Annotated in this window: 68 protein-coding genes and 1 pseudogene; 38 read left to right on the top strand and 31 right to left on the bottom strand. The window is 67.8% G+C overall.

Annotated elements, in window-relative coordinates; translation table 11 throughout:
* Together AB4089_RS14055 and lipB are read right to left on the bottom strand one after the other, a co-directional pair.
* Positions 1-150 (bottom strand): annotated as a pseudogene (locus AB4089_RS14055) (lipoyl synthase); the annotation flags it as partial.
* Positions 147-815 carry a lipoyl(octanoyl) transferase LipB gene (gene lipB / locus AB4089_RS14050; protein WP_441409892.1) on the bottom strand — a complete coding sequence of 223 codons (669 nt, stop codon included), beginning with the start codon at positions 813-815 and terminating at the stop codon, positions 147-149. The gene lipB and the pseudogene AB4089_RS14055, both read right to left, overlap by 4 nt.
* Before the next feature lie 107 nt (positions 816-922).
* Between lipB and AB4089_RS14045 the strand changes: the two genes are divergently transcribed.
* Positions 923-2875: a serine/threonine-protein kinase gene (locus AB4089_RS14045; protein ID WP_441409891.1), complete on the top strand. Its 1953-nt coding sequence runs from the start codon at positions 923-925 to the stop codon at positions 2873-2875.
* On the opposite strand, the gene AB4089_RS14040 is transcribed toward AB4089_RS14045, so the two are convergent.
* Positions 2872-3765 carry a TIGR01777 family oxidoreductase gene (locus tag AB4089_RS14040; protein WP_441409890.1) on the bottom strand — a complete coding sequence of 298 codons (894 nt, stop codon included), beginning with the start codon at positions 3763-3765 and terminating at the stop codon, positions 2872-2874. The genes AB4089_RS14045 and AB4089_RS14040 overlap by 4 nt on opposite strands.
* Positions 3766-3839: 74 nt before the next feature.
* On the opposite strand from AB4089_RS14040, the gene AB4089_RS14035 reads away from it, so the two are divergent.
* The gene (locus AB4089_RS14035) at positions 3840-7430 is read left to right on the top strand and encodes a S41 family peptidase (protein WP_441409889.1); all 3591 of its coding nucleotides are present in this window, start codon (positions 3840-3842) and stop codon (positions 7428-7430) included.
* A 130-nt stretch (positions 7431-7560) separates the two neighbouring features.
* Here the strand turns inward: AB4089_RS14035 and AB4089_RS14030 are convergent, their stop codons facing one another.
* Positions 7561-7989 (bottom strand): OsmC family protein, encoded by a 429-nt coding sequence (locus AB4089_RS14030; protein ID WP_090581955.1) that lies wholly within the window; start codon positions 7987-7989, stop codon positions 7561-7563.
* A 150-nt stretch (positions 7990-8139) separates the two neighbouring features.
* Here AB4089_RS14030 and AB4089_RS14025 point away from each other — a divergent pair, with 150 nt between their 5' ends.
* The gene (locus AB4089_RS14025; protein ID WP_441409888.1) at positions 8140-8523 is read left to right on the top strand and encodes a VOC family protein; all 384 of its coding nucleotides are present in this window, start codon (positions 8140-8142) and stop codon (positions 8521-8523) included.
* 110 nt (positions 8524-8633) lie between these two features.
* Here AB4089_RS14025 and AB4089_RS14020 read toward each other — a convergent pair whose 3' ends face one another.
* The 4 genes from AB4089_RS14020 to AB4089_RS14005 all read right to left on the bottom strand — a co-directional run bounded on the left by AB4089_RS14020 (position 8634) and on the right by AB4089_RS14005 (position 14212).
* Positions 8634-8984 (bottom strand): hypothetical protein, encoded by a 351-nt coding sequence (locus AB4089_RS14020; protein ID WP_441409887.1) that lies wholly within the window; start codon positions 8982-8984, stop codon positions 8634-8636.
* A gap of 160 nt (positions 8985-9144) precedes the next feature.
* On the bottom strand, positions 9145-10887 hold the full coding sequence (gene sucB / locus AB4089_RS14015) for a 2-oxoglutarate dehydrogenase, E2 component, dihydrolipoamide succinyltransferase (RefSeq protein WP_441409886.1): 1743 nt from the start codon (positions 10885-10887) through the stop codon (positions 9145-9147).
* Positions 10888-11014: 127 nt separating this feature from the next.
* On the bottom strand, positions 11015-12400 hold the full coding sequence (lpdA, locus tag AB4089_RS14010; protein ID WP_441409885.1) for a dihydrolipoyl dehydrogenase: 1386 nt from the start codon (positions 12398-12400) through the stop codon (positions 11015-11017).
* Positions 12401-12670: 270 nt separating this feature from the next.
* Positions 12671-14212, bottom strand: a complete 1542-nt coding sequence (locus AB4089_RS14005) for a leucyl aminopeptidase (RefSeq protein ID WP_441409897.1) — start codon at positions 14210-14212, stop codon at positions 12671-12673.
* Between the two features lie 399 nt (positions 14213-14611).
* Between AB4089_RS14005 and AB4089_RS14000 the strand changes: the two genes are divergently transcribed.
* The 7 genes from AB4089_RS14000 (at position 14612) to AB4089_RS13970 (ending at position 23380) form a co-directional block, all read left to right on the top strand.
* Positions 14612-15550, top strand: a complete 939-nt coding sequence (locus AB4089_RS14000) for a proteasome assembly chaperone family protein (protein WP_441409884.1) — start codon at positions 14612-14614, stop codon at positions 15548-15550.
* Between the two features lie 34 nt (positions 15551-15584).
* On the top strand, positions 15585-16916 hold the full coding sequence (locus AB4089_RS13995) for an MFS transporter (protein WP_441409883.1): 1332 nt from the start codon (positions 15585-15587) through the stop codon (positions 16914-16916).
* Between the two features lie 181 nt (positions 16917-17097).
* Complete coding sequence (locus AB4089_RS13990) at positions 17098-18357, top strand: sensor histidine kinase (protein ID WP_441409882.1); 1260 nt, start codon at positions 17098-17100, stop codon at positions 18355-18357.
* A complete protein-coding gene (locus AB4089_RS13985) occupies positions 18354-19010 on the top strand; it encodes a response regulator (protein WP_441409881.1) in 657 nt (218 codons plus the stop codon). Before AB4089_RS13990 ends, AB4089_RS13985 begins: the two co-directional genes overlap by 4 nt.
* Before the next feature lie 91 nt (positions 19011-19101).
* Positions 19102-19977 carry a hypothetical protein gene (locus AB4089_RS13980; protein ID WP_441409880.1) on the top strand — a complete coding sequence of 292 codons (876 nt, stop codon included), beginning with the start codon at positions 19102-19104 and terminating at the stop codon, positions 19975-19977.
* Between the two features lie 215 nt (positions 19978-20192).
* Positions 20193-21761 carry a DUF4192 family protein gene (locus AB4089_RS13975; RefSeq protein WP_441409879.1) on the top strand — a complete coding sequence of 523 codons (1569 nt, stop codon included), beginning with the start codon at positions 20193-20195 and terminating at the stop codon, positions 21759-21761.
* A 284-nt stretch (positions 21762-22045) separates the two neighbouring features.
* The gene (locus tag AB4089_RS13970) at positions 22046-23380 is read left to right on the top strand and encodes an RNA polymerase sigma factor (RefSeq protein ID WP_441409878.1); all 1335 of its coding nucleotides are present in this window, start codon (positions 22046-22048) and stop codon (positions 23378-23380) included.
* Between the two features lie 285 nt (positions 23381-23665).
* Here AB4089_RS13970 and AB4089_RS13965 read toward each other — a convergent pair whose 3' ends face one another.
* Complete coding sequence (locus tag AB4089_RS13965) at positions 23666-23887, bottom strand: DUF7455 domain-containing protein (RefSeq protein WP_208748566.1); 222 nt, start codon at positions 23885-23887, stop codon at positions 23666-23668.
* Positions 23888-24138: 251 nt separating this feature from the next.
* On the opposite strand from AB4089_RS13965, the gene AB4089_RS13960 reads away from it, so the two are divergent.
* Positions 24139-26247: a DNA gyrase/topoisomerase IV subunit B gene (locus AB4089_RS13960; RefSeq protein ID WP_441409877.1), complete on the top strand. Its 2109-nt coding sequence runs from the start codon at positions 24139-24141 to the stop codon at positions 26245-26247.
* 45 nt (positions 26248-26292) lie between these two features.
* On the opposite strand, the gene AB4089_RS13955 is transcribed toward AB4089_RS13960, so the two are convergent.
* Both AB4089_RS13955 and AB4089_RS13950 read right to left on the bottom strand, forming a co-directional pair.
* Positions 26293-27282, bottom strand: coding sequence for a M56 family metallopeptidase (locus AB4089_RS13955; RefSeq protein ID WP_441409876.1), 990 nt, complete (start codon positions 27280-27282; stop codon positions 26293-26295).
* Between the two features lie 6 nt (positions 27283-27288).
* On the bottom strand, positions 27289-27675 hold the full coding sequence (locus AB4089_RS13950) for a BlaI/MecI/CopY family transcriptional regulator (protein ID WP_441409875.1): 387 nt from the start codon (positions 27673-27675) through the stop codon (positions 27289-27291).
* 356 nt (positions 27676-28031) lie between these two features.
* Between AB4089_RS13950 and AB4089_RS13945 the strand changes: the two genes are divergently transcribed.
* From AB4089_RS13945 to AB4089_RS13930, 4 genes are read left to right on the top strand one after another with little or no spacing between them, the layout of a single operon-like run.
* Positions 28032-29633 (top strand): cytochrome ubiquinol oxidase subunit I, encoded by a 1602-nt coding sequence (locus AB4089_RS13945; protein ID WP_441409874.1) that lies wholly within the window; start codon positions 28032-28034, stop codon positions 29631-29633.
* Between the two features lie 54 nt (positions 29634-29687).
* Entirely contained in the window at positions 29688-30737 is a 1050-nt protein-coding gene (gene cydB, locus AB4089_RS13940) for a cytochrome d ubiquinol oxidase subunit II (RefSeq protein WP_441409873.1), read from the top strand.
* Positions 30738-30744: 7 nt separating this feature from the next.
* Complete coding sequence (gene cydD / locus AB4089_RS13935) at positions 30745-34449, top strand: thiol reductant ABC exporter subunit CydD (protein WP_441409872.1); 3705 nt, start codon at positions 30745-30747, stop codon at positions 34447-34449.
* Between the two features lie 21 nt (positions 34450-34470).
* Positions 34471-35565: a GNAT family N-acetyltransferase gene (locus tag AB4089_RS13930; RefSeq protein WP_441409871.1), complete on the top strand. Its 1095-nt coding sequence runs from the start codon at positions 34471-34473 to the stop codon at positions 35563-35565.
* Positions 35566-35660: 95 nt separating this feature from the next.
* Here AB4089_RS13930 and AB4089_RS13925 read toward each other — a convergent pair whose 3' ends face one another.
* Together AB4089_RS13925 and AB4089_RS13920 are read right to left on the bottom strand one after the other, a co-directional pair.
* The gene (locus AB4089_RS13925; protein ID WP_441409870.1) at positions 35661-36179 is read right to left on the bottom strand and encodes a DinB family protein; all 519 of its coding nucleotides are present in this window, start codon (positions 36177-36179) and stop codon (positions 35661-35663) included.
* Between the two features lie 102 nt (positions 36180-36281).
* Entirely contained in the window at positions 36282-37085 is an 804-nt protein-coding gene (locus AB4089_RS13920) for a hypothetical protein (protein ID WP_441409869.1), read from the bottom strand.
* Between AB4089_RS13920 and AB4089_RS13915 the strand changes: the two genes are divergently transcribed.
* Together AB4089_RS13915 and AB4089_RS13910 are read left to right on the top strand one after the other, a co-directional pair.
* On the top strand, positions 37020-38276 hold the full coding sequence (locus AB4089_RS13915; RefSeq protein ID WP_441409896.1) for a DUF222 domain-containing protein: 1257 nt from the start codon (positions 37020-37022) through the stop codon (positions 38274-38276). The two genes, AB4089_RS13920 and AB4089_RS13915, sit on opposite strands and share 66 nt — an antisense overlap.
* A 399-nt stretch (positions 38277-38675) precedes the next feature.
* Entirely contained in the window at positions 38676-39059 is a 384-nt protein-coding gene (locus tag AB4089_RS13910) for a VOC family protein (protein WP_441409868.1), read from the top strand.
* Between the two features lie 163 nt (positions 39060-39222).
* On the opposite strand, the gene AB4089_RS13905 is transcribed toward AB4089_RS13910, so the two are convergent.
* Entirely contained in the window at positions 39223-41751 is a 2529-nt protein-coding gene (locus AB4089_RS13905) for a DNA gyrase/topoisomerase IV subunit A (RefSeq protein ID WP_441409867.1), read from the bottom strand.
* Positions 41752-41819: 68 nt separating this feature from the next.
* On the opposite strand from AB4089_RS13905, the gene AB4089_RS13900 reads away from it, so the two are divergent.
* The 3 genes from AB4089_RS13900 (at position 41820) to AB4089_RS13890 (ending at position 46646) form a co-directional block, all read left to right on the top strand.
* The gene (locus AB4089_RS13900; protein ID WP_441409866.1) at positions 41820-44531 is read left to right on the top strand and encodes a bifunctional acetate--CoA ligase family protein/GNAT family N-acetyltransferase; all 2712 of its coding nucleotides are present in this window, start codon (positions 41820-41822) and stop codon (positions 44529-44531) included.
* Between the two features lie 80 nt (positions 44532-44611).
* Positions 44612-45355 carry a DUF5998 family protein gene (locus tag AB4089_RS13895; protein WP_441409865.1) on the top strand — a complete coding sequence of 248 codons (744 nt, stop codon included), beginning with the start codon at positions 44612-44614 and terminating at the stop codon, positions 45353-45355.
* 52 nt (positions 45356-45407) lie between these two features.
* On the top strand, positions 45408-46646 hold the full coding sequence (locus tag AB4089_RS13890) for an alkaline phosphatase family protein (RefSeq protein ID WP_441409864.1): 1239 nt from the start codon (positions 45408-45410) through the stop codon (positions 46644-46646).
* A 261-nt stretch (positions 46647-46907) separates the two neighbouring features.
* On the opposite strand, the gene sepH is transcribed toward AB4089_RS13890, so the two are convergent.
* On the bottom strand, positions 46908-48323 hold the full coding sequence (gene sepH / locus AB4089_RS13885; RefSeq protein WP_441409863.1) for a septation protein SepH: 1416 nt from the start codon (positions 48321-48323) through the stop codon (positions 46908-46910).
* A 333-nt stretch (positions 48324-48656) separates the two neighbouring features.
* On the opposite strand from sepH, the gene AB4089_RS13880 reads away from it, so the two are divergent.
* Entirely contained in the window at positions 48657-48956 is a 300-nt protein-coding gene (locus AB4089_RS13880) for a DUF4193 domain-containing protein (protein WP_091255680.1), read from the top strand.
* A 28-nt stretch (positions 48957-48984) separates the two neighbouring features.
* Here AB4089_RS13880 and AB4089_RS13875 read toward each other — a convergent pair whose 3' ends face one another.
* Positions 48985-49470: a DUF3093 domain-containing protein gene (locus AB4089_RS13875; protein ID WP_441409862.1), complete on the bottom strand. Its 486-nt coding sequence runs from the start codon at positions 49468-49470 to the stop codon at positions 48985-48987.
* 210 nt (positions 49471-49680) lie between these two features.
* On the opposite strand from AB4089_RS13875, the gene dut reads away from it, so the two are divergent.
* The 4 genes from dut to AB4089_RS13855 all read left to right on the top strand — a co-directional run bounded on the left by dut (position 49681) and on the right by AB4089_RS13855 (position 52571).
* Entirely contained in the window at positions 49681-50199 is a 519-nt protein-coding gene (gene dut, locus AB4089_RS13870) for a dUTP diphosphatase (protein WP_441409861.1), read from the top strand.
* Positions 50200-50504: 305 nt separating this feature from the next.
* The gene (locus AB4089_RS13865) at positions 50505-51251 is read left to right on the top strand and encodes a DUF3710 domain-containing protein (protein ID WP_441409860.1); all 747 of its coding nucleotides are present in this window, start codon (positions 50505-50507) and stop codon (positions 51249-51251) included.
* Positions 51244-51702 (top strand): hypothetical protein, encoded by a 459-nt coding sequence (locus tag AB4089_RS13860; protein ID WP_441409859.1) that lies wholly within the window; start codon positions 51244-51246, stop codon positions 51700-51702. The genes AB4089_RS13865 and AB4089_RS13860 overlap by 8 nt, the downstream gene beginning before the upstream one ends.
* Positions 51699-52571 (top strand): DUF3159 domain-containing protein, encoded by an 873-nt coding sequence (locus AB4089_RS13855; protein WP_441409858.1) that lies wholly within the window; start codon positions 51699-51701, stop codon positions 52569-52571. Before AB4089_RS13860 ends, AB4089_RS13855 begins: the two co-directional genes overlap by 4 nt.
* A 79-nt stretch (positions 52572-52650) precedes the next feature.
* On the opposite strand, the gene AB4089_RS13850 is transcribed toward AB4089_RS13855, so the two are convergent.
* A complete protein-coding gene (locus AB4089_RS13850) occupies positions 52651-53394 on the bottom strand; it encodes a potassium channel family protein (protein ID WP_441409857.1) in 744 nt (247 codons plus the stop codon).
* Positions 53395-54066 (bottom strand): potassium channel family protein, encoded by a 672-nt coding sequence (locus AB4089_RS13845; RefSeq protein ID WP_441409856.1) that lies wholly within the window; start codon positions 54064-54066, stop codon positions 53395-53397.
* Between the two features lie 155 nt (positions 54067-54221).
* Between AB4089_RS13845 and AB4089_RS13840 the strand changes: the two genes are divergently transcribed.
* The 11 genes from AB4089_RS13840 (at position 54222) to AB4089_RS13790 (ending at position 69282) form a co-directional block, all read left to right on the top strand.
* The gene (locus tag AB4089_RS13840) at positions 54222-56198 is read left to right on the top strand and encodes an APC family permease (RefSeq protein ID WP_441409855.1); all 1977 of its coding nucleotides are present in this window, start codon (positions 54222-54224) and stop codon (positions 56196-56198) included.
* Positions 56195-57586, top strand: coding sequence for a class I SAM-dependent RNA methyltransferase (locus AB4089_RS13835; RefSeq protein WP_441409854.1), 1392 nt, complete (start codon positions 56195-56197; stop codon positions 57584-57586). Before AB4089_RS13840 ends, AB4089_RS13835 begins: the two co-directional genes overlap by 4 nt.
* Positions 57587-57810: 224 nt before the next feature.
* On the top strand, positions 57811-60624 hold the full coding sequence (locus AB4089_RS13830) for an aconitate hydratase (RefSeq protein ID WP_441409853.1): 2814 nt from the start codon (positions 57811-57813) through the stop codon (positions 60622-60624).
* Between the two features lie 155 nt (positions 60625-60779).
* Entirely contained in the window at positions 60780-62753 is a 1974-nt protein-coding gene (gene dxs / locus AB4089_RS13825) for a 1-deoxy-D-xylulose-5-phosphate synthase (protein WP_441409852.1), read from the top strand.
* Positions 62754-62828: 75 nt separating this feature from the next.
* Positions 62829-63386 (top strand): hypothetical protein, encoded by a 558-nt coding sequence (locus AB4089_RS13820; RefSeq protein WP_441409851.1) that lies wholly within the window; start codon positions 62829-62831, stop codon positions 63384-63386.
* A gap of 96 nt (positions 63387-63482) precedes the next feature.
* A complete protein-coding gene (locus AB4089_RS13815) occupies positions 63483-63701 on the top strand; it encodes a hypothetical protein (RefSeq protein WP_441409850.1) in 219 nt (72 codons plus the stop codon).
* A gap of 62 nt (positions 63702-63763) precedes the next feature.
* The gene (locus AB4089_RS13810; RefSeq protein WP_441409849.1) at positions 63764-64741 is read left to right on the top strand and encodes an aldo/keto reductase; all 978 of its coding nucleotides are present in this window, start codon (positions 63764-63766) and stop codon (positions 64739-64741) included.
* An 86-nt stretch (positions 64742-64827) separates the two neighbouring features.
* Positions 64828-65871, top strand: coding sequence for a nucleoside hydrolase (locus AB4089_RS13805; RefSeq protein ID WP_441409848.1), 1044 nt, complete (start codon positions 64828-64830; stop codon positions 65869-65871).
* Positions 65872-65983: 112 nt separating this feature from the next.
* Positions 65984-66886, top strand: coding sequence for an ECF transporter S component (locus tag AB4089_RS13800; protein WP_441409847.1), 903 nt, complete (start codon positions 65984-65986; stop codon positions 66884-66886).
* 57 nt (positions 66887-66943) lie between these two features.
* Positions 66944-67702, top strand: coding sequence for an energy-coupling factor transporter transmembrane component T (locus tag AB4089_RS13795; RefSeq protein ID WP_441409846.1), 759 nt, complete (start codon positions 66944-66946; stop codon positions 67700-67702).
* Positions 67699-69282: an ABC transporter ATP-binding protein gene (locus tag AB4089_RS13790; RefSeq protein ID WP_441409845.1), complete on the top strand. Its 1584-nt coding sequence runs from the start codon at positions 67699-67701 to the stop codon at positions 69280-69282. Before AB4089_RS13795 ends, AB4089_RS13790 begins: the two co-directional genes overlap by 4 nt.
* Before the next feature lie 131 nt (positions 69283-69413).
* On the opposite strand, the gene AB4089_RS13785 is transcribed toward AB4089_RS13790, so the two are convergent.
* From AB4089_RS13785 to AB4089_RS13745, 9 genes are all read right to left on the bottom strand, one after another.
* Positions 69414-71591, bottom strand: coding sequence for a 3-hydroxyacyl-CoA dehydrogenase NAD-binding domain-containing protein (locus AB4089_RS13785; RefSeq protein WP_441409844.1), 2178 nt, complete (start codon positions 71589-71591; stop codon positions 69414-69416).
* A complete protein-coding gene (locus AB4089_RS13780) occupies positions 71588-72910 on the bottom strand; it encodes a thiolase family protein (RefSeq protein ID WP_441409843.1) in 1323 nt (440 codons plus the stop codon). Before AB4089_RS13780 ends, AB4089_RS13785 begins: the two co-directional genes overlap by 4 nt.
* Positions 72911-73059: 149 nt before the next feature.
* Positions 73060-74418 (bottom strand): HRDC domain-containing protein, encoded by a 1359-nt coding sequence (locus tag AB4089_RS13775; RefSeq protein ID WP_441409842.1) that lies wholly within the window; start codon positions 74416-74418, stop codon positions 73060-73062.
* Between the two features lie 61 nt (positions 74419-74479).
* Positions 74480-75127: a DUF3000 domain-containing protein gene (locus tag AB4089_RS13770; RefSeq protein ID WP_441409841.1), complete on the bottom strand. Its 648-nt coding sequence runs from the start codon at positions 75125-75127 to the stop codon at positions 74480-74482.
* A 72-nt stretch (positions 75128-75199) separates the two neighbouring features.
* A complete protein-coding gene (locus tag AB4089_RS13765; RefSeq protein WP_441409895.1) occupies positions 75200-76288 on the bottom strand; it encodes a threonine aldolase family protein in 1089 nt (362 codons plus the stop codon).
* 73 nt (positions 76289-76361) lie between these two features.
* Positions 76362-77144 carry an SDR family NAD(P)-dependent oxidoreductase gene (locus AB4089_RS13760; RefSeq protein ID WP_441409840.1) on the bottom strand — a complete coding sequence of 261 codons (783 nt, stop codon included), beginning with the start codon at positions 77142-77144 and terminating at the stop codon, positions 76362-76364.
* Complete coding sequence (locus AB4089_RS13755; protein WP_441409839.1) at positions 77141-78538, bottom strand: DUF6421 family protein; 1398 nt, start codon at positions 78536-78538, stop codon at positions 77141-77143. Before AB4089_RS13755 ends, AB4089_RS13760 begins: the two co-directional genes overlap by 4 nt.
* Before the next feature lie 241 nt (positions 78539-78779).
* Positions 78780-79304, bottom strand: a complete 525-nt coding sequence (gene msrB / locus AB4089_RS13750) for a peptide-methionine (R)-S-oxide reductase MsrB (RefSeq protein ID WP_441409838.1) — start codon at positions 79302-79304, stop codon at positions 78780-78782.
* Between the two features lie 14 nt (positions 79305-79318).
* Positions 79319-79807: a hypothetical protein gene (locus AB4089_RS13745; protein WP_390202991.1), complete on the bottom strand. Its 489-nt coding sequence runs from the start codon at positions 79805-79807 to the stop codon at positions 79319-79321.
* A 179-nt stretch (positions 79808-79986) separates the two neighbouring features.
* On the opposite strand from AB4089_RS13745, the gene AB4089_RS13740 reads away from it, so the two are divergent.
* Complete coding sequence (locus tag AB4089_RS13740) at positions 79987-81390, top strand: alpha/beta hydrolase family protein (protein WP_441409837.1); 1404 nt, start codon at positions 79987-79989, stop codon at positions 81388-81390.
* 150 nt (positions 81391-81540) lie between these two features.
* Here AB4089_RS13740 and ybaK read toward each other — a convergent pair whose 3' ends face one another.
* The 3 genes from ybaK to AB4089_RS13725 form a co-directional block, all read right to left on the bottom strand.
* The gene (gene ybaK, locus AB4089_RS13735; RefSeq protein ID WP_441409836.1) at positions 81541-82038 is read right to left on the bottom strand and encodes a Cys-tRNA(Pro) deacylase; all 498 of its coding nucleotides are present in this window, start codon (positions 82036-82038) and stop codon (positions 81541-81543) included.
* A gap of 28 nt (positions 82039-82066) precedes the next feature.
* Entirely contained in the window at positions 82067-82540 is a 474-nt protein-coding gene (locus AB4089_RS13730; RefSeq protein ID WP_441409835.1) for a SufE family protein, read from the bottom strand.
* A gap of 89 nt (positions 82541-82629) precedes the next feature.
* Positions 82630-83550, bottom strand: a complete 921-nt coding sequence (locus AB4089_RS13725) for a sulfurtransferase (RefSeq protein WP_441409834.1) — start codon at positions 83548-83550, stop codon at positions 82630-82632.
* Between the two features lie 227 nt (positions 83551-83777).
* Between AB4089_RS13725 and zapE the strand changes: the two genes are divergently transcribed.
* Entirely contained in the window at positions 83778-84815 is a 1038-nt protein-coding gene (gene zapE, locus AB4089_RS13720; protein WP_441409833.1) for a cell division protein ZapE, read from the top strand.
* A 210-nt stretch (positions 84816-85025) separates the two neighbouring features.
* Here the strand turns inward: zapE and AB4089_RS13715 are convergent, their stop codons facing one another.
* Positions 85026-85295, bottom strand: coding sequence for an antitoxin (locus AB4089_RS13715; protein WP_441409832.1), 270 nt, complete (start codon positions 85293-85295; stop codon positions 85026-85028).
* Positions 85296-85332: the final 37 nt, after the last annotated feature.

Here is an 85332-nt window from a genome sequence, read left to right as displayed (position 1 = left end):
GCCTTCCTTTTTGACGAGGTTCTTGAGCTGGACGAACTCGGGGCCCATCTGGACCTTGGCCTTGATCCATTCCGGCTTGCGTTCCACCGGTGTGGCCGCGTTTCGCTGCTCAATGCGCAGCATCTTCCGGCCTTCTGGTGCCAGTGTCACAGTAGAGCTCCTTCTGGGGTTGCAACTAGGGCTTGTTCATTGTTGCGCAGTTCTTCGGTGATCCGCGAAACGAGGTCCGCCGGCGTGACGTCCCTGCCAAGTTCCTGGGCGATGGTGGTGACTCCGGCGTCGCTGATGCCGCAGGCAATGATCTGGCCGTAGGGGGCCAGATCATTGTTGCAGTTGATCGCGAAGCCGTGCATGGTGACGCCCTCGTGGACGCGGATGCCGATGGCCGCGATCTTGCGGTCCGGGCCCTTCGCGTCCTGCTCGATCCAGACGCCTGCGCGGCCCTTGATCCGTACGGCGTCGATGCCGTAGTCCGCCAGGACAGCAATGATCACGGCTTCCAGGCGCTCCACGTAGTCGCGGATGCCGGCCTTGTTCTTCAGCTTGATGATCGGGTAGCCGATGAGCTGGCCCGGGCCGTGCCACGTGAGCTTGCCGCCACGGTCCACCGCAACAACGGGAGTTCCGTCGAAGGGCCGTTCGTGGTCTTCGGTGCGCTTGCCGGCGGTATAGACCGCGGCGTGTTCGAGCAGCAGTACGGTGCTGGGCGCGGTGCCCGCGAGGACTTTCTCATGCAATTCGCGCTGGATGTCCCATCCGCGCGTGTAATCAATGAAGTCCGGGGCGAGACCCAGCTGTTTGAACTCAAGAGTCATGGCATCAAGCTTAGACCCAGCCGCATCCTCAGCCCGTTTGTGTGCTTAAGCTCTCATGCCTGTGGATAACTTCTGCGCGATTCCGCTGGATCGGCTATTCCTTGGGTATGGAAGAGATCCCCGACCCTGGCGGCGCCGCCCCTGAGGTTCCCGGTTACGACGTCGGGCGCCTGCTGGGGCGCGGGGGCACAGCCGCCGTGTGGCTGGTAACTGAACGGTCGACAGGGCGCGATTACGCCCTCAAGTGCTTCGGCGCCGGGATCAAGGCCGGCGGAACGGCAGGCCGCGGGACTGGCGAAGTGGACGGTGGAAGCGCGTACCAGGAAGCCGAGGAAGGCATGCGACGGGAGGTCCGGATCCTCTCGGCCCTGGATCACGACCACCTGCTCCGTGCCCACGCGGTGCTGCGGCTCCACGATGCGCGGTCCGGGCCGGAGGGAAGGGAAGCCCTGGGTCTGGTGCTGGACTACGCGCCCGGAGGATCCGTCGCGGACCTGGTCGCGGGACGCGGTCGGCTCGGTGCCGGCGAGACGGTGACGGTCCTGACGCCCATGGCCCAGGCCTTGGAGTACCTGCATTCGCATGGCTTCACGCACGGGGACCTCTCGCCGGGCAACGTGTTGTTCACGGCGCATGGGAAACCGCTGCTGGCGGACCTGGGTGTCGCGCGCATGGTGGTGGATACAGGATCAGGCCGGATCGCCGGGACTGAGGGATTTTCCGATCCGGCGCCCGTGGACGCCGTCAGGGCGGGCCTCCAGCCGGAGCGTGACATCTATTCACTGGCGGCGCTTGGCTGGTATTGCCTGACCGGCCGGCCACCGGACGCGGGCGCAGGACGTCCTCCACTGCCGTTCCTGGTGCCCGATGTGCCCCCGGCGCTGGCTGCCGCACTGGAAGCCGGACTCGACGAGGACCGGCGCAGAAGGCCCTCGGCGGCCGAATTCGCCGCGGCGGTCTATCGCAGCACTGCGGCGGAGCCGGTGGACCTTTCCGTCACTGCCCACGCGAGCGTGGCACCGCAATTGCTGACCCGCCGCGTCTTGGCCCGCAGCGCCCGGGAACGGCGTGCCCAGTGGCTCCTCGGGTGGCTGCGCAAGACCCCGGTGAGCCGCGCGCCCCTGCCGGAACGTGCAGCCACGCCGGTACCCGTCGCTGCACCCCAGGTACCCCTCGCGGCGCCGCCGGGGGCACATGCCAGGACATCCACTGTCGCGACTGCGAGGCACGCGGCAGCCGGGGGCGCCGCACGCCACGCCGCCGCCGGTTCCGGCCCGGGCTCCCACCGGGTGCGAGACACCGGGAACGGAGGCGTCACCGGGTCCAACGCCGGGTCTATAGCCGAGCCCAGCGATTGGTCCGACGTCCGGGACGGTACAGCGCAGCGCGCCGGGAAGGGCTTCCGGCAATCGACCCGGAGCGGGACCCAACCCGTCATTCGTCCCGGCACTTTCGAGGCAGGGCGCCGTCGGCGTCGGCGGAATCGGTGGGCCGGCGTCGCATTGGCGGTGGCATTGCTGGCCGGGCTTGGCGCGGCATCGTGGCGTCCGGGGATCGCGGAACTGTTCGCCGCACCGCCTCCCGCGGCGGCAACAGAGACGTCGCCGGCGTCAGTGCCGGGCGTGGCGGGCATCCCGCGGGAACTTCGGGACAGGCTGGAGTCCGCGGACCCCGGTGAAGCGGTCAGGGGACTCGCCGCACTGCGCGCACTGGCCTTCAGCACCGGAAATGTGCGCCTGCTGGAGCAGGTGAACGTCCCGGCGTCGGCGGCGGCGGACGCAGACGCCAGGATCGGGGCCCGGCTGACGGCGGCCGGACACGTCCTGGCCGGCTTCGAGACCACGCTGGCACGCGTGCAGACTCTTGCCGACGGCGGGCCGGACCGCACCGTGGTGGAGATCAGCGTCGTCTCCTCGCCGTACCAGGAACGCGATGCCGCCGGTCAGGTCGTGGCTGAAGCCCCTGCCGGGGAGGAAATCAGGCTGCGGCTTGTCCTGGCGAGCATTGACGGACGGTGGCGGATCGCGCAGGTCCTCGCCGCGGAGCCGGACTTGGGTTAATCGCGTCCGGCCACCCACGCCGCGGCCTCGCCGAGCGACGGGTGCTGCCAGGCGAAGCCGTTGTCGGCCAGGGCTGCCGGCTCCACCCGCTGGCTGGCGAGCAACAATTCCTCGGCGAGCTGTCCCATCACCAGCCGCAGCACCGGTGCCGGCACCCGCAGCACTGCCGGACGGTGGAGCGCACCGGCCAGTTGCGCGATCAGTGAGTTCACGTCCGCGGTTTCGGGGGCACAGACGTTGACCGGCCCGGACAGGGGCGCGGCAAGAAGGAAAGAAAAGGCGTGGACCACATCCGGCAAGGTGATCCACGGCCAGTACTGCCGGCCGTTGCCCAGCGGGCCGCCAACGCCCAGGCGCAGCAGCGGCAGCAACCGGCCCAGCGCCCCGCCGGACCGGCTCAGCACCACACCGGTGCGGGGGGTAACTACGCGGACCCCGGCCGGCGCCCGGTGCGCCGCGGCCTCCCAGTCGACGCAGATCCCGGCCAGGGTGCCGCTGCCGGCCGGCGCGTTTTCACGAAGTACGGCGGCGCCGGCGTTGCCGTAATAGCCGGAGGCGGACTGGCTCAGGAACACCGCAGGCGGCGTGTCCTGCCGGGCCATCGCCGCCGTCAGGGTCCCCGTCGCCCCGAGCCGGGAGCTGCGGAGTTCGTTGACACGGGCCCGGGTCCAGGGCCGGTCGCCAATTCCGGCGCCAGAGAGGTTGACCACGGCGTCCGCGCCCTTCAGCGCTGTCTCGTCGATCCGGCCGGCGGCCGGGTCCCACTGGAACTCGGCCGGCGATGCCGGGGCGCGCCGGACCAGGGCAACGACGTCATGCCCTTCGCTGCGCAGTGCTCTGGAAAGGGCAGTTCCGATCAGCCCGGAGGCCCCGGCAATGAGGATTCGCATGATCCATCTCACCATGCCCGGCACGGCCGCGAAACCTCCCGGGCCGTGCGGGCCGTTGTCGCTATGATCGAACGATGACCCCCTCGAGCTACTTCCGTTTCCCGCATGTCCACGGCGATTTGGTCACCTTCGTGGCCGAGGACGACGTCTGGATTGCACCCGTGGGCGGGGGCCGTGCCTGGCGCGTGTCCTCCCTGCAGCTGCCGGCCCGCAACCCCCGTTTCACCCCAGACGGAAAGCGCCTGGTCTGGACTGTCGTCCAGGGAACGGCCCCGGAGGTCGTCACGGCCGACGTCGATGGCGGCGGCTACCGCCAGCTGAGCTACTTCGGCCACAGCTCCACCCGGGTCAAGGGCTTCACGCCCGACGGCGACGTCCTGGTCACGAGCGCGTTCCGCCAGTCAGACAGCCGTCACACCTACGCCTACAGCCTCCCCGTGACCGGCGGCTGGGCGCAGGAGCTGCCCTTCGGCCCGGTCGAATCGGTTGCCTTCGGTCCCGTCGTCGGCGACGAACGCCCCGTGGTGCTCGCGAGCGTCCTGTCCCGCGAGCCGGCCTGGTGGAAGCGCTACCGGGGCGGCGCCGCCGGCAAGCTGTGGATCGACGCCGACGGAAACGGCGAATTCGAGAGGCTCGCCGCCGGGCTGGGCGGAAACCTGACGGACCCACTGTGGGTCAAGGGACGCATCGCGTTCCTGTCCGATCACGAGGGCTACGGAAACCTCTACTCCGTCCTGCCCAACGGCAGCGACCTGCGGCGCCACACGGACCACGAAGACTTCTACGTCCGTCACGCCGCAACCGACGGGGAACGCATCGTCTTCGAATCGGCCGGCGAGCTCTGGCTGCTGGCCAGCCTTGACGCCGAGGCCGTCAAACTCGACATCGCGCTGGGGTCCGCCTCGCAAGCACGGCGCTCCGCCCCGCTGAAGCCCTCACGGCACCTCGGCGACGTCGTTCCGGACCACAGGGGCACCTCCAGCGCCGTCGAATCGCACGGAACCGTCCACTGGCTGCGGCACAAGGACGGCCCGTCCCGCGTCCTTGAAGCCACACCGGGCGTCCGGGCACGTCTGCCCCGCCCGTTCGGCGAGGGCCGGATCGCCTATGTGGCCGACCACGACGGCGTCGAGGCCCTCTACCTGAAGGCCATTGCGGCGCCGCTGGCCGGCGCTCCTGTGGCAGCCTCGAAGGCGCCACAGCCCGCAGCGCCGTCGAGCCCGCAGTCCACACGGCAGTCCGAAGACGCCGGAGTGGCCTTGCCGAGGCCGGTGTCCGCAGCCGCGTTGACCGGTTCAGGGTCGACGGGGTCAGGATCAACCGCCGCCGCGGCAACCAGACCCGTGTCCAGCCCCGTCACGGCCGCAGTGCCGGCCGGTGGTGGAAGTGACGCGCCCGGCGCCGGCCACCAGGCCCTTGCCGGTGCGGGCACCGCCGTGCAGGCGCCTGCAGCCGGTGAGCTGACGCGGATCGATTTCCCCAAGCCCAGCCGGGCCAGCGCCATCGAAGCCAGCCCCGACGGGCGCTGGCTCGCCGTCGGGACGTCCTTCGGTGACATTTACCTTGCCGACACAAGCACGGGCACGATGTCCCTGCTGAGCAGCATCGGCGAAGGCAGCATCGAAGGATTCAGCTGGTCCCCGGACTCCGCCTGGCTCGGCTGGTCCGAGCCGGTCACGTCCTTCGGCTCCCGCAGCCGTCTGCGGATCACCAGGATCGACGGCGGAACGGGGGCGGCGATCATTGATGTCACCGACGGCCGGTTCCGCGACGAATCACCCTCTTTCACCCCGGACGGCAAATACCTCGCCTTCCTCTCCAACCGCAGTTTCGACCCGGTCTACGACGGCCACTCCTTCGACCTGTCCTTCCCGAGCCCGATCAAGCCCTACCTGGTCGCCCTTGCCGCGGACACGCCGTCACCCTTCGGCCCGAGCGTCGCCCTTGAGGATGGCGAACGGGACGCCGCGGTAACCCCCGCCGCGGGGGAAGGATCCGCATCCGGGGTGCCGTCCGACGCCAAGCCCGTGCCTTCCGTACGGGTCGACGCCGACGGCCTGGCGCACCGCGTCATCGGGGTCCCGGTGCCGCAGGGCAACTACTCGTCCCTTACCGCCGCCGCCGGGGCCCTGCTGTGGCTCGACAGCGAACTCTCCGGCACCACCGGAGAAGGCCGGGCCAGCCTCGAGGACAAGGGCGCCGCGCCGAGCCTGGTCCGGTACGACATGGCCAAGCGCCGCACATCCACGATCGTGGAGGCCCTGGACAGCTACCGGATCTCCGGCGACGGAGAGAAAATCGTGTTCATCCAGGACAAGCAGATCCGGGTCGCGCCCGCCGGCGCCAAGGCCGACGAGGACTCCGGCCAGCTCGTCAAGGTGGACCTTGGCCGCATCCGGGTGCAACTGGACCCGCTGAGTGTGTGGGGCCAGGCCTTCGACGAGGCATGGCGGCTGCAGCGTGACTTCTTCTGGACCGAGGACATGGCCGGCCAGGACTGGGAGTCCGTCCACGCACGCTACCGTCCGGTGGTGGAACGCCTCGGCTCCCACGATGACCTGGTGGACCTGCTGTGGGAGCTGCACGGCGAGCTGGGCACCTCCCACGCCTACGTCCGCCCGATGGCCGTAGCCGAGAACGGCAGCAGCCCCCAGGGGCGCCTTGGCGCCGATCTGGAGTTCACCGGCGAAGGCTGGGAAATCACCCGCATCCTCGCCGGAGAGTCCTCAGACCCGCTGGCCACCTCGCCGCTGACCCGGCCCGGCGCCGACGCCAAGCCCGGCGACGTCCTTCTGGCGATCGACGGCGTCGAACTCACCGAATCCCGGACCCCGGCAGTTGAACTCGTCGGGGCGGCCGGCCGGGCAGTGGAACTGACCCTGCGCAACGGCGCCGGGCACGGCGCTGCCGCCGGAGCCCAGCGCCGGGTGGCGGTGGTCCCGGTCAAGGACGAGGAGCGCCTGCGCTACCAGGAATGGGTCACCGGCAACCGCCGGACCGTCCGGGAAGCCTCCAACGGGACGTTCGGCTACCTGCACATCCCGGACATGATGGCCAACGGCTGGGCCCAGCTGCACCGCGACCTCGATACCGAGACGGCGCTGGACGGACTGATCGTCGACGTCCGGCGCAACCGCGGCGGCCACACCTCCCAGCTCGTGGCCGAGCTCATCGGACGCAAGGTCACTGGCTGGAGCATGCCGCGCGGGGAGAAGCCGCGGACGTACCCGCACCACGCTCCCCGTGGACCGGTCATCATCCTCACCGATGAGTTCGCCGGTTCCGATGGCGACATCATCACGCAGGTCTCCAAGCTGCGGGGGATTGGGCCCGTCATCGGCACGCGTACCTGGGGCGGCGTCGTGGGAATCGACAACCGCTTCGCCCTGGCCGACGGCACCGGCGTCACCCAGCCGCGCTACGCCACCTGGTTCGCCGGCGGCGTTGGCTGGGGCGTGGAGAACTTCGGCGTCACCCCGGACATCGAGGTGACCTTCCCGCCACACGCGTACGCCGCCGGCACCGACCCGCAACTGGAGTACGGAATCGGGGCGTTGAAGGAAATGATCCAGGAACTGCCCACGGACCGTCCGCCGCTGCGCGAGGGTTACCGCAGGGTCCGGCCCGCGCCGCTGCCCAAGCGCCAGCAGGCCCGCCAGGCGTAGGCGGTCCCGCGCGACGGCGCGGGATCCACGGCCCATGACGAAGGCCCCCGTCTTCCTGGATATTCCAGGGAGACGGGGGCCTTTGCCGTACCGCGGACGCTGTCCTGCGGCTCTTGGCCTGCGGTGGGACTTAGGAGGCCAGCGTGGCGTCCAGGGTGATCTCGATGCCGGTCAGGGCGGCGGACACGGGACAGCCGACCTTGGCTTCACCGGCCAGCCGCTGGAAGTCATCCGCGGAGATGCCGGGGACCCGCGCGGCAACGGTGAGGTGGCTGCCGGTGATCCCGGTGCCGGGCTGGAACGTCACGTCGGCCTTGGTGTTAATCTCCTCGGCCGTGAAGCCGGCCTGGGCCAGGCCGTTGCTGAATGCCATGGAGAAGCAGGCCGAGTGCGCTGCCGCGATGAGCTCCTCGGGGCTGGTCTTGCCCTCGGCGGCCTCGGCGCGTGCCTTCCAGGTGACGTCGAAGTTGCCCAGCCCGGAGCTGTCCAGGGTGGTGTTGCCGGCGCCTGTCATCAGGTCGCCATTCCATACAGTGTGTGCGGTGCGTGTTGTTGCCATGTCCACTCCTCGACGTCGATGTGAATCAGCGATCCGGCCAGGTGCCGGATCCTGCCGTGATCAATCCTAGGGATTCTGTGCGGCCCCCGCACGGGGGTTCCGCTGTCAGAGGATTGTGACCCAGTAGTGTGCCGTCCGTACAGTGTCGTCATGGAAACCACTCAAGATGCGCAGGTGCCTGCGTCGCCGTCAGTGCGCATCGCCACGATCATGGTCAACGCCGTCGACGCCGAACGCCTGGCCCGGTTCTGGGCCGCGCTGCTGGGCACAGCGGTGTCCTCCCGTTTCGAACAGTTCCTCTGGCTCCACCCGGCCGGCCCCGGAGCCCCTCAGCTGGCCTTCCAGCAGGTTCAGCAGCCTTCGGAGGGCAGGCGCCGCCTGCACCTGGACATCCACGGGTCCGACCCCTCGGCGTTGCGTGCCCACGCCGAGGCCCTGGGTGCCCGATTCGTGGAGGGAAACGACATTGGCGATTTCCATTGGGACGTCATGCAGGATCCCGAAGGCAATGAGTTCTGCATCGCCGGCGACTGACAGGCCGGCCTAACCACAGTTGCGCTTAAATGACAGTGCCGCTTTAAAGACAGCGGCGCCGCACCCCCGGGTGAGGGGTGCGGCGCCACGATCGGAAGTGTCGTCCGGAATCAGTTCCAGAGCGTGGCGACTGCGATGTTGATCAGTGCCATCCCACCCACCGCGTGTGCCAAACCCTTGGAGACGGCAGCGCCGGAAGCGGCCTTCCGGTACCCGATCACAGCGGCAACGAGAACAACGACGGCGATCAGCAATTTGACGGCGATCTTGACGTAGTTGACCGGTTCGTGGGTGGCACCCAAGATCCCTACTAGCGCCAGGCCGGTGACCAGCTGGGCAATGGCACCATAGAGCTGCACCGGCAGGACAGTGGGCTTCTTGAAGGTGGCGAACCAGCCGCCGACGATTGCGGCAGCGCCCAGGATGTGCAGGAAGACCAGGATGTCGATGGCGATTTTCATGTGCACAGTCTAGCCAGAGAATTCTACACAGCGTAGTAAGACCCGCCGGGTGGGGAGTGCAGGACCGGTAAAACAGCGACGGCGGTGCGGAGACTGGTGGTTGTCCACCGGTCCCGCACCGCCGTCGCCGTCGGTGTGGGTCTAACGTTTTGCCTGGGGCCTAGAGGCCCAGGTCTGCTTCGAACGCGCCCGCTTCGAGGCGTGCCTTCAGCGTCTGCAGGAAGCGTCCCGCGTCGGCGCCGTCCACCAGGCGGTGGTCGTACGTCAGGGAGAGATACATCATGGAGCGGATCGCCAGTGAGTCATCGCCGTTCTCATCGGAGACCACCACGGCGCGCTTGACGATCGCGCCGGTGCCGAGGATGGCGACCTGCGGCTGGTTGATGATCGGGGTGTCGAAGAGCGCGCCCACGGAACCGATGTTGGTGATGCTGAAGGTTCCGCCGGAGAGCTCGTCCGGGCCGATCTTGCCGTTGCGGGTGCGGTCCGCGACGTCGGCGATCTTACCGGCCAGGCCGGCGAGGTTCAGGTTGCCGGCGTCGGCGATGACCGGGACCAGCAGGCCCTTGTCGGTGTCCACGGCGATCGCCAGGTGTTCGGCGTTGTGGTACGTGATCTCCTGCTTGTCCTCGTCGTAGGAGGCGTTGATCTTCGGGTGCTGCTTCAGCGCTTCGGCAACAGCCTTGGCGATGAAGGGCAGGAAGGTCAGCTTGGAGCCGTTCTGGGCCTGGAAGGAGTTCTTGGCCTTGGCGCGCAGCTTGGCCACCTTGGTCATGTCGACCTCATGGACCTGGGTCAGCTGGGTGGAGATGTCCAGGGACTCGCGCATGCGGCGGGCGATGACCTGGCGGATGCGCGGGGCCTTCTGGACGGTGCCGCGCAGTGCCGACGCGGCAGCAGAGACCGGGGCGGCGGCGGGAGCCGAGGCGGTTGCCGGTGCGGCTGCGGCCGGTGCGGCCTGTGCCTCGGCAGCGTCCAGGACATCCTGCTTGCGGATGCGGCCGCCGACGCCGGTGCCGGTCACTGCGGCGATGTCGACGCCCTGCTGGTTGGCCAGCTTGCGGACCAGGGGAGTGACGTAGCCGGATTCTGCCGGTGCGGCTGCTGCCGCCGGAGCGGGGGCGGCCGGGGCGGCCGGGGCTGCTGCCGGTGCGGGGGCCGCGGGAGCCGGGGCGGCGGGAGCTGCTGCCGGTGCGGGTGCAGCCGGAGCTTCCTGCTTCGGGGCTTCCTGAGCCGGTGCGGGTGCTGCTGCCGGTGCCGGGGCAGCCGGGGCCGCGGCGCCGGAACCGATGACGGCCAGGACGGAACCGACCTCGGCGGTCTCGTCCTCGTTCACGCGGATTTCCAGCAGGGTGCCGGCAACCGGGGACGGGATTTCGGTGTCGACCTTGTCGGTGGAGACCTCGAGCAGCGGCTCGTCGACCTCGACGGTGTCGCCGACGCTCTTCAGCCAGCGGGTAACGGTGCCTTCGGTGACGCTCTCACCGAGGGCCGGCAGCGTGACGTCGTGTCCTTCGCCGGCCGGAGCCGCGGCAGGTGCCTCGGCGGCCGGTGCGGCGGGGGCTTCGGCGGCGGGGGGCGGTGCCTCTTCAGCGGCCGGGGCTGCAGCAGGTGCCTCTTCGGCGGGTGCGGCGGCCGGAGCCTCTGCGGCAGCCGACGCGGTGTCGCCTGAGCCGATGCGCACCAGCGGGGCGCCAACTTCAGCGGTCTCATCTTCGGCGACGAGGATTTCCTCAATCACGCCGGCGATCGGAGAGGGGATCTCGGTGTCTACTTTGTCGGTGGAGACTTCGAGCAGCGGCTCGTCCACCTCTACCCGGTCACCGACCTGCTTGAGCCAGCGGGTGACGGTTCCTTCGGTGACGCTCTCACCGAGGGCGGGCAAGTTAACGGATTCAGACATATCGTCCCCGTTCTCCTTATTGATCTTTAGTGCGGATGATTGCTGCCTTGGTCGAGCTTAGTGCACCCGGCATTTCGGGCCGGGTGCACCAAACTCTGAGTTCTTGCGGTGGTGCGGGCGCAGTTGCTTAGCCGTGKAGCGGCTTGCCAGCCAGCGCCAGGTGCGCCTCGCCCAGGGATTCGTTCTGGGTGGGGTGGGCGTGGACCAGCTGGGCCACGTCCTCCGGGTAGGCTTCCCAGTTCACGATCAGCTGGGCTTCACCGATCTGCTCGCCCATGCGGGCGCCGATCATGTGGACGCCGACCACGGGGCCGTCCTTCTGGCGGACCAGCTTGACCAGGCCGCTCGTGCCCAGGATGGAGCTCTTGCCGTTGCCGGCCAGGTTGTATTCCTGGGTCTGGATCTGGTCCTCGCCGAACTTCTCCTTGGCGGCCTTCTCGCTGTATCCGACGGTGGCGATTTCGGGTTCGGAGTAGGTGACCTTGGGGATGTTGACATCTTCGACGATCACGGGCTTCAGGCCGGCGATCTCTTCGGCGACGAAAATGCCCTGCTGGTAGCCGCGGTGCGCCAGCTGGACGCCGGGAACGATGTCGCCGACGGCGAAGATGTTGCCGACGCCGGTGTGAAGGCGCTCGTTGGTGATGACGAAGCCGCGGTCGATCGTGATCCCGGCCTCTTCGTAACCGAGGTTGGCCGTGACGGGGCCGCGGCCGACGGCGACGAGCAGGAGGTCGGCYTCGAACGTCTTGCCGTCGACCAGGGTGACCTTGACGCCGTCGTCGTTCTGCTCGACACCCTGGAAGAAGACACCGGTGGAGAACTTGATGCCGCGCTTCTTGAAGGCGCGCTCGAAGGCCTTGACGATCGTGGCGTCCTCATTCGGAACCAGCGACGGGAGGCCTTCGACGATGGTGACGTCGACGCCGAAAGACTTCCAGACCGAGGCGAACTCGACGCCGATCACGCCGCCGCCCAGGATGATCGCGCTCTTGGGAATGTAATCCATGGTGAGTGCTTCGTCGGAGGTGATGACCTTGCCGCCGATTTCCAGGCCCGGGAGGGTGCGGGAGTAAGAGCCGGTCGCGAGGACAATGTTCTTGCCCTTGTATGCGGTGCCGTTCACGACGACGGTGTCGGTGCCCTGAAGCTTGCCCTCACCCTCAATGACGGTGATGCCCTTCTTGCCCTTGATCAGGCCCTGCAGGCCCTTGAACTTGCCGGCAATGATGCCGTCCTTGTACGCATTGACAGCGTTGATGTCGATGCTGTCGAGGGTCACGTTGACGCCGTACTTGGACGCGTCACGGGCGTGGTCCGCCAGCTCTGCGGAGTGCAGCAGCGCCTTGGTGGGGATACAGCCGTTGTGGAGGCACGTGCCGCCGAGCTTGCCCTTTTCGATGAGGCCGACGGTGAGGCCGAGCTGGACAGCACGCAGCGCGGTGGCGTAGCCGCCGCTGCCGCCGCCGAGTACCAGGATGTCGAATTCTTGCGCAGTTGCCTGATCGGCCACTAAAACGCTCCCTCGCGTGAACGATGACACGAGAGTACGCATCATCTGGTCTTGGAACTTGCCTGCCGTGATTATGCCAGCGGGCCGGTTCCCTTTCATTTGTGACTACTTCATTTGGGTCTACCGCAGTTCACCTTAGCGAACCACTAATACATGCTCCACCTTGCCAAGGCGTTTGTGGAGCGCTTTGTGTCCAGTGTCACGCGGCTTTGTGGCCGGGGCATCACAGCCCCGGTCACAAAGCGCGCGGAAGCCTGGACGGCAGTGCGGCTAGGCGGTCTTGGCGAGGATGTCCTCGACGTAGGCCACCAGGGTGCGGACGGTGCAGCCCGTGCCCTGTTTGTGGTTGTAGCCGTAGGGACTGCCGTTGTTGAACGACGGGCCGGCGATGTCGATGTGGGCCCACGGGATCTGTTCGCCGTCCTTGCCCTTGCCCACGAATTCGCGCAGGAACACAGCAGCGGTCATCATGCCGCCATGGCGTTCGCCGATGTTGGCGATGTCCGCGACCTGGGAGTCCAGGCTTGCGCGCAGTTCTTCCGGCAGCGGCATCGGCCAGACGAGCTCGCCCGCCCGGTCCGCGGCGGCCTTGATGGCACCGGTAAGGGACTCGGAGCCCATGACGCCGGCGGTGCGGTCGCCGAGGGCGATCAACTGGGCGCCGGTGAGCGTCGCGACGTCGATGATGGCGTCGGGGAACTCCTGGCTGGCGGCGACAATGCCGTCAGCCATGACCAGGCGGCCCTCGGCGTCGGTGTTGAGGACCTCGACGGTCTTGCCGCCGAATATCGTCAGGACGTCGGCGGGACGCTGGGCGGCGCCGGAGGGCATGTTTTCGGCGATGCAGAGCCACGCCGTCGCCTTGACGGGCAGGCCGAGGCCCGCCAGGGCCAGGACGGTGTTAAGGACGACGGCGGCGCCCGCCATGTCGCTCTTCATCTCACCCATGCCCAAGGCCGGCTTGATGGAGATGCCGCCGGTGTCGAAGGTAATGCCCTTACCCACGAGGGCGATCTTGGCGGTGGCCTTCGCAGGGGTGTACTCGACCTTTACGAGGCGCGGCTGCCGGGTGGAGCCCTTGCCGACGCCGAGGATGCCGCCGAAGCCTTCCTTCTCGAGGCGCTTCTCGTCCCAGACCGTCACCTTGACGGGCAGGCCCTTTGACAGCTCCTTGGCGGCGTCGGCGAAGGTCTCGGGGTAGAGGTGGCTCGGCGGCTGGTTCACCAGGGTGCGCGTCGCGTTCACGGCCGTGCCGATCAGGGACGCCCGGTTCAGGACCGGCTGCAGCGCCTTGTCCGCGGCGAAGTCGGTGCGGATGACGACATTCTTCACCGGATCCTTGAGCCCGTCCCGGGAGGAACGGAACTCGGTGTAGGAGTAGGCGCCCATCGCGGCGCCCTCGGCGACCGCCGCGACCTCGGCGAGGGTCGTCGTCGGAAATGCCAGGGTCACGGTGCTGACGCCGGCCAGCTGGCGGACAGCCGAGCCGGCGGCGCGGCGCAGGGCTTCCTCGGACAGCGGCTGCGTCGCTGAGACCTTAGCCGCCGGCAGCTTGCCGACGCCGGCGAGGAGCAGGATGGTGGCGCCAACCTCGGGCAGGCCCGGCAGGCGGTGGGCCTGGTCGGCCGCGCCGGTGATGCCAAGAACGCTCAGTGATTCCGCCAGGGCCTCCGCGGCCTTGGCCGTCAGCGGATTGTCGAGCAGGACGGGCCCGTCGGGACCCTGTCCGACGCCGATGACGAGGGCGTCGCTGGGGGACTTCTTCAAATCCCCTGCGACTGCACTAAGTTTGACTTCACTATTCTTGACCACGAGGACAGTCCTCAATTCTCTGTGATGGTTCTCGGTGATATTCGGCAGGAGCTGCATGTTTGGCGCCCTGCCACGGATCCCGGGGGCGCCGTCGGTCTGGGACACAACCCGGTGTCTGTACTACAGGCCCTGGGGCCATGTCCGATCGTAGTCTCTTGGCAGTCCGGAATTTCAATCGAATGAGAGCTGGAGCACACCCCGGGCAGGAATTAGCCCGGGCGCCGAGGCGTTGTTAGAGATAGCGGCGCTGCCATGCGGTGATCCTCCCTGGGACTGGCCGTGCGGCAGGACCTGCCTGACTGTGCGGAATTTGCCCGGTTGTCCAGAACTTGCCTGGCCGTCCGGACAAGGGACCGCACCCCGCTTCTCCCATCGCCGCCATCGTGAAAGGAACACGCCGTGATTGAACGGATTTCCGGCTCTTTGCTGGATCCCCAGTCGCTCTACATCCGTGATGACGCGCTGTTCTCCAGCACCGGACTGCGCGGACTCAACCTCGTCATGGGGTTCACCGGCTTCGCCGACGCCGGCCACGTGGTCCGGCAGATCACCGCCGAACTGCTGGACACGCTCGATGCCGAGATGATTGCCGAGTTCGACGCCGACCAGCTGATCGATTACCGGTCCCGGCGCCCGCAGATCAGCTTTGTCGAAGACCACCTGCAGGATTACCAGGCACCTACCCTGGCCCTCTACCGGCTCGTCGACGGGCTGGGCAGCCCGTTCCTGCTCCTTGCCGGGTTCGAGCCGGACCTGCAATGGGAGCGCTTCGCGCGCGCCGTCGTCGGGATCGTCGAGGAGCTGGAGGTCAACCTCGTCACCTGGATCCATTCGATCCCGATGCCCGTGCCCCACACCCGGCCGGTCGGGGTAACCGTGCACGGCAACCGGCCCGAGCTGATCGAGGGCATCTCCGTCTGGAAACCGACCGTGGAGGTTCCGGCTGCGGTGGGCCACATCCTGGAGCTGCGGCTGACGGAAGCGGGCCGGAACGTCGCAGGCTATGTGATCCACGTGCCGCACTACCTGGCCGAAGCCGAGTACCCCACGGCCGCCGTGGCCGGACTCGAGTACCTGGGCGCGGCGACGTCCCTGATGCTGCCGACGGACCGCCTGCGCGAGGCAGGCCGTGAAGTGGGCCGGCAGATCGCCGAGCAGATCGAGGCGTCCGAGGAAGTCCAGCAGGTGGTCTCACGGCTGGAGACCCGGTACGACGAAAAGGCCGAGGGGACGGTCCGGCGGTCGCTGCTGGCGGACGAGAACGACCAGATTCCCAACGCCGATGCCCTGGGTGCCGCCGTGGAAGCGTACCTGGCCCGTAAAGAACCCGGCGAATAAATACTATTTATGAAGGACCGGGCATAATGGGGGAGTGACCTCTCCCCGCGCCTGGCTGATCTGGATCGTTGGGATCTTTGCCTATCTCGTGGCGGTCAGCCAGCGCACCTCGTTCGGGGTTGTGGGCCTGGAGGCAACGGAACGCTTCCACGCCACAGCGGCCGAGATCTCCTTCTTCACCGTGCTGCAGCTGCTGGTCTATGCCGCGCTGCAGATTCCCGTGGGCATCCTCGTGGACCGGTTCGGCTCCCGCGCCATGCTGGCCGGCGGAGGTGTCCTGATGGGCCTCGGTCAGCTGCAACTGGCTTTTGCCGACAACATCCCCGGCGGAGTCCTGGGAAGGGTCCTGGTGGGCGCCGGCGACGCCATGACGTTCATTTCCGTGATCCGGCTCATCCCGCTCTGGTTCGCCCCTGCCCGGGTGCCGCTGCTGACGCAGCTGACCGGCATGTCCGGACAGCTGGGCCAGCTTTTCAGCGTGGTGCCTTTCGCCATGATCCTGCACGCCGCAGGGTGGACCCCTGCTTTCCTGACGCTTGCGGCGATGTCGGGCCTCGCTGTGGTGCTGGTGCTGCTCCTGCTCCAGGACCTTCCGCCCGGGCACCCCGCTCCGGAAAAGTCCCAGGGACTGCGGGCCACAGGCATTTCCCTAGGGCACGCCTGGCGGCAACCCGGGACCCGGCTCGGGCTGTGGAGCCACTTCACCGTCCAGTTCAGCGGCACGGTCTTTGCCATGACGTGGGGCTACCCGTTCCTGATCTCCGCCCAGGGCCTGGACCGGGGAACAGTCTCGGCACTCATGTCGCTGTACGTCGCCGCCGCCATTGCCGCCGGACCCCTGATGGGCAGATTCGTTGCCCGGCACCCGCTGCGTCGCTCCACCATGGTGCTCCTGATTTCCGGCTGCACCGCTGCGGCCTGGGCAGCCGTTCTGCTGCTGCCCGGACGGGCACCCCTGTGGCTTCTGGCCGTTCTGGTGGTGACCTTGGCCGTCGGCGGTCCCGGGTCCATGATTGGCTTCGACTTCGCCCGGACCTTCAACCCGGCGCACCGGCTCGGCACCGCCACCGGAATCGTCAACGTCGGTGGCTTCATCGCCGCGCTCGTGTCCATCTACCTCATTGGGCTGATGCTCGACCTCCTGCATGCCAGCGGGTTCTCCCAGGGGGAGCTCTACGGCCTGGATTCGTTCCGCGTCGCCCTCAGCGTGCAGTTCCTGCTGTTGGCCGGGGGAGCCATTGGCATCATCACAACCAGGCGGAAAGTCCGGCGCCAGATGGCTGCCCAGGGCGTCATGGTTCCGCCGCTGCTCAAGACTCTCGCCGCGCAGCGCAGGCTGGTCGCGGAGCGTCGCCGCACGCCCTGAACCGTTGCTAGGCGGGGGCGGTTTGGGGCAGACGCTCATGGCACCTGCGCCGAAGTGAACGTGCCTCCGCAACGCCAGGCCCGGCTGATGGATCATCCGTGAGAGTGAAGTTGTTCATCATCCGGGTGGAACTCACTCAGAATCAGCGTCCCTGGTGTGGAAGCCCGCTTAGGGTGAAGGCATGTTCAAAACGATCCAGTCGCTGAGACCCTTCGCGGCACCGGCCTCGGCTGTGCTGCTCATGGGGACCCTCCTTATCCTGGAGGAGCGCCATTTCGACCAGAACAGTGCCCTGCTGCTGGCGCTCTTGACGGGTGTCGCGGTGGCCGAGATCCTGCCGGCGGCCGCCCTTGGGCTTGTCTTCRCCGCCCTGGTAATGCAGAGCCTCGCGGTCCTCCCGCCGGTCTTCCTGTCCGGCGTCCTGAGCTACGTTGCGGTTCCCGTGGTCATCTTCTTCGCCGTCATCGGTTGGCGAACCCGTAGCCGCTGGGTGGCACCCGTGTCTGCCGTCATATTCGCCGGCATCACAACCGTGAACTGGTTCGCCGACCAGACCTGGATCAACGTCATCTTCGCCAGCCCGATCTACGGCACGGGTCTATTGCGAACCTTCACATACGCTTTTCTGATTTTCGGAGCGTTCGCCGCCCTCAACCTCGCCGCCTGGGCCGTAGGCATGACAGTACGTAGCGCATCCCGGAGCCGGAGAGCGCAGCTCGCAGCCGAAAGCCGGCTCCGGGAAACAACGACCGAACTCGCTCTCGAACAGGAGCGCAACAGAATCGCCAGGGAGCTGCACGATGTCCTGGCGCATTCGTTGACAGTGATCGTGGCCCAAGCCGACGGGATTCGCTTCATCCACCGCGCAGAACCGGAATCCGTCGAAGGGGCCTCCAAGATCATCGCCGAATCGGCGAGGACTGCGCTGGTCGAAACCCGCCGGCTGATCGAAGGCTTCTCCGCGGCGATCAGCGACCACCCGACTCACGGGGTTGAAGATCTGGGGGTTCTAGCCGAACGGCTGAGCGCCAGCGGCATGCCTGTCACGATCGAAACTACGGGCGAACCGTGGGACTTGACCGCCGCCCAGGAGCTGACCGTTTATCGCCTGGCACAGGAAAGCCTGACCAACGCCTTCAAGCACGGGGACCGGAGTCAGGGCACGCACCTGTACCTGGTCTGGACCGCGGACTCCCTCGAACTGCGTAGCAGATCGTCCCTGATCACCGGCCCAGGCGTGACACCGGAGACCACCACACCTGGTCGCGGGATAGTGGGCATGAAGGCCCGAGCCTCAGCCGCCGGCGGATGGGTGGAAACAGTCCGGGGAGAAGAGGTCTTCGAAGTGCTGGCCTTCCTCCCTGCGACCGGACCTGACCGGTACCCGGATTCAGTTCCCGCGACAGCTGAAGTTCCGGTCCTGAACGGAGCGCTGCTGTGACAGTCACCCCGATTCGGATTGCCCTGGCCGATGACCAGCCGCTGTTCAGCGCCGGACTCAAGATGATCCTGCGCAGCCAGGAGGACATGGATCTTGTAGGCGAAGCCGTCAACGGGCAGGCCGCCGTCGACCTCGTGCAGGAGAAATGCCCCGACGTGCTCCTGATGGACATTCGGATGCCTGTCATGGACGGCATTACGGCCACACGGACAATCCTGGCAAAGTCCAGTGGAACTGCCACCAAGATCATCGTTCTGACCACGATCCAGCATGACGAAGCCGTCGTCCGGGCCATCCAGGCCGGCGCTGCCGGCTTCCTGACCAAAGACACCACCCCCGATTTCCTCCTGGCCGCCATCCGAACGGTCCACTCCGGGCACTCGGTCATCGCACCGGCCATCACCAACGAACTGCTGCGCGACTACACCACGCCCTCTGCCGGGAACGACGCTGCTCTGGCAGAGTTGTCCGGCAGGGAACGCGACGTGTTCCTGCTAACCGCAAAAGGGCTAGGCAACGCCGAGATCGCTGCCTCACTGGTGCTGAGCGAGGCGACCGTGAAGTCCCACGTGGGCAGCATCCTGGCGAAACTGAAGCTGAAGAATCGCATCCAGCTAGTCGCCTTTGCCTACGAAAACAACGTCCTCAACTAGCCGCCACCGCTGCACCGTCCCAGCCGCCGAGGCCTTCCCACAGGGGCAAGGCCGGCCACAGCATTGCCCAAATCAATCGAAGGAGTCCACCATGAAGAAAATCTTCGGCGCAGCAGTGCTGATCCTCGGCACCGGCGCCGCGCTTGCTGCTGCCGCCATCCCGGCCGCGTCGGTCACCGCGTCCCCGGAGCCCGCCCCCGGCGTCATCCGCCAAGCAGAGGCCTACGCCTCAACAGATCCGATCGCCGAAAAGGGCATGCGGGAGGCTGTCCGGCGCTGCATGGCCCAGGCCGGCTTTGACTACACGCCGCCAAGCTCCGAGATGACCATGGACCTCAACGGGGCCATCGGATTCAAACGGCTCACGGTCGAGGTCGCCAAGGCCAGCGGCTACGCCAGCACCGGGCCGCAAGGACCCCATGAGCCGGCTCCCGAGTCCGCGGACGGCAAACTCTTCGCCAATCCGGCCTTCACCAAGGCACTCACCGGCCCCGAGGACACCGCGTCAATGTCCACGGTGGGCGGTATGGGAACGTCCTCGGCTGGATGCCGCGGCGAAGCCATGGCACAGATTTACGGCAGCGCGGAAAACTACATGCTTGCCACCGGCATCGCCTACAACTCAGTCCTCCCGGCCAGTCTGTCCGCCTCCGGAGACTCAGGAATTACCAAAGCCGTCACCGGCTGGGCGGACTGCATGAAGGAGAGCCCCTACCCCTCCTTTGCGGACCCGCGCCAGGCAGCCGAGGCGGGTACGGCTGCAGGTGGCCAGGAAGAGTTCAGAATCGCCGTCACCGACGCCGTCTGCCGGGACAAGACCGGGTTCCACTCCGCGCTGGACAAAGTCCTGGACAAGTACCTGACAACCCGCATGCAGGAGCTTGCTCCGCAGATCGAGAAAGTCAAGGAGATTCGCCGAATCGCCGCGGCGAACGCGGCAGCCTTGGGCGGATCCGCCGCGAAATAATCGACGGCGGCACGACAATCCGCCAGCGTCCTGTCAGCATTCGGGGGTGACAGGACCCTGGCGGGTCGGAGTGCCGGTGCCGTCGTATTGGTTGCGTTCTGGGCGGTATCGTCGACTCCTTGGCAGAAGTGGATGACACCTTTGGCGGCACCCGGTTATCCACATAGCGCAATCCGCGGATGCCGCGGGGTCGCGCCAACCGCGAAGCTGGGCTCATGACAGCTCCCGATCACCTGAGAATTACCGGCCCCGGGGACATCCTCGGCTTCATCCCGCATTCCCTTGGCTACTGGCCGGAAAACAGCCTTGTGGCCATGACCTTGCAAGGCAAACGGCTCGGAGCCACATTGCGCGTAGACCTCCCCGCATCCGGCGGTGGCGGCAGCGGCGGTGACCCTTTGGATCAGCCCATTGCAGGCGGCCGCGGCAGCACCACCCGCAAACGCCGCTCCGGATCCGGCCGCACGGCCATGTTGGCCGCCTTCGCTCGGAATGTTGTGAGCTACCTGCAGGCGGACGAGGCAGCCGACGGATCGTTGCTGGCCTTCTTCACTGACGCCCACACAGACAACGGCACTGACACGAACAGCGACGGCACGGAGTGGGCTGCCCTGCTCAACGAACTCGAACTTGCCCTTGAAGCAGCCGGAATGCCGTTGAGGGACGCGTGGATTATCGGTACCGAATTCTGGCGCAGCGCGCACTGCAGTGATCCGGGATGCTGTGGCCCAACCGGCCGCCCGGTTGAGGAGATCAAAAACAGCAGGCTCAACGCCGAGATGGTCTACCGCGGCAGCAGCGTAGGCGCCGCCCCCGGCACACACGTGACGCAGACGCCGCCACTGCCGGTGGACCCGGCAATGCGTGCCGCCGAGTCCGGCTGGGCGGAGCAATTCTCCCCGCGCCGGCGCGACCGGGCACAGTTCGACCAGGTGCTCGACGTCTGGACGATGGCCATGCAGGCTGCCACCGTCCAGCAGGGTCCCTTCGGCGCCACCTCGGACTCCCCGGCACCAGGGGTCTCCGTCCCCAATACCGCGACGCCCACCACCAAGAGCCTCGATCCCAGCAGCCCCGAATCCGGCAGCCCCGATCCCTGGACGACCGCGGGCGGGCCGCTCGAGCTGCCGCCGGAGCTGGCCAGCTACTTGCGGGCCAGCCTGTGCGTACCCTCGTGGCGGGACGCAGTGCTCGTCATGGCGGCCGCCGGGCGGTCAGCGGCCGAACGCGGGGCAGAGGACTTCGGCATGTTCGACACGGAGGCGTGGTCCGCCTTCCCCTCCGGAACCAGGCCCGCTTCACGGCTCCGACCGACGCCCAGTCCTCTTGCAGGGCCGCGGTTCGGTTCGAAGCGCAGTACCGTCTCCGATCCCACCTCCGGTTCCACCGCTGGTTCCCCGTCCAAGCCGCAGCCGGCCCGGCCGGAGGCGCCCGGCGTCGTTCCGGGGACCGACGCGGTGCCCGGCTACGGTGAGGTGCTGCTCGGGCTGGCGCCATCGGTTCCGGATTGGACTTTGATGGTTGGACTCGAACGGGTCTTGGAGCAGCTCGGCCGTCTTGGTGACGGGGAGTCCGCTGCCGCCGCCCTGACGGCACGTGGCTGGATCGAATGGTGCCGCGGCCGCGGCTCGTACGCTGATGCCCTGTACTGCCAGGCCCTGCAGGAACACCCGGGGTACAGGCTGGCGGAACTGCTGGCAGAGCTGGGCCGGCGCGGCACGCTATGCGGCTGGGCGGCCAGGCGGGAGGCGGCCTGGCAGAAGTTTGCGCCTGACGCGGCATGAGTGCCTGACGGAGCCTGAGAACCCGCCGCAATATTCTGGACCCGGCGTCCCGAAAGGCACTCACGGGGAAAACCGTGAGACAATGGTTGCCGCGACCCGGTTGGGTCCGTGTATCAAGTGCCCTCAATGAACCTTGGAAACAGGGAACATTAAGGCCGCCCCAGCAGTTCTACTAAGTGGCTCTGCTGGCCGTGGTCGCACCTGATGTTGAACACGGACTTGACAGGGTCATAGTGGTGTTGCCCGTATGGTGATTCCGCAGACCGCAGCTAGAAAGGTTTTCAGTGACCCCGTCTTCCGCGAAGAAGGAACCCGCCGACCAGGCCGAAATGTCCCCTGATGAGAAGAAGGCGGCGACCAACGCCAAGCGCGCCGCTACGCGCGCAGCCAACAAGGCAGTCAAGGACGCCGCTTCCGCAGAGGGTGGCGACACCGTAACCGGAGTCGCCAAGCCTGAGCCCAAGAAGCGCGGGCCCAAGCCCGGCGCCAAAGCCGCGGCAGAAGCCGCCGGCAAATCATCCGGCGATGACGATGAAGTCGAAGCCGATGAGGATCTCGACGACATCACGCCCGACCCCGCCGAACTCGGTGACGAAGTAGAAGGCGAAGAGGTAGCCGGCAAGGCCGCAGCCACCACCGGCTCCGGCTTCGTGTACTCCGATGCCGACGACGACGACGCCCCGGTGCAGCAGGTCATGTCCGCCGGCGCCACCGCCGACCCCGTCAAGGACTACCTGAAGCAGATCGGCAAGGTCGCCCTGCTGAACGCAGAGCAGGAAGTGGACCTGGCCCTGCGGATCGAGGCCGGCCTCTTCGCCGAGGAGAAGATCGCGGCCGACGACGGCACCATGGATCCGAAGCTCAAGCGCGAGCTCGAATTCGTCATCCACGACGGCAAGCGCGCCAAGAACCACCTGCTGGAGGCAAACCTCCGCCTCGTCGTCTCGCTGGCCAAGCGCTACACCGGCCGCGGCATGCTGTTCCTGGACCTGATCCAGGAAGGCAACCTGGGCCTGATCCGCGCGGTCGAGAAGTTCGACTACACCAAGGGCTTCAAGTTCTCCACCTACGCCACCTGGTGGATCCGTCAGGCGATCACCCGCGCCATGGCCGACCAGGCCCGCACCATCCGCATCCCGGTGCACATGGTGGAAGTCATCAACAAGCTGGCCCGCGTCCAGCGCCAGATGCTGCAGGACCTCGGGCGCGAACCCACCCCCGAGGAGCTGGCGCTCGAACTCGACATGACGCCGGAAAAGGTCGTCGAGGTCCAGAAGTACGGCCGCGAGCCCATCTCGCTGCACACCCCGCTTGGCGAGGACGGCGACTCCGAGTTCGGCGACCTCATCGAGGACTCCGAAGCCGTGGTTCCAGCGGACGCGGTGAGCTTCACCCTGTTGCAGGAACAGCTGCACTCGGTGCTCGACACACTGTCCGAGCGCGAAGCCGGCGTGGTCGCCATGCGGTTCGGCCTCACCGACGGACAGCCGAAGACTTTAGACGAAATCGGCAAGGTCTACGGTGTGACGCGTGAGCGCATCCGCCAGATCGAATCCAAGACCATGTCCAAGCTGCGGCACCCGTCGCGCTCACAGGTCCTGCGCGACTACCTGGACTAAGTCCCACGGCCCACAGGTCCAAGGCGGTCCACAAGCAACGCGGAGTCACTTCCGCCCATCCTCCTCGGAGGAATGGGCCGGAAGTGACTCCGCGTTGCTGTTCCCGGGCGGCCCTGGTTCCACACGGCGCGGCCCACAGAGGACACGTCAGTTGACGCATCAGGTTAACGAATCAGGGCCCCTCCGGTGTGGAGGGGCCCTGATTCATAGGTCTGATGGCTTTGGTCTGAGCTTTTGGGCTCGCCCTGGGACCTTGTTGGGGCACCGGGCAGGGACCGGTGTGGTCTAGTCGACCGGGACCGGTGCCTTCTCGTGAAGGCGGTCGGTCTCATCGTGCCAGTCGGAGCTGAGCGGCTTCAGCGTCGGTTCTACGGCGCGTGCGTGGTGGCCGCAGAAGAGAAGCTCACCGCCGGAGGCACCGAGAACAACCCGGACATATGCCTGTGCTCCGCAACGATCGCACCGGTCTGCGGCGGTCAGTGTGCGGTCCGCAACTGCTGTTGTCATGTTCGGCCTCCTTAGTAGATCGGTATACCTATATAACCAGCATTCGGGGCCAATCCATGGCACGGATGGCCCACTTTCGCTGTCCGCGTATCACGTCTGCGTAACGGAGCGCCCCCGGAGAACGCGTGCGGGGAGTGGCAAACCGGGGAGGACCCGGAGTCCGACTAACCTAGGAAGAGCGTTAAATACTGTGACTGCACCCCTGCGCACACCGCGGGGGCAGTCCCGAACCTGTAAGGAGTTCACGACCCGTGGCACCCAGTTCTGATTACACCGCCCGGCACCTCTCAGTGCTGGAGGGCCTCGAGGCCGTCCGTAAGCGCCCGGGCATGTACATCGGCTCCACGGATTCCCGCGGACTCATGCACTGCCTCTGGGAAATCATCGACAACTCCGTCGACGAGGCCCTCGCCGGCTTCGGCCACGACATCAAGATCATCCTCCACGCGGACAACTCGGTGGAGATCCACGATGACGGCCGTGGCATCCCCGTGGACGTCGAGCCGAAGACCGGGCTGACCGGTGTTGAGGTGGTCTTTACCAAGCTGCACGCCGGTGGAAAGTTTGGCGGCGGCTCCTACACGGCTTCCGGCGGCCTGCACGGCGTGGGTGCCTCCGTGGTCAACGCGCTCTCGGCCCGCCTCGACGTCGAGGTGGACCGCGGCGGCAAGACGTACAAGATGTCGTTCCGCCGGGGCGAGCCCGGCCGGTTCAAGGATCCGGGCACGAAGCCGGACCCCGCGACCCTCTTCGAACCCTTCATCGACGGTTCCGTGCTCGACGTCGTCGGCAAGGCAAAGCGCGGCGTCACCGGCACCCGGATCCGCTACTGGGCGGACCGGCAGATCTTCACGCCCGACGCCAAGTTCTCCTACGAGGACCTCGCCTCACGCGCCCGCCAGACCTCGTTCCTGGTCCCGGGGCTCAAGCTCACCGTCCGGGACGAACGCAAGCTTCCCGGCACACCCGGCGAATCCGGCCCGCATGAGGAGATCTTCCACCACGACGGCGGCATCTCCGAGTTCGTCGACTACCTCGCCGCCGACCCGGCCATCACGGACATCTGGCGCCTCCACGGCGCCGGGAAATTCAAGGAAACCGTTCCCGTCCTCGACGAGAAAGGCCACAGCCAGCTCGCGGAGGTCGAACGCGACTGCGAGGTCGACGTCGCACTGCGCTGGGGGATCGGCTACGACAGCTCGGTCCGCACCTTCGTCAACATCATTTCCACGCCCAAGGGCGGCACGCACCAGTCCGGCTTCGAACAGGCCCTGCTCAAGACCTTCCGCAAGGCCGTCGAGACCAATGCCCGCAAACTCAAGGCCGGCAATGACAAGATCGAAAAAGACGACATCTTCGCGGGCCTGACCGCCGTCCTGACCGTCCGGCTGGCCGAACCGCAGTTCGAGGGCCAGACCAAGGAGATCCTGGGCACCTCGGCAGTGCGGGCCATCGTGGCCAAAGTGGTGGAGCAGGAGATCAACGCCAAGCTGACCTCTGCCAACCGCAACGACAAGGCCCAGTCTGCGCTGCTGCTGGAAAAGATCGTCAGCGAGATGAAGTCGCGCATCTCGGCCCGCGTCCACAAGGAAACCCAGCGCCGGAAGAACGCGCTGGAAACCTCCTCCATGCCCACCAAGCTCGCCGACTGCCGCACGGACGACGTCGAACGCTCCGAACTGTTCATCGTCGAAGGTGACTCCGCGCTCGGTACTGCCAAACTGGCCCGGTCCTCGGACTTCCAGGCGCTCCTGCCGATCCGCGGCAAGATCCTGAACGTCCAGAAGGCCTCGGTGGGGGACATGCTGTCGAACGCCGAGTGCGCGGCCCTGATCCAGGTGGTGGGGGCCGGCTCCGGCCGGACCTTCGACATCAGCGCCGCCCGCTATGGCAAGGTGATCCTGATGACCGACGCCGACGTTGACGGCGCCCACATCCGGACGCTGCTGCTCACGCTCTTCTTCCGCTACATGCGTCCGATGATCGACGAGGGCCGGGTCTTCGCAGCCGTGCCGCCGCTGCACCGTGTGGAGGTTGTCAATGCCGGCCAGAAGGCCAACGAGATGATCTACACCTACTCCGAGGCTGAGCTCCACGTCCTGCTGGCGCGGCTCGCCAAGGAAGGCAAGCGCTACAAGGAGCCGATCCAGCGGTACAAGGGCCTCGGCGAGATGGATGCCGAGCAGCTGGCCGAAACCACCATGGACCCGCGCCACCGGACCCTCCGCAAGGTCGGGATTGAGAACGCCAAGCAGGCCGAGGATACTTTCGACCTGCTCATGGGATCCGACGTGGCGCCGCGCAAGGACTTCATCATTGCCGGAGCCGCAAACCTGGACCGGGAGCGCATCGACGCCTGACGACGGCGGGACCGGCGGGGCTTCCCGCCGGTCGGGTTGAACTGCCTAGYCGAGCAGGCCCGGGACCAGCAGCAGGGCCGTCGGCACGGCGAGCAGCAGCACGCAGCATGCGAGCACGGCGACCCGCAGCGGTTCCGACAGCGGCGGCCGGGGCGAGAGAAGGCGGCTGACGCGGGACGCCGTTGTACCGGCCGAGCCACTGCCGCCGGTGGCGCCGGGCTGGCTGGGGTCGGCGTCGGGCAGGCCTGTCTCGCCGAACGCCAGGCGTGCCCCCGGAGTGGCCGGGGAACCGCTGGCCACAATGGCAATCGCCCTGATGAGCGTGGCCTTGCTCTCTGTCTTGAGTGCGACGTCGTCGGCGAGCATTTCGATGAGGGAGTTCACCGACTCCTGCGCCAGCCGGGTGGTGGGGAGCCACGGCAGGGCCTGGCGCCACGCGGCGAAGGCCCACAGCAGGAGGTGGTGGCGCTGGCTCAGGTGGGCGTTCTCGTGAATCAACACGGCGCGGAGCTCATCGGGTTCCAGTGCGGCCATGAGGCCGTCGGAGAGAACCGTCACGGAGCGTGCGCCGCCCGGAAGGCAGTACGCGACGGGCGAGTCGACGTTCAGGACCACGGTTCCCGGGCCGTCGGAGGATGGCGAGGCCAGCAGGTCCAGGAGCTCCCGGTGGCGCCGGCGCTGGCGCTGGATCTTGTAGTAGGTCAGCAGCAGGGTGAAAACCAGGTGGGCCGTCAGCAGGGCTGCGGCCGAGAGCGCAAAGATGTGCCAGAAGCCCAGATCCGTGGTGGGGGCATTGTTGAAGACCATCCCCGCCAGCGCGCGGAGGCCGGAAAGCAGGTTGTCGCCAATGGGCTCGAGCCCGTAGACCAGCATGGCCCCGATCATGGACAGCCCGCCGGCCAGGGCGATCGCCTGCCACAGCAGCATCGCCATGAAGGGTGAGCGCGCCGGCCAATGGGCGCGCGAGAGGAGGACAGGCACCGGCCACGCCAGCACTATCGCCAGGACCGCCAGGAAATATGAGGTCCAGAACATCGGGCGCTAGCTGCGGCCCAACAGCTTGCGCAGGGTCTCTGCCTCGTTGTCCGTGACCGAACCGATGAACCGGGCCAGCACGGCCTCGCGGTCCGGTGCCGAGCCAAGGACCTCGTGCATGAGTTCCGCGGTGTGGTCCGCGCGGCTCGAGACGGCCTGGTAGCGGTGCGGGCGGGTGCCGCGTTCACGTTCCACGAGCCCCTTCCGCTCGAGGCGCGAGAGCACGGTCAGTACGGTGGTGACCGCGAGGTCCTTGCCCTCGTGTCCGGCGGTGCCGTCCTGGGACCGGGTGCTCTGTGCGAGGAGGTCCCGCAGCGTGTTGGCGGTCGCAGCTTCTTGGCCTGCCCAGAGCAGATCCATCACTGCCCGTTCCAGTTCACCGAGACTTGCCATGGCGTACATCCTTCTATGACTGCCGCGCCGGCGTGATGCTGGGGAAATGCTGGTGCCTGCCGGTGCGGTGTATGTGAATACTTTGATACCAAATTTACCGTGTTTTGCGCGTTCTTTCTACATGAAGTAGAACACGGCCTCCCGGCGTGTCGCGCAGCCGGGCTGAGGGGGCCGGTCGGGGGCTGTGCGGGGGCCGAAAAGGGAGGCTGGGGGCGGGGCGATTCGGCCATTGCAGGCCGTGACGCGCCGTGGGAGTCTGAGTTACGGGGAAGTGCCATTGTGTTCTACACTCTGTAGAAGACGCACTTCTACGCCACGTAGAAGTTGCTCGGACCTAGCCAAAAGTAGGGACTGCCTTGGACGCCTTGGAAATCGCACGCTGGCAATTCGGAATCACCACCGTCTACCACTTCATGATGGTGCCGCTCACGATCGGCCTCGGGCTGCTGGTAGCTGTGATCCAGACGCTCTGGTACCGCACCGGCAAGCCGGAATATCTGCGCATGACCAAGTTCTGGGGCAAGCTTTTCCTGATCAACTTCATCATGGGCGTCGCCACCGGAATCGTGCAGGAATTCCAGTTCGGCATGGCCTGGAGCGAGTACAGCCGCTTTGTCGGTGACGTGTTCGGCGCCCCGCTGGCCATGGAGGCGCTCCTGGCCTTCTTCGTCGAGTCAACGTTCCTTGGCCTGTGGATCTTTGGCTGGAAGCAGCTCAAGCCCGGCGTCCACCTGGCCTGCCTCTGGGTCGCCGTGATTGGTTCAGTTTTCTCGGCCTACTTCATCATCGTGGCCAACAGTTGGATGCAGCACCCCGTCGGCGTCGAAATGGTCAACGGCCGGCCCGTCATGACCGACGCGTGGGCCGTCTTCACCAACAACACCGCCCTCGTCGCCGTGCCGCACACCCTCTTCGGTGCCCTCGCCGTCGCCGGGGCCTTCCTCCTCGGCATCGCCTGGTACCATCTGTGGCGGCGGCGCCACGACGGTATCGACACGGTCGGGGCCGACGGCAAGGTCATTCCCGGCGAAGCCGCCGGCATCCTCGGCCGTGACCGCAACGACCACACCGTCTGGATCCGATCCCTGCGGATCGGCGCCGTTGTCGCCATGATTTCCTTCGCTGGCACAGCCGTCACCGGGGACCTGCAGGGCAAGCTCATGTTCGAGCAGCAGCCCATGAAGATGGCCGCTGCCGAGGCAGCCTGCCACGACGGCACCGGCTTCTCAGTCCTCAGCGTGGGTAACGTCGGCTCCAAGAACTGCGACGACATCGTGGCCGTGATCGAGGTACCCGGCATCCTGTCCTTCCTGGCCAAGGGAGACTTCACCACCGAGGTCAAGGGCGTGAACAGCCTGCTGGGCGAGTACGAGGCCAAGTACGGCACCACTTTGCCGGACAACCCCATCTACGGGGACCGTGCCGGCCACCAAATCCAATACGTGCCCGTCATGGAAGTCACCTACTGGGGTTTCCGGATGATGATCGGCTTCGGCGGCGTGGCCGCACTGGCCGCCCTCCTGGCGTTGTGGGCCACCCGCAAGGGAACGGTACCGGCCTCCCGCGGGCTCATGCGCCTTGCGGTCTTCGGCATCCTTGCACCCTTCGGCGCCAACGCCGCGGGCTGGATCTTCACCGAGATGGGCCGCCAGCCATTCGTCGTCGCCCCCAACCCGGACGCCAGCGGCGTCGACCAGGTGTTCATGTTCACCGCCGCGGCCGTCTCCCCGGGAGTCTCGGCCGGTGAGATCCTGACCTCCCTCGTGGTCCTGACGTCCATCTATGCTGTGCTGCTGGTGGTGGAGGTCAAGCTCCTGGTCAAGTACATCCGCGGCGGCGTGGCCTCGGCCATGCCGGAACTCGCTCACGCACCAAAAGACACGCCGAAGGACGGCACGCCTCCGGACGGGACTCCGGGCAAACCCGACGGCGACGACGTCCTGGCGTTTGCCTACTAGCCGCCCGTCCACCTAACCCAGCCACCCCCAAGAAAAGCGCAGAGGATTCTCAGCATGGAACTGCTACCCACCATCTGGTTCATTGCCATCGCGGTGCTGTGGACCGGCTATCTCTTTCTCGAGGGCTTCGACCTTGGCGTCGGCATGCTGATGAAAGTATTCGCCCGGAACAACACGGAGCGCCGCGTCCTGATCAACACGATCGGCCCGGTCTGGGACGGCAACGAGGTCTGGCTCCTCACCGCCGGGGGTGCCACCTTCGCGGCCTTCCCGCTGTGGTACGCCTCCCTGTTCTCCGCGCTGTACCTTCCGCTGCTGTTGGTCCTCGTGGCGCTCATCTTCCGTGCGGTTGCCTTCGAGTACCGCGGCAAAGTGGACAACCCGCGCTGGCGGGCCCGTTGGGACTGGGCCATCGCGGCAGGCTCGTTCGTCGCTGCCTTCGGCGTCGGTGCCGCGCTGGCCTTGACCACCACAGGACTGCCGATTGATGCCAACGGTGACCGCGAGGGCGGACCGTTCGCCTGGTTCAGCGGATACGCCGTGCTTGGCGGCCTCGCCGTCGTGGGGTTCTCCCTCCTGCACGGGCTGGGGTTCCTGGCGCTGAAGACCGACGGCGAAGTCCGACACCGGGCGCGGGCCTGGTTTGTCCGGTTGCTGCCCGTGCTGTTGCTGCCGATTGCCGGCTGGGCCGTGAGCCTGCAGCTTCTCAGCGGCGAAGCCTGGACCATCGCCGCCGTCGTCGCCGCCGTCGTCGCGGCAGTGCTGGCGTGGAACTTCGCCCGCAAGGGTGCAGAAGGCCGTGCGTTCCTGTCGCTGGGGGCGTTCCTCCTGCTCGGCAGCGCATCAATCTTCGGCGCCGCATTCCCCGTGGTGCTGCCATCCACGCTGAATCCGGCGTTCAACCTGACAGTCTCCAACGCCTCGTCCTCGGACTACACCCTGGGACTGATGAGCATCGTGGCCTGCATCGGTCTGCCACTGGTCCTGGCATACCAGGCCTGGACATACTGGGTGTTCCGGCGCCGGGTGAGCGCGGCGCACATTCCCGAGGCCCACAGTTTCCTTCCCGCGATCGCCGCCAAAGCACTGGCACCTAAGGACTAACTCCCTGATGCGACCCTTCCCCGCCGGCCCGGCGACCCGTTCCGCGCTCTACCTGCTGGGCCTGCTGGCTGCCCTGAAGGCGCTGTCCCTTGTACTGATGGCTCATGCAGTGGCATCCATGCTCGCCGGGCTCGTGGCGCATGACCCCGGCTGGGCGGACCAGCTGGTTCTCGGGGTTGCCGGGGCCGTGTTGCGCTCAATTACCGTGTGGGGGCAGTCGGTGGCCTCGCGAAGGGCGGCGCTCGGGGTCAAGGAAGAACTCCGCAACCAGCTGCTGGAGCAGGCGCTCAGGAACGGAACGCGGCGGGCCGGGCCCACCGACGGCGGGCTCGCCATCCTGGCAACGCGGGGGCTGGATGCCCTGGACAACTACTACACCCAGTTCCTGCCCGCTCTGGTGAACTGCGCGGCCATCCCGCTGCTGCTGGGCGCCCGCATCCTGTTCGCCGACTGGATCAGCGCTGTGGTGATCGTGCTGACCGTGCCGTTGGTGCCGCTGTTCATGATCCTAATCGGCCGGTACACAGAGGAACGGGTCAGGGAAGCCCAGTCCGCACTGGCCCGGCTCTCGGGCCACATGCTCGAACTCGCCAAGGGCCTGCCCGTCCTGGTGGGCCTGGGAAGGGCCACCGCCCAGCGCAAGGCACTGGAGGACATGTCCGAGGAATACCGCACCCGGACCATGGGGACATTGCGCACGGCCTTCCTCTCCGCCCTGGCCTTGGAGCTCATCGCCACGATTTCCGTTGCCGTGGTGGCCGTGTTCATCGGCGTCCGCCTGGTTCATGGGGACATGGCGCTGGAGGCCGGCCTGCTGGCCCTCATCCTGGCCCCCGACTGCTACCTGCCGCTCCGTGAGCTTGGCACCGCACACCACGCAAGCGACGAAGGCCGGGCCGCGCTCGCCGAAACCACTGCCGTCCTGGCGGACCCGGGAGCCGCTCCACTGGTCCCGGCGCCGGCCGCCGCCATTGCCCGAGGTGCCGCCGGGCCGCCGGCCGTCACCGTGGACGGGCTGAGCGTTCGATTCGGCGGACGCACGGACGCCGCCGTCGGCCCCTTGAGCTTCACCGCCGCTGCCGGCCGGATCACAGCCCTTGATGGCCCCAGCGGCGCCGGCAAGAGCACAGTGCTCGGAGTCCTCGCGGGGACCATCGGGACGGGCACTGGAACCGACGTATCCGGATGCATTGGAGGACTCACGACGGCGGACGTCGCCTGGGTGCCGCAGCACCCCGTCATGGTGGCGTCCACGGTGCTGGATGAGATCCGCCTGTATCTCGGCGTTCCCGTCTACGGACGCGACGCCGGCGCAGGTACTTTGGCTGGCGCAGGCACTTTGGCCGACGCCGGTACTTTGGCGGGCTCAGAAAGCGATGCAGCCGCTCGGCGGTGCCTGGCGGCGGTGGCCGCGGAGCATCTGGCCGCCAAGCACCCGGCCGAGCTGAGCCCGGGGGAGCTGCGGCGCGTGGCGCTGGCCCGCGGACTGGCGCGGATCGAGGCGGGCGCCAGCGTGCTGCTCCTGGATGAACCCACCGCCCATCTTGACCGGGGATCCGCCACAACGGTCAATCGCGCCCTAGCCGGACTCCGGGGACGCGTCACCGTACTCCTCGTCGCGCACGACCGGCACACCCGGGACCTTGCCGACGCGCTTGTGTCTGTGGCGCCGCGCAGTGGGGGGCAGCACGGGGTCGGGCAGCTTAGCGTCGTCGGGCATCCGGACTCCGCGACCTTGCTGCCGGCAACTTCCGGGGGAGACCTGGGCGTGCAGGGTGCGGCCGTCCGAGCGCGTTCCGCCGTGAGCGTCGCGTCGACGAGCTCGACTTCGGCCCTGAACGCAGCCCCACGCCCTGATACAGGCCCTGACGCAGCTCCTGGCGGGACGCCGTCGCCGTATGCGAGCGGAGTCCCGACGTCGAACGGCCCGGCGCGTGCCGCCGCCCCTGTGGCCTCCGCTGATCCGGACGGGTCAGCAAGCCCGGTCGGAACAGTCGCCGCCCAGTTGCGCCGCCTGCTGGCCCCGGTGGCGGGCAGGTTTGCCGCCGCGGGCGTCGTAGGCACGCTGGCGGCCTTGTTCGCCGTCGCCCTCGCAGGGCTGTCCGGCTGGCTGATCATCCGTGCCAGCGAACAGCCGCCCATCCTCTACCTGCTCACCGCGATTGTCGGCGTCCGGTTCTTCGGCATCGGCCGGGCGTGCCTGCGGTACGCCGAGCGTTTGCTGCTGCATGACGCCGTGTTCGCCGCCCTGACCAGGCTCCGGGGCCGGCTGTGGGAGTCGCTGAGCCGCCGGGCACTGTCTTTGCGCCAGCTCCTGCAGGGCGGCAACGTCTTGGGCACAGTGGTGGATGACGTCGACACTGTGCGGGAGCTGCTGCCCCGCGTCGTGCTCCCGCCCGTGACTGCCGTTGCTGTCGCCGCGTCCGCTGTGGTCGGGATCGGGCTGCTACTTCCCGCGGCGCTGCCCGCCGTGGGGGCGGCAGCGGTGCTGAGTCTCCTCGTTGCCCCTGCGCTCGCGTTGGCCGCCGACCGGATGTCCGCCGGCACCGAGCAGAGACTCCGTTCCGGCGTGCTCCGGGACGTCGCCGCCGCCTTGGACGCCCGTGCAGAACTCCAGTCGAACGGCGTGAGCGCCCCTGTGCTTGATGCGATCAGCCGGGCCGATCGGTCCGCGACGGCCGCTTCCCAGCGGTCGGCGTGGGCCGAAGGGCTCGGCCAGGCACTGACTGTCCTGGCGTGCACCGGGGCCGCGCTTGCCGCCGCCRTGCTGGCTGCCCCGCTCGCCCTTAGCGGCGCCGTCGAACCGGCAACGGTCGCCGTCGTCGTCCTCGTGCAACTTGCCCTGGTGGACCCCTACGCGGCCATCACCACGGCCGTCCGGCAGTACCCGGCGCTGCGTGCCGTGCTGCGGCGGATCGGCGAGGCAGGGGTCCTGGACTCGCGGGCGAATGATGAACCGGAGGGCGACGGCGCCGCTGCCGGCGGGCTGGTGCCCGTGGCTTCGCGGCCCGGAGGGGCGCCGGGAATCGAACTCGTGGACCTGGCCGTGGCGTGGCCTGGCGGCCGCAACGTCTTTGTCGGACTCACCGCCGAGGCTGGGCCGGGGCGTTGGCTGGCCGTCACCGGGGCCTCCGGTTCCGGCAAATCGACCCTGCTGGCCGCGACCCTGGGCTTCCTTCCCGCGGCCGGCGGCCACCTGTACTTGAGCGGCCGCGCCGCGTGGTGCCCGCAGGAGGCGCACCTGTTCGACTCGACCATCCGCGGCAACCTGTTGCTGGCCCGCCCGGAGCCTGCTCCGGCGGCCTCCGGGAAGGCCTTGTCGGCCGGAGGCGAAGAGCAGATGCGTGCGGCCCTGGACGCCGTCGGACTCGGTCCGTTGCTGGCCCGGCTCGAGGACGGACTGGACACCCGGTTCGGCCCGGGCGGGGCGTTCCTCAGCGGCGGCGAGCGTACGCGCCTGGCCGTTGCGCGCACGCTCATGACCGGAGCCGACGTCATTCTGCTCGATGAACCGACGGCGCACCTCGACGCGGAGTCAGGCAGGCTCATGCTCGCCGAACTGCGGGAAGGGCTGCGCGACCGGACCGTCGTCCTTGTCACCCACAACCCGAACGATATTGACGCCGCGGACGCCAGGCTCGACCTCGATGCCGCGGCTGCCGCTGACGCGGGGGAAGGTCCGGCGCCGGCCGCGATGCTGGCGCGGGGTTAGGCCGCCCGTTAGCCTGTTGGCATGACCCGAAACGACGAGCTCCAGCCCCGGCCGCCGCTCGATCCCCGGCTTCTCTGGCGTGCAGCAGAGCACCGCGACCTCGATGCGTGGGCCGGGCTGATCGCCCGGACCGCCGCCGTCGAACAACCCGTCTGGTTTGAACGCCGGGCGGATCTGGAACAGATCCTGGAGTCGAAGAACAACCCGGTTATGGCGAACACCATCCTCGGCTTTGAGCCGGACGGCGTTGCCCGCGCCTACGCCCGGATTACCAAGAACCGCGACGGTGACAAGGCGAATGGCTCGGGCTGCGTCGATCCCGAGTGGCAGGGGAGCGGGATCGGCACCGGGCTGTTGGGCTGGATGGAAGAACGGACCCGGGCCCGCTTCGCCGAGGACGCACGGGCGGCGGGAGGAACCGACGAGGCCGGCGGCGCGCGCACGGCGGCCGCCGGGGACGGCGATGTGCCGGCAGTCCCGGGAGTGGCGGCGGTGCTGCGCCCGAGGCTGCGGCTCTACATGGAGCAGCAGCACGACCACCAGGCGGCCTTGTTCGCCGGTTCGGGCTACGAAATTATCCGCTACTACAACGAGATGCACCGGCCGCTGAACCAGGTGGTACCCGAAGTCGTTCTCGATCCCGGACTGGAGCTCGTAACGTTTGGGCCGGCGCTGCATGAGCCCGTGCGGCTGGCGCACAACTCGGCGTTCCGGGATCACTGGGGCAGCGAACCCCGGGACGAGGAATCCTGGGGATTTGTGGTGAACGATCCCCAAGCCCGGCCGGATCTGAGCGGCGTCGTACTGGACCGTTCCACCGGGACGGTGGCCGGCTACCAGCTGGCCACCCACGACGCCGAAGGAGCCCAGACCCGGGGTTTCCGTGAGGGCTACACAGAGCTCCTGGGCGTCCGGCGGGAGTTCCGAGGCCGCGGCATCGCTCAGGTGTTGCTGGCCGACGCCATGCGCCGCTTCGCCGCCGCGGGAATGGATGTGGCCTCGTTGGACGTCGATTCGGAAAACCCTACGGGTGCCCTCGCGCTTTACATCAAGATGGGCTACGCGGCCGTCAACCGCAGCATGGCGTGGGACAAAGTTCTCCAGCCGGCGGGGTAGGGGACCACGCTAGGGACAGTCCTCAGGTGCGCAGACCCCACCGTCCGTCTGGTTACTCGCCGTCTGCAGCCGCCTGGGTGCCGGCCAACCGCGTACTAGCCGTCCACGTCGTGGAGGTGATGGACGACGTCGTGCAGGAAGTACTGCGCGAAGGTCAGGACAGTGAACACCGAGCCGTTGCTCCGAGTCCCCTTACGGCCCCAATCTTCCTCCGGGACCCGTGCGAAGGACGCGGCAATCTGCTCGCCCTCGGCAGTCAGCTCGACGGAGACCACGGCTGGGTCGGCGTTGGTGTAGTCCTGCTCGATTGCCGTTTTGTCCTGGTCCCAGTCATCGAACCGGGCGTCGTCCTCGGTCAGCATGAGGTTCAGACGGTGATCGAAGAGCGTGAAGACATCCCGGACGTGGCAGCCGTACTCGAGGACAGACCACGTGGCCTCATTGGGGCGTTCCGCAGCGTCCGGCCGACGGAGGGCGGCCCGCCATCGCGGGAGCATGCTGGTGACCATCCCGGGAGTGGTGGCGGGAGTTGCGGCGGAGGCATCGAAACCGCACTCGGGGCAAGGCCGTGACAGGAACCAGGTCCAGTCCTTGGCATCCGGAATGATAGGCATTCCAGCAGTGTAGGTGCATTTGTTCCTGCGGACATCCCGACCCGATGCGGCAGCCGGTGTTTTGCGCAGTGCTGTCTAAATTGTCAGACCCCTCTGCGATGGTTAGGTTATGGAAGCCACCAGGGATTTCATTGCATGCGGGGACGCTCCTTGCGGGGACGCGGGGCTGGGTTTGGACCCGGCCCGGCCCTCCGGCGCGGACGGCGCGTGCAGCGTTGAATGCTTGGGCGGTGTTGAGGGTATGGACGGCGCCCTGGCCGTGCTGCGGGCGGTGAGTGCGACGGCGGGGGAGGACGCGGCGTCGTGGGGTTTCCGGGCCGCGTCGGATTTCGCCGGGCGGGTGGAGGAGATTTCCCGCACGGCGGAGTATCTGCAGCTCGTGGCGGCCGCAGCCGTGGACCGGACCAGGAAGGAGTCCACGGCCGCCGCCGCGGCTTCGGCTGCCGGGGCTGCGACGTCGTGGACCACGGGCTGGCGTGAGAGCCCCGCCGGCTGGGAGACCGGTCCATCCGGAGCGTCGGACCCTGCCGGCACCCCTGCGGCAGGCACGGCCGATGCGGCCTGTTTGTCTGTGGCCGGGGATGGTGCCCTCTCCGGGTCCGTCACGGCGGCCGGGGATGCCGGGGAGGCCGGGGCGGCGGCGGATGACGGGTTCCGGAATACCGTGGAGTTCCTCCGGGCGCGGCTGCGGATCGGCGCCGCGGAGGCCAGACGCCGGCTGTCCCTGGCCGAGGGCTGCTGCCCCGGCCCGGGCTCGCCGGACGCCAGGCACCGCCCGCGCACCCGGAGCTCGCCGCCGCCGTCGCGGCCGGGGAGGTCGCCTCCCGGGCCGCGAGCGTCATCGCGGTGGCGCTGGATCGGGTCAGGCCCCTGTGCGGCACCGACGCCGAGGCCCGGATGGAACACGCCCTGACCCGCACGGCCGCGGAGAACGACGCCGACTTCCTGGTCCGTGTCACCTGCTCCTGGGCCGACGCGCTGGACCAGGACGGCACGGAACCCTCCGAGGAACTGCTGCGCCAGCTCCAGGGTGCCTTCATCCGGCGCCGCCGCCACGGCCTGCACCACGTGGAGATCTACGCGACCACCGAACAGTTTGAACACCTCCTGACCGTCATGAACACCGGCGCCAACCCCCGCACCAACCCCACGGACGCGACGGTGCCGGCGGCTTCCCCGGCCGCTGGCACCGCCGGGCAATCCGCCGCGAGCGGCCAGGACTCCGGGGACAACACGGGCAAGGCTGCGGGTGCCGGGGAGGGTTCCGCCAGTTGGGCTGCCGGCGCTGGAGCGGCCGAGGCAGTGACCGTCGCGGGTGTTTCGGCCGCCGTCCCGGCCGCGGGGAACTCCGCCGGCCCGGACAGGTTACCGGCCGAGGACCTCGGGTTACCGGGCCAGGATCCCGGGCTGCCGTCCCCGGACCTGCGCTCCCGGGCCCAGAAGCTGCTCGACGGCCTGGTCGGGGCGTGCAAGGTCGCCCTCACCGCCGGGACCCTGCCCGCGACCGGCGGGCTCCGGCCGCAGGTTCTGGCCACCATCGACTACCGCGACCTGCTCACCCGGCTCGACACAGCCGCCTACAACTGTCACGACGCCGACGGGCCGGGACCGGCAGACCGGACACCCGGGTCCGGCACCGGGACAGACTGCGGGATGGGCACCGGGTCGCTGCTGTTCACCGGGCCCGTCACCGCCTCCACCGTCCGGCAGATCGCCTGCGACGCGGACATCATCCCCGTCGTCCTCGGCGGCGGCCGCCGGGTCCTGGACATCGGGCGGGCATCCAGGATCTTCCCGCCCCACATCCGCAAGGCTCTCATTGCCCGGGACCGGGGCTGCGCCTTCCCCGGCTGCACAATCCCGGCCACCTGGTGCGACGCCCACCACATCACCTACTGGTCCCGCGGCGGAACCACCGGAACGGAGAACGGCACACTGCTCTGCTCCCACCACCACCACGTAATTCACAAAGAAAACTGGAGCATCCGGCTCACCAATGGGATCCCCTGGTTCATCCCGCCACCCCACCTCGACCCCCGCCAGGCGCCCCGCCGCAACCACTACTTCCACCCCGACGACCTCACCACCGCCGCATGACCACGGTCCGGGGACTGGGTGCGAATGAAACGGGATGCCCGGCCGGAAAGCGCCCGCGTGCGGCGTGAATGGCGCCGATGAAAGAGCTGCGCGGGGCAGAGGAAAGCGCGCCGCGTGACCGTGCCCCACGGGGCAGAGCGACAGGGGCGCCGCAGGACCAGGCTCGTCAAGCGATGACCGCGACTCTCGGCACGGCGATTCCAGGCACGGCTCACGGCTCACGGCTCACGGCTCTCGCGGGCGCCGCGACGCCAGCCGAAGCAGTAGCCCCCGCACTACGGACAAAGGCCCAGGCCACGCAGCTGGAGACCGCTGGAATCCGCTGTTCGGCTCACAGGTACTTGGGCGGCGGGAGGAGTATCATTCCTCCCGGGGGGTGGGCCTGGAAAGGGAATAGCCATGCTCAAGGACGTGCAAGCCGTTGCAGTGCTACCGGCAGCGGACATCACCCGTGCGCGGGATTTCTACCGCGATAAGCTCGGGCTCGAGCCCGAAAACCCGGATGCCGAGGACAATCTGCAGTACAAATGCGGTGGGGGAAGCGGGTTCCTCCTGTATCAGACACCCAACGCCGGAACAGCCAAGAACACACAGATCGGGTGGTTGGTCGATGACCTGCCGGCAACTGTTGCCGAACTCCGCGCCAAGGGAGTCGTCTTCGAGGAATACGATTTCCCGGGCTTAAAAACCGAGGACGGCATCGCCGCCACTCCGGACGGAAGCACCGCCGCCTGGTTCCTGGACACCGAGGGCAACATCCTGAACCTCAGCCACATGCCCTAATCGGCCCGTTCACTGAATGCAGGCGAGGCCTCTCGAAGTCGGTCGGGCCCGGTCCCGCATCCAGATCACAAACAGTCAACGCAAGTAAACGCAGCCCGGCCGGATCGCGAAAACGACTCCGGCCGGGCTGCGTTATCCTCACACCTGTGCGTGCTCCGTGGGGCTACGCGTCCGTGCCGGCGGCCTGTTCCTCTGCCCACGCCATGCTGGGTCCGATCGCGTCGATCGCCTGGGACAGCGGTATTCCCGAGCCGTCGCGGCGGCCATGCTCGCCCGGGAGTGAGCGCGCCACGCCGGCCAGGGAGGAAGCCTTTGCCGGACCATGGCCGGCCCAGCCGAGAAGCAGCGTGTCCTCGCCCTTGAGGAATCGGTGAGCGCGCACGCCCGCCGTGGCCCGGCCCTTGGCCGGATATTCCTCCAGCGCGGTGACCTTCGCAGCCCCGGGTGCCGTGCCCGGCAGGGCGCCGTCGGTCCCCGCAATGGTCACGACGACGGCGGCGGCGTCAGCGGAGCTGGCGGTCCCGAAGAACATCACCCGGTCCCCGGCGGCCAGCTTGATGCCGGCCATGCCGCCGGCGGTCCGTCCCTGCGGGCGGACGGCGGAGGCGCCGAAGCGCAACAGCTGGGCCTGACGCGTGATGAAGACGAGGTCGACGTCGTCGGACCCGGCGGGCGCAACGCCAACAACGGTGTCCTTGTCCTTGAGGGCGATCACTTCCCAGTCCTCGCGGTTCAGCGGATAGTCCGGCTGCACCCGCTTGACCACGCCCTGGACTGTTCCGATGGCCAGGACCTGGTCCAGCGGCGCGAAGGCCACCAGCGTCTCGCCCTTGAGGAGCGTGATGAAGTCCTTGGCCGGTACTCCGCCGGCCATATTAGGGGTACCTGAAGTTGGCGGCAGGACAGGCATGTCCATGACCTGCAGGCGCAGCATGCGGCCCTGCGACGTCACGGCCGCGATCTCGCCACGGGCGGTGGTCTTGACCACGGAGGAGAAAACGTCGTGCCGGGTCCGCGGGCCGGCCTCGGCCAGACTGTCCTGGTTGGCGGTGCGGGCGATCTGTCCGGACACGGTGAGGATGGCCCAGCAAGGATCGTCGGCGATCTCAAGGGCCAGCGGCGCGGCTTTGCCCTTGGCTCCGGCGGGGGCGCCCACGGCGGCTGCCACGGTGGGGGAGACGGCCTCGGATTCCAGCAGCACGGTCCGGCGCGGGGTGCCGTACTTCTCCGCGATCTCGCCCAGTTCATCCGACACGAGGGCGCGGAGCAGTGCGGGGGAGCCCAGGATCGCTTCGAGTTCGGCGATCTCCCGGCGCAGCTCCTCCTGCTCCTTCTCCAGTTCGATCCGGGAATACTTGGTCAGCTGCCGCAGCCGCAGTTCCAGGATGTAGTTGGCCTGGATTTCGGAGAGGTCGTAAATGGACATCAGCCGGGTCCGGGCGGCGGCAACCTCGTCGGAGGACCGGATGATCTGGATGACCTCGTCAATGTCCACGATCGCGACCAAAAGGCCCTCGACCAGGTGGAGGCGGTCCTTCTTCTTGCCCAGCCGGAACGCGGTGCGGCGCCGGACCACGTTGATCCGGTGGTCCACGTAGACCGAGAGCAGCTGGAGCAGCCCGAGGGTCTGCGGCTGGCCATCGACCAGCGTGACGTTGTTGATGCCGAAGGAGTCTTCCATGGGGGTGAAGCGGTAGAGCTGCTGCAGCACGGCCGTGGGGTTGAAACCGTTCTTGAGCTCAATGACCAGGCGGAGGCCGTGCTTGCGGTCGGTGAGGTCCACGACGTCGCTGATGCCGGTGAGCTTCTTGCCGTTGACGGCGTCCTTGATTTTCTCGATGACCTTTTCCGGGCCCACCATGTACGGCAGTTCCGTGACCACCAGGCCGGTGCGGCGGGCCGAGAGCTGCTCGATTTCCACCTTTGCCCGGGTCTTGAACGAGCCGCGGCCCGTGGCGTAGGCGTCGCGGATACCGTCCAGGCCCACGATCCGGCCGCCCGTGGGCAGGTCCGGTCCCGGGACGAACCTCATGATGTCCTCGAGCGTGGCGTCCGGGTTGTCGATCAGGTGCCGGGCGGCGGCGATGACTTCCACGAGGTTGTGCGGGGCCATGTTCGTGGCCATGCCGACGGCGATGCCCGTGGCGCCGTTGACCAGCAGGTTCGGGAACGCGGCCGGCAGCACGTCTGGCTGGGTCAGCTGGTTGTCGTAGTTGGGAACGAAGTCGACGACGTCCTCGTCGAGGTGGTCCGTGAGGGTCAGGGCGGCGGCCGCCAGCCGGGCCTCGGTGTAGCGGGGGGCCGCGGGACCGTCGTCGAGCGAGCCGAAGTTGCCGTGTCCGTCGATCAGCGGCAGCCGGAGGGAGAAGTCCTGGGCCATGCGCACCATGGCGTCGTAGATCGCGGCGTCGCCGTGCGGGTGCAGTTTGCCCATGACCTCGCCCACCACGCGGGCGCTCTTGACGTGGCCGCGGTCCGGGCGGAGCCCCATGTCGGACATCATGTACAGGATGCGTCGCTGCACGGGCTTCAGCCCGTCGCGGGCGTCCGGGAGGGCCCGAGAGTAGATCACCGAATAGGCGTATTCGAGGAATGAGCCTTCCATCTCGGACGTGACATCGATATCAACGATGTTTTCGGTGAAATCCTGGCTGGCTTCCCCTGCCGGGGGCGTGGTTTGGCGGCGTGCCATAAGGCTGGTGGGTCCTTCTGAGGGAGTGCTGAACGGGTACTGCGTAAGTTTATGACTAGGCTAAGCCTATGGTGGATCAGCCCGCGGACGGCGTATATCCGGAATATTGGGAAGCCGATGTTGTCCTGCGCGACGGCGGCACCGCCCATGTTCGCCCCATCCACCCCTCCGATGCCGACGCTGTCCAGGCCTTCCACGTGGGTCAGTCCCAGAAGTCCATCTACATGCGCTTCTTCGCCTTCAAGTCCAAGCTCTCCGCCAAGGAACTCAAGCGCTTCACTGAGGTGGACTACAAAGACCGGGTGGCCCTGGTGATCACCATCGGCGGCGAAATCCTCGGGATCGGCCGTTACGACCGGCTCGACGACCCGGCGGAGGCCGAGGTCGCCTTCAACATTGCCGACGCCCACCAGGGCCGCGGCATCGGCTCCATCCTGCTCGAACACCTTGCCGCGGCCGCCCGCGAGAACGGGATCCGCAAATTCAGCGCCGAAGTGCTCCCGGAGAACCGCAAGATGCTCATGGTGTTCTCCGATGCCGGCTACGACGTCAAACGCCACTTTGACGACGGCGTGGTGAGCCTTGAGTTCAACATCGACCCCACCGACAAGTCCCGTGCGGTGATGGAATCCCGCGAGCACCGCGCCGAGGCGCGCAGCATCCAGGAGCTGCTCGCCCCGTCATCGGTCGCCGTAATCGGCGCCAGCCGCCAATGGGGCAAAGTGGGATACCAGCTCCTTGAGCACGTCATCGAAGGCGGCTTCAGCGGCCCGGTCTATGCGATCAACCCCGAAGCCCTGGAACTCGCCGGCATGCTCTCCTTCGCCCGGCTCTCCGAGGTCCCCGGCCAGGTCACGCTCGCCATCATCGCGGTCCCGTACGACGAGGTTCCCAAGGTGGTCCAGGAATGCGCGGCAGCCGGAGTGAAGGGGATCGTGGTGGCCACCGCCGGATACGCGGACGACGGCGAACGCGGCCTCGCGCGCCAGCGCGAACTCGTGCGGCAGGCACGTGCCAACGGCATGCGCGTGATCGGCCCGGCGTCCCTGGGCATCGTCAACACCAACCCTGCGGTGTCCCTCAACGCTTCGATGGCGCCGGCCCTGGCACGCCGCGGTGGCCTGGGCCTGTTCAGCCAGTCGGCCGCGATCGGTGTCTCGCTCTACGCCGCCTCCAGCCGCCGCCGGGTCGGCATCTCGACCTTCCTCTCCGCCGGCAACCGAGCGGACGTCTCGGGCAACGACATGATGCAGTACTGGGAGGACGACGCCGACACCACTGCCGTGGGCCTGTACCTGGAATCGATCGGCAACCCGCGCAAGTTTTCCAGGCTGGCCCGACGCCTCGCCAGGACCAAGCCCGTGATTGTGGCCAAGTCCAACGCCATGGGCCTGAACCTGCCGCCTGGGCACGCCGTCCGCACCACGCTGGCGCCCCCGGAAGCGCTGGACGCCATGATGCGCCAGGCCGGCGTGATCCGGGTCGAGACCATTGAAGAGCTCATGGATGTCGCCCAGATTGTGTCGAGCCAGCCGCTGCCCGGGGGCCCGGGAATCGCCGTCTTCAGCAACTCGCGCGCGCTGGGCAAGGTGGTCGCGGACAGTGCAGCCAGGCAGGGGCTCGGAGTGGAACGGATCATCGGGGACCTTGATCTCGATGTGGGCATGTCCCGGGCGCTGCCGGCCCTGCGGCGGAGCCTGCAGGAAATCCTGACCGCCGACACCGTGCACGCGGCGGTGGTGGCGCTGCTTCCTGCGCAAGGTCTTACGGTCGAAAAGATCGCCGGCGTGCTGGCTGAATGTTCGGCGGCGGCCGGTAAACCCGTGGTGGCAGCGTTCAGCGGAATTCTTGATCCGTCCATCTATGTGGAGGGCATGGTCGGTGCGGAGCCGGAGCACCCACACGACTCCGTGCTCGCCCTGCCGGTTCCGTGCTACTCCAACCCGGGTGCGGCGGTGGCGGCACTGGCCGCCGTCGTGCGGTACGCCCAGTGGCTGGACCGGGACCAGGGCCTCTTCGTGGAACCCGAGGGCTGCCACCCGGACGCCACCCGGGAGGACTTGGAGCAGCTGCTGCGCAAGGTGGGCGGCGAGCAGCTCGTCCGGCTGGACCAGGACACAGCCGCACGGCTGCTGGGCCATTACGGCATCCGGGTGGTCCCGTCCGTGGGATTCGAGACGGCGGAGGAGGCCGTAGCGGCGGCCGGGCAGCTCGGCTGGCCGGTGGCACTAAAGACTACAGATCCCGCACTTCGGCACCGGCTGGACCTTGGCGGCGTGCGGCTGGACATCCAGGACGCGGACTCCCTGCGGCTCAACGTGTCGCAAATGCGCAAGTCGCTTGAGCGGTACGGGTCCCCGTCCCTGGAAGTGCAGACGATGATGCCGGTCGGGCAGGCCTGCACCTTCCGCGCCATCGAAGACCCGCTGCTGGGACCGGTCATCTCTTTCGGCCTGGCCGGCGACGCCGTGAACCTCCTCGATGACTGGGCGCACCGTGTGCCGCCGCTCTCCGGCTCCGATGTGCACGATTTCATCCGGGCACCCCGGGCGTCGAGGAAACTCTTCGGGTACCAGGGCCTGCCGGCCGTTGACGCCACGGCGCTGGAGGATCTCGCCGCCCGCCTCACCAGGCTCAAGGACAACCATCCGGAGGTGGCCCTGGTTGAGTTCAACCCCGTCCTCGCCGGGCCCGACGGCGCCTCGATCCTTGCCGCCGACGTCAGGATCGCGAACGCCGCCCAACGCACAGACAGCGCACGCCGGGCGATGCGCAGTTAGGCCGGTTGCTGCCCGGCCCTAAGCCGCATTCCGGGCCGGGCAGTTAGCAAGTCCCCAGCCGATCTGTGAAAATGGAGTCTATGAGCTCCCAGCCTCCAACACCCAAGCCCCTGGCGACCGCCCCCGGACGCCAGACCGCGCACCACCACGGGCTCCATGACCACAGTGCGCAGGGCCAGAGCCTGGAAGGGTCCCTCCAGCAGGCCGGTTTCTACCCCCGGCTCGTGGCCGACGTCGTCGCCGACGCCCTGGACGGCCGCGACTGCGTGGCCCACCTGGTTCATCTCGAGACCCACTTCGACCGCGCCGAGGTCCGCCGCCACATTACGGTCCTGGTGCTGACCGAGGACATGCTGGTCATCACCCACGTGGACGACCAGCAGCTTGACGAGGCCGGCGAGCAGACCGTCGCGCAGGTATCGACCGAGTCCGTCCCCGTAACCCAGATCCGCTCGGTGGTCCTGAGCTACGTTTACGCCCAGCCGCAGGACTACAAGCCCTCCGACCCCGTCCGGGAGCTGACGCTCTCCATTGCGTGGTCCGGCGGCCAGCGCCTGGACATGGGCCCGGCCAGCTGCGGGGACCCGCAGTGCGAGGCCGATCATGGCTACAGCGGCACCATCGCGCAGGAAGACATCGTCCTGCGGATCAGCGCCGAAGCGGACGGTCTGCAGGCTGTGCAGGACGCCAAGCTCTTCGCCCGCGCCTTGCGGGCAGTGAACACCGGCTCCGCGGCCCCGGTCCCGCACATCGGGCCCGGCCTGCCGCCCCGACCGCGGATGGGCGTGTTCGGAAACCGCCTCAGCCGCGGCCACCAGCGCTGACATGGCCCATTTCCGCCAGCCTGAGCCCGCGCAGGATCAGCTGTCTGATCCGATGCCCATTCCCTCCCTGGCCGCCTCCGGCGTCGCCTCGCCGGTCCCGCTGTCCGCCGGCACGTCCCCGTTGCCGCCCGCGCCGGCGTTCGGACAGCGCTCCATCGCCGAGGTCCTGACCAGCGCCGCCGCCAGCCTGGGAGTCCCGGGGTTCGAGAACAAACTGAACCTTCCGGCCGCCAAACGGGTGTGCGTGGTGCTGGCCGACGGGCTCGGCCGGAACCTGTTGAAGCAAAAGATCGCCCACACCCCCTTCCTGCGAGGAATCCAGCAGGCCGGCCAGGGCCAGGTGCCCGTGTCGCTGGACTCGGCGTTCCCGTCCACCACAGCTGCGTCGCTTGCAAGCTTTGGCACCGGACTCTCGGCCGGCCAGCACGGCATGGTGGGCTATGACGTCCTGGATCCGGACCAGGACCGGGTGGTGAACATGCTTGGCAACTGGGACGCCGGCGTGGACCCGCGGACGTGGCAGCCGTTCCCGACGGTCTTCGAAAGGGCCGAAGGCCACGTCGATGTCACCACCGTCAGCCTCCCGCAGTTCAGCACCTCGGCCATGACCGAGGCCGCGCTCCGCGGAGGCCGCTTCATCACCGGAACCACGTCCCACGCACGGACCGAGGCGGCCGCCGAAGCCATGGCCGGCCCCGGGCCCTCGCTGATGTACTTCTACGTCAACGAGCTCGACAAGGCCGGGCACCGCCACGGCTGCCAGTCACCCCAGTGGGAGCACCAGCTCGAGGAACTCGATGCCACAGTGAGCCGGCTCAACGCCGCCCTGCCGCCGGGCACCACCGTGTTGCTGACCGCTGACCACGGCATGGTGGATGTGCCCGAGTCGCAGCGGATCGACTACTCCGCCGAGCCGGCGCTCCTTGCCGGTGTGCGGCACACCGCCGGCGAGCCGCGGATGGTCCACCTGTACCTGGAGGATGGAAACGACGACGGCGCCCGCGACCGGCTGCTGGCGAACTGGCGGTCCCGTTTTGGAGACAGAATTTGGGCCTTCACCCGTGAGGAAGCGATCGGGGCCGGGTTGTTTGGCGACGTGCGGGCCGAGGCCGCCCTGCGGATCGGCGATGTCATGATCGCGGCTCGGGATGCCCTGGCGCTTTACGATACGCGCAGGGTCCGTCCCACCGCCCTGGAAGTCGTGGGCCAGCACGGTTCTCTCACGAAGGCCGAGCGGGAAGTCCCGCTGCTGTGCTTCCAAGCCGACGGCAAGAGAGCGCCGCGGCGCTGACTGCCGGAGCCCGATTCCCGGCGGAGGCGATCCCCGCAACCGGCAGGTACCTGGATCCGGCGGCTCAGAACTTGAGAATGTTCAGGTCCCCTGCGGGCTCGAAGCCCAGCCTGGCGTAAAAGCTCTTTGATTCGGGGTCGTCCGTGAGGGAGGGATCCTGCTCTGCGGCCCATGTCGCTCGGAGCATCGCAAGGCCGGGTGTGTCTTCCGGACGTCCTTCTCGAACCATCAGCATGAGGTCACCCCAAGTTGCTGGCTGCCCTATTGGTCGTTGCGGGTTCCGAAGACGATTTCGTCCCAGCTGGGAACGCTTGAGCGCTTCGGCTTGGTTGGCTGGCGCTCGGGCTGGTCGGTGCCGGCTTCATTCCTGCCAGCGGCGTTCGACTCGCGGTGCTGCCGCCGAGACGTGCCGCCGCCGATCAGTTCATCCAGGCCTGGGCTAGCGGTGGGGCCCTTGCCCGCCGGACGCAGTTGCGAAGCCGCGATGGTGACTTCCCGGGTCTCGGTGCTGAYGCCGTCGTGCAGCTTCAGGGCATCGTCCTCCTCCGGGAGGCGCGGTGCGAGGCTCAGCCGGGACATCATGGACGGCCTGCCGTCGCGTCGCCGCGTGAAGGCATCGGTGTCCGAGGGCGCGGCCTCCGCGGTCGGAACGTCGGCCGGTGCGGGGTCCGCGGTCGGAACTTCGGCCGGAGCGGGTTCGTCAGCCCCGGCGGTTTCGGAAGCCGACTCCGGTTCTGTCGGCTGCGGAACTTCGGGCGCCTCGGGTACCTCTGCCGGGCGGGGGTGAGCTGCGGGAACCCCGGTGGCCATGAGCATGGCAAGGGCGTCGTCCGCGTCCTCGTCCACTCCAATCCGGTGGCCGCGGCGGGAACGCAGCATGTCCAGCAGCCCGTCGGCGTCCTGCTCCTGATGGATCCTGTCCTGCTGGAGCAGCATCTGGTGAATGATGCTGTGCTGGCCGGTCGCTGTCCGGGCTGCGGCCTCGGCGTCGGTTTCAAAGTCAAAGGGCCGGTCTGAGACGGCAGTAAGGCGCCTGGTAGGCACGGGGCCCTCGAGCGGCTCCAGCTCGCTCAGCTGCTGGGCCCAGCGGTTGGCGTTTTGCAGGGACTTCCGGGCGGGATGGAAGGTCCACATAGCCGGCGGCTCCTCGCCGATGCCGGCCGGTCCGCCGGGCTTGGGCTCGAAACGGGCCACGACGTTCCAGCTGCCGTCCTGGCGCCGCCAGGAGTCCCACTCCAGTGTTGAGGGCTCCACGCCGTAGGCCCGCAACCGGTGTTCGACCATGTCGTTGAGGGATGCCGGGTTGTCACCGAACACCGACCGGAAAAGGTCCTGGCCGGGGGCGGGGGAGGCCACTTCCACCTTGCGGGCCTGCTGGGCAATGTACTCGCGCTCGGCGAGGACCGGTCCCTCGTAGCGCTGGACTTTCTCCAGCGGGATACCGGAGAGCTGTGCCACTTCGGCGGCGGTTGCCCCGTTGCGGATCCTCGTCTGGATGTCGCGCGGAGACATGGCAATGGGAGGTGCGGCCGCGCTGGACGCGGCCTTCGCCGCCGTCCGGCTGGCAGCCACCCGAAGTGCTTCATCGATCGGCAGCTGGAACATCTCGCCGCCGGTGCCACTCAACAGGAGATGCTCTCCGTCGTCGTGGACGCCTACAAGCCGTAGATCCTGCATACAAATCCTCCACCCTGGCATTACTAACAATCGAAACTCTGCCACCAGCGGGACACATTTCGGGTTAGGACGGCTGGCGCGCCGTGATTTTCCGCGACATGCCGCGACTTTCAGCCGGTTTCGGCTTCTCCACGGAAAAGATCCCAGGGAGGAGACCCGTGGGCTCTGGCATTCCTGAGGCGCTTAAGCAAAAATGACCCGACACCGGGCACAAAAACCGCATGTCCGGTGTTACATCGGTGAACCGCTCCCGGAGCCCAGGGTTACCATCCCGGCGGGGCCATCTTGGAGCGGCGAGCCAACCGAACGAATGCGGAGTGTGAGCGACAAATAATGGCGACCGATTACGATGCGCCGCGTAAGACCGAAGAAGACCTCAGTGAGGATTCCATTGAGGCCCTGAAGGTGCGGCGTACAGAGAAGCCTTCCGCCGTGGTGGATGAAGACGAGTCCGACCTTGCCGAAGGCTACGAACTTCCCGGCGCTGACTTGTCCGGGGAGGAACTGCTGGTCCGGGTGCTGCCCGCCCAGGCAGACGAATTCACTTGTGCCTCCTGCTTCCTGGTCCGCCACCGTTCGCAGATTGCCCGCGAAAAGGACGGCCTGAAGTACTGCAAGGATTGCGAGGGCTAGGCCGGTAGCAGCCCTGGGCAGGAGCTAGCTAGGAGGCCAGCGCGGCGATCAGTTGCTCCGGGTGCCGTGTGGACGTGAGCCAGTAGGGGGTGCGATCCGAGGGGTCCTCGATCTCGATCCGGACCACCGGATCCACCCAGCCGCGGATACACAGAAACGCCAGTCCATTTAGGCGCGTTCCCCGCTCGGCCGTGGCTTCCTTGCCCCGGAACGCCGTGGCCTTGCCCAGGAACCCGCGTTCGATCGTGGCCCTGCCCACCGTCAGCGTGGTCCTGGTGACCGTGATCGACGGCGTGGACAGCACCAGCAGCACGGAGATGACGACGAAGATCACGATAGCCGCGGTAATGCCGGCCCAGATGCTGATGGGCGCCAGCATGAGGATCCCTGCGCTGGAGAACAACACCGACACCAGCCAGATCCAGAAGTTCGGCCAGAGCTTCTCGGCGTAAAGGACAGGGGAGTCGCTCGGGGCGCTCTTCGGGGAAGGCGCAGCTGCGCTGGATTCGGGCATAGGCACAGCTTTTCATCTTTAGCTGGGTATTTCATCTCGGCCCCTTGCTAAGGGGGTACCCCGCTTCAGGGCTGCTGCCGCCCCGCTTGAAGGCCGCTTGATGGCCGTCCTGAACGCCGCTACAAGCGTGCGTGAACACCACGGGCGGCATGCGCGGGGAGCCAGCGGCGGCTAGGTCGATGTTATGTGCGGGCGTTAGAGTGAGGGACTGTGACTGAAGAAAACACCGCCGTCGCCAGCGCCGCACCCACGGCCGGCGACGCAGCCTACGGAACGCCCACTTTGACGGTACAGCTGAAAATGCTCGACGACGGGCTCGAGCCGCCGTCGTATGCGCACCCGGGCGATGCCGGAGCCGACCTTCGCGCCCGCGAGGACGTCGTCCTCGCGCCGGGGGAGCGCCGCCTCGTTCCGACCGGCGTCGCCATTGCGCTCCCGGATGGTTTTGTTGCGCTCATCCACCCACGCTCTGGCCTAGCCACGAAGCACGGACTGACGGTTGTGAACGCCCCAGGGACGGTGGACGCCGGCTACCGCGGAGAAATCGCGGTGACACTGCTGAATACTGACCGTGACGAGGCGATCGAGCTGCGGCGCGGCGATAGAATTGCACAGATGGTCATTCAGCGCGTGGAGTACGCGAAGTTCCTGCCGGTCGAGGAGCTCGACGGCTCGGTCCGCGGCGGGGGCGGCTTCGGCTCCACCGGCGGTTTCGGCGGACCGGCCTGAAGCCCAGGTTCTCCCTAAACGCTGGGACAACCGGGCGCTGGGCGACCGGGGATTTTCGGCGCCGCGCACTTTGAACTAACGCAGGCACTGAAGAACACCAGCATCTGAGAACACCAGCACTTAAGAACATCAGCACGGAAGCATCACCAGCACTGCACGAGACACGCATCCAGGCAACAGCAGCGGTGCACCAATGGTGCAGGAGTATTGAGCAGGCGGCCGCAGGGTAGCGGGCAGCCACGCGGACAGGCGCCAGGACGGCGCCGGGCGGCGGCACAGGATCACAACTGAAGGAGACAACCCCCATGGTTTTTGGGCGTGGCAGGAAAGCCAAACAGGAGCAGCCGACCGGGGCCGATACGGACCAGAACGCTGTGGCCGCGGACGCTGCGATTGACGGCGCCGGCACGCCGGCCGGGAATGACGCCAAAACTGCCGACCGGGCCGCGACCGGGCCCTTCGACGTCTCGGAAATCGAGGGCCAGGACGGGTACGTGGACCTCGGCGCGCTCCTGATCGCCCCCCGCGAGGGACTCCAGCTCCGCCTGGAAGTTGAAGAAGCGAGCCAGCGCGTCGTCGCCGTCACCATGGACCTGGAGGGTTCCAGCCTGCAGCTGCAGGCCTTCGCCGCCCCCCGTTCCGAGGGGCTGTGGGATGAAATCCGTGAACAGATCGGCCAGTCGGTCGGCAGCCAGGGCGGCCAGGTCGAGGAGGTCGAGGGCAGCTTCGGCACCGAGCTCGTGGCCAAGCTTCCTGCCGGAGCGGCGGATGGCAGCCAGGGGTACCGTGTGGCCCGCTTCATCGGCGTCGACGGCCCGCGCTGGTTCCTCCGCGGCGTTTTCGGCGGCGAGGCGGCAATGGACCGGGACGCCGCGGCCGGACTCGAAGAGCTGTTCCGGCAGATCGTCGTCGTCCGCGGCGAGAACCCCATGCCTCCGCGCGACTTGCTGCAGCTCCGCCTGCCCAAGGACACCCCCGCCGCCCCGACGCCGCAGACGGCCCCGGAGTTCGGACAGCCCGAACGCGGACCGGAGATAACCCAGATTGGCTGATGCCGCCGGCAAAAAAGCGGCCGCCGTGTCCGTCCGGGACCTGCCGGACCGCGGGCGGGTGCTGTGCCACGGCTTCATCGAGTCCGTCACGTACGTGCCCGCCAGCCAGGTGGCATCTTTCATCGCGATCCTGATCGATCACGAAGCGCCCCCTCCCGTTACCCGCCTCCTGCCCTTCGGCGGCAAGGGCCAGGGCGGCAAAGGTGCCGGAACGGCCAACAGCATTCCCGCCAACGGGGTGGCCACGCACAAGGTCAGCCCCAGTGCACAGCGCCAACGGCCCGCCGGGCCCAAGGAACGGCTGCGCGTCGTATGGCTGGGCCGCCGCCGGATTCCCGGTGTCGACGCCGGAACGGAACTCCGGCTCGAGGGCATGGTCACCATGCGCGACGGGCTGCCCACGATCTTCAATCCCCGCTACGAAATACTCTCCCGCCAGGAGGAGCAATGACATTGCCCGAACATCCCGAGCGGGCACGCCCGGACCGGTCGCATCAAGACCGGTCACAACAGGACGGGTTGCATCAGGACCGGTCACAACAGGAAACAGCCCAGCAGGAACCGGGTGAAGCCGCGGCGCTGACCCGGGACAATGCCACACCTGCTGCGTCCCAGCCGACCAGCACCCAGCCCACGGTGGCCCAGCTGGCCGAGGACTATGCCGCAAAGGCCGGGCTGCACCGCTCCAGCAGCGGCAACATCGATGTGCTCAAGAGCGCCGGCGGCGTCCAGGGCATCGCGGAAAGCATCCTGCCAGGACTCGTCTTCCTGATTGCCTTCACCTTGGACCGGGAAAACCTGACGCTGGCCGTTATCGCTTCACTTGCGGTCGCCGCCGTCTTTACCGTGGCCCGGCTGGTCCAGCGCAAGCCGCTGACCCAGGCGCTGGCCGGGTTCATCGGCGTCGGACTATCCGCGTGGCTGGCCACCTCGACCGGCAAGGCAGAAAACTTCTACGTCCTGGGGTTCTTTACCAACCTCGGCTACATCCTGGCGATGTCCATCTCCGTGGCCGTGCGCTGGCCGATCGCAGGGCTGCTCTTCGGCTTCATCCGCAACGAGGGCCTGGAATGGCGCAAGGACCCGAAGCGGGTCAGGGCGTACTCGATCGGCACATGGGTGATTGTCGCCGTGCTGGTCCTGCGGCTGGTGGTGCAGGTGCCGCTGTACTTCATGGGGGAGCAGGGCCTCGCCGCCCTGGCCACCACCCGGCTTCTGATGGGCGCCCCGCTCTACATCCTCGGCGTCTGGATTGCCTGGCTGCTGACCCGCCCCGCCCGGGAGCCGGCCGAGGCCAACGAGGCCGAAAAAGCCAACTGACCCGATGCGCTGTCAGTTGTGGCTGTTCCCAAGCGTTGGGAACGGCCACAACTGACAGCGCAACTGGTTTAAAAAGGGCTTAGCCGTCGAAGCCGTCGTTCTCGGCCGGCTGGGGGCCGTGGCCGTGCTGGTCCGAGGTCACGGGGTGCTGGTCCTCGAGCGGGGATTCCGGTGCCAGCAGGGCGCGGAGTTCGTCCTCGGCCGCGATCGTGGTCACAAAGAACAATTCGTCGCCGCCGTCGATCACGTCGTCCCGGCTCGGCGTGATGGGCGCCTGGTCCCGCAGGATCGCGACGAGGGTGGAGTCCTCGGGCCACCGGACATCACCCACGGTCAGCCCGATCACATGGGAGTCGTGGGGAACCGTGAACTCAACCAGCGAGGACACCCCGGTCTGAAGCGTCAGCAGCCGGACCAGGTCACCGATCTCCACCGCCTCCTCCACGAGGGCGGTCATGAGCTGCGGGGTGTTGACCGCGACGTCGACGCCCCAGGAGTCGTCGAACATCCAGTCGTTCTTGGGGTTGTTGACCCGGCCGACCGTACGCCCGACGCCGAATTCCGTCTTGGCCAGCAGGGAAACGACGAGGTTGACCTTGTCGTCACCGGTGGCGGAGACCACGACGTCGGCGTCCTCAAGTTTGGCGTCCTGCAGCGTACTCAGCTCGCAGGCGTCACCCACCAGCCAGTGAGCGCCGCGCAGGCCGCTGCGGCCGATGACCTCCGGCTTCTCGTCGATCAGCAGGATTTCGTGCTTGTGGGCCAACAATTCCCGGGCGATCGAGGAACCGACGCTTCCGGCACCGACGATGACGACTTTCACTTAGGACTCCTTGGCGGGGGATTTGGCGAGGATGTGGCCGATCTCGGAGCTCCGGTCCACGTTCAGCATGGCGTGGACGGTGTCGCCGTCCTGATAGGACGTGCCGGCAGCGGGCAGCATGCCCTCGCCGAACCGGGTCAGATACGCGATGCGGATGCCGGCCGCCTTCTCGATCGAGGAGATCGGGTGCCCGATCCAGTCGGGGTTCAGGTCCACCTCGGCGAGGACCAGCCGGCCCGAGGGCTCCCGGTAGTCGCCGGCGATGTGCTGCTCGGGCAGGATGCGGCGCAGCACCTGGTCGGCGCTCCAGCGGACCGCGGCGACCGTGGGAATGCCGAGGCGCTGGTAGATTTCCGCGCGGCCCGGATCATAGATCCTGGCCACCACATGGGGAACGTGGAAGGTCTCCCGGGCCACCCGGGTGGCGAGGATGTTGGAGTTGTCGCCGCTGGAAACGGCGGCGAAGGCATAGGCTTCCTCGACGCCGGCCCGCTTCATCGTCTCGCGGTCAAATCCGACCCCCGTGACCTTCCGTCCGGAAAACCCTGCGCGGAGCCGCCGGAAGGCACGGTCGTCCTGGTCGATGATGGCCACCGAATGGCCGGCGTCCTCGAGCGTGTGCGCCAGGGTTGACCCGACACGGCCACAACCCATGATCACGAAGTGCGCCACATGGGCCTCCTCTTGGTTCTTACGTCTGATACTGCGTAAAACTCTACCGGCCACGCGGCGGCGGGAGGCCACGGCCACGGGGCGCCGGCCGGCGTTCCTGTGCACGCCAACTTCGCCGTCATGACATCGCGTCCGAATCAGACTAGCTTTGTGTGGTGCTGACAATTTTCAATGCCGTGAAGCGGGTGCTGGTAGGCAAGCCCTTCCGGAACGACCGTCTGGCCCACACGCTCTTGCCGAAGCGGATCGCGCTCCCCATTTTCGCTTCGGACGCCCTGTCTTCGGTGGCCTATGCGCCGGATGAAATCCTCCTGACCCTGGCCCTGGCCGGCGTGAGCGCGGTGGCCATTGCGCCGTGGGTGGGCCTCGCCGTCATGGTGGTGCTCCTGACCGTGGTTGCCTCCTACCGCCAGAACGTCCACGCCTACCCCTCCGGCGGCGGCGACTACGAGATCGCCAACGTCAACCTCGGCAAGTACGCAGGGCTCACCGTAGCCTCGGCTCTGCTGGTTGACTATGTGCTGACCGTTGCCGTGTCCATGTCGTCGGCCGCGACATACCTGACCACCGCCGTGCCGTCGCTGCACGGACAGCAGGCCGCGATCGCCACGATCGGCGTCGTCATCCTGGCCCTCGTGAACCTGCGCGGCATCAGGGAGGCCGGCAGCGTCTTCGCCGTCCCGACCTACATCTTCATGGCCTCGATCCTCGGCATGACCGCCGTCGGTGTCTTCCAGGCTGTCACCGGCCAGCTGGGGCAGGCGCCGTCGGCAGCGTTCGAGATCGTGCCGGAGCAGGGCTTCGACGAAGGCCTCGTCGGGCTGGCCGGCGCATTCCTGCTGCTGCGCGCCTTCTCCTCCGGCGCCGCGGCCCTGACCGGCGTCGAGGCCATCAGCAACGGTGTGCCCAACTTCCAGAAGCCCAAGAGCAAGAACGCGGCCACCACGCTGCTGCTGCTCGGCGTGATTGCCTCCGCCATGCTCGCCGGCATCATCTACCTGGCCAACGCCACCAAGGTGCACATCGTGCAGGATCCGGCCACGGAGTTCCTCCTGAACGGCAATCCGCTGCCAGAGGGGTACATCCAGAACCCGGCCATCAGCCAGATCGCGCAGACCGTCTTCGGTGCGGGCTCCATCCCGTTCTACATCGTGGTGGCCGCCACCGGCGTCATCCTGGTGTTCGCCTCCAACACGGCATTCAATGGCTTCCCGGTGCTCGGCTCCATCCTGGCCCAGGACGGCTACCTGCCGCGCCAGCTGCGCACCCGTGGCGACCGGCTGGCCTTCAGTAACGGCGTCCTGGCCCTGGCCGCAGGAGCCCTCGTCCTGATCATCGCTTTCAACGCGGACGTCACGAAGCTCATCCAGCTCTACATCGTGGGCGTCTTCATCTCCTTCACCATGAGCCAGCTGGGCATGATCCGGCACTGGGGCCGGGAACTGAAACTGTCCAAGGAACCTGCCGTGCGGCTGCGCATCATCAAGTCCCGGACTATCAACACCGTGGGCTTCTGCATGACCGCCCTGGTTCTGGTCATCGTCCTGATCACCAAGTTCTCGCAGGGCGCCTGGATCGCGCTGTTGGCCATGTTCGTGCTGTTCCTGATCATGTGGAGCATCCGGGCGCACTATGACAACGTGGCGAAGGAACTCGCCGTGGACGAGGACTCCTCGCCCCGCGCACTGCCCACCCGTGTGCACGCCGTGCTGCTTGTCTCGCACGTGCGCAAACCGGTGCTGCGCGCCCTGGCCTACGCCCGGGCCTCACGCCCGTCGCGGCTGGACGCCATCACCGTGGACATCAGCCCGGAGGAGACCGAAGCGACTGTCGCGGACTGGGAAAAGCTCGAAATCCCGGTGCCCCTGACGGTCCTTGCCAGCCCGTTCCGCGAAACGGTGACTCCGATCATGGAGTACATCAAGAACATGCGCCGGGATTCGCCCCGCGACCTGATCGTGGTCTACATCCCCGAGTATGTCGTGGGCAAATGGTGGGAGCAACTGGTCCACAACCAGACCGCGCTGCGCATTAAGACCAGGCTGCACTTCGAGTCTGGCGTCATGGTGTGCAGTGTGCCGTGGCAGCTGAAATCATCCGAAGAAGCCAAGAAACTGCAGGATATCCAATGACCCCCGACACCCGGACGCACACCCACACCGATCTCGTCGTCGACGTCGGACCCGTCGCCCACGGCGGGCACTGCGTGGCCCGGCATGAGGGACGCGTCGTGTTTGTCCGGCACGGCATTCCCGGCGAGAAGGTCCGGGTCCGGCTCACCGACGCCGGCCCCGACGCCAAGTTCTGGCGTGCCGATGTGGTGGAGGTCCTGGAGGCCTCACCGGACCGCGTGCCGCACTTCTGGGACCTCGCCGATTCGGCGCGCTCCTGGTCGCACCGGCATCCTCCGGTCGGCGGCGCCGAACTCGGCCACATTTCGCTGGCCCGGCAGCGCAGCCTCAAGGCCGACGTCCTGGCCGAACAGCTCAAGCGGCTCGCCGGCGTCGAACTCCAGCCCGCAGGGGAGATCACCGTCGAAGCCGTCGGGGCGGCCGCCGAAACGGCCGCCGAAATGGCCGCCCCGGGCGGTACCGGAGCCGAGGCCGGCCTTGGCTGGCGGACGCGAGCCGGCTTCGCGGTGACTCCCGCCGGCAAGCTTGGCATGCACGCCCACCGCTCAGACGCCATCCTGCCCGTGCGCGAAATGCCGCTGGCCGTGGACGGCATCAACGCACTCCGGCTCTGGGAAATGGACCTGCAGGGCATCGACCGTGTCGAGGTCGCCGCCCCGGCGAACGGCTCCCGGCCGCTCGTACTGCTCGTCCCCGCCCCCGGTACCCGGTCCAAACGGCTCGGTGGCATCCTGGCCCAGTTCCCCGACGACGTCTCGGTGGCCAGCCTGGACCCGGCCACGGGCGAGGTGCTGCAACTGCGCGGCCGCACCTATGTCCAGGAGACCGCGGCAGGCCACGACTACCGGGTTACCGGCGACGGCTTCTGGCAGATCCACAAGGACGCCCCGGAGACGCTCGTCGGGGCTGTGACCGGGTTCCTGCACGACGGCGGCTACCTCGCGCCGGGCTCGGTGGTGGCGGACCTGTACGCCGGTGCCGGGCTTTTCACGGCACCGCTGGCCGATGCCGTAGGCGTCACGGGATCGGTGCTCTCGGTCGAGGGCGCGCCCGGCACCAGCCGTGATGCACGCAAGAACCTGCACGACGCCACCCAGGTGGAGATCGTCCAGGGCCGCGTGGAGCGGGTGCTGCGGCAGAAACCCCGCAACTTCGACGCCCTGATCCTGGACCCGCCGCGCGCCGGTGCCGGCAAAGCCGTGGTCAAGCAGCTGATCGACGCCGGTCCCCGGGCCGTCGCGTATGTCTCCTGCGATCCGGCGTCATTTGCCCGCGACCTCGGCTACTTCCGGCAGGGCGGCTGGGGGCTGGCCGGGCTGCGTGCCTTCGACCTGTATCCGCACACCCACCACATGGAGACGGTGGCGTTACTGACTCCCCAACCGTGATGCCACTAGGATGGGCGTAGTAGTCCGTCGTCGCGCTGCATCACCACAGCTTTTACTTCAGCGTTGCTGTGCATGAGATTGGCGTTATTGAAGCGGCCGTTCCCTGCGTTTCTTACCTGCATTGCGTACCACGATGTACTGATGCCTGTATTAGTTAGGCCGACCTAACTAGCTTGGGTACTGCGGCGCGACAAAGATGAAACTGTTGCGAGAGGAGTCCTGCGATGAGCGTTGTGGACAGCTTCGGTTCAAAAGGCAAACTTAATGTAGCCGGAACCGAATATGAAATTTTCCGGTTGAACTCCGTCGAAGGTGCAGAAAACCTTCCGTTCAGCCTCAAGGTATTGCTTGAAAACCTGTTGAGGACCGAGGACGGTGCCAACATCACGGCCGACCACGTCCGTGCGCTTGCAGGCTGGGACCCCAGCTCCGAGCCCGACACCGAGATCCAGTTCACGCCGGCGCGCGTGATCATGCAGGACTTCACCGGCGTGCCCTGCGTCGTTGACCTCGCCACCATGCGTGAGGCCGTCAAGGAGCTCGGCGGTGACCCGAAGCGGGTCAACCCGCTGGCGCCGGCCGAAATGGTCATTGACCACTCGGTCCAGATTGACGCCTTCGGCAACTCCGGCGCGCTGGAGCGCAACATGGAGATCGAATACCAGCGCAACGGTGAGCGCTACCAGTTCCTGCGCTGGGGCCAGACGGCATTCGATGACTTCAAGGTCGTCCCCCCGGGCACCGGCATCGTGCACCAGGTCAACATCGAGTATCTGGCCCGCACCGTCATGACCCGCGAAGTTGACGGGGCGCTGCGCGCATACCCGGACACCTGCGTCGGCACCGACTCGCACACCACCATGGTCAACGGCCTGGGCGTGCTCGGCTGGGGCGTTGGCGGCATCGAAGCCGAGGCAGCCATGCTCGGCCAGCCCGTCTCCATGCTCATCCCGCGCGTCGTGGGCTTCAAGCTCACCGGCTCGATTCCGGCCGGCGCCACCGCCACCGACGTCGTCCTGACCATCACCGAGCAGCTGCGCAAGCACGGTGTGGTGGGCAAGTTTGTCGAGTTCTACGGTGAAGGCGTCGCGGCTGTGCCGCTGGCCAACCGTGCAACGATCGGCAACATGAGCCCGGAGTTCGGCTCCACTGCCGCGATGTTCCCGATCGACGACGTCACCCTCGACTACCTGCGCCTCACCGGCCGGTCCGACGAGAACGTCGCCCTCGTGGAGTCCTACGCGAAGGAACAGGGCCTCTGGCACGATCCCTCCCGCGAGATCAAGTTCTCCGAGTACCTCGAGCTGGACCTGTCCACGGTTGTTCCGTCGATCTCCGGCCCGAAGCGCCCGCAGGACCGCATCATCCTCACCGAGTCCAAGGCCCAGTTCCGCGAGGACCTGCGCAACTACGTGAAGGAAGACCTGGCAGACGGAAGCCTCGACGAAGCGATCGACGAAAGCTTCCCGGCTTCGGACTCGCCCTCGTTCACCGCCTCAGCGTCGCACCTGAGCGACGTGGCCCCGCACGCACACGGCCCGAAGTCCAACGGCCGCCCGTCCAACAAGGTCAGCGTCAAGACCGCGGACGGACGTGAGTTCGAGCTGGACCACGGCGCAGTGTCGATCGCCTCGATCACCTCGTGCACCAACACGTCCAACCCGTCCGTGATGCTGGCCGCGGCACTGCTGGCCCGCAACGCAGTCGACAAGGGCCTGACGTCCAAGCCGTGGGTCAAGACCTCCGTGGCTCCGGGCTCCAAGGTAGTCACCGACTACTACAACAAGTCCGGCCTCACCCCGTACCTGGAGAAGCTCGGTTTCTACATCGTGGGCTACGGCTGCGCGACCTGCATCGGCAACTCCGGTCCGCTGGACGCCGAGATCTCCGAGGCCATCCAGGCCAACGACCTCTCCGTCACCGCCGTGCTCTCCGGCAACCGCAACTTCGAAGGCCGGATCAACCCGGACGTGAAGATGAACTACCTGGCCTCCCCGCCGCTGGTCATCGCCTATGCCCTGGCCGGTTCCATGGACTTCGACTTCGACAACGACGCCCTGGGCCAGGATGAGGCCGGCAACGACGTCTTCCTGAAGGACATCTGGCCGAACCCGGTCGAGGTCCAGCAGGTCATCGACTCCTCGATCGACAAGGACATGTTTGCCCGCGGCTACGAAGGCGTCTTCGAAGGCGACGATCGCTGGAAGGCGCTCGACACCCCGGCCGGCGACACCTTCGCCTGGGACGAGAAGTCCACGTATGTCCGCAAGCCCCCGTACTTCGATGGCATGAAGGCCCAGCCGGAGCCGGTCCAGGACATCACCGGCGCGCGCGTGCTGCTCAAGCTCGGCGACTCCGTCACCACGGACCACATCTCCCCGGCCGGTTCCTTCAAGTCGGACACCCCGGCCGGCCAGTACCTGCTGGCCAACGGTGTGGAGCGCAAGGACTTCAACTCCTACGGCTCACGCCGTGGCAACCACGAGGTCATGATCCGCGGCACGTTCGCGAACATCCGCATCAAGAACCAGCTCCTGGACGGCGTGGAGGGCGGCTTCACCCGCGACTTCAGCCAGGCTGACGGCCCGCAGGCATACGTCTACGACGCCGCGCAGAACTACCAGGCTGCCGGCACCCCGCTGGTGGTCCTGGCAGGCAAGGAGTACGGTTCCGGTTCCTCCCGTGACTGGGCGGCCAAGGGCACGGCGCTGCTCGGCGTCAAGGCCGTTGTGGCCGAGAGCTACGAGCGCATCCACCGCTCCAACCTGATCGGCATGGGCGTCCTGCCGCTGCAGTACCCGGCCGGCCAGAACGCTGCCACCCTGGGCCTGACCGGCACGGAATCCTTCGCAGTTGAGGGCGTCACCGCCCTCAACGAAGGCACCACGCCGAAGACCCTGAAGGTCACTGCCACCGCTGAAGACGGTACGGTCACGTCTTTCGACGCCGTGGTGCGCATCGACACCCCGGGCGAGGCGGACTACTACCGCAACGGCGGGATCCTGCAGTACGTCCTGCGCCAGATCTCCGCGAACTAGGCGGAGCTGCCGGCTGGTCCGGTAACGCAAGCAAAGGCCCCGGCCGGTCACTGACCGGCCGGGGCCTTTGCGTACCCGGATTCGGACACCGGCGCGGCGGCCCGTCCCGAGGCGTTAGAGTTAAAAGGCATGTCTACCACCCGAAGGAGGGGCCGTTGGGAATCTTGGACACCATCCGGAATCCGCAGGACCTGAGTAAGTTGTCCGAGGCGCAGCTGGAACAGCTGGCAGCCGAAGTCAGGGACTTCCTGATCGGCAACGTCTCCCAAACGGGAGGGCACCTGGGCCCGAACCTCGGCGTCGTCGAGCTCACCATCGCGGTGCACCGGATCTTCGATTCCCCCCGCGACAGCATCGTTTTCGACACAGGGCACCAGTCTTACGTGCACAAGCTCCTCACCGGACGGCAGGACTTCAGCACGCTTCGCCAGCAGGACGGCCTGTCCGGCTACCCCGACCGCGGAGAATCCGAGCACGACATCGTCGAAAGCTCGCACGCGTCCTCGTCACTGTCCTGGGCCGACGGCATCTCCCGCGCCCGGCAGCTGACAGGCGACGGCGACCGCTTCGTCGTCGCGGTGGTGGGCGACGGCGCCCTGACCGGCGGCATGGCCTGGGAGGCCATCAACAACATCGCGGCGGACAAGAAGCGCCGGGTGGTGATTGTGGTCAACGACAACGGCCGCTCCTACGCCCCGACCGTCGGCGGGTTGGCCGACCACCTCGCGTCCCTGCGCCCCACCATCGATTCCCTCCGCGCTGCCCCCTCCTACGAAGGCACCCTCGATTGGTGGAAGCGAAAACTGCAGAACGGCGGGCCTGCGGGCCAGTTCACCTACAAGAGCCTGCACGCCATGAAGAAGGGCATCAAGGACTGGTGGGCCCCGCAGGGCATGTTCGAGGACCTCGGCATGAAGTACATCGGTCCCGTCGACGGCCACAACCTCCAGGCCATGGAAAACGCCCTCTCCACCGCCCGGAACTACGCCGGCCCAGTGATCGTGCACGCCATGACGGAAAAGGGCCACGGCTACGCCCCGGCCCGCGCCCACGAGGCGGACCAGTTCCATGCCGTGGGGATCATCGATCCGGAGACCGGCGCACCCACCGAGGCCGGCGGCGCCAAATCCTGGACCGCCGTCTTCGCCGATGAAATCGCCGACATCGCCGACGAGCGCAAGGACATCGTCGGCATCACCGGGGCCATGCTGATTCCGGTCGGACTGCACAAGTTCGCCGCCCGGCACCCGGAGCGGGTATTCGACGTCGGCATCGCCGAACAGCACGCCCTCACCTCCGCCGCCGGCATGGCGTTCGGGGGACTGCACCCGGTGGTCGCGGTCTACGCGACATTCCTGAACCGTGCGTTCGACCAGCTGCTGATGGATGTGGCTCTGCACAAGGCCGGTGTCACAATCGTCCTGGACCGGGCCGGCGTCACCGGACCCGACGGCGCCAGCCACCACGGCATGTGGGACATGGCCATGGTCCAGATCGTCCCCGGGCTGCACCTCGCGGCACCGCGCGACGCCACCCGGCTGCGGGAGGAACTCCGCGAGGCCGTGGCCATTGAAGACGCCCCCAGCGTGATCCGCTATTCCAAGGGCAGCGTCGGCGCCGAAGTCGAGGCCGTCGAGCGCCTGGACGACGGCGTGGACGTGTTGGCCCGCCGCCCCGCGGGCTCCAGCGAGAACGACGTCCTGATTGTCAGCGTGGGCGCAATGTCCGAACTCGCGCTGGACGTTTCCAACCGGCTCGGCGCCCAGGGCATCAGTTCCACGGTGGTGGACCCCCGCTGGGTCCTCCCGGTCCGGCGGTCCATCATCGACCTCGCCGCAAGCCACCGCCTGGTCATTTGCATCGAGGATGGTGTGCGGGCCGGCGGCGTCGGTTCCCGGATCCGCCAGGAGATGCGGGCCGCCGGCGTGGACACCGCCCTCAACGAGGTCGGCCTCCCGGTCGAGTTCCTCGATCACGGCACCCGCAGCCAGGTGCTCGAACGCGTCGGGATGACTGCCCAGCAGATCACGCACGACGTCGTCGCCCAGGTCCTGGGGACCAAGGTGCCGTTTGCGCGTCCCCTGCCCGGCCAGGAACACCCCAGCACCGGCAGCCTGCCGCTGCTGTAGCCAGCACATCCGTTGAGCACAACCCGTACGGCGCCATCACTTCCGGCGCCGGACGGCCCAGGAAGGAACTGGCATATGAGTGGAATTATCAGGGTTTACAAACGCGACGAAGAGGGCATCCTGCAGTTCAGGGAAGCCTGGTTCGACGAGGACTACAGCCAGTTCGTGATGAACCACGGCGTCGTGGGACACCAGAGCAAGACCGATGAGACCGACGTCGTGGACGCCGAGGCCGCCGAGCGCCTCATGGACGCCTTCGCGGTGCAGTGCGCCGAGGACGGCTACGCCGAAATCCCGGTGGAGGAGCAGTCCTGGGTGGTGGCCCAGTACGCGCTCAAAACCAAGGACGGGACCAGCCGCGACCGGTACCTCGAGGAAAAGGCCAAAGACGCCCTCATCAGCCACCTGGCCTGGCGGGGCCTGGGGATTGTGGACCGCAGCGAGTTTTCCGACGCCCGGCTCAACATCTTCTGCCTCACGCCGGACGTCAACAAGACGGTCAACGCCATCAAGGTCTGCATCCGGGGCGAGGACCTCGACTTCACCAAGCTGAGCATCGGCGCCGCGCACTACGGCGAAGACACTTTTAAGCTCAAGTACTCGCCGAAGCCGGCCAACAGCTTCACACTCTAGGCATCACCTGTTTGCGCATTACCCGTTTGGGCATCACCTGTAGGGAGCCGGCCACGGCTCACATCAATTTGGGGGATCCGACTGGAAGGGACCGCAATGACGCGAAAAACCACGAAACCAGGCTGCACCCCGCTCCCGGCGGGTCTGGACGCGCCGGCGCGCAAGTCGCTCGCGCACGCGGGGGTCGAGACCCTCGAACACCTCGTGGAGCTTGGCCGGCGCCGGCTTGCCGGCATGCCGGGCGTCTGCCCTCGCACCGTCGCGCAACTCCAGGACGCCATGGACGAGCACGGGCTGGAACTGCCGGCAGGGTAGTGGCACTGCCGCCCGCGGCGGGCTTGAACGGGATGCCGGCCTGGTCGATATAGGCTGAATCCATGACTGAATACCGCCGCGTGGGAAATTCCGGACTGTCCGTCTCGGTCGTGGGGCTTGGGTGCAATAACCTGGGCCGCTCCGGCACTGTGACTGAATCGCAGGAGGGTACGGACGCCGTCGTGCACGCGGCCCTGGACGCCGGGATCACCTTCTTCGACGTCGCCGATACCTACGGCCGGGAACCCGGGCTCAGCGAGTCCATGCTTGGCCAGGCCCTTGGCGCCCGCCGCGACGACGCCGTCATTGGCACCAAATTCGGCATGGACATGCGCGGCGCCAACGGCGAGGACTTCGGCGCGCGCGGATCCCGCCGCTACATCATCAAGGCAGCGGAAGCCTCGCTGCGCCGGCTCGGCACGGACTGGATCGACCTTTACCAGTTCCACACCCCGGACCCGCTGACCCCCATCGACGAGACGCTGGCCGCCCTGGACGACCTCGTGACCAGCGGCAAGGTCCGCTACATCGGCCACTCCAACCGGGCCGGCTGGCAGCTCGCCGAAGCCGAATTCGTGGCCCGCGCCCGCGGGGGAGCACGCTTCATCTCCAGCCAGAACCACTACAACCTCCTGGACCGCCGCGCCGAACTCGAGGTAACCCCTGCGGCCGAGGCCTACGGCCTGGGTGTCCTGCCGTACTTCCCGCTCGCCAACGGCCTGCTCACCGGAAAATACTCCAAGGGCGCCGCACCTGAGGGCTCCCGGCTCAGCCACACGCGCACCAACCTGGTCCACGACGCCGACTGGGAACAGCTGGGTGCCTTCGGCGAGTTCGCCGCCGCGCGCGGGCTCAACGAGGTCCAGGTGGCGTTCTCGTGGCTTGCCGCCCAGCCGTCGGTCAGCAGTGTGATCGCCGGCGCCACCACGCCGGAGCAGGTGCGCCAGAATGCCGCCGCCGTCGCCTGGATCCCCAGCCATGCCGATCTCGCCGAACTGGACGACCTCTTCCCGCGCACGCCCAAGGTGGCACTGTTCTGAACGGTCCAGGTCTGAACGGTCCAGCTCTGAACGGCCCGGCCCTGGGCACCACGGCAGCGGTCCCGGCCGCCACCCATTCGATCCTGATGGACCTCGACACCGGGATCGATGACGCCCTGGCCCTGGTCTACCTGCTGTCCCGGCCGGAGGTGCGCCTTCAGGCGATCACGTGCACGGCCGGGAACGTGGGGGCTCGGCAGGTGGCGCTGAACAGCCTGGCCCTGCTCGAACTGTGCGGCCGCGAGGGCATCGAGGTGGCCATCGGCGCCGAGGTCCCGCTGGAGATCCCGCTGGTCACCACCGAGGAAACCCACGGGCCGCAGGGGATCGGCTACGCCGAGCTGCCGCCGCCGGCGCAGCAGATCTCGGCGAGGCACGCCGTCGACGTCTGGGTGGATGAGGTGCGGGCGCACCCGGGGGAGATCACCGGCCTGATTACCGGCCCGCTGACGAACTTTGCGCTGGCCCTGCGCCGCGAACCCGAACTCCCGCGGCTGCTCAAGGGACTCGTCATCATGGGCGGGTGCTTCTACTACCAGGGCAACACGACGCCGACGGCCGAGTGGAACACCTCGGTGGACCCGCATGCCGCCAAGGAAGTGTTTGCCGCCTACCGCGGCCTGCCCGAGGACAAACTGCCGATCCTGTGCGCCCTGGAAATGACCGAGCGGATCGAAATGCACCCGGAGCACCTGCGTCTCCTCGGCGAGGCCGCCGGCGCGCCGGAGCCTGAACTCGTCCTTCCGGAGCAGCCCGAAGGCCAGCGCAGCCTGTCCGGCAACCCCCTGGTCGCCTGCCTGTCCGACGCCCTGCGCTTCTACATGGAGTTCCACCGGCTCTACGACCAGGGCTACGTGGCGCACGTGCACGACGCGTTCGCGGCCTGCGTCGCCGCGGGACGGACGCCATTCGCCACCCGGCTGGCCACGGTCGACGTCGAAACGGACGCCCCGCTGCTGATCGGCACAACGGTGGCCGACTACCGCGGGCTGTGGGGCCTGCCGCCGAACGCCAGGATTGTCTCCGACAACATCCCGGCGCGCTGTTTCGACGAGCTGATTTCCTCGATCGGCGCCCTCGCGCGCAACGTGGGCACGGGGTCAGCGACCTCGACGTCACCGACGGCCTGAGGCTGGGCCGGCCGCAGGGAGTTTCCGGCCTCTCGGCGGATCGCTAAGATGGTAGCTGCGCCGAGGTGACATGAGGCGGATCTTGTCGCACCCAGCCGAAGGACCACCCTCCATGTCACAGCCAGCACTTACCGTCACTGCCCCTGGACAGGCGGCTGGCCGCGGCCGCCGCCTTCTCGAAATCGTAGGTGCCGCCGCGATCGCCGCCACCTACATCTTCCTGATCCTGACCCAGCCGGCGGACATCGCCAACGGCCCGTCCAGCTTCTCGGCACTTGTGGCCCTGGGCGGCTTCCTGCTTGGTGCGGTGCTGCTGATTGTGGCCGTCGTGCCCGTACTGCCCACCTCCACCCTGGTCCTGATCCCCGTGGCGCTGGTCCTGAACGTAGTCCTCGGACAGCTCATGGGCAGCACGGGCCTGCCGTTCTACATCGACGCGATCGGCACCGTCCTGATCGCCGTCCTCGCCGGCCCCGCCGCCGGCGCCGCCACGGGGGCGCTGAGCAGCATCGTCTGGTCCTTCTTCAACCCCACCGTCCTGCCGTTCGCCGCCGGTGCGGCCCTCATCGGTTTCCTGGCCGGCATGGCCGCCCGCGGGGGCCTGTTCCGGCGCTTCTACCTCGCCCCCTTCGCCGGCTTCGCCACCGGCATCCTCGCCGGCGTCGTCTCCGCACCGATCGCCGCGTTCGTCTTCGGCGGCACCTCTGGCCTTGGTACGGGAGCGATCGTCAGCGCCTTCCGCGCCATGGGGGACACGCTCCTGGCCGCTATCACCAAGCAGGCACTGATTTCTGACCCCATGGACAAGGCGATCGTGTTCACGATCGCAGCGCTACTTGCCTACGCCCTGCCCCGCCGCACCACCTTCCAGTTCCCGTTCGTGCGGCGCTACCGGGTGCTTGCCGGCAAGGCCCCGGCGGCGCCGGCAACGCCAGCAGCCCCTGCAACGTCGGCAGCCCCTGCAACGTCAGTAGCCCCTGCAGCCCCGGCAACACACCCAACGCCGGATGCTTGAGACCTGTGACTGCCTGACACAGTGACTCTGTGACGAATCCTCGATGACGTTCCCTCCATGAAAGCGCGCCTCCACCCCCTCACCGCGCTGACCGCGGCCGCCTGTACCGCCGTCATCACGACGGCGGCCGCCAGCTGGCCGCTGTCTGTCGCTGTGGCACTCGCCGCGGCGGTCCTCGCGGCGCGCCGTGGAGTCGCGGGCCGGGTCCTGCCGGCCGCGGCGGTGATCCTGACACCACTATTGCTGTCCTTGCTGGTACTGCACGGCCTGTTCTTCCCCGAAGGCCAGACTGTCCTGGCCCAGTGGGGCCCCGCCCGGGTCACGGCCGAAGGCCTCGCGTTCGCGCTGGAGCTCGGAACCAGGACCACTGCCTGTGTCCTGGTGTTCCTGCTCTTCTCCTTCACCGTGAGCGTTCCCGACCTCGTCTCCGCCCTCGCCGCGCGCAGGATCCCGCCGCAGTTCGGCTTCGTGCTGGCCTCCACCCTCACGCTCCTGCCCGCCGTCGCAGGCCGCCTGGACCGGATCCGGCAGGCCCAGGAAACGCGCGGACTGGTGGTCCGGCGTGGCCTGCTGTCCCGCCTCGGCGCTCTCCGCCTGCAGATGGTGCCGCTGGTCCTCGCCCTGATCGACGACGCCGGCAGCCGCGCCCAGGCGCTCGACGCCCGCGGCTTCGGCAGCCCGGGTCCCCGGACCAGCTACCGCGACGTTGTGGACCCGCCTGCCCAGCGGTGGTTCCGGACCGCAGCCCTGGTGCTCACGGCAGCCGCCGTCGCCGTGCGGATTATTGCCTCCTGGCCCGCCGGGGCGCCGTCATGACCGCGACCACCGGGACAGCGCTGCGGATCCGGGTCGAGGCGTTCACGTTCCACGGCGAGGACACGCCGGTCCTGGCCGACGCGGCGATTTCGGTCACCCCGGGAACCCTGACCGCCGTCCTGGGCGGCTCCGGAAGCGGGAAATCCACGCTGGGCAAACTGCTGGCGGGCTGGCTCCGCGCCGGCCACGCGGGACAATTCCGCGGCAGCCTGGAACTCGACGACAAGTTGCTGGAGTTCCACGGCACGCCAGAGGATCCCAGGATCAACCCCGCCGAATGGTCCCGTCGCGTGGCCTTCGTGCCCCAGGACCCAGCGGCGATGCTCTCCACCGTGCGGGCCACAGTCGCGGAGGAGCTGGCCTTCGGCCTGGAAAACCGCGCAACACCGCGGGCGGACATGCTCCGTGCGGTGGAGCGGACGGCCGCGCGCACGGGATTAACAGACCTGCTTGACCGGGACCCGGCCACCCWGTCCGGGGGAGAGCTGCGCAGGCTCGCCGTGGGCTGCGCCGTCATCGGAGAACCGGACGTGCTCATCCTGGACGAGCCGCTGGCATCCCTCGACGCGGCCGGGGCAGCACAGATTGAGGAGCTTGTGCGCAGCCTCTGCCGCACGGGCACCGGCGTCGTCGTGTTGAGCCAGGCGGTGGACCGGCTCGCCGGGGAAGCCACGCACTGGACCGTTCTCGACGGCGGGATGGTGACCGCGGCGGGAGCGCCGGCACAACTGGCGGGTTCGGGGGAGCTGGGGCGCTCCGGTGTTGTGGGCGGCACCGGCGAGGGCGTTGCGGGACCCAGCGTTTCGGGATTCGGCGATTCAGGAATCGGTGTTTCGGGATTCGGCGATTCGGGACTCACGCATGGCGGTCCCGACGCCATCGGTTCCGGCAGTCCCGGGCCCGCATCGCTCGAATTGCGCCGGGTGGGGTTTGGCTACGGGCAGGACCGGCGGCGGCGTGGGACCGGTGCGCAGGACTGGGTCCTCCGGGACGTGGACTTCGCCGTGTTCCCAGGGGAGATCATCGCCGTGACCGGGCCCAACGGGGCCGGCAAATCGACATTGCTGCGCCACTTCAACGGATTGCTCCGGCCCTCAGCGGGGGAGGTGCTCGTCTGCGGGCGCAGCATCTCCGGCGTGCCGGTGGGAGCAGCAGCCGCCTCCATGGGCCTGTTGTTCCAACACCCCCGGGACCAGCTGTTCGAACGGACGCTCGTGCGCGAAGCCGCGTTCGGGCTCCGGCAGCTGTTCGGGAAAGCCGAGGCGCTGGGGAAGGCCCGGGCGGCGCTGGCCGCGGTCGGATTGTCGGGGATGGAGGCGGTCCACCCGGCCGAACTCTCTTCCTCCCGGCAACGGCTACTCGCCCTCGCCACGGTCCTGGCCCGTGAACCGGCGGTGCTGGCCCTGGACGAGCCCACCGTCGGGCTGGACCGGCACGGCCTCGAACATCTGGGACGGGCCGTAAACGCCGCGGCAGCGCGGGGGACCGCCGTCGTCATGGTCACCCACGACCTCGCCTACGCACGAAAGAACGCCCACCGGGTCCTGGAACTCAAGGGCGGCCGGCTGAGCGAGATCTAGGCCGTTCCCCGGACAGGTAGTGCCGCGCGCCATACACACGCGCCTCAATCGAAAGCGGCGCCGCCGCCCGGACGAAAATCCAGACGACGGCGCCGCGAGGCGCCAGGCGGCGCTTGTTCCTTTGCCGGGCCCTACGCCGGTGCGGACGCCACGCCGGGTGCCAGGAACTTCTTGCCGTTGACCCGCTCCGAGGCCCCGACACGGTCCAGGTACGGCGTGATGCCGCCCAGGAACATCGGCCAGCCGGCGCCCAGGATCATGCAGAGGTCGATGTCCTCGGGTCCCGCCACCACGCCTTCCTCGAGCATGAGTCCGATTTCCTGCGCCAGCGCGTCCTGCGTCCGTCGCAGCACCTCCTCGCCGGTGGACGGCGTGCTCCCGAAGGACATCAGCGCCAGGGTTTCGCCCGGGATGAACGGCTGGCCGTCCGGACCCGGCTGCGGCGCCCCGTTCTGGACGGCCCAGATGGACTTCACGCCGTTGTCGATCAGCGCCTGGAGGTTCCGCGAGACAGTGAAGCGGTCGGGGAAGGCGGCGTGCAGGGACTCCTGGACGTGCTGCGCGACCGGCAGGCCCACCATGGCGCCGAGGACGAACGGCGTCATCGGCAGCCCCATCGGGCGCAGCGCGTTATCCGCCACCTCGGCGGGGGTGCCCTCGTCGAAGGCCGCGGTCACCTCGCCCATGAGGCGCAGCAGGATGCGGTTGACCACAAACGCCGGGGCGTCCTTGACCAGCACGGCTGACTTCTTGAGCCCCTTCGCGAGCTCGAACGCGGTGGCCAGCACGGCGTCGTCGGTCTTCGGGGCGCGGACGATCTCCAGCAGCGGCATGACGGCCACCGGGTTGAAGAAGTGGAACCCCACCAGGCGTTCGGGGTGTTCCAGGTCTTCGGCCATTGCGGTCACGGACAGCGAGGACGTGTTGGTCGCGAGGATGCACTCTGCCGAGACGATCGCCTCGACCTCCTTGAAGACCTGCTTCTTGACGTTGAGTTCCTCGAACACGGCCTCGATGACGAAGTCGGCGTCGGCGAAGGCCTCCTTGGAAACCGATCCCGTGACCAGCGCGCGGGTCCGGTTGGCGGCGTCGGGGCTGATCCGTCCCTTCGCCAGCAGCTTGTCCACCTCGGCGTGGACGTAGCCCACACCCTTGTCCACCCGGACCTGGTCGATGTCCGTCAGCACCACCGGAACCTTGAGCTGGCGGGCGAAGAGCAGGGCCAGCTGGCTGGCCATCAGCCCGGCGCCCACGACGCCGATCTTGGTCACCGGGCGGGCGAGTTTGCGGTCCGGGGCACCGGCCGGGCGCTTGGCGCGGCGCTGCACGAGGTCCAGGAAGGCATAGACCGTGGAGCGGAACTCGTCGGTCTGCATGAGGTCCGCCAGGGTCTCGCATTCGAGCTCGGCGGACTGCGCCTGGGTCAGGGTGCGGCTGGCTTCCATGACGTCCAGGACCTTGGCCGGTGCCGGCGAGGCGTTGGAGGTCTTGGCCTCCACAAAGCCGCGGCCCTTGGCGACGGCGGCCGCCCAGCGGGCCGCGACGTCGGGGTTGGAGGGGTCGACGGCGTTGGACCGCTCCGGCACCACCGCGCCGGCTATGACCCGCGCTGCCCACGCGACGGACTGCTCGATGAAGTCGGCCGGTTCGAACATCGCGTCAGCCACGCCGAGTTCGTGGGCCTGCGGCCCGGTGAGCGTGCGGTTGTTGCTGAGCGGGTTTTCGATCATCACTTTGAGCGCGTTCTCGGGCCCGATCAGCCGCGGCAGGATGTAGACCCCGCCCCAGCCCGGGATCAGTCCGATGAACGCCTCGGGCAGGGCCAGGGCGCCGGCGCCGGTGGAGACTGTGCGGTAGGTGGACTGCAGGGCAATCTCCAGGCCGCCGCCCAGGGCCAGGCCGTTGATGAACGCGAAGCTTGGCACGCCCAGGTTGGCCAGCGTGGCGTAGACGTCGTGGCCGAGCTGGGCCATCCACCGGCCCTGCTCGCGTCCGCTGACCGATTTGACCGTGGAGAGGTCGGCGCCGGCCACGAGGAAGTACGGCTTGCCGGTGACCCCGACGCCGGCAAGCTCGCCGCGGGCTGCGCGTTCCTTGAGCCTTTCCAGGACGGTGCCGAGTTCAATCAGGGTGTTCGGGCCGAGGGTGGTGGGCTTGGAGTGGTCCAGGCCGTTGTCGAGCGTGACCAGCGCGAAGGTGCCGGGGCTCTTCCCGTCGACGGGCGGCAGCTCGATGTCCTGAACGTAGGAGTGGGTGACCGTCTCGTTCGGGAAGAGATCGGCAAGCTTGCGGAAATCAGCGGCGCTCATGCTGTGGCTCCAGTCTCGGTGGCGGTGGTCTCGGCCGGGGTTGCGTCGGTGTCGGGTTCCTGGCTGGCAGGTGCATCCGTGCCGTAGTCCGCGTGATGCGGGTTCTCCCAGATTACGGTGGCGCCCATGCCCAGGCCGATGCACATGGTGGTCATGCCATAGCGGACCGAGGGGTCCTCCTCGAACTGCCGGGCCAGCTGGTTCATCAGCCGGACCCCGGAGGAGGCGAGCGGGTGCCCGACGGCGATCGCGCCGCCGTAGCGGTTGACGCGGGGGTCGTCGTCGGCGATCCCGAAGTGGTCCAGGAAGCTCAGGACCTGGACGGCGAAGGCCTCGTTGATCTCGAAGAGGCCGATGTCCCCGATGCCGAGGCCGGCGTTCTTGAGTGCCTTTTCGGTGGCCGGGACCGGGCCGATGCCCATCACCTCGGGTTCCACGCCGGCGTAGGCGTAGGCGACCAGGCGCATCCTGACGGGCAGGCCGAGTTCCTCGGCGGCGTCGGCGGATGCCAGCAGGGCGGCTGTGGCGCCATCATTGAGCCCGGCGGCGTTGCCCGCGGTGACCCGGCCGTGGGCACGGAACGGGGTCTTGAGGGCGGCAAGGTCTTCGACCGAGGTTCCGGGGCGCGGCGGTTCGTCCACGGTGTTGACGGTCCAGCCCTGGCCCGGCTTCATCGTGGCGACGGGTACCAGGCCGGGCTGGATCTGGCCGTTGGCGTAGGCAGTGGCGAGCTTGTCCTGCGAGGCGACGGCGTAGGCGTCGGTGCGGTCTTTGGTGATGGCAGGGAAGCGGTCGTGCAGGTTCTCGGCAGTGTTGCCCATGTTCAGGGCTGCCGGGTCCACGATCCTTTCGGACATGAAGCGCGGGTTGGGGTCCGCGCCGGCGCCCATCGGATGGTTGCCCATGTGTTCTACGCCCCCGGCAATCACGACGTCGTACGCGCCGAAGCCGATGCCGCTCGCCGTCGTGGTTACCGCCGTCATGGCGCCGGCGCACATGCGGTCGATCGCGAAGCCGGGCACGGTCCTCGGGAGTCCGGCCAGCAGGGCGGCCGTGCGGCCGATGGTCAGGCCCTGGTCGCCCGTCTGGGTGGTGGCCGCGATTGCGACCTCGTCGATCCGGTCTGCCGGAAGGGAGGGGTTGCGGCGCATCAGTTCGCGGATGCACTTGACCACGAGGTCGTCGGCGCGGGTGCCGGCGTAGATACCTTTTTCGCCGGCGCGGCCGAAGGGGGTTCGGACGCCGTCGACAAAGACGACCTCGCGAATGGCGCGGGGGCGGGCGCTGCTGGTTTTTCCGCTGGTGTGGGCTTCGCTCACGTGGGACTCCTCATTGAGACATGGTTGCCGGACCTGTGCCGGTGGCAGGGCTTGCCACTGGCAGGAGTGTTCCGGGCGACATCATGAATCATGTTACTCGCCAGTAACATAGCTGGCAAGGAGGTGGGGAGGGGTTCCGGGCGGATTTCCTAGACCGTGGAACGCGAAGGCGCCTCGGCGGGGGCCTTGGGCTCCTTCGCGGGCAGCGGCTCGGGGTGCAGGAAGGACTCGGCGATCAGCGGGGCGGTAATTTCGATCTGCCACTGGCGCGCGCCGAGGTTTGCAAGTTCCTCGGCCACGCCTTCCTCGCTGAGTTCTGCCGGCGGACGCCACGCGACACGGCGCAGGTAGTCCGGAGTGAGCAGGTTTTCCACCGGCAGGTTCAGTTCCTCGGCCCTGGCCTGGAGTTTCGGGCGCGCGGTGGCGAGTCTGGCGGCGGCCTCCGGATCCCGGTCCGCCCAGACGCGCGGGGGCGGGGGAGCGTTGGTGGGCAGGTGCAGCGGCGGCAGGTCCTCCAAGGCCCTTGCCGTGCTGATGCACCGCAGCCAGCGGGGGGCCTCGCGCTGGGCGGCGCGGCCATGGAAGCCCTTGGTGCCAAGAAGCTGGGGGACCGTGGAAGGCATGGCCTTGGCGGCGGCGACCAGCGCGGAGTCGGGGATCAGCCGGCCCGGGGCGACGTCGCGTTTCTGGGCCAGGGAATCGCGTTCCAGCCACAGCTCCCGGACTGCTGCCAGCTGGCGGCGGTCACGGATTTGGTGCAGTCCGGACGTCTTGCGCCACGGATCAACGCGCGGCGGGGCCTGTCCGGCCTCGAGGATGGCGGCGAATTCCTGCTCGGCGTACTCCAGTTTTCCGTCGGCCACGAGGAGTTCGATCAGTTCCTCGCGCAGTTCGGTCAGGACTTCGACGTCGAGCGCGGCATAGCGCAGCCACGGTTCGGGCAGCGGGCGCGTGGACCAGTCGGCGGCGGAGTGTTCCTTGGCCAGGCCGAAGCCCAGGAGCTGTTCGATGACTGCGGCCAGGCCCACCCGGGGCAGCCCGGCCAGGCGCGCGGCGAGCTCGGTGTCAAAGAGCTTGTCCGGCCACATGCCGAGCTCGGACAAGCAGGGCAGGTCCTGGCTGGCGGCGTGCAGGATCCATTCGACACCGCGCAGAGCGTCATGGATGATGCCCAGGTCGCCGAACGGTTCGGGATCGATCAGCCAGGTCCCGGAGCCTTCGCGCCGGATCTGGACCAGGAAGGCGCGCTGGCCGTAGCGGAAGCCTGAGGCCCGTTCCGCGTCCACACCTGCAGGGCCGTGGCCGGCTGCGAGGGCTGCCGCGCAGCGTTCGAGTCCGGACTGGGTTTCAATCACCAGTGGCACGCCGTCGCGGGGTACGTCGAGGTCGATCACTTCAGGGACCAGGCTGTCGAAGCCTTCCACCGTGATGTGGGGTGTGGTGTCAGTGGCTTCGGCAGTGTTGCGCATGGCGCCGGCCGTGCTGATTTCCGGATTTTGAGGGGTCATGGTCTCTACAGTTTACCGACAACATGGCGTATAAGGCCGTGACCGTGGCCGGACATGCGCCTCATGCGTGTCCGCGGGGGCGCCTGGGAAGGGCCGTTACACCCTCGGGCAGCGGCGGCAGTCCGGCGAACGTGCAGACCATGTCAGACCACGCCTCCAGGTGCGAGGTGATATCCGGGGTGGACGGTGTCCAGGAGGCCCGGAGTTCAATGTCGATCGAATCCGGGCGGTCGGACAGCGTGCCAAAGCTCTCCGAGAGCACCCTGGTGGCCGTGCCGCCGGCGGAGCGGTAGGGGGCCTGGTGGTTTTCCAGCGCCTCGACCAGCCAGTCCCACGCCACGGATCCCAGAAGTGCGTCGTTGCCCATTTCGGGTTCCAGCTGGGCACGGATGTAGGTGACAATCCTGAACTCCCCGTCCCACACGGCAGAACCGTCCGGATCGTGGAGCAGGATGAAACGGCCGGTGGCCAGTTCGACGTCGTCACTGCCCGAGGCCCGTGCCAGGGCTGCGGTGGCCGGGCCGTGGACGGGGCCACTGGCGGGGGCGCCGCCGGGGCCGATGACCTCGGCCCCAAGGGCCACGGCGAACGGCGCCAGCCGCGACGGTGCAGGAATCTCGTCCAGGTGCAGCTCGCTGCGGCACCGTGCCTGTCGAAGGGTCCCCAAGGCGAAGAGGAAATCTGCCGGGACCTGATCGAGGGAGCTCACCTTGGAAGGTTATGCAACGGCCGGGCCCCTGCCCGGCAGACTCGCCGCCGGGCAGGGGAAGCCGTGCACGGCTCAGGCGGCCGCGAGCTCGCGCTTGATGGCCGCGATGAAGGAATCAACGTCTTCCTCGGTGGTGTCGAAGGAGCACATCCAGCGGACCTCGCGGGCCGCCTCGTTCCAGTCGTAGAAGCGGAAGGACTGGCGCAGCCGGTCCGCGACGCCGGCAGGCAGGATGGCGAAGACGCCGTTGGACTCGGTCTTCTGGCTCAGTTCGACGCCGGGGATCCCCTCGACGCCGGCGCGCAGCCGGGCGGCCATGGCATTGGCGTGCGAGGCCGACTGCAGCCACAGGTCCCCCTCGAGCAGGGCAATGAACTGGGCGGACATGAAGCGCATCTTGGACGCCAGCTGCATGTTCATCTTGCGCAGGTAGACCAGGCCGTGGGCGGCCTCCGGGTTCAGCGCGACGACAACTTCGCCGAACAGCAGGCCGTTCTTCGTGCCGCCGAAGGAGAGGATGTCCACGCCGGCGTCGCGGGTGAAGGCACGCAGCGGGACGCCCAGGTGGGCTGCGGCGTTGGCCAGCCGGGCGCCGTCCATGTGCAGTTTCATGCCCTTGGAGTGGACATGCTCGGCGATGGCGCGGACCTCGTCCGGCGTGTAGCAGGTGCCAAGCTCGGTGGTCTGGGTGATGGAGACAGCCAGCGGCTGGGCGCGGTGCTCATCGCCCCAGCCCCAGGCTTCCTGGTCGATCAGTGCCGGGGTGAGCTTGCCGTCGCTGGTGGGGACCTGCAGGAGCTTGATGCCGCCGATGCGCTCCGGTGCGCCGTTTTCGTCCATGTTGATGTGGGCGGTGGAGGCGCAAATGACGGCACCCCAGCGCGGCAGCAGCGACTGCAGGGACAGGACGTTGGCGCCGGTGCCGTTGAACACCGGGAAGCACTCGATGCCTTCGCCGAAGTGGCCTTCCATCAGGTGCTGCAGGCGGGCGGTGTAGTCGTCTTCGCCGTAGGAGACCTGGTGGCCTTCGTTGGCTGCGGCCAGGGCCGCGAGGACCTCCGGGTGCACGCCGGAATAGTTGTCCGAGGCGAAGCCGCGGACGGAGGGATCGTGGAGCCGCACCGCAGTGCTGGCAGGGGCATTTTCAACTGTGCTGGTCATCGCTTTGCTCACGCTTTCAGTCTAAGAGGTTGGGCCGCAGGGACTAAGTCCGCGCCGCTGAATAGGAGCCAGTTCAGCGGCTCAGGAGCAGCCGCTGCCCGTTCAGCTCGGCCGCCGGGGTGCTGAAGAGCCCGACGGCGGCCGCGGCCAGGTCTTCGACATCGGTAAAGCCGGGGAAGGTGCGTTCCGGGGATTTGGCCCGCATTGCCGGGTCAACCAGGGCCTTCACCACGAAAATGGCGGCGGCGCTGTGAATTTCCGGGGTTTCCTGGCCGGCGTTATCCCCGGTATCCCCGGTATCCCCGGTCGCACCGGGGCCGGCGGCTGCAGCGTGGACCCGGTTGAACCCGTCCGCAACCGCCAGCGTCCAGGCCTCGGCGGCGGCTTTGGCCGCGGCGTAGCTGGCCCCGCCCGCCGTCGGGGCGCCCACTGCCGTGGAGGAGACCATGGCGAAGCGTCCGGTGTCAGAGGCGGCGAGGTCGTCAAAGAAGACGCGGGTGACGTTCCTCAGTGTGGTGACGGCGTTGCGCTCCAGGAAGTCCCAGTCGTCGTCGCTCTGGTCCGTGATGCCTTTCGCGCCGCGCCAGCCGCCCACAAGGTGGATGACGCCGTCGACGTTTCCGGCCATGCCGGCGACGCTCGCCCGCAGGGCCTGGACGTCGGCCAGGCTGGCGAGGTCGCTCACCAGCGGGGTCACGCCGCTGCCGGCCTGGGCAGCGGCGGCCTCGATGCGGGCGGCATCGGAGCCGACGGTAAAGACCCTGTGCCCGGCGTCGCGTAGGGCACGGGTGGTGGCGATCCCGGAGGGGCCGCTGCCGCCCGTGACGAGCACGTTCAAGGTGCGTCCGTTGCTCATCCGGCGTTCAGGGCCTGGGCGCCGCTGGCGGTATCCGAGGAACCGGTGATGCCGGCCGTGGATTCGATGACCGGGCGCATTTTCTTCTCGAGAGCCTCGTAGAACATGGACAGCGGGAACTCGTCGTCAAGGACCTGGTCCGTGAGGCCGCGGGGCGKGCCGTCCAGAGGGAGCGCGTCCGGACCCTTGGCCCACACCGAGGCCGGGTTGGGCGTGACCGTGCCGGAGATCAGCTCGTAGGCGGCAAGCCAGTGGGCCATCTTGGGGCGGTCGATCGAGCGCCAGTACAGTTCCTCGATCTTCGCGGCGAGTTCAACCACGACGTCGGCCGCCTCGTCCCAGTCGATGCTGAGCTTGCTGTCGGTCCAGTGCAGGACGTGGTGCTGGTGCATCCAGGCGAAGAGGAGCTGGCCGCCGAGGCCGTCATAGTTGCGGACGCGGGTCCCGGTGATGGCGAAGCGGAAGATGCGGTCAAAGATCACGGCGTACTGGACAAGCTTGGCGTGCCGGCGAGCCTCCGGATCAGCGTCCTCGTCCTTCTCGATCTTCACCGATTCGCGGAAAGCGGTGAGGTCGCAGCGCAGTTCCTCCAGCGAGTACAGGAAGAACGGCATGCGCTGCTTGATCATGAACGGGTCGAAAGGCAGGTCCCCGCGCATGTGGGTACGGTCGTGGATGAGGTCCCACATGACGAACGTTTCCTGCGTCAGCTCCTGGTCCTCCAGCAGCGCGGCGGCGTCCTCGGGCAGCTGCAGGGACGTGATCTCGGCGGCGGCGCGCAGGACGCGGCGGAAACGGGCGGCCTCGCGGTCGGCGAAGATCGCGCCCCACGTGAACGTCGGGGTCTCGCGGACGGCGACGGTCTCGGGGAAGAGCACGGCGGAGTTGGTGTTGTAGCCCGGCGTGAAGTCCAGGAAGCGGATCGGGACGAAGAGCTTGTTGGAGTATTCGCCCGTTTCCAGGCCGCCGATGAATTCGGGCCAGATGACCTCGATCAGTACGGCCTCGACCAGGCGGCTGCTGCTGCCGTTCTGGGTGTACATCGGGAACACGACGAGGTGCTGGAGCCCGTTGACCCGGTGCTGCTGCGGCTGGAAGGCCTGGAGCGAATCCAGGAAGTCCGGGACGCCGAAGCCGCCGTCGGCCCACCGGCCAAAGTCGGTGACGAGCAGATCCAGGTAGCGGGCGTCGTGCGGGAAGGACGGGGCCAGGGCCGAAATCGCTGCGGTGATGGTGGCGACGTGGCCGGCCGCGGCGTCGTGGGCTTCGGCGTCCGGGACGGAACCGTCCTTGACCTGGAGGGCCTGCAGGGCGGTGGTGGCAGCCTTGAGGCGCAGCCATTCCTGGTTGCCGGAGGTGATCGGGGCGGGGGCGGTGAGAGCGGTCGTGGTCATCGTCGACGTCGCCTTTCTGGTTGCTGTGGAGCATGTCGCTGAATCTAAATCGAGCGTAGCAAGCAAACAGGAGCCCTAATGCAAAATTGCCTTGAGCATAAGAAAGACTGTGGCAAGTGATTCGGGGAAGCTGTTCCAGCGGAAGGAAAGGGAGGCCTGCCGGCCACTGCGGACCCCCGCAAGAAAACCACAGTGACCCGCAGTGCGCGGCGCCGGACTGGCTGCCGGCGCGGCTGCAGGGCTACTTCCCGGCGTCGTCCGCGGGAACCAGCTTCAATGAGACCGAGTTGATGCAGAACCGCTGGTCCGTGGGGGTGCCGTAGCCCTCGCCGTCGAACACATGGCCCAGGTGGGAATCGCAGGTGGCGCAGCGGACCTCCACCCGGTCCATTCCCATGGTGCGGTCATGGATGTAGCGCACGGTGCCCTCTGCGAGCGGCGCCCAGAAGGAGGGCCAGCCGCAGTGCGAGTCGAATTTTTCGTTGCTGGTGAACAGCTCGGTGCCGCAGGCCCGGCACTGGTAGACGCCCCGGGTGTGGGTGTCCCAGTATTCGCCGGTGTACGGACGCTCGGTACCGGCCTGGCGGAGCACGCGGTACTCCTCCGGGGTCAGTTCCTCGCGCCACTGGGCATCGGTCTTCCCGACCGGCTTCCCGGCCGCGGGCTGTTCGCCCGGGGCAGCGGCAGGATCGCCGGCGGGGTCGGCGGCAGACGCTGCGCCGGCAATGGCCTGGGGCATGGATTTGGACCTGTTAAAGATGCTCATAGCCTAAATAACGCTCAGGAGTCCCCGATAAATCCCGAACCGGCGTACAGATGCAGGACGGGCAGGCCGAGCTTGTCCTGTGCCTTGGTGGCCCAGTCCGTGTGGAAGGTGTCGGCGACAGCGTGCGGACGGGTGATCACCACAGCCTGGCCGGCGCTGAGTTCCTTGACCTTGGCAACCAGCCCATCGACGGCCTTGCCCTCGACGACTTCGCCCGTGACGCCGCCGCCCAGGCCGGCCAGCGCGGCCAGCGACGCGGCCAGGGTGTCGGCTGCTTCGGCCCGCTCACCGGCGGGATCGGAGTGTGCAGTCAGTTCGCGGAAGGCTTTGGCGATTTCAAGCAAGGAAAGGTTCTCCAGGAAATCCACCACCAGGTGCCGCTCGGTGTTGGCCGGCACCAGGATCAGCAGGGGCGAATCACCGCCGGCAACCAGGGTTTCAATGTTGACGCGGTCATCCGCACCGAGGGGCTCTTCTGTCAAAATGACGATTGGATCACTCATGACCCCAGCCTAGTCGCGCTCGTGTTGCCCCGCATGCTTGTGCTCCGCCGAGCCTGCGTGTCTGTGCCCGTGTTCGTGGCCGTGTCTGCGCCCATGTCTGTGCCGGCGCAACCCGTTGCCTTGGTTGCCTGAACAGCGGCAATGCCGTGGTTGCGCCGGAGTTCCGTCAGAATGGTGCCATGGCATCCTCCTTGCGCCTCAGCCCGGACCTTCGCCCCGACCTCCGCCGCGCCGCCGCCCGGTCTGTGCCCCGTGGGAAAGCGGTCCCCGTTGCGGCCGCCCCTGGCCCCTCGCCGTCGGGAAGCGCCAAATGGGCGCTGGGGGGAATCATCGGCGGCAGCGCCGCCGCAGGCGTGCTCGCCGCCGGGTCGTCCGCCCTCGCCCTGTATTTCGCCCGCCGCGTCATCACTCCGGCCAGGTTCCGCGCCGAGGACCAGGAGGTGCTGGCGGTGATCGGCGAGGGGCGGGGGCTGCAGGTCATTCTCGCCGCCACCCCGGATTCGACGGTCGACGGCGTCTATGGCTTCTTCTTCGACGGCGGCCGGGGCCACGCGCGCATCGGCCGGATCCTGTCCTACTCGCCGGCTGAACGCACAGTCCTCCGCGAGGTGGAGCACGTCTACAGCGGGGACCTGGCCACGGTCCGGCGCGGCTGGTGGAGCGGGGCTGCCTATCCGGACCCGGCCGCAATGGGTCTCCCGGTGGAGGACGTGCTGATCGACGTCGATGCCGGCACGGCGCCGGCCTGGCTGGTCCGCGCAGCGCCGGCGTCGGGGGATTTGGAACCGCAGGACGTGGAATCGCGGAACGCGGAACCGCAGGACGCAGCGTCGAACGTCTGGGCGATCATGGTCCACGGCCGGGGCGCCACCCGGCTGGAGGGCCTGCGGGCTCTTCGGCCGGCCCGGGAACTGGGCATGTCCAGTCTTCTGATCTCCTACCGGAACGACGGGCTGGCCCCGTCCGCCAGCGACGGGCGCTACGGCCTGGGCTCCACCGAGTGGCGCGACGTCGAGGCCGCCATTGACTTTGCTTTGCAACAGGGTGCCCGCGAGGTCGTCCTGTTCGGCTGGTCGATGGGCGGCGCGATCTGCCTCCAGACGGCTGACCTCTCCCGGCATCGCCACCTGATCCGGGCAATGGTCCTGGACGCGCCGGTGATCAATTGGGTCAATGTGCTGGCCCACCATGCGGAACTGAACCGGATCCCGTCGTCCGTGGGCCGCTACGGGCAACTGATGCTCAGCCACCGCCTGGGCAGGCGGTTGACCGGGCTGGCCGCCCCCGTTGACCTCAAGGCGATGGACTGGGTTTCGCGAGCCGTGGAGCTGCGGACGCCGACCCTCATTGTGCACAGCGTGGACGACGAATACGTCCCCTACGGGCCCTCTGCCGTGCTGGCCGAAAAAAATCCGGAGATGGTCACCTTCGAGCCCTTCGACCGGGCCCTGCACACCAAAGAATGGAACGTGGATCCTGAGCGGTGGGAGCGGCAGGTCACGGCGTGGCTCCGGCTGCAGCTGGCCCCCCGTGCCAACCCCGGCGGCCAGGAGCCGGCGGCCGGGAACGCGGCATCGAACTAACAGCCCCGCCGATCTAGAAGCCCTGCCAAACTAGCAGCCCCGCCGATCTAGAAGCCCTGCCGATCTAGAAGCCCTGCCGAAACGGCAGAACACGGCAGTGTTTCGCGCCGGCACTGCCGTGATCTGCCGTCTCGACGCCGACTACGGCCGTCAGTCGCGCCGGGTGCCGATCCTGGCGGTCCGGGCAGCCGTGAGGCGGATGAGTTCGGCCGGATCCAGCTCGATGTCCAGGCCACGCCGTCCGCCCGAAACCAGGATGGTCTGCAGCGCCAGGGCGCTCTCATCGACCACTGTGGGGGAGGGCTGGCGCTGCCCGAGCGGTGAGATGCCGCCGAGCACGTAACCGGTCCGGCGCTGCGCCGCGGCCGGGTCAGCCATCTCGGCCTTTTTACCGCCCAGGGCGGCGGCCATCGCCTTGAGGTCCAGGTTTCCGCTCACGGGAACGACGCCGACGGCGAGCCGGCCGTCGACGTCGACCATGAGCGTCTTGAAGACCCGGGCCGGGTCGACGCCGAGCACATCCGCCGCTTCCAGGCCATAGCTGGCCACGCCGGGGTCATGCGTGTAGGGATGGGCGACAAAGGGAACCCCGGCGGCCGCGAGTGCTGCGGTGGCCGGAGTTCCCTGCGAGGCGTGCTTGCGGGTCATGTTGCCTTAGCTGTCCGGGCGCCTGGGCTCAGGACTGCGCCGGCGATTGCCGGTTTCCGGACGCGACGACTTTGCGCTTGATCCGGCCCAGCATGGCCGTCATCCCGCGCATGCGCAGCGGAGTGATGGCCCGGGTGAGGCCCAGCAGTTCGGGCATGTCGTCCGGGACGGCCAGGATTTCCGCGGCGCTGAGGCCGTCGAGTCCTTCATGGAGCACCCCGGCGAAGCCGCGGGTGGTGGGGGCTTCCTTGGGCGCCTTGAAGTAGAGCCGGACGCGCTCCGGCTCAACGCCGTCGGCCTGTTCCGTCTCAACGGTGAGGAAGAGCGGCGTCTGGCATTCCACAACCTGCTCCAGCAGCTCCGGGTGGTCCCGGAGCCGCTCCGGAAGTTCCGGGAGTCCCTGTGAGAACTCGAGGAGCAGCTGCAGCCGTTCTGCTTCGGTCAGGGCCTGGAAGTCGTCGACAATTTCCGCCAGCGCGGCGGGGAGGGCTGAAGTATTCATCATTCCCAGCTTACGCACGCGCGCCGAATGTGTCCCTGTCGCGTCCGGTTTCGGCCCATGATGCCAGTGGCTCCGGTTGTACTGTGCCCTCAGTTGTACTGTGCCGGAACCGCGCCGCGTTCGGCGCCCTTGACGATCGGGACGCGCACGGCGTTGCCCCATTCGGTCCAGGAACCGTCATAGTTCCTGACAGTCTCGAAGCCCAGCAGGTACTTCAGCGCAAACCAGGTGTGGCTGGACCGCTCGCCGATCCGGCAGTACGCCACGACGTCGTCGCCTTCCTTGAGCCCGGCCTCGCCGAGGTAGAGGGCCTCAAGTTCGCCGCGGTTGCGGTAGGTGCCGTCGCCGGCGGCCGCGCGGGCCCAGGGGATGGAGGCCGCGGTGGGGATGTGGCCGCCGCGCAGTGCGCCTTCTTCAGGGTAGGCGGGCATGTGGGTCCGCTGGCCGGTGTATTCCTCGGGCGAGCGGACGTCGATCAGCGGCTTGCCGAAGTGGGCCAGGACGTCATCCTTGAACGCCCGGATCGGGGCGTCATTGCGCTCCACGACGGGGTAATTGGCGGGGGAGGGGACGGTTGTTTCGGTGGAGAGCGCCCGGTCCTCGGCGATCCACTTGTCCCGGCCGCCGTCAAGAAGCCGGACGTCCTCGTGGCCAAACAGCGTGAAAACCCACAGGGCGTAGGCGGCCCACCAGTTGGACTTGTCGCCGTAAATCACCACGGTGCTGTCCCGGGAAATCCCCTTGGCTGCAGCCAGCGCGGCGAAGGCCTCGCCGTCGACGTAGTCGCGGGTCACCTCGTCGTTGAGGTCGGTGTGCCAGTCGATCTTCACGGCCCCCGGGATGTGGCCGGTCTCGTAGACCAGGACGTCTTCGTCGGACTCGACCACCACCAGGTTGCCGCCGTCGAGGGCGCCTGCCTCGATTTCCGTTGCGAGCCATTCGGTGGATACCAGGCGCTCGGGGTGGGCGTAGGCGGAGAATTTCTCGTTCTGTTCAACGGGGTAGGACATTTCGATGGCCTTTCACTGGAACGGTCAGGAGGCCCGGGCGCGGAAAGCGTGCGCGGCGCCGGGCCTGTTACAACACTAGTCACGGGCCGGCGGGAATGCTCCACCGGGTTCATACGGGGAAATGTGGCCTTGCTCACGCCTGCGCCGCGTTCGCGCCCGCGCACGCAGGCCGGCCATTCTTTGCCGGTATTCTTGCTGGGGACAAGAGACCAGCAGAACGGACCACCTTGGTACAGATCGAACAGCTCGCCGCCCGTACGCCGGCAGTTTCCGTGGACGAACTCCTCAATGGGTTCTATCCGTCGCCGCGGTTCGGTGAGGTGTCGTTTGCCAGTTACCGGCCCGATCCCGCCCAGCCCAGCCAGGCCCACGCGGTCCACGCCCTGCAGCACTTCGCGGCCGGTGTTGGCGCGCGCGACGGAGACGGCCTGTTCAAGCGGCTCTTCGGCAAGAAGGACACGTCCCGCGCCGGCATCTACCTCGACGGCGGATTCGGTGTTGGAAAGACCCACCTGCTGGCATCGCTGTGGCACGCCGCGCCCGGGCCCAAGGCCTTCGGCACGTTCGTCGAATACACCAACCTGGTTGGTGCGCTGTCCTTCCGTAAGACCGTGGAGGCCCTCAGCCACTACAAGCTCGTGTGCATCGATGAATTTGAGCTCGACGACCCGGGCGACACAGTGCTCATGTCCCGGCTGATGCGCGAACTCGCCGACGCCGGCGTGAAGCTCGCCGCAACCTCGAATACCCTGCCGGGCTCACTGGGCGACGGGCGCTTCGCGGCCGTCGACTTCGCCCGCGAAATCCAGGTGCTGGCCGACCAGTTCGACGTCGTGAGGATCGACGGCGAGGACTTCCGCCACCGTGGCCTGCCGGCCGCGCCCGCGCCGCTGCGCAACGATGACCTGACGCACCAGATGCATGCCGAATTCGACGGCAAGACAGTGGCCCGCGATGAGTTCAGCACCTTGATCAACCACCTGGCGGGCGTGCACCCAAGCCGCTACCGCCAGCTGCTGGACGGAATCGAGGGCGTCGTCTGGAAGAACGTGCACACGATCACCGAGCAGGCCGTGGCGCTGCGCTTCGTGGTGCTGGCGGACCGGCTGTACGACAAGGACGTGCCCATCCTTGCCAGCGGTGTGCCGTTCGACCAGCTCTTCACCGAGGAAATGATGACCGGCGGGTACATGAAGAAATACTTCCGCGCCGTCTCCCGGCTCACGGCGCTAGCCCGCGAGGGCCAAAACCACGAACCGTCGTAGCCGCTCCAGGCCCCTTCGGCTCACACGGCTTACACGGCTTGTGACGCTCCCACGGCACACAGCACACAGCAACGCGGGGTCACTCCGCGCCCATCCCTGGCCTACCGGATGGGCGCGAAGTGAACCCGCGTTGTTCTTTAAGGCGCCTTAAACGCCGAAGGTGCCGGCGCCGCCTCCCGGCGGGACCGACACCTCGCTGACGTACCTGGGTCAGAGGCCCTGCTGCCGGGGTTCACCGGCTACAGGGGGCTCTTCCGCGACGGGCGGCTGATTGGCGACACGAGCCTCGTTGGGCTGGTCGTCTGCCTTGTCCACGAAGTCGGAAGCACCCTTCTGCACTGCATCGACCTGATCGGCGTATTTGCCGCCGGTCTTCGAGTCGACGAAATCGCCGGCCTTCTCGATGCCGTCCTTGATGGTCTCTTCGTTGCCACCAATGACTTGCTGAGCCTTGCCCTTCAGATCGTCAAGTAAACCCACGGGCACCTCCCTTCGGTCGCGGAGCCAGATCGCTCCT

The sequence above is a fragment of the Arthrobacter sp. 2MCAF15 genome (assembly GCF_052115605.1).
In the GTDB taxonomy this organism is placed as follows: domain Bacteria; phylum Actinomycetota; class Actinomycetes; order Actinomycetales; family Micrococcaceae; genus Arthrobacter.
Note: the sequence above shows the minus strand (reverse complement) of the source record. Positions and strands in the feature narration are given on the sequence as shown.

What these genes read in the sequence shown, in the direction of transcription:
- AB4089_RS13900 (WP_441409866.1), top strand. Translation starts at nt 41,820, where the DNA reads ATGGTGGATCAGCCCGCGGACGGCGTATATCCGGAATATTGGGAAGCC.
- AB4089_RS13950 (WP_441409875.1), bottom strand. Translation starts at nt 27,675, where the DNA reads ATGGCAAGTCTCGGTGAACTGGAACGGGCAGTGATGGATCTGCTCTGG.
- AB4089_RS13880 (WP_091255680.1), top strand. Translation starts at nt 48,657, where the DNA reads ATGGCGACCGATTACGATGCGCCGCGTAAGACCGAAGAAGACCTCAGT.
- AB4089_RS14020 (WP_441409887.1), bottom strand. Translation starts at nt 8,984, where the DNA reads ATGAAAATCGCCATCGACATCCTGGTCTTCCTGCACATCCTGGGCGCT.
- AB4089_RS13730 (WP_441409835.1), bottom strand. Translation starts at nt 82,540, where the DNA reads ATGAATACTTCAGCCCTCCCCGCCGCGCTGGCGGAAATTGTCGACGAC.
- AB4089_RS13800 (WP_441409847.1), top strand. Translation starts at nt 65,984, where the DNA reads ATGTCACAGCCAGCACTTACCGTCACTGCCCCTGGACAGGCGGCTGGC.
- AB4089_RS14045 (WP_441409891.1), top strand. Translation starts at nt 923, where the DNA reads ATGGAAGAGATCCCCGACCCTGGCGGCGCCGCCCCTGAGGTTCCCGGT.
- AB4089_RS13740 (WP_441409837.1), top strand. Translation starts at nt 79,987, where the DNA reads ATGGCATCCTCCTTGCGCCTCAGCCCGGACCTTCGCCCCGACCTCCGC.
- AB4089_RS13895 (WP_441409865.1), top strand. Translation starts at nt 44,612, where the DNA reads ATGAGCTCCCAGCCTCCAACACCCAAGCCCCTGGCGACCGCCCCCGGA.
- AB4089_RS13835 (WP_441409854.1), top strand. Translation starts at nt 56,195, where the DNA reads ATGACCCCCGACACCCGGACGCACACCCACACCGATCTCGTCGTCGAC.
- AB4089_RS13725 (WP_441409834.1), bottom strand. Translation starts at nt 83,550, where the DNA reads ATGTCCTACCCCGTTGAACAGAACGAGAAATTCTCCGCCTACGCCCAC.
- AB4089_RS14040 (WP_441409890.1), bottom strand. Translation starts at nt 3,765, where the DNA reads ATGCGAATCCTCATTGCCGGGGCCTCCGGGCTGATCGGAACTGCCCTT.
- AB4089_RS13930 (WP_441409871.1), top strand. Translation starts at nt 34,471, where the DNA reads ATGACCCGAAACGACGAGCTCCAGCCCCGGCCGCCGCTCGATCCCCGG.
- ybaK (WP_441409836.1), bottom strand. Translation starts at nt 82,038, where the DNA reads ATGACCCGCAAGCACGCCTCGCAGGGAACTCCGGCCACCGCAGCACTC.
- AB4089_RS13875 (WP_441409862.1), bottom strand. Translation starts at nt 49,470, where the DNA reads ATGCCCGAATCCAGCGCAGCTGCGCCTTCCCCGAAGAGCGCCCCGAGC.
- AB4089_RS13980 (WP_441409880.1), top strand. Translation starts at nt 19,102, where the DNA reads ATGAAGAAAATCTTCGGCGCAGCAGTGCTGATCCTCGGCACCGGCGCC.
- AB4089_RS13815 (WP_441409850.1), top strand. Translation starts at nt 63,483, where the DNA reads ATGACGCGAAAAACCACGAAACCAGGCTGCACCCCGCTCCCGGCGGGT.
- msrB (WP_441409838.1), bottom strand. Translation starts at nt 79,304, where the DNA reads ATGAGCATCTTTAACAGGTCCAAATCCATGCCCCAGGCCATTGCCGGC.
- AB4089_RS13760 (WP_441409840.1), bottom strand. Translation starts at nt 77,144, where the DNA reads ATGAGCAACGGACGCACCTTGAACGTGCTCGTCACGGGCGGCAGCGGC.
- AB4089_RS13785 (WP_441409844.1), bottom strand. Translation starts at nt 71,591, where the DNA reads ATGAGCGCCGCTGATTTCCGCAAGCTTGCCGATCTCTTCCCGAACGAG.
- lipB (WP_441409892.1), bottom strand. Translation starts at nt 815, where the DNA reads ATGACTCTTGAGTTCAAACAGCTGGGTCTCGCCCCGGACTTCATTGAT.
- AB4089_RS13830 (WP_441409853.1), top strand. Translation starts at nt 57,811, where the DNA reads ATGAGCGTTGTGGACAGCTTCGGTTCAAAAGGCAAACTTAATGTAGCC.
- AB4089_RS13795 (WP_441409846.1), top strand. Translation starts at nt 66,944, where the DNA reads ATGAAAGCGCGCCTCCACCCCCTCACCGCGCTGACCGCGGCCGCCTGT.
- AB4089_RS13905 (WP_441409867.1), bottom strand. Translation starts at nt 41,751, where the DNA reads ATGGCACGCCGCCAAACCACGCCCCCGGCAGGGGAAGCCAGCCAGGAT.
- AB4089_RS13865 (WP_441409860.1), top strand. Translation starts at nt 50,505, where the DNA reads ATGGTTTTTGGGCGTGGCAGGAAAGCCAAACAGGAGCAGCCGACCGGG.
- sucB (WP_441409886.1), bottom strand. Translation starts at nt 10,887, where the DNA reads ATGTCTGAATCCGTTAACTTGCCCGCCCTCGGTGAGAGCGTCACCGAA.
- cydB (WP_441409873.1), top strand. Translation starts at nt 29,688, where the DNA reads ATGGAACTGCTACCCACCATCTGGTTCATTGCCATCGCGGTGCTGTGG.
- AB4089_RS14030 (WP_090581955.1), bottom strand. Translation starts at nt 7,989, where the DNA reads ATGGCAACAACACGCACCGCACACACTGTATGGAATGGCGACCTGATG.
- AB4089_RS13745 (WP_390202991.1), bottom strand. Translation starts at nt 79,807, where the DNA reads ATGAGTGATCCAATCGTCATTTTGACAGAAGAGCCCCTCGGTGCGGAT.
- AB4089_RS13810 (WP_441409849.1), top strand. Translation starts at nt 63,764, where the DNA reads ATGACTGAATACCGCCGCGTGGGAAATTCCGGACTGTCCGTCTCGGTC.
- AB4089_RS13820 (WP_441409851.1), top strand. Translation starts at nt 62,829, where the DNA reads ATGAGTGGAATTATCAGGGTTTACAAACGCGACGAAGAGGGCATCCTG.
- AB4089_RS13805 (WP_441409848.1), top strand. Translation starts at nt 64,828, where the DNA reads ATGGACCTCGACACCGGGATCGATGACGCCCTGGCCCTGGTCTACCTG.
- AB4089_RS13890 (WP_441409864.1), top strand. Translation starts at nt 45,408, where the DNA reads ATGCCCATTCCCTCCCTGGCCGCCTCCGGCGTCGCCTCGCCGGTCCCG.
- AB4089_RS13855 (WP_441409858.1), top strand. Translation starts at nt 51,699, where the DNA reads ATGACATTGCCCGAACATCCCGAGCGGGCACGCCCGGACCGGTCGCAT.
- AB4089_RS13965 (WP_208748566.1), bottom strand. Translation starts at nt 23,887, where the DNA reads ATGACAACAGCAGTTGCGGACCGCACACTGACCGCCGCAGACCGGTGC.
- AB4089_RS13775 (WP_441409842.1), bottom strand. Translation starts at nt 74,418, where the DNA reads ATGACCCCTCAAAATCCGGAAATCAGCACGGCCGGCGCCATGCGCAAC.
- AB4089_RS13925 (WP_441409870.1), bottom strand. Translation starts at nt 36,179, where the DNA reads ATGCCTATCATTCCGGATGCCAAGGACTGGACCTGGTTCCTGTCACGG.
- AB4089_RS14025 (WP_441409888.1), top strand. Translation starts at nt 8,140, where the DNA reads ATGGAAACCACTCAAGATGCGCAGGTGCCTGCGTCGCCGTCAGTGCGC.
- AB4089_RS14035 (WP_441409889.1), top strand. Translation starts at nt 3,840, where the DNA reads ATGACCCCCTCGAGCTACTTCCGTTTCCCGCATGTCCACGGCGATTTG.
- AB4089_RS13765 (WP_441409895.1), bottom strand. Translation starts at nt 76,288, where the DNA reads ATGACCAGCACAGTTGAAAATGCCCCTGCCAGCACTGCGGTGCGGCTC.
- AB4089_RS13975 (WP_441409879.1), top strand. Translation starts at nt 20,193, where the DNA reads ATGACAGCTCCCGATCACCTGAGAATTACCGGCCCCGGGGACATCCTC.
- AB4089_RS13910 (WP_441409868.1), top strand. Translation starts at nt 38,676, where the DNA reads ATGCTCAAGGACGTGCAAGCCGTTGCAGTGCTACCGGCAGCGGACATC.